General features: G+C 74.5%; 103 protein-coding genes and 1 pseudogene (2 of these 104 running past the window's edge). 59 read left to right on the top strand and 45 right to left on the bottom strand.

All coding sequences use genetic code 11. The features are described 5' to 3' along the window. Positions 1-730, bottom strand: the beginning of a protein-coding gene (locus L3X23_RS10410) for a WS/DGAT domain-containing protein (protein ID WP_237192020.1). It extends 1691 nt beyond the left edge of the window; 730 of the gene's 2421 nt are visible here — the first part of the coding sequence; the start codon lies at positions 728-730; its stop codon lies off the left edge, out of view. 14 nt (positions 731-744) lie between these two features. Between L3X23_RS10410 and L3X23_RS10405 the strand changes: the two genes are divergently transcribed. Then, entirely contained in the window at positions 745-1827 is a 1083-nt protein-coding gene (locus tag L3X23_RS10405; RefSeq protein ID WP_237192019.1) for a glycosyltransferase, read from the top strand. A 38-nt stretch (positions 1828-1865) separates the two neighbouring features. Here L3X23_RS10405 and L3X23_RS10400 read toward each other — a convergent pair whose 3' ends face one another. The 8 genes from L3X23_RS10400 to L3X23_RS10365 form a co-directional block, all read right to left on the bottom strand. Next, complete coding sequence (locus L3X23_RS10400; protein WP_237192018.1) at positions 1866-2531, bottom strand: VC0807 family protein; 666 nt, start codon at positions 2529-2531, stop codon at positions 1866-1868. Between the two features lie 135 nt (positions 2532-2666). Further along, positions 2667-3671: an adenosyl-hopene transferase HpnH gene (gene hpnH, locus L3X23_RS10395; RefSeq protein WP_237192017.1), complete on the bottom strand. Its 1005-nt coding sequence runs from the start codon at positions 3669-3671 to the stop codon at positions 2667-2669. After that, positions 3671-5197: a 4-hydroxy-3-methylbut-2-enyl diphosphate reductase gene (gene ispH / locus L3X23_RS10390; protein ID WP_237192016.1), complete on the bottom strand. Its 1527-nt coding sequence runs from the start codon at positions 5195-5197 to the stop codon at positions 3671-3673. Before ispH ends, hpnH begins: the two co-directional genes overlap by 1 nt. Then, a complete protein-coding gene (shc, locus tag L3X23_RS10385; protein WP_237192015.1) occupies positions 5194-7116 on the bottom strand; it encodes a squalene--hopene cyclase in 1923 nt (640 codons plus the stop codon). Before shc ends, ispH begins: the two co-directional genes overlap by 4 nt. Then, a complete protein-coding gene (locus L3X23_RS10380) occupies positions 7116-8192 on the bottom strand; it encodes a polyprenyl synthetase family protein (protein ID WP_237192014.1) in 1077 nt (358 codons plus the stop codon). Before L3X23_RS10380 ends, shc begins: the two co-directional genes overlap by 1 nt. Then, entirely contained in the window at positions 8189-9529 is a 1341-nt protein-coding gene (gene hpnE / locus L3X23_RS10375; protein ID WP_237192013.1) for a hydroxysqualene dehydroxylase HpnE, read from the bottom strand. The genes L3X23_RS10380 and hpnE overlap by 4 nt, the downstream gene beginning before the upstream one ends. Positions 9530-9585: 56 nt before the next feature. After that, entirely contained in the window at positions 9586-10554 is a 969-nt protein-coding gene (locus L3X23_RS10370) for a squalene/phytoene synthase family protein (protein ID WP_237192012.1), read from the bottom strand. Continuing rightward, a complete protein-coding gene (locus L3X23_RS10365; RefSeq protein WP_237192011.1) occupies positions 10551-11447 on the bottom strand; it encodes a squalene/phytoene synthase family protein in 897 nt (298 codons plus the stop codon). The genes L3X23_RS10370 and L3X23_RS10365 overlap by 4 nt, the downstream gene beginning before the upstream one ends. A gap of 125 nt (positions 11448-11572) precedes the next feature. Between L3X23_RS10365 and L3X23_RS10360 the strand changes: the two genes are divergently transcribed. Together L3X23_RS10360 and L3X23_RS10355 are read left to right on the top strand one after the other, a co-directional pair. Then, positions 11573-12754 (top strand): CdaR family transcriptional regulator, encoded by a 1182-nt coding sequence (locus L3X23_RS10360; protein ID WP_237192010.1) that lies wholly within the window; start codon positions 11573-11575, stop codon positions 12752-12754. A 146-nt stretch (positions 12755-12900) separates the two neighbouring features. Beyond that, positions 12901-13524 carry a hypothetical protein gene (locus L3X23_RS10355; protein WP_237192009.1) on the top strand — a complete coding sequence of 208 codons (624 nt, stop codon included), beginning with the start codon at positions 12901-12903 and terminating at the stop codon, positions 13522-13524. Positions 13525-13834: 310 nt separating this feature from the next. On the opposite strand, the gene L3X23_RS10350 is transcribed toward L3X23_RS10355, so the two are convergent. Genes L3X23_RS10350 through galT form a run of 3 tightly spaced genes read right to left on the bottom strand, consistent with a single transcriptional unit; the run spans position 13835 to position 16298 of the window. Further along, entirely contained in the window at positions 13835-14200 is a 366-nt protein-coding gene (locus tag L3X23_RS10350) for a YchJ family protein (protein ID WP_237192008.1), read from the bottom strand. Continuing rightward, a complete protein-coding gene (gene galK / locus L3X23_RS10345) occupies positions 14197-15273 on the bottom strand; it encodes a galactokinase (protein ID WP_237192007.1) in 1077 nt (358 codons plus the stop codon). The genes L3X23_RS10350 and galK overlap by 4 nt, the downstream gene beginning before the upstream one ends. Continuing rightward, positions 15270-16298 carry a galactose-1-phosphate uridylyltransferase gene (galT, locus tag L3X23_RS10340; protein ID WP_237192006.1) on the bottom strand — a complete coding sequence of 343 codons (1029 nt, stop codon included), beginning with the start codon at positions 16296-16298 and terminating at the stop codon, positions 15270-15272. The genes galK and galT overlap by 4 nt, the downstream gene beginning before the upstream one ends. Before the next feature lie 80 nt (positions 16299-16378). On the opposite strand from galT, the gene L3X23_RS10335 reads away from it, so the two are divergent. Beyond that, on the top strand, positions 16379-17074 hold the full coding sequence (locus L3X23_RS10335) for a GNAT family N-acetyltransferase (RefSeq protein WP_237192005.1): 696 nt from the start codon (positions 16379-16381) through the stop codon (positions 17072-17074). Positions 17075-17099: 25 nt separating this feature from the next. Here the strand turns inward: L3X23_RS10335 and L3X23_RS10330 are convergent, their stop codons facing one another. Continuing rightward, positions 17100-18305, bottom strand: coding sequence for an ROK family transcriptional regulator (locus tag L3X23_RS10330; protein ID WP_237192004.1), 1206 nt, complete (start codon positions 18303-18305; stop codon positions 17100-17102). A gap of 271 nt (positions 18306-18576) precedes the next feature. Between L3X23_RS10330 and L3X23_RS35855 the strand changes: the two genes are divergently transcribed. Then, a complete protein-coding gene (locus tag L3X23_RS35855; protein WP_308116890.1) occupies positions 18577-21456 on the top strand; it encodes an AAA family ATPase in 2880 nt (959 codons plus the stop codon). Here the strand turns inward: L3X23_RS35855 and L3X23_RS10315 are convergent. Then, positions 21428-22009, bottom strand: a complete 582-nt coding sequence (locus tag L3X23_RS10315; RefSeq protein ID WP_237192003.1) for an RNA polymerase sigma factor — start codon at positions 22007-22009, stop codon at positions 21428-21430. The two genes, L3X23_RS35855 and L3X23_RS10315, sit on opposite strands and share 29 nt — an antisense overlap. 126 nt (positions 22010-22135) lie before the next feature. Next, positions 22136-22408, bottom strand: a complete 273-nt coding sequence (locus L3X23_RS10310) for a hypothetical protein (RefSeq protein ID WP_237192002.1) — start codon at positions 22406-22408, stop codon at positions 22136-22138. A 194-nt stretch (positions 22409-22602) separates the two neighbouring features. Here L3X23_RS10310 and L3X23_RS10305 point away from each other — a divergent pair, with 194 nt between their 5' ends. The 5 genes from L3X23_RS10305 (at position 22603) to L3X23_RS10285 (ending at position 32661) form a co-directional block, all read left to right on the top strand. Next, positions 22603-23838 carry a DNA repair exonuclease gene (locus L3X23_RS10305; protein WP_093078057.1) on the top strand — a complete coding sequence of 412 codons (1236 nt, stop codon included), beginning with the start codon at positions 22603-22605 and terminating at the stop codon, positions 23836-23838. Continuing rightward, on the top strand, positions 23838-28190 hold the full coding sequence (locus L3X23_RS35850; protein ID WP_305080926.1) for an AAA family ATPase: 4353 nt from the start codon (positions 23838-23840) through the stop codon (positions 28188-28190). Before L3X23_RS10305 ends, L3X23_RS35850 begins: the two co-directional genes overlap by 1 nt. A 38-nt stretch (positions 28191-28228) precedes the next feature. Further along, a complete protein-coding gene (locus L3X23_RS10295) occupies positions 28229-29101 on the top strand; it encodes an aldose 1-epimerase family protein (protein ID WP_237197988.1) in 873 nt (290 codons plus the stop codon). A 75-nt stretch (positions 29102-29176) separates the two neighbouring features. After that, positions 29177-30649, top strand: a complete 1473-nt coding sequence (locus tag L3X23_RS10290) for a mannitol dehydrogenase family protein (protein ID WP_237192001.1) — start codon at positions 29177-29179, stop codon at positions 30647-30649. 113 nt (positions 30650-30762) lie between these two features. Continuing rightward, positions 30763-32661: an ABC transporter ATP-binding protein gene (locus tag L3X23_RS10285; RefSeq protein WP_237192000.1), complete on the top strand. Its 1899-nt coding sequence runs from the start codon at positions 30763-30765 to the stop codon at positions 32659-32661. On the opposite strand, the gene ppgK is transcribed toward L3X23_RS10285, so the two are convergent. Next, complete coding sequence (gene ppgK / locus L3X23_RS10280; protein ID WP_237191999.1) at positions 32630-33373, bottom strand: polyphosphate--glucose phosphotransferase; 744 nt, start codon at positions 33371-33373, stop codon at positions 32630-32632. The two genes, L3X23_RS10285 and ppgK, sit on opposite strands and share 32 nt — an antisense overlap. Beyond that, the gene (pgm, locus tag L3X23_RS10275; protein ID WP_237191998.1) at positions 33370-34998 is read right to left on the bottom strand and encodes a phosphoglucomutase (alpha-D-glucose-1,6-bisphosphate-dependent); all 1629 of its coding nucleotides are present in this window, start codon (positions 34996-34998) and stop codon (positions 33370-33372) included. Before pgm ends, ppgK begins: the two co-directional genes overlap by 4 nt. A gap of 84 nt (positions 34999-35082) precedes the next feature. Between pgm and L3X23_RS10270 the strand changes: the two genes are divergently transcribed. Next, positions 35083-35949, top strand: coding sequence for an ABC transporter substrate-binding protein (locus L3X23_RS10270; RefSeq protein ID WP_237191997.1), 867 nt, complete (start codon positions 35083-35085; stop codon positions 35947-35949). A 48-nt stretch (positions 35950-35997) separates the two neighbouring features. Next, positions 35998-37377, top strand: coding sequence for an MFS transporter (locus L3X23_RS10265; RefSeq protein WP_237191996.1), 1380 nt, complete (start codon positions 35998-36000; stop codon positions 37375-37377). Here the strand turns inward: L3X23_RS10265 and L3X23_RS10260 are convergent. Beyond that, positions 37343-38410, bottom strand: a complete 1068-nt coding sequence (locus L3X23_RS10260) for an AbrB family transcriptional regulator (RefSeq protein ID WP_237191995.1) — start codon at positions 38408-38410, stop codon at positions 37343-37345. The two genes, L3X23_RS10265 and L3X23_RS10260, sit on opposite strands and share 35 nt — an antisense overlap. 47 nt (positions 38411-38457) lie before the next feature. Here L3X23_RS10260 and L3X23_RS10255 point away from each other — a divergent pair, with 47 nt between their 5' ends. Then, positions 38458-40140 carry a class I adenylate-forming enzyme family protein gene (locus L3X23_RS10255; protein ID WP_237191994.1) on the top strand — a complete coding sequence of 561 codons (1683 nt, stop codon included), beginning with the start codon at positions 38458-38460 and terminating at the stop codon, positions 40138-40140. Positions 40141-40308: 168 nt separating this feature from the next. Here L3X23_RS10255 and L3X23_RS10250 read toward each other — a convergent pair whose 3' ends face one another. Beyond that, complete coding sequence (locus L3X23_RS10250) at positions 40309-41412, bottom strand: hypothetical protein (protein WP_237191993.1); 1104 nt, start codon at positions 41410-41412, stop codon at positions 40309-40311. 112 nt (positions 41413-41524) lie between these two features. Between L3X23_RS10250 and L3X23_RS10245 the strand changes: the two genes are divergently transcribed. Together L3X23_RS10245 and L3X23_RS10240 are read left to right on the top strand one after the other, a co-directional pair. Then, entirely contained in the window at positions 41525-42091 is a 567-nt protein-coding gene (locus L3X23_RS10245) for a hypothetical protein (RefSeq protein WP_237191992.1), read from the top strand. A gap of 11 nt (positions 42092-42102) precedes the next feature. Continuing rightward, entirely contained in the window at positions 42103-42909 is an 807-nt protein-coding gene (locus L3X23_RS10240) for a hypothetical protein (RefSeq protein WP_237191991.1), read from the top strand. Positions 42910-42958: 49 nt separating this feature from the next. Here L3X23_RS10240 and L3X23_RS10235 read toward each other — a convergent pair whose 3' ends face one another. Genes L3X23_RS10235 through L3X23_RS10220 form a run of 4 tightly spaced genes read right to left on the bottom strand, consistent with a single transcriptional unit; the run spans position 42959 to position 45757 of the window. Beyond that, complete coding sequence (locus tag L3X23_RS10235) at positions 42959-43789, bottom strand: family 1 encapsulin nanocompartment shell protein (protein ID WP_237191990.1); 831 nt, start codon at positions 43787-43789, stop codon at positions 42959-42961. Beyond that, positions 43786-44370 (bottom strand): hemerythrin domain-containing protein, encoded by a 585-nt coding sequence (locus L3X23_RS10230; RefSeq protein WP_237191989.1) that lies wholly within the window; start codon positions 44368-44370, stop codon positions 43786-43788. The genes L3X23_RS10235 and L3X23_RS10230 overlap by 4 nt, the downstream gene beginning before the upstream one ends. Before the next feature lie 37 nt (positions 44371-44407). Continuing rightward, positions 44408-44941 (bottom strand): YbhB/YbcL family Raf kinase inhibitor-like protein, encoded by a 534-nt coding sequence (locus tag L3X23_RS10225; RefSeq protein WP_237191988.1) that lies wholly within the window; start codon positions 44939-44941, stop codon positions 44408-44410. A 51-nt stretch (positions 44942-44992) separates the two neighbouring features. Beyond that, positions 44993-45757 (bottom strand): SDR family NAD(P)-dependent oxidoreductase, encoded by a 765-nt coding sequence (locus L3X23_RS10220; RefSeq protein ID WP_237191987.1) that lies wholly within the window; start codon positions 45755-45757, stop codon positions 44993-44995. A 177-nt stretch (positions 45758-45934) separates the two neighbouring features. Between L3X23_RS10220 and fabG the strand changes: the two genes are divergently transcribed. Then, positions 45935-46696, top strand: a complete 762-nt coding sequence (fabG, locus tag L3X23_RS10215) for a 3-oxoacyl-ACP reductase FabG (protein ID WP_237191986.1) — start codon at positions 45935-45937, stop codon at positions 46694-46696. A gap of 66 nt (positions 46697-46762) precedes the next feature. On the opposite strand, the gene L3X23_RS10210 is transcribed toward fabG, so the two are convergent. From L3X23_RS10210 to L3X23_RS10180, 7 genes are all read right to left on the bottom strand, one after another. Further along, the gene (locus L3X23_RS10210) at positions 46763-48106 is read right to left on the bottom strand and encodes a beta-galactosidase (protein ID WP_237191985.1); all 1344 of its coding nucleotides are present in this window, start codon (positions 48104-48106) and stop codon (positions 46763-46765) included. A gap of 12 nt (positions 48107-48118) precedes the next feature. Next, positions 48119-49807, bottom strand: a complete 1689-nt coding sequence (cydC, locus tag L3X23_RS10205; RefSeq protein WP_237191984.1) for a thiol reductant ABC exporter subunit CydC — start codon at positions 49805-49807, stop codon at positions 48119-48121. Further along, complete coding sequence (gene cydD, locus L3X23_RS10200) at positions 49804-51450, bottom strand: thiol reductant ABC exporter subunit CydD (RefSeq protein ID WP_237191983.1); 1647 nt, start codon at positions 51448-51450, stop codon at positions 49804-49806. The genes cydC and cydD overlap by 4 nt, the downstream gene beginning before the upstream one ends. After that, positions 51450-52439, bottom strand: a complete 990-nt coding sequence (gene cydB / locus L3X23_RS10195) for a cytochrome d ubiquinol oxidase subunit II (RefSeq protein ID WP_237191982.1) — start codon at positions 52437-52439, stop codon at positions 51450-51452. The genes cydD and cydB overlap by 1 nt, the downstream gene beginning before the upstream one ends. 43 nt (positions 52440-52482) lie before the next feature. Next, positions 52483-53904: a cytochrome ubiquinol oxidase subunit I gene (locus tag L3X23_RS10190; RefSeq protein ID WP_237191981.1), complete on the bottom strand. Its 1422-nt coding sequence runs from the start codon at positions 53902-53904 to the stop codon at positions 52483-52485. Between the two features lie 130 nt (positions 53905-54034). Next, positions 54035-54808, bottom strand: a complete 774-nt coding sequence (locus tag L3X23_RS10185; RefSeq protein ID WP_237191980.1) for an alpha/beta hydrolase — start codon at positions 54806-54808, stop codon at positions 54035-54037. 103 nt (positions 54809-54911) lie between these two features. Beyond that, the gene (locus L3X23_RS10180; RefSeq protein ID WP_237191979.1) at positions 54912-56198 is read right to left on the bottom strand and encodes an acyl-CoA dehydrogenase family protein; all 1287 of its coding nucleotides are present in this window, start codon (positions 56196-56198) and stop codon (positions 54912-54914) included. Between the two features lie 156 nt (positions 56199-56354). Between L3X23_RS10180 and L3X23_RS10175 the strand changes: the two genes are divergently transcribed. Continuing rightward, entirely contained in the window at positions 56355-56825 is a 471-nt protein-coding gene (locus L3X23_RS10175; RefSeq protein WP_237191978.1) for a hypothetical protein, read from the top strand. 119 nt (positions 56826-56944) lie between these two features. Here the strand turns inward: L3X23_RS10175 and dinB are convergent, their stop codons facing one another. Both dinB and L3X23_RS10165 read right to left on the bottom strand, forming a co-directional pair. Then, positions 56945-58159 carry a DNA polymerase IV gene (gene dinB, locus L3X23_RS10170; RefSeq protein WP_237197987.1) on the bottom strand — a complete coding sequence of 405 codons (1215 nt, stop codon included), beginning with the start codon at positions 58157-58159 and terminating at the stop codon, positions 56945-56947. A gap of 97 nt (positions 58160-58256) precedes the next feature. Then, a complete protein-coding gene (locus L3X23_RS10165) occupies positions 58257-59498 on the bottom strand; it encodes an aspartate aminotransferase family protein (protein WP_237191977.1) in 1242 nt (413 codons plus the stop codon). Between the two features lie 56 nt (positions 59499-59554). Between L3X23_RS10165 and L3X23_RS10160 the strand changes: the two genes are divergently transcribed. The 7 genes from L3X23_RS10160 (at position 59555) to L3X23_RS10130 (ending at position 64843) form a co-directional block, all read left to right on the top strand. Continuing rightward, positions 59555-60295: a dienelactone hydrolase family protein gene (locus L3X23_RS10160; protein WP_237191976.1), complete on the top strand. Its 741-nt coding sequence runs from the start codon at positions 59555-59557 to the stop codon at positions 60293-60295. A gap of 2 nt (positions 60296-60297) precedes the next feature. After that, positions 60298-60555 (top strand): DUF6295 family protein, encoded by a 258-nt coding sequence (locus L3X23_RS10155; protein WP_093077980.1) that lies wholly within the window; start codon positions 60298-60300, stop codon positions 60553-60555. Between the two features lie 95 nt (positions 60556-60650). Beyond that, entirely contained in the window at positions 60651-61217 is a 567-nt protein-coding gene (locus L3X23_RS10150) for a biotin transporter BioY (RefSeq protein ID WP_237191975.1), read from the top strand. After that, on the top strand, positions 61214-62419 hold the full coding sequence (locus L3X23_RS10145) for an AMP-binding protein (RefSeq protein ID WP_237191974.1): 1206 nt from the start codon (positions 61214-61216) through the stop codon (positions 62417-62419). Before L3X23_RS10150 ends, L3X23_RS10145 begins: the two co-directional genes overlap by 4 nt. Further along, positions 62416-63549 (top strand): thiolase family protein, encoded by a 1134-nt coding sequence (locus L3X23_RS10140; RefSeq protein WP_237191973.1) that lies wholly within the window; start codon positions 62416-62418, stop codon positions 63547-63549. The genes L3X23_RS10145 and L3X23_RS10140 overlap by 4 nt, the downstream gene beginning before the upstream one ends. Beyond that, positions 63546-64220: an energy-coupling factor ABC transporter ATP-binding protein gene (locus L3X23_RS10135; RefSeq protein WP_237191972.1), complete on the top strand. Its 675-nt coding sequence runs from the start codon at positions 63546-63548 to the stop codon at positions 64218-64220. The genes L3X23_RS10140 and L3X23_RS10135 overlap by 4 nt, the downstream gene beginning before the upstream one ends. Then, entirely contained in the window at positions 64217-64843 is a 627-nt protein-coding gene (locus tag L3X23_RS10130) for an energy-coupling factor transporter transmembrane protein EcfT (RefSeq protein WP_237191971.1), read from the top strand. Before L3X23_RS10135 ends, L3X23_RS10130 begins: the two co-directional genes overlap by 4 nt. Positions 64844-64950: 107 nt before the next feature. Here L3X23_RS10130 and L3X23_RS10125 read toward each other — a convergent pair whose 3' ends face one another. Next, a complete protein-coding gene (locus tag L3X23_RS10125) occupies positions 64951-65442 on the bottom strand; it encodes a transcriptional regulator (RefSeq protein WP_093077966.1) in 492 nt (163 codons plus the stop codon). 491 nt (positions 65443-65933) lie between these two features. Between L3X23_RS10125 and pyrR the strand changes: the two genes are divergently transcribed. The 11 genes from pyrR to coaBC all read left to right on the top strand — a co-directional run bounded on the left by pyrR (position 65934) and on the right by coaBC (position 77278). Further along, positions 65934-66512 (top strand): bifunctional pyr operon transcriptional regulator/uracil phosphoribosyltransferase PyrR, encoded by a 579-nt coding sequence (gene pyrR / locus L3X23_RS10120; protein WP_237191970.1) that lies wholly within the window; start codon positions 65934-65936, stop codon positions 66510-66512. Then, entirely contained in the window at positions 66509-67453 is a 945-nt protein-coding gene (locus L3X23_RS10115; protein WP_237191969.1) for an aspartate carbamoyltransferase catalytic subunit, read from the top strand. The genes pyrR and L3X23_RS10115 overlap by 4 nt, the downstream gene beginning before the upstream one ends. Further along, positions 67450-68736, top strand: coding sequence for a dihydroorotase (locus L3X23_RS10110; protein ID WP_237191968.1), 1287 nt, complete (start codon positions 67450-67452; stop codon positions 68734-68736). Before L3X23_RS10115 ends, L3X23_RS10110 begins: the two co-directional genes overlap by 4 nt. A 5-nt stretch (positions 68737-68741) precedes the next feature. Then, entirely contained in the window at positions 68742-69884 is a 1143-nt protein-coding gene (carA, locus tag L3X23_RS10105) for a glutamine-hydrolyzing carbamoyl-phosphate synthase small subunit (RefSeq protein ID WP_374204984.1), read from the top strand. Then, entirely contained in the window at positions 69884-73186 is a 3303-nt protein-coding gene (carB, locus tag L3X23_RS10100) for a carbamoyl-phosphate synthase large subunit (RefSeq protein ID WP_237191966.1), read from the top strand. Before carA ends, carB begins: the two co-directional genes overlap by 1 nt. Before the next feature lie 64 nt (positions 73187-73250). Continuing rightward, positions 73251-74081: an orotidine-5'-phosphate decarboxylase gene (gene pyrF, locus L3X23_RS10095; RefSeq protein ID WP_237191965.1), complete on the top strand. Its 831-nt coding sequence runs from the start codon at positions 73251-73253 to the stop codon at positions 74079-74081. Positions 74082-74237: 156 nt separating this feature from the next. Next, positions 74238-74615, top strand: a complete 378-nt coding sequence (locus L3X23_RS10090; RefSeq protein ID WP_237191964.1) for a response regulator transcription factor — start codon at positions 74238-74240, stop codon at positions 74613-74615. 264 nt (positions 74616-74879) lie between these two features. Further along, positions 74880-75194 carry an integration host factor, actinobacterial type gene (gene mihF, locus L3X23_RS10085; RefSeq protein WP_093077948.1) on the top strand — a complete coding sequence of 105 codons (315 nt, stop codon included), beginning with the start codon at positions 74880-74882 and terminating at the stop codon, positions 75192-75194. A gap of 1 nt (position 75195) precedes the next feature. Beyond that, positions 75196-75789, top strand: a complete 594-nt coding sequence (gene gmk / locus L3X23_RS10080; RefSeq protein ID WP_237191963.1) for a guanylate kinase — start codon at positions 75196-75198, stop codon at positions 75787-75789. A 2-nt stretch (positions 75790-75791) separates the two neighbouring features. Then, positions 75792-76064 (top strand): DNA-directed RNA polymerase subunit omega, encoded by a 273-nt coding sequence (gene rpoZ, locus L3X23_RS10075; RefSeq protein WP_093077942.1) that lies wholly within the window; start codon positions 75792-75794, stop codon positions 76062-76064. 20 nt (positions 76065-76084) lie between these two features. Further along, entirely contained in the window at positions 76085-77278 is a 1194-nt protein-coding gene (gene coaBC, locus L3X23_RS10070; protein WP_237197986.1) for a bifunctional phosphopantothenoylcysteine decarboxylase/phosphopantothenate--cysteine ligase CoaBC, read from the top strand. Positions 77279-77381: 103 nt separating this feature from the next. Here the strand turns inward: coaBC and L3X23_RS10065 are convergent, their stop codons facing one another. Next, positions 77382-77903 carry an SH3 domain-containing protein gene (locus L3X23_RS10065; RefSeq protein WP_237191962.1) on the bottom strand — a complete coding sequence of 174 codons (522 nt, stop codon included), beginning with the start codon at positions 77901-77903 and terminating at the stop codon, positions 77382-77384. Positions 77904-78232: 329 nt separating this feature from the next. Here L3X23_RS10065 and metK point away from each other — a divergent pair, with 329 nt between their 5' ends. The 12 genes and pseudogenes from metK to L3X23_RS10005 all read left to right on the top strand — a co-directional run bounded on the left by metK (position 78233) and on the right by L3X23_RS10005 (position 91132). Next, the gene (gene metK, locus L3X23_RS10060; protein ID WP_308116889.1) at positions 78233-79432 is read left to right on the top strand and encodes a methionine adenosyltransferase; all 1200 of its coding nucleotides are present in this window, start codon (positions 78233-78235) and stop codon (positions 79430-79432) included. A 121-nt stretch (positions 79433-79553) separates the two neighbouring features. Next, on the top strand, positions 79554-81644 hold the full coding sequence (locus L3X23_RS10055; protein ID WP_374204830.1) for a primosomal protein N': 2091 nt from the start codon (positions 79554-79556) through the stop codon (positions 81642-81644). A 37-nt stretch (positions 81645-81681) separates the two neighbouring features. Further along, a complete protein-coding gene (gene def / locus L3X23_RS10050) occupies positions 81682-82224 on the top strand; it encodes a peptide deformylase (protein WP_093077930.1) in 543 nt (180 codons plus the stop codon). Next, positions 82221-83153 carry a methionyl-tRNA formyltransferase gene (fmt, locus tag L3X23_RS10045; RefSeq protein ID WP_237191961.1) on the top strand — a complete coding sequence of 311 codons (933 nt, stop codon included), beginning with the start codon at positions 82221-82223 and terminating at the stop codon, positions 83151-83153. Before def ends, fmt begins: the two co-directional genes overlap by 4 nt. Positions 83154-83975: 822 nt before the next feature. Further along, positions 83976-85415, top strand: a pseudogene (locus tag L3X23_RS10040) (RsmB/NOP family class I SAM-dependent RNA methyltransferase); the annotation flags it as partial. A 98-nt stretch (positions 85416-85513) separates the two neighbouring features. Then, entirely contained in the window at positions 85514-86185 is a 672-nt protein-coding gene (gene rpe / locus L3X23_RS10035) for a ribulose-phosphate 3-epimerase (protein WP_237197983.1), read from the top strand. Further along, entirely contained in the window at positions 86175-87170 is a 996-nt protein-coding gene (gene ribD / locus L3X23_RS10030) for a bifunctional diaminohydroxyphosphoribosylaminopyrimidine deaminase/5-amino-6-(5-phosphoribosylamino)uracil reductase RibD (protein ID WP_237191960.1), read from the top strand. Before rpe ends, ribD begins: the two co-directional genes overlap by 11 nt. 15 nt (positions 87171-87185) lie before the next feature. Next, positions 87186-87824 (top strand): riboflavin synthase, encoded by a 639-nt coding sequence (locus L3X23_RS10025; protein WP_237191959.1) that lies wholly within the window; start codon positions 87186-87188, stop codon positions 87822-87824. 5 nt (positions 87825-87829) lie between these two features. Further along, positions 87830-89134: a bifunctional 3,4-dihydroxy-2-butanone-4-phosphate synthase/GTP cyclohydrolase II gene (locus L3X23_RS10020; protein ID WP_308116982.1), complete on the top strand. Its 1305-nt coding sequence runs from the start codon at positions 87830-87832 to the stop codon at positions 89132-89134. Between the two features lie 100 nt (positions 89135-89234). Next, positions 89235-89717, top strand: coding sequence for a 6,7-dimethyl-8-ribityllumazine synthase (gene ribH / locus L3X23_RS10015; protein ID WP_093077915.1), 483 nt, complete (start codon positions 89235-89237; stop codon positions 89715-89717). A 2-nt stretch (positions 89718-89719) separates the two neighbouring features. Next, the gene (locus L3X23_RS10010; RefSeq protein ID WP_237197981.1) at positions 89720-90193 is read left to right on the top strand and encodes a PH domain-containing protein; all 474 of its coding nucleotides are present in this window, start codon (positions 89720-89722) and stop codon (positions 90191-90193) included. 174 nt (positions 90194-90367) lie between these two features. Beyond that, a complete protein-coding gene (locus L3X23_RS10005; protein WP_237191958.1) occupies positions 90368-91132 on the top strand; it encodes an HAD family hydrolase in 765 nt (254 codons plus the stop codon). Positions 91133-92075: 943 nt separating this feature from the next. Here the strand turns inward: L3X23_RS10005 and L3X23_RS10000 are convergent. Beyond that, positions 92076-92858, bottom strand: a complete 783-nt coding sequence (locus tag L3X23_RS10000) for a DUF2786 domain-containing protein (RefSeq protein WP_237191957.1) — start codon at positions 92856-92858, stop codon at positions 92076-92078. Positions 92859-93086: 228 nt separating this feature from the next. Between L3X23_RS10000 and uvrC the strand changes: the two genes are divergently transcribed. From uvrC to L3X23_RS09950, 10 genes are all read left to right on the top strand, one after another. Next, positions 93087-95078, top strand: a complete 1992-nt coding sequence (uvrC, locus tag L3X23_RS09995; protein ID WP_237197980.1) for an excinuclease ABC subunit UvrC — start codon at positions 93087-93089, stop codon at positions 95076-95078. A gap of 7 nt (positions 95079-95085) precedes the next feature. Then, positions 95086-95943, top strand: coding sequence for an RNase adapter RapZ (rapZ, locus tag L3X23_RS09990; protein WP_093078520.1), 858 nt, complete (start codon positions 95086-95088; stop codon positions 95941-95943). Next, a complete protein-coding gene (gene yvcK / locus L3X23_RS09985; RefSeq protein WP_237191956.1) occupies positions 95940-96908 on the top strand; it encodes a uridine diphosphate-N-acetylglucosamine-binding protein YvcK in 969 nt (322 codons plus the stop codon). Before rapZ ends, yvcK begins: the two co-directional genes overlap by 4 nt. After that, positions 96899-97882 carry a DNA-binding protein WhiA gene (whiA, locus tag L3X23_RS09980; RefSeq protein ID WP_093077897.1) on the top strand — a complete coding sequence of 328 codons (984 nt, stop codon included), beginning with the start codon at positions 96899-96901 and terminating at the stop codon, positions 97880-97882. Before yvcK ends, whiA begins: the two co-directional genes overlap by 10 nt. Positions 97883-97959: 77 nt before the next feature. Then, positions 97960-98976, top strand: coding sequence for a type I glyceraldehyde-3-phosphate dehydrogenase (gene gap, locus L3X23_RS09975; protein WP_237191955.1), 1017 nt, complete (start codon positions 97960-97962; stop codon positions 98974-98976). Then, positions 98973-100145 carry a phosphoglycerate kinase gene (pgk, locus tag L3X23_RS09970; RefSeq protein ID WP_237191954.1) on the top strand — a complete coding sequence of 391 codons (1173 nt, stop codon included), beginning with the start codon at positions 98973-98975 and terminating at the stop codon, positions 100143-100145. The genes gap and pgk overlap by 4 nt, the downstream gene beginning before the upstream one ends. Next, positions 100135-100920 (top strand): triose-phosphate isomerase, encoded by a 786-nt coding sequence (tpiA, locus tag L3X23_RS09965; protein WP_093077888.1) that lies wholly within the window; start codon positions 100135-100137, stop codon positions 100918-100920. Before pgk ends, tpiA begins: the two co-directional genes overlap by 11 nt. Before the next feature lie 211 nt (positions 100921-101131). After that, entirely contained in the window at positions 101132-101368 is a 237-nt protein-coding gene (gene secG, locus L3X23_RS09960) for a preprotein translocase subunit SecG (protein WP_093077885.1), read from the top strand. Between the two features lie 53 nt (positions 101369-101421). After that, positions 101422-101763 carry an RNA polymerase-binding protein RbpA gene (locus L3X23_RS09955; protein ID WP_093078517.1) on the top strand — a complete coding sequence of 114 codons (342 nt, stop codon included), beginning with the start codon at positions 101422-101424 and terminating at the stop codon, positions 101761-101763. Between the two features lie 226 nt (positions 101764-101989). Further along, the gene (locus L3X23_RS09950) at positions 101990-103249 is read left to right on the top strand and encodes a TrpB-like pyridoxal phosphate-dependent enzyme (RefSeq protein WP_237191953.1); all 1260 of its coding nucleotides are present in this window, start codon (positions 101990-101992) and stop codon (positions 103247-103249) included. Here the strand turns inward: L3X23_RS09950 and L3X23_RS09945 are convergent, their stop codons facing one another. The 3 genes from L3X23_RS09945 to L3X23_RS09935 form a co-directional block, all read right to left on the bottom strand. Then, entirely contained in the window at positions 103250-103687 is a 438-nt protein-coding gene (locus L3X23_RS09945) for a rhodanese-like domain-containing protein (RefSeq protein WP_093077882.1), read from the bottom strand. Between the two features lie 81 nt (positions 103688-103768). Further along, positions 103769-104980 carry a formate-dependent phosphoribosylglycinamide formyltransferase gene (purT, locus tag L3X23_RS09940; RefSeq protein ID WP_237191952.1) on the bottom strand — a complete coding sequence of 404 codons (1212 nt, stop codon included), beginning with the start codon at positions 104978-104980 and terminating at the stop codon, positions 103769-103771. 4 nt (positions 104981-104984) lie between these two features. Next, the gene (locus L3X23_RS09935) at positions 104985-105458 is read right to left on the bottom strand and encodes a VOC family protein (RefSeq protein ID WP_237191951.1); all 474 of its coding nucleotides are present in this window, start codon (positions 105456-105458) and stop codon (positions 104985-104987) included. 74 nt (positions 105459-105532) lie between these two features. Here L3X23_RS09935 and L3X23_RS09930 point away from each other — a divergent pair, with 74 nt between their 5' ends. After that, positions 105533-106021, top strand: coding sequence for an Lrp/AsnC family transcriptional regulator (locus L3X23_RS09930; protein ID WP_237197979.1), 489 nt, complete (start codon positions 105533-105535; stop codon positions 106019-106021). A gap of 88 nt (positions 106022-106109) precedes the next feature. Here the strand turns inward: L3X23_RS09930 and L3X23_RS09925 are convergent, their stop codons facing one another. The 7 genes from L3X23_RS09925 to tkt are packed head-to-tail and all read right to left on the bottom strand — an operon-like array spanning position 106110 to position 114815. Further along, positions 106110-106478 (bottom strand): hypothetical protein, encoded by a 369-nt coding sequence (locus tag L3X23_RS09925; protein WP_237191950.1) that lies wholly within the window; start codon positions 106476-106478, stop codon positions 106110-106112. Then, complete coding sequence (pgl, locus tag L3X23_RS09920; RefSeq protein ID WP_093077868.1) at positions 106478-107245, bottom strand: 6-phosphogluconolactonase; 768 nt, start codon at positions 107243-107245, stop codon at positions 106478-106480. Before pgl ends, L3X23_RS09925 begins: the two co-directional genes overlap by 1 nt. Beyond that, positions 107245-108189, bottom strand: coding sequence for a glucose-6-phosphate dehydrogenase assembly protein OpcA (gene opcA / locus L3X23_RS09915; protein ID WP_093077865.1), 945 nt, complete (start codon positions 108187-108189; stop codon positions 107245-107247). Before opcA ends, pgl begins: the two co-directional genes overlap by 1 nt. 19 nt (positions 108190-108208) lie before the next feature. Further along, positions 108209-109771: a glucose-6-phosphate dehydrogenase gene (zwf, locus tag L3X23_RS09910; protein ID WP_237191949.1), complete on the bottom strand. Its 1563-nt coding sequence runs from the start codon at positions 109769-109771 to the stop codon at positions 108209-108211. A gap of 22 nt (positions 109772-109793) precedes the next feature. Continuing rightward, positions 109794-111560 carry a hypothetical protein gene (locus L3X23_RS09905; RefSeq protein WP_237191948.1) on the bottom strand — a complete coding sequence of 589 codons (1767 nt, stop codon included), beginning with the start codon at positions 111558-111560 and terminating at the stop codon, positions 109794-109796. A 28-nt stretch (positions 111561-111588) separates the two neighbouring features. After that, positions 111589-112713: a transaldolase gene (gene tal, locus L3X23_RS09900; protein WP_237191947.1), complete on the bottom strand. Its 1125-nt coding sequence runs from the start codon at positions 112711-112713 to the stop codon at positions 111589-111591. A gap of 11 nt (positions 112714-112724) precedes the next feature. Beyond that, the gene (gene tkt, locus L3X23_RS09895; protein WP_237191946.1) at positions 112725-114815 is read right to left on the bottom strand and encodes a transketolase; all 2091 of its coding nucleotides are present in this window, start codon (positions 114813-114815) and stop codon (positions 112725-112727) included. 262 nt (positions 114816-115077) lie between these two features. Here tkt and L3X23_RS09890 point away from each other — a divergent pair, with 262 nt between their 5' ends. Beyond that, positions 115078-115343: the 5' portion of a heme o synthase gene (locus L3X23_RS09890; protein WP_237197978.1), read on the top strand. Its footprint extends 661 nt past the window's final position; the window shows 266 of its 927 coding nt (coding positions 1-266); its start codon is at positions 115078-115080; its stop codon lies off the right edge, out of view.

Genomic DNA, 115343 nt, shown 5'->3' with positions numbered 1-115343 from the left:
CGGCCCGCACCCCCGCGACACCGGCGAGCCTGCGCCGCAGCGAGTCCACCCGCCCGGCGCTGACCAGCACGTCCGCGCCCCCGTCGACGGCGCCGCGACAGATCGCCTCGACGTCCCCGAAGGCCAGCGACCCGCAGGAGACCAGCGCGACGGGCCGCTCCCGCGCAGGCGACGTCCCCGCGGGGGGTGCGAACGCCGCGACCACGGGGAGAGCGGCCACCCGCACCGGTGCGCCCGGGGCGGCGCGGTCCAGCAGCCGGGCGCCCTCGGCCGTGCTCACCAGGTGCAGGTCCAGGTCGGCCGACGCCCACAACGGGTGCGGTGCGGGGTCGGTGACCAGGGCGACCGTCGTCATGGGGGCGCGACCGAGGCGGCGTAGCCGGGCCAGCCCGGTGATCCCCTCCGGGAACACGGCGACCACGAGGTCCGGTCGCACGGACTCCAGGACCGGGGCGAGCCTGCGTGCGAACACCCGGCCGATCACCGCGCGGGTGCCCGCGCGGAAGAACGGGACGTGCCACAGCAGCTGGAAGTACAGCTCGTACAGCCAGGGCAGGTACCGGACGCAGCCCGCGTAGACCGCCCGGAACAGGGGGCCCGAGCGGTCGCCGAGGGTCTCGGTCCAGGTCACGTCGGCGGCGGGCCAGACCCGCCGCGCGCTCTCGTCGACGGCCCGGGCCGCGGCGTGGTGCCCGGCGCCCATGCTGCCGGTGACCAGCAGTAACTTCATGTAGGATGTCCAGTGTGGAGGGTCGGGTTCTGGTCCTGAGCGCGCCCGTCGGGGAGGGGCACGTGGCCGCCGCGCGGGCGCTGGCGGCGCGGATGCGGGAGCGGTGGCCCGGCGCCGAGGTGCACGAGGTGGAGAGCACCGCGGGGCCGCTGCGCGACCGCCTGTTGCGGGCGAGCTACGCCGCCACCATGCGGGTCGCGCCCGCGCTGTACGGCCTGGGCTACGACCTGCTGGTCCGGCACCCGCGCTTCGCCCGGCTCTGCAAGCGGGTCGCCGCCGCCCGGCTCGGCCGGTCGCTGGCCCCGCTGCTGCGCGCCGAGCACCCGGACCTCGTCGTCTCGACGTACCCGATGATCTCCGGCGGCCTCGCTTGGCTGCGGGCCCGGGACCGGCTGTCGGCCCGCACGGTCGCGGTGGTCACGGACGTCGCCGTGCACCCGTTCTGGGTCTGGGCGGGGGTCGACGAGACCTGGACCCTGCTGCCCGCCTCGCGCGCCCAGGCCGAGGGGATCGAACCGGCGGCGGACGTCCGGGTGGCGGCCCCCGCCGTCGACCGGCGGTTCCAGCCGGGGGACCGGCTCGCCGCGCGGCGCGCGCTCGGCCTGCCCGAGTCCGCGTTCACGGTGCTGGTCACGGGCGGGTCGCTGGGGTTCGGCGGGCTCGAGGGCGTGGTCGACGCGGTGCGCGCGGGCGGCGCCGAGGAGATCGTGGTGCTGTGCGGGCGCAACGAGGGCCTGCGCCGCCGGCTGCGGGACCGGGCGACCGCGCTGGGCTGGACCGACCGGGTCCCGGAGCTGGTCACGGCCGCGGACCTGGTCCTGACCACGGCGGGCGGCATGATCGCGAGCGAGTCCCTCGCCGTCGGCACCCCGGTGCTGTTCGCGATGCCGGTCCCGGGCCACGGCGTGGCGGGCGCCCGGATGACCGAGGCCGCCGGGTTGGGCGTCGTCTGCCCGCGCGCCGAGGACGTCACCGAGACCATCCGCAGGCTGCACGCGCATCCCGAGGAGCGCGAGGCCCTGGCGGAGCGGGCTCGTGCCTACAGCGCGCACACCCTGGACGAGGAGCTCACCGGTCTCGCGGCACGCCTGTCCTGAGCCCGCATCGTGGCTCCACAATGCGTGTGTGGAGCGGGCTAGCCCACGCGCAGCGGGCGCGGGGCGCCCATGCGGAACGTGAAGCCCTCGCCCTTCATGGAGCGGTGCAGCCACCACAGCGAGACGCCGATGCCCACCGCCACCAGCGAGTAGCTGCCCGCCGTGGACACCATCAGGAAGTTCCCGACCGTCTGGGTGGCCAGCACCGCGAGCGTGGTCACCCCGTTGACCAGGAAGACCGCGGCCCACAGCAGCGAGACCTTCCGGAAGAAGCTCTTCATCGTGGGGTGCTCGGTGAGCGCGTCCGGGAAGGCGCAGAAGTCGTCCGCCAGCCGGGCGAGCAGCGGCTGCTTCAGCCCGAGGGTGAGGACCAGCAGCCCGGCGAACACGAAGTTCTGCACCGTGGGCTGCAGGAAGTACAGGAAGGCCGAGTGCGTCCACAGCCCGACGGCGGTGCGGACCACCAGCAGCGTCGTCGTCAGCCAGAGGACGGCGGGGACCTTGCGGCGCAGCACCAGCCGCCGCCCGATCGCCAGGCCGGACCAGCACAGCGCGCCGATGACCCCGGCGTCGAACCCCGCGTGGGTGAACAGGATCCAGAACAGGACCAGCGGGATCAGCGTGGATTCCAGCAGGGGACGGCCCGCGTGGCGCACGAGTGACCCGAGCGACGGGAGGTGGATCAGCGTGCGGTGGTCCGGCATGCACATCCTTATCGGGCTCAGTCCTGTGCAGTGGGGGCGTGGCAGTGCCGGAAGTGTAGCGGTCCGGGTCACGGGGAGATAACGGCATCGGTGCCCGATGTGTGCTCGCCGTGACGCCCCGGACCGTTACCCCCATCAGACGCTCACGGCCGCCCGGATGGACTCCCGCAGCGACCCCATGGTCGCCATCACCGCGGACGGCTCGTACCCGCAGTGCGCCATGCAGTTCGCGCAGCGCTCGTCCTTGCCGCGCCCGTAGGCCTCCCAGTCGGTGCCCTCGACGAGCTCCCGGTAGGTCTTCACGTGCCCGTCGTCGAGCAGGTAGCAGGGCTTCTGCCAGCCCAGCAGCGAGTACGACGGGATCGCCCACGCCGTGCAGTCCAGGTCGACCTTGCCCTCCAGGAAGTCCAGGAACACCGGCGAGTGGTTGAGCCGCCACTTCTTGCGGCGGCCGTCCCCGAAGGCCTTCTTGAACAGCTCCCGGGTCTGCTGCACGCCCAGGAAGTGCTCCTGGTCGGGGGCCTTCTCGTAGGCGTACCCGGGCGAGATCTGCATCAGGTCCACGCCGAGCTCGTCGTTGAGGTAGTCGAGGACGTCGATGACGTCCTGCGGGGTGTCGGTGTCGAAGAACGTGGTGTTGGTGTTGACCCGGAACCCGGCCTCCTTGGCCATCCGGATCGCCTCGACCGCCTGGTCGAACACGCCCTCCTTGCTCACCGACTCGTCGTGCCGCTCGCGCAGCCCGTCGATGTGCACCATCCACGCGAAGTTCTTGTGGGGGGTGAAGCGGTGCAGGTGCTTGGGCAGCAGCACCGCGTTGGTGCACAGGAAGACGATCTTGTTGAGGTCCAGCAGCCGCTGGACGATCACGTCCATCTCCTTGTGCATGAGCGGCTCGCCACCCGCGATGGACACCATCGGCGCCCCGCTCTCGACGATCGCGTTCACGGCCTGCTCGACCGGCATCCGCTGCTTGAGCAGGTGCGCGGGCTGCTGGATCTTCCCGCAGCCGTTGCACTTGAGGTTGCAGGCGAACAGCGGCTCCAGCTCCACCAGGAGCGGGAACTTGTCCACGCGCTTGATCTTCTGCTTCATCAGATACGTGCCGAGTCGGATGGACTGGCGCATCGGCATGCCCACTAGAGGACCTCCTTGGGAAGCGTGAAGACGACGTCCTCGGTGCCGGTCGTCCGCGTGGTGACGGCGGCCGGGCCCAGGGCGGACAGGAAGGCGACGACCTCGTCGACCAGCTCCGGGGGCGCGGACGCCCCCGCGCTGACCCCGACCCGCGCCGCTCCGGGGAGCCAGCCGAGGTCGATCTCGCCGACGTCGTCGACGAGGTGGGCGGGGACCCCGGAGCGGCCTGCCACCTCGGCCAGCCGCCGCGAGTTCGACGAGTTCTCCGAGCCGACGACGATCACGAGGTCGACGTCGGCGGCCACCGCGCGGACGGCGCGCTGGCGGTTCGTGGTGGCGTAGCAGATGTCGTCCCGGCGGGGCCTGCCGATGGCGGGGAACCGGGCGCGCAGCACGTCGGCGATCCGCTCGGCCTCGTCCACGGCGAGGGTGGTCTGCATGGCGTAGGCGACGCGCTCCGGGTCCGGGACGGTCAGCGTGCGCGCCATCGCCTCGTCCTCGACCACGACGACGTCCGCGGGCGCCTCGCCCACCGTGCCCTCGACCTCCTCGTGGTCGGCGTGCCCGATGAGCAGCACGGTCTCGCCGCGGCCCGCGTGCCGTTTGACCTCGGCGTGCACCTTCGCCACCAGCGGGCACGTCGCGTCGATGACGGCGAGCTCCCGCTCTTCGGCCTGCGCCCGGACCGCGGGTGACACGCCGTGCGCTGCCAGCACGGCGTGCGCCCCGGCGGGCACCTCGTCGAGCTCCTCGACGAACACCGCGCCGCGCTCGGTGAGCCTGCGGACGACGTGGGCGTTGTGCACGATCTGCCTGCGCACGTAGACGGGGGCGCCGTAGCGGTCGAGCGCGCGGTCCACGATGTCGATCGCCCGCTCGACGCCCGCGCAGAAGCTCCGCGGCTCGGCGAGCACGACCTCGCGCGGCCGCACGGCCGCGAACCAGTCGCCCAGCACGGGGGCGGCCCGGCGCAGGGCCCGCAGCGCCGTGAAGCCGCGGGTGACGGTCCCGGGGGTGACCAGGGGGGTGTCGGGGGTGTCCACGATCGCCCGGACGACGGCGAACGGCCCGCCCGCCGCCGCCTCGGCCAGCCAGCCGGACTCCATGTCCACGGCGAGGTGGCCCTCGCGGCCGAGCTCCGCGCGTCGGGCGCCGTCGACGACGGTCGGCGAGGAGACGATCGGCCCCAGGTGCACGGTGAGCCCGGCCCGGCGCAGCGCCCCCGCCAGGGCCGCGGCGGTGGGGATCGGGACGGGCGCGCGGAAGTCGGTGAAGTGGATCTCGGAGGCGACCACGAGGTCGCCCGGCCGGACACCCTCGGTCAGCGCTCCGGCCACGCCCGCGACCAGCACGGGCCGGGGGCCCGCGGAACCGATCCACCGCGCGGCCGCGGCCGACCGCACGGGCCCGAACCCGGTCCGCACCACCCGCGCGGACGCGGCGAGGCCGCGCAGCGCCACCTGCTCGACCGTGAGCGGGGCGCAGACGACCGGGGGCGCGAGCCCCACGGCACCGAGCGGGGCGCTCATTCGCCCACCTCCTGCACCCAGCGGCCGAGCGCGCTGACCGGGAAGGTCATCCGGTAGAGCCGGTAGCGGATGTAGAAGGCGCCGGGGAAGCCGGTGCCCGTGTACGGCTCCTCCTCCCAGCTGCCGTCGGGGAGCTGGGTGTCCATCAGGAACCGGACCGCGCGGCGGGCCTGCGGCGAGTGCGCCTCGCCCGCGGCGACCAGCGCGAGCAGCCCCCACGCCGTCTGGGACGCCGTGGACTCGCCCCGCCCGCGCCACGCCGGGTCCTCGTAGGAGCGGATGTCCTCGCCCCAGCCGCCGTCGGGGTTCTGCATCCGCGCCAGCCACCGCACCGCGCGCCGGATCGCCGGGTCGTGGCGGGACACACCCGCCGCGACCAGCGCCGGGACCACCCCGCCTGTCCCGTAGACGTAGTTGGTGCCCCAGCGGCCGAACCAGGAGCCGTCCGGCTCCTGGTGGGCGAGCAGCCAACGGACCCCCCGGTCGCAGGCCTCGGTGCCGGTCAGGCCGCTGTGCGCGAGCATCTCGACCACGTGCGCCGTGACGTCCGCGGACGGCGGGTCGATCACCGCGCCGAAGTCGCAGAACGGCAGCTTGGTGACGAGCTCGCGGGTGTTGTCCGCGTCGAACGCGCCCCACCCGCCGTCGGCGGACTGCATGCCGACCGTCCACGCGATCCCGCGCGCGACCGCGTCCTCGACGGGCACCCCCGCGACCCGGCGCAGCGCCAGCACGACCTCGGCGGTGTCGTCGGTGTCGGGGTAGCCGTCGTTGTCGAACTCGAAGGCCCACCCGCCGACCGGCAGGTCGGGGCGGCGCACCGCCCAGTCCCCGCGGACCCCCTGGACCTCCTCGTCGAGCAGCCAGGTCGCGGCCCGGACGACGTCGGGGTCGTCGGCGGGGACGCCGGCGTCCAGCAGGGCGGTCACCGCCAGGCAGGTGTCCCACACCGGGGACTGGCAGGCCTCCAGCATGCGGGTGGTCCCCTCCGGGGTCTCCTTGCGCACGAGGAACCGGTCGAACCCGGCGATGCCCGCCTTCATCGCGGGGTGGTCGAGCGGGTAGCCGAGCAGGTGCAGCGCGATCAGCGAGTACACCCACGGCGGCTGGATGCCGCCCCAGCTGCCGTCGGCCTCCTGGCGGGCCAGGATCCACTCGGCGCCGCGGCGCATCGCGAGCCGCCGCAGCGGCCCGAGCGGCTTGCGGGCGTAGGCGTGCAACCCCACGTCGAGCCGCTGGAAGGCGCCCGCCCAGGTCCAGGGCTTGGCGAAGGGCTCCGGCGCGGTGCCCGTCCGCAGCGCGTCGACCCCGAAGGGCAGCGGCCGAACCGGCTTCAGCGTGGCGACGATGGTCAGCGGCACGACGGTCTGGCGGGCCCAGCAGGACCAGTCGTAGACGTTGAGCGGGAACCACGGCGGCAGGAAGATCAGCTCGGGGGGCATGTTCGGCAGGTCGTCCCAGGACCAGAGCCCGAACAGGGCCAGCCAGATCCGGGTGAACACCCGGGACCGCTCGATCCCGCCCTCCGCGCGCACGAACTCCTCGGCGCGGCGCAGGTGGGGGGCGTCCGCCGGATCCCCGGCCAACCGCAGCGCGACCCAGGCCTCGATCGTCGTCGAGAGGTCCCCGGGACCGCCCGCGAAGGTCGCCCAGGTCCCGTCCGCGCGCTGCTGGGAGCGGATCCAGCGCGCCGCCTCGGCGGTCTCCTCCGCGGTGCGGATGCCGAGGAACTCCCGCATCAGCAGGTCCTCGGCGTCCATGGTCACGTTCGTCTCGAGGTCGCCCTGCCACCAGCCGCGCTCGTCCTGGATCGACCGCAGGAACCCGACGGCGGCGTCGAGCGTCTCCCGGGCCGTGCGGGTCGGGGTGCGGGTGGCGGTGCGGGTCGGGGTGCGGCTCTCCGGTGCGGTGAGCGTCATCAGAACTCCCTGTCGATCAGGTGGTGGCCCAGCGCGAGCAGCTCGGCGTGCGGTCCGGCGGCGAGGCCCGCACCGGCGAGGGCCCGTTCGGCGGCGACCATCCGGCGTCGGGCCTCGGCGCCTGCCCACTCCCGGCCGCCGCCCCGCTCGACGAGGTCCGCGGCGGCCCGCAGCTCGGCGTCTGTCTGCTCGCCGGTGTGCGCGAGCCACGCGGCGAGCTCGCGGCCCGCCGCGCCCCCGCGCTGCACCGCGAAGGTGACGGGCAGGGACTTCTTGCGCGAGCGCAGGTCCGACAGCACCGGCTTGCCGGTCACCGCGGGGTCGCCCCAGATCCCCAGCAGGTCGTCGACCAGCTGGAACGCCATCCCGACGGCCATCCCGTAGTCCGACAGCCCCCGGACCGCCGCCGTCGGGGCGCCCGCCAGCACCGCCCCGATCGCCGCGCTGGTGGCCAGCAGCGAGCCGGTCTTGCCCGCGGCCATCGTGAGGCACTCGTCCACGCCGACGTCCGCGCGCCGCTCGAACGCCACGTCCTCGGCCTGGCCCCGGATCAGCTCCCGGGTGGTGACGGCGACCAGGCGCGCCGCCGCCGCCGCGTGCGGGGAGCGGTCCTCCAGCAGGACCTCGGTCGCCAGCGCCAGCAGCCCGTCGCCGCACAGGATCGCGCTCGCGGCCCCCCACCGGGCCCAGACGGTGGGGCGGTGGCGGCGTTCCCGGTCGCCGTCCATCAGGTCGTCGTGGACCAGGGAGAAGTTGTGCACCAGCTCGACGGCCACGGCGCCCGCCAGCCCGGTCTCCGCGGGTGCCCCGGCCGCGGCCGCCGAGAGCAGCGCGAGCGCGGGCCGGACCGCCTTGCCGCCGCCGCGGCCCGGCGAGCCGTCGGCCTCGACCCAGCCCAGGTGGTACTCGGCCTGCTCGCGGCTGGAGACGTCCAGCCGGGCCACCGCCGCGCGCAGTGCCGGGCCGACCGTCTCGCGGGAGCGGGCCAGCAGCGCCGGGACGTCGACCGGTCCGGGTCGGGACGGGTCGTCGCAGAGGCCGGGTCCGTCCACGGTCACGGTGTCGGGGGTGCTCATGCGGGAACCTCCACGTCCACTCGGTCGGTCTGCAGGAGTGCCTCGGCGGCGTGCGCACCGGAACGGACGGCGCCCTCCATGGTCGCCGGCCAGCCGGTGGCGGTCCACGCGCCCGCCAGGTAGAGGCCCGGGTGGGCGGTGCGGGGCCCGGGGCGCCGCGCCGCCTGGCCCGGGGCGCCGCGGAAGGTCGCGTGCGGCTCGCGGGTCACGAAGGACTCCAGCACCCGTGCGTCCCGGGCCGCGGGCAGCAGCGCCGCCAGCGCCGGGACGAAGTGTTCCCGCAGCTCCTGGGCGGTGCGGGGGAGGAGGTCGTCCGCCGCGGACAGCGAGACGGCCAGGTACTGCGCCGCCGGGCCGAACACCGCCGCCGCGCCCGACTGAGCCGTCCGGTCGAACACCCACTGCACCGGGCTGTCGACGCCCGCGACGAACGGTTCCGCGAGGACCCGCCGGTCGTAGACCACGTGGACGTTGACGATCGGCGTCGAACCCAGCTCGGTGCCCAGGTCGTCCTCCACCGTCCCCGCGGGCAGGATCCGCACCGCGGCCGCGGGCGGGACGGCCACGACGACGCGGTCCACCGCGGTCTCCTCCCCGGCGCCGGTCTCGATCAGCCAGGCCCCGCCCGCGCGGCGGAGCCCCGTGACCTTGGTGGACCGGCGGATCTCGACGCCGGCCGCGGTCAGCGCGCGGTGTGCGGCGTCGTCGTGCAGGGCGCCGAGCGGGGCGGTGGCCCAGCCGATGTCCCCCGCGTCCGCGCGGTCGAGCAGGCCGAGCTGGAAGACGGTGGCGGCGAGGGCCAGCGAGGCGTCCTGGGCGCGGGCGTTGAGGGTGGCGATGCCGACGACGTCCCACAGCACGTCGACGGCCCGCGCGCCCTGTCCGTGGGCGGCGAGCCAGGCGCCGAAGGAGACCGCGTCCACGGCCGGGTCGTCCCGGTCGACGCGCCCCAGCGCGAGGGCGGCGCGGACCAGCCCGAGGCGCTCGCGTGGGCTCAGGTGCCCGTACCGCAGCAGCGCGTTCGCGAGGTGCAGGGGCGCGGGCAGCGAGCTGCGGCGCAGCCGGGCGCTCCGGGTCGGCGAGCGGACGGCGATGTCGAGGCGGTCCTGCAGCGTGACGAGGTGCTCGGCGCCGATCCGGTGCAGGAAGCGGCGGTAGGCGGTGCAACACCGCAGGAAGACGTGCTGTCCGGTGTCGACGTCGAGGTCGCCGCGGCGGAAGGACCCGGCGACCCCGCCGAGCCGGGCCCGGGCCTCGAGCAGCACGACGTGCGCCCCCGCGTCCGCGAGCGCGAGCGCGGCGGCCTGCCCCGCGAGCCCGCCGCCGACCACCCCCACCCGTGAGTGGCGATAGTCGCCAGGGCGACCATCGCCACTCACTGGGTGGGGGGTGCTCACGAGCGGCCCATCAGCGCGCGGGCCGCGACGACGAGCTTGGCCCCACCGGACAGCGAGCGCCGCCCGGTGTAGGTGGAGGCGGGGTCGGCGGCGATCTCGTCGAGCAGCCTGCGGTAGATGCCGGCCATCGCCCCGGCGCAGGCGGCGGAGCGCCGGTCGAGCAGCGGGAGCAGCGCCAACCCGTCGGCGTACCAGCCGCGGGCGCGGTCGGCGGCGAAGCGGACGTAGGCGGCGAGGGCGCCGTCGGGGTCCGCGAGGGCGCCGTGCTCGTCCAGGCGCAGGTCGACGCCGAACCGGGCGAGCTCGTCGGTCGGCAGGTAGACGCGCCCGTTGAGCAGGTCCTCGCGGACGTCTCGCAGGATGTTGGTCTGCTGCAGCGCGATCCCGAGACGGTCGGCGTACCCGCTCGCCCGCGCGTCCGGCCGCGACCCGAAGATCCCCAGGCACAGCCGCCCGACCGAGCCCGCGACCTGACGGCAGTAGATCTCCATGTCCGTGAACGTGGCGTGCGGTCGGGCGGGCTCGCCGGTCCGCTGCGCCTCGTCGTCCATGCGGGTGTCCGCCTCGACGCCGTCGACCAGCTCGTCGAAGGCGCCGAGCGGGATCGGGTAGCGGTGCACGGCCGCGTGCACCCCGACGAGCACGGGGTCCGTGGGATCCGGCTCGCCCGCGCGCATCTGCTGCACCGACACCCGGATGCGTTCGAGGGCCGCCAGCTTCGCCTCGGCGGTCGCCGCGCCCGGGACGTCTCCGTCGCCGATGTCGTCGATCCGCCGGGCGAGGGCGTACACGGCGGACAGGGCCGCGCGCTTGGGGGCGGGGAGCAGCCGGATGCCGTAGGAGAAGTTGCGGGCCTCGCGGCGGGTGATCTCCTCGCAGGCGGCGTAGGCGGCGGGGAGGTCTCGGGCGTAGTCGCGGCGGTCGGTGGTGGTGGGGACGGGGTCGGTGCGGGACGTGTCCGTCATGGGCGGCTCGCTCTCACGGCCCGGGGGAGGTGGCGCAGGACGTCTCGTCGGCGGCTGTGGGCGGCCTCCTCGGCGCGGCCCAGCACGTCGCCGTCCACCCGCCGCAGCGCGTCGACGGCGGCGCGGCCCCCGGCGACGTACCCCGCCACGGCGAGCCGGGCCCAGCCGCGCAGCGCCCCGACGACGGCGGCGCCCTCGTCGAGCAGCCGTTCCGCGCGCTCCGTCTCGTACAGGACGAGCCCGCGCAGTCGGGTCGTCGCCACCGGGCGGTCGAGCTCCTCGACCGCCACCCCGAACGCGTCCAGGTCCTCGGCGGGCAGGTAGACGCGGCCCCGGGCCCGGTCCTCCCGGACGTCCTGGCAGTGCTCCAGGACCTGCAGGGCGGTGCAGACGGCGTCCGACGCGCGCAGGACGGGGGAGGCGGGATCGGCGGGTGCGGCGCCGAACAGGGCGAGCACGATCCGGCCGATCGGGTCCGCGGACAGCGCGCAGTAGCCGAGCAACGCGTCCCAGGTCGGGTAGCTCGCGACGTGCTGGTCCTGCACGTTCGCGGCGATCAACCGGTCGAACGGCTCGGTCGGGAGGTCCGGGGCGTCCCGGGCCAGGGCGGCGAGGACGGGGGACCGGGGTCGGGGGGAGTGCAGGTCGGCGCGGAACGCCTCCAGGGCGGCCACCCGCTCGGCCGGTGTGCCGGGCCCCTCGTCGCCCAGGTCGTCGATCGTGCGGACGACCGCGTAGACGGCCCGCAGGCGGGTGCGGTGCCGGGTGGGCAGCACCCGGAGCGCGACCGGGAAGTTCTCGGCGGCCTCGGCGGACCGCAGTCGGGCGCCCGACGACGCGGCGGCGGCGTCTGCCGTCCCCGCGGTGTCACCGACCGCGTTCCCCCGGACCACGCCATGATCGTGTCGCAGTTCCGGCGAGGGGGCTTGCCCGATTCCCTCAATTCTCTCGGGTACGAATTGTCACGCGCGCACAAATATGTCGCACAGGTTGCCACGATGGGCGTAGAACCTCCGGTGTGGACAGCGCCCCCGTAACACCCGACCGGCTGGTGGAGGCCCTCCTGGGCCGCGTCCCCGCCGTCATGCAGGAGGTCGGCGCCGCGCTGTTGCCCGAATGGCCCGATTATGCGCGATTTCTGGACACGAACCGTGACGAAGTCGCCGCGGCCGCCGTGCACGTGGTGCATCGGCTCGTCGGACCCGAGGCGGCCGAGGGCATCGGGATCGGCGAACAGGAGCTGTTCGAGGAGATCGGCCGGATGCAGTGGCGGGAGGGCCGAGACGTCTCCAGTCTGCTCTCCGCGTTCCAGCTCGGCGCCCGGGTGTTCTGGCGGCACGTCGCGGAGGTGGCCGTGGCGCTCGACCTCGGGCCGCGGCCGCTCGCGACCCTCGCCGAGGGCGTGTTCGCGTTCGTCGACCGGCTGTCCTCCTCCGCCGCGCACGGGTTCGTGCTGGAGCAGTCCGAGGCCGCCGTGGCGCGGGAACGGCTGCGCGAGGAGCTCGTGGACCTGTTGCTGTCCGACCGCGCCACCGAGGCGGCGGTGGCCGCGGCGGCGGTGCGCGCGCAGTGGCAGGTCCCCGAGCAGGTCGCGGTGGTCCTCGTGCAGGACGACAGCCTGCTCGGCCACGGCGTGCTGTCCCGGTTCGACCCCGGCACGCTGCTGATCAACCGGGTGCGGCTGCCCGGCGCGATCGTGCCCGATCCCGCCCAGGGCGGACGCAGGCAGCGGCTCGCCGACCTGCTGCGCGGGACCCGCGCCGTCGTCGGGCCCACGGTCACGCCGGACCGGCTCCCGGCGAGCCTGCACATCGCCGAGGTGGCGGCGCGGCTGCAGCGCTCCGGCGTGCTGCCCGAGGACCCGGTCTTCGCGGAGGAGCACCTGGACGCGATCATCGTGCACCGGGACGCGCGGCTGCTGGAGGTGCTGCGCGCCCAGGTGCTCCGCCCGCTCGAGGGCGCCGCCCCCGCCTCCCGCGAGCGGCTCTGCGAGACCCTGGTCTCCTGGTTGCGACATCTGGGTGATCGCCAGGCCATGGCCGCGGAGCTGCACGTCCATCCGCAGACGGTGCGCTACCGCCTGGCGCGGCTCTACGAGCTCTTCGGGCCCGGACTCGACGATCCCGACCTGCGCGCCCGCCTGCTGCTGGCGCTGGCCTGGGGTGCCCCCCGGCTGCCGGGAGTCGACCCGAACCGGTGAGCGGTCGCCCACGCAGGGTGAACAGCCGTTCGCCGGGAGTGACACATTCCACGGTCGTGCAGGCCACTCCCACGTTGCCGTAGCGCGCGCGTGAGCGCACGGTTGAAGGACCGTCGTGCAACCGTCGCTCCCGAGAGGACCCTGACGTGCGTTCCCCGTGGTCGGGCGAGAACGAGCAGCCCCACGAGACACCGGCGCCGCGTTCGGCGCCCGCGGACCCCTTCCCGCGTCGCCGGACCGACCGGGTCGAGCGCGCGACGGGCGTGCTGGTCGCGGCGGGCGCCCTGCTCGCCGTCGTCCTGGCGGTGCTGACCTCGGTGTCGCTGCACGGCAGCGGTGTGCGCCAGGCCGCGAACGACGCCGTCGACCGGGTCGCGGTCACCGCGACGTTGACGGCGCCCGTCGAGGCGTCGCCCGGGCTGGACGCGACGATGAGCCCCGGGGTGGGTGCCGCGGTGCCGGCGACCTGGACCGCCCCCGACGGGTCCCTGCAGACCGGCACCGTCCCCGTGATGGGCCCGCAGCCCGCGGGGTCGTCCGTGCCGATCTGGGTGGACCGGACGGGCGCGCTCGCCCCGCCCCCGGTGACCGCGACCCAGGCGGCGGTGACCTCGGTGGTCGGCGGCCTGCTGGTGCTGTTGGCGGGCGGTCTGCTGCTGGCCGGCGTGCGTGCCGGTGTGCGCGCCCGGTGCGCCGCACTGAACCACCGGGCCTGGGCCCGGGAGTGGGCCGAGGTCGGGCCGCGGTGGGCGGCGGGGGCGGGATTCTGAGCGGGGTGGGGTGCCTGCTGACGCTTGGGAGGCCCAAGCGCCGCTGAGTGACGCTTGGGACGCCCAAGTGTCACTGCCGGGCGCGGCCTGTTGACGCTTGGGACGCCCAAGCACCGCTGAGCGACGCTTGGGACGCCCAAGCAGCACTGCCGGGCGCGGCCCGCTGACGCTTGGGACGCCCAAGCGCCGCTGAGTGACGCTTGGGACGCCCAAGCAGCACTGCCGGGCGCGGCCCGTTGACGCTTGGGACGCCCAAGCACCGCTGAGCGACGCTTGGGACGCCCGAGTGGCACCGGGCGCCGAGCGCGACCTACGGCGTGAGCACCCCGTCGAGGTAGAGCCAGGCGCCCTTCTCACGGACGAACCGACTGTGTTCGTGCAGGTCGCCCGCCGAGGAGTGGGCGCGGAACTCGACCGTGCCTTCCGAGTCGAACAGCCCGCCGCGGTCCACGGCCAGCACGTCCAGCCGGGTCCAGCGCTGGTCGGGGACCAGGGCGATGTGCCGCGGCCGGGTGCTCGGGTGCCAGGTCCGGCGCAGGTACGCCTCGTCGCGGACGGCGAAGGCGCTGTACCGGCTGCGCATCAGCCGCTCGGCCGTCGGCGCGAGGTCGCCGGCGTGGAAGCGGCCGCAGCAGGCGGCGTAGGGGTCACCGAGACCGCAGGGACAGGGTGTCATGCCGGGCCCGCCCCGCCGGAGGCCACCGCGGTGAACGCGACCGGCGCCGTCCACCCGCGTTCGGCGTAGGCCGCGGCCACCGCGCCGCCCACCCGGTCGACGTCGGCCGCCTCGACCAGCCCGATCACGCAGCCGCCGAACCCGCCCCCGGTCATCCGGGCGCCGTGCGCGCCCGCCCGTTCCATGACCTCCTGGGCGACGTCGACGTGCGGGACGGTGATCGCGAAGTCGTCCCGCATCGACGCGTGCGACGCGCTGAGCAGCGGCCCGATGCCGCGGGGGTCCGCGCCCGCCGTGAGCCGGTCGACGACCTCGAGCACCCGGGCGTCCTCGCTCACCACGTGCCGGGCGCGGCGGCGGAGCCGCTCGTCGGTCAGCCGCTCGACGGCGTCGAGCGTCGCGTCCCGCAGCGCGGGCACTCCGAGCTGTTCGGCGGCCTCGGCGCAGTCCGCGCGGCGCTGCCCGTACTGCCCGTCGACCAGCTGGTGGGGCGCCCGCGTGTCGACCACCAGCAGCGCCAGGCCGTGCTCGGCGAGGGGGAAGGGCACCAGCTCGACGGCGTCCGTGCGGGTGTCGAGGAACACCAGCCGCCCGGCGGCGCCGTGCATGGCGGCCATCTGGTCCATGCCCCCGGTGGGGGCGCCGACGAACTCGTTCTCGGCGCGGCGGGCCAGCCGGGCGAGCTCGGTGCGGCCCAGGTCCAGGCCGCCGAGCTCGGCGAGGGCCACCGCGACGGCGCACTCCAGCGACGCCGACGACGACAGCCCCGCCCCGACCGGTACGTCCCCGTCGACGTGCAGGTCGAGGTCCGGCACGGCGTGCCCCGCCTCGCGGAAGGCCCAGAACACCCCCGCGACGTAGGCGGCCCAGCCCGTGACGTCACCGGGCGCGACCGTGGCGGCCGCGAAGGTCACCGGGTCGTCCTCGCGGCTCGACCGCACCACGGACCGCTCGGCCGGTTCGACCGTGACGACGGTGCGTTGGGCGAGGGCGAGGGGCAGGACGAACCCGTCGTTGTAGTCGGTGTGCTCGCCGATCAGGTTGACCCGTCCGGGCGCGGCCCAGCGCTTCACGCGAGGTCCCGCAGGCGCGCCGCGACGTCCTCGGGGGTCGTGTCGTTGATGAACACGCCCATCCCGGACTCGGACCCGGCCAGATACTTGATCTTCGTGGGGGTGCGCAGGATGGAGAACAGCTCCAGGTGCAGGCGCGCGAGGTGCCGGTCCTGGCGCACCGGCGCCTGGTGCCACGCGGCGATGTAGGGCAGCGGGCGGTCGTGGAAGCGCTCGAGCCGGGCGAGGACGTCGAGCCAGACCTCGGCCAGGTCGGCGCGCTCCTCGGCGGTCAGCTCGGGCAGGTCCTTCACGTCCCGGTGCGGGTAGAGGTGCACCTCGACCGGCCAGCGCGCCGCCACCGGGACGAACGCCGTCCAGTGCGCGGACGAGACGACCGCCCGGGCGCCCGAGCGCTCCCGGTCCAGGATGTCCGCGTACAGGTCGCCGCGGGTGCGCACGCGGTAGCGCCGCGCCGACTCCAGCTGCTGTCGGGTCCGGGGCGTGACGAACGGGTAGCCGTAGATCTGTCCGTGCGGGTGGGCGAGGGTCACCCCGATCTCCGCGCCCCGGTTCTCGAACGGGAACACCTGCTCGACGCCCGGCAGCAGGCTCAGCTCGGCGGTCCGGTCCGCGAGGGCGTCGACGACGAGGCGGACGCGGTCGGCGGGCAGCCCGCCGAACCGACCGTCGTGGTCGCTGGTGAAACACACCACCTCGCACCGCCCGACCCCGCCGGAGAACGACGGGAAGCGGTTCTCGAACGCCACCACCTCGTAGTCCGGGGTGGGCACCTCGGTCTCGCGGCCGGGGATGGTCGGGCACAGCGGGCAGTGCTCGGCGCCGCCGGACGGCTGGAACGTGCGGGTCTGACGGTGCGAGGCGATCGCCACCCACTCGTCGAGCAGCTCGTCGTAGCGGATCTCGGAGACGGTGTGGACCTGCGGCAGCCCGCGGTGGTCGACGCCCGCCACCCGCCCCGGCTCGCGGTCGTACCAGAGGATCTCGCGGCCGTCGGACAGCTTTCCCGAGGTGCGGGTGGTCATGGGGGTCGCTCCGAGGTCGTGCGGGTGGTGCCGGGTGGATCCGCGGGAAAACCTATAGCACCGTGTTGCAGGATGAGTGCGTGTCCGACCCGCTCGAGAATCCCGTCCGGAGCGCGCTGACGGGACCACAGTGCTCCCTCGCCGACCACCGCGGCCGGGCGGCCCGCTACCGGCCCGACATCGCGCCGTTCTGCGCGCTGCCCCTGGACCCCGAGCCCGCGGACTGGGCGGACCTCGCGGCCCTGGTCGGCCCCGGCGGCGAGGCGGTCCTCGCCGGGCCCGCGCGGCCCGCCCCGGCGGGCTGGACGACGGTGATGGACCTGCCGGGCGTGCAGATGACCGGTGACGGCCTGGTCGCCGAGCCGGACCCGGAGGCCGTGCGGCTGGGCCCGGCGGACGTGCCGGAGATGCTCGACCTGGTCGCCCGCACCCGGCCTGGCCCGTTCAAGCAGCGGACCATCGAGCTGGGCACCTACCTGGGCATCCGCCGCGAGGGGGCGCTCGTCGCGATGGCCGGGGAGCGCATGCGGGTGCCGGGCCGCACCGAGATCTCGGCGGTCTGCACGGACCCGGCGGTGCGCGGGCAGGGCCTGGCGGCGCGGCTGATGCGGGCGGTGGCGGTGGGCATCCGGGAGCGCGGGGACGAGCCGTTCCTGCACGCCGCCGCGTCCAACACCGGCGCCATCCGGCTCTACGAGCACCTCGGGTTCACCCTGTCGCGCGAGCTGGTCTTCGTGGGGCTGACCAGGGTGTCGGCGGGTCAGTCCGCGGCCTGAGCCGGTGCGGTGACCACGTTCGTGGTCACAGCACCAGGTCGCGCGCGGCGAGGATCTCGTCGACCGCGCCGGGGGACAGGACCCGGTCGAGCACCAGGATCGCGCAGCCCGTCACGCCGCTGCGCCCGACGAGCGCGCCCGGCTCGACCCGCAGGCTCTGCGTGGCCGTGGCGACGGCCCGCTTGAACACCGACTCCCGGATGCCGGCGACCAGCGGCTCGTAGGCGCCGACGAGGTCGCCGCCGACCGTGATCACCGCGGGGTTGAGCAGGTTCACCGCGGCGGCGAGGACCTCGCCGATCCGCCGCCCCGCCTCCCGGACCAGGGTCACCGCCTCGGCGTCCCCGGCGCGGACGAGGTCCACGACGTCGGACACCGTGTCGACCGCGCGGCCCCGCACGACGAGGTCCCGGATCAGGGCGGACCCGCTGGCCAGGATCTCGATGCAGTCCACGTTGCCGCAGTGACAGGGCATGCCCGGGCCGTTCGCGACCTGGGTGTGCCCGATCTCGCCCGCCGAACCGCGCGCCCCGCGCTGCAGGACCCCGCCGCTCACGACGGCCGCGCCGATCCCGGTCGAGACCTTCAGCACGAGCAGGTCGTCGATGCCGGGGTGGGCGTGCTGCTCGGCGATCGCCATGACGTTCACGTCGTTGTCCACCCGCACCGGCACCGCGAAGTGCTCGTGCAGCAGCGGCGGGAGCTTCACCTCGGCCCAGCCCGGCAGCACCGGCACGCCGATGCTGCAGCCCGCCGTCGAGTCGACGGTGCCGGGGATGGACAGCCCGATGCCGCGGACCCCGGCCCGGTCGGCGCCCGCCTCGGCCAGGAGCCCGCCGAGCCGGTCGGCGACGGCGCGCATCACCGGCTCGGGGCCCGACCGCGCGCGGATGCGCAGCGAGTCCTGGGCCAGGACCGCGCCGGTGAGGTCGCAGACGGCCAGCGACGTGCGGCTCACCCCGACCGACGCGGCCAGCACGGTCCCGCCGCCCGCGTGGAACGCGAGCCGCGCGGCCGGCCTGCCGCCGGTCACCGCGCCGCCCTGCACCTCGCTGACCAGGCCCTCGGCCAGCAGCCGGTCGACGCGCGCCGCGACCGCCGTGCGGGACAGGCCCGTGGCCCGGCCGATCTCGGTGCGTGTCGCGACCGCGCCCTGGCGGATCAGCGCGAACACCTCGCCCGCCGTCGCGGGTGCCGCCGTCGGCCGCCGCCCCCGGAGCGCTCCGGTCATGACTTCCCCTCACCTGCTGATGTACCGAAGATGCCACATTTCTGTCTTTCGTGTGCGCAAGACACCACGCGGGATCCGCTGTATCAGCGGTCCGGGTTCGGCGCTCTGTCCCGACGTGGGGGAGGGGACCGTCGGACCGGGGCCGAGGGGGTGGTGTGGGCGCGACCGGCGGTCGCCGTGTCCACACCGGCCCCGGTTCGCGGCTCGCACCCCCGTGCGGGCGGACGGGGTCTGCTGGACCCGGCGGCCGGGGCTGAATACCGTACGGACAGTGAGCGCCGCCAGCCGCCCGCCCCTGGTCGGGCGCACCGACGAGCTCGGCCTGCTCTCCGGCGCCCTGGCCGCGGCCGGGGCGGGCACGCCGGGTGTCGTCCTGGTGTCCGGCGAGGCGGGCGTCGGGAAGACCCGGCTGGTCACCGAGCTGGCGGCCGTCGCGGCCCGCACCGGCGCGCTCGTGCTGTCCGGCACCGCCGTCGACGTGGGGGAGAGTCCGCCGCTGCTGGCGCTGGGGCTGGCCGTCCGGGCGCTCGACGCCGAGGGGCGCGCCGCGCTCGACCCGTGGTCCGCCGAGCTGGCCGGGCTCGGGATCCTGCCCGGTGCCGGCGCGGCCGCCCACCCCCTCGACCTGGCCGGACGGGTGCTGCTCGGGGCGGCCGCGGACCGTCCCGTGCTGTGGATCGTCGAGGACGTGCAGTGGGCCGACCGCGCCACCCGGGACCTCGTGACCTATCTCACCGCCACGATGGGATCGGCGCGGCTGCTCGTCGTGGTGACCCACCGGGAGGGCGGCGGTTCCCCGGGGCTCGACGAGCTGGGCCTCGGTGGCCTGCGCCGCCACCCGCGGGTCCACGACCTGCGGCTCGCGCCCCTGGACCGGGCGTCGGTGGACGCGCTCGTCGCGGGGGCAGGTGTCCCCGCGGACCTCGCCGACTCCGGCGAGCTCGTCTGGCGCCGTTCGCGCGGGAACGCGTTCATCGCCGAGGAGACCCTGCGCGCGCTGCGGGACCGGGACGCCGCGGCCCTCACGGGCGGGCTGCGCGACCTCGTGCTCGGCCGGGTGCGCGCCCTCCCGCCGGACGCCCGCAGCGTCGTGCGGGCGCTCTCGGTGGCGGAGGGGACCGTCTCGCACGAGGTGACGGGCCTGGTCACCGCCCTGCCCGCCGACCGGCTGCTGGCCGCGGTGCGCGCGGCGGTGGACGAGGGCTCGGTCGTCGTGGAGGACGAGGGGTACCGGCTGCGCCACGGCCTGGCCGTGGACGTGGTGGCGGCGGACCTGCTCCCCGCGGAGCGCCGCGACCTGCACCGGCGCCACGCCCTCGCGCTGACGGAGCTCGGTGCCGCCGACCCCGCCGCCGCCGAGCCCGCCCTGCTGGCCCACCACTGGGACCGGGCGGGGGACGGCGGGCGCGCCCGGTCCGCCGCCGCGGCCGCGGCCGAGGCGGCCGAGCGGGTCCACGGCTACGCGGACGCCTTCCACCACTGGCAGCGGGTCGCCGACCTGGCCCGCGGGGCGGACGCCCCGGACCGGGCACCCGCGCTCGAACGGGCCGCCGAGGCCGCCCACCTCGCCGGGGAGCACGACGCGGCGATCACCGCGCTGCGCGCACGGCTCGATCTCGGCGGCGGCAGCGCGTTGCTGTCCCGGCTCGGCGGCTACCTGCTCGACGCGGGCCGCGGCACCGAGGCCGAACGCGTCTACCGCGAGGTCCTCGCCGCGGGTACGGACGCGGCCGCCCTGGCGGGCCACGCGGAGGCGCTGCTGCTCGGCGGCAGTCTCGCCGAGGCCCGGCAGGAGGCGGTCCGGTCCCTCGAGGTCGCGCGCGCGACCGGGGCGCTCGCCGAGCAGGCCCGCCTGCTGCTCACGCTGGGCTACAGCCTCGCCTACCTGGAGGACCCCGCCGCGGGCGCCGCCGCGCTGGCCGAGGGGCTGCGGGCGGCGGAGGAGAGCGGCTCGCCCGCGGTCCTCGGGCGCGCGTACCACCGCCGCGCGGAGCTGCTGTCCGGGCCGCTCGGCGCGATCACCGAGGGCATCGAGCTGGCGTTGACCGGGGCCCGCAGGCTCACCGAGCTGGGGCTCGGCCGCACCCACGGGGTGCGGCTGCTGTCCCTGGCCGCCAACGGCCAGTTCCGCGTGGGGCGCTGGGCGGAGGCGGATGCCGTGATCGAGCAGGCCTTCGCGGCGCGCCCGGCGGGCAGCGAGGCGATGGACATCCGGCTGTCCCGCGGCCGGATGCGGGTCGGCGAGGGCGACCTGGCGGGCGCGGCCGAGGACCTGGACGTCGTCGAGATGCTGGCGCACGACACCGCGGGCGCCCGGTACAAGGTCCCGCTGCTCACCCTGCGCGCCGGCCTGGCGATGTTCCACGGCAGGCCCGAGGAGGCGATCCCCCACACGCTGACCGGGTTGGCGCTCACGGCCGCGCACGACGACGTCTGGCTCGACGCCGCACTCGTCTGGCACGGCCTGCGGGCGCACGCCGAGTGCACCCGGCTGGATCGCCCCGCCCCGGACGCCGAGACCGTCGCGCTGCTCCGCCGCCACGCCGCCGAACTGCCGGCCCGGGCGGCGGGCGCGGCGCCCGCCGTCGCCGGGTCGGTGCAGATGTTCGCGCTGATGAGCGCGGCCGAGGTGACGCGGGCGGACGGGGCGTCGGACCCGGAGCGCTGGGGCGAGGTCGCCGAGGAGTGGGAGCGCCGGGACAATCCGTACAACGTGGCCTACGGGCTGCTGCGCCGGGCCGAGGCGCGGTTCGCGCAGCGCACCCGTTCCGCGGCCGCCGCGGACGACCTGACGCGGGCCCACGACCTGCTGGTGGGCCTCGGCGCCCGTCCGCTCCTCGCCGAGGTCCGCGACCTGGCCCGCCGCGCCCGGGTGGCGCTGCCCGAAGGGGGCCCACCGGTTCCGCCCGTCCCGGTGCCCGCGCAGCGGACCGACCGGCTGGCGAGCCTCACGCCGCGCGAGCGCGAGGTGCTGGCCGAGATCGCCGAGGGCCACACCAACCGCGAGATCGCGCGGCGGCTGTTCATCAGCGAGAAGACCGTGGGCATCCACGTCACCCACCTGTTCGCCAAGCTCGGCGTGCGCAGCCGGGTGCAGGCGGGCGCGCTGTGGGTCCGCTCCGCTAGCCGGCCCGCAGACCGCGCTCGGTGACGGCGGCGCGCAGCTGGGCGAGCGCGCGGGCCCGGGTCGGGCCGATCGAGCCCATGGGGATCCCGATGTCCGCGGTGATCCGTTCGTAGGTCCACGGCTCGTCGGCGAACAGCGCGGCCAGCAGCTCCCGCCGGCGGGACGGCAGCTCGGCGACCAGCCCCCGCACCTCCCGTGCGACCTCCGCCGACACGGCCCGGTGCTCCGGGCCGGGCACCGCGTCGGTCAGGAGCTCCCCGACGTCCGCCACGGGGATCCCGGCGTGCGCGCTGCGGTCCAGCAGCCGCAGGCACTCGCGGCCCGCGACGGTGGACAGCCAGCCCGCGAGGCGTTCGGCGTGCTGGATCCGGTCGGCGTGCTGCGCGAGCCGCAGCCAGGTGCCCGCCACCGCGTCCTCGGCGTCCGCGGGCTGCAGGCGGAAGCCGCGCACCCGGGCCCGGACCAGCCGTTCGTAGCGGTGCACGACCTCCCGCCAGGCGGCGGGTTCGCCGCAGGCGACGCGGCGGAGCAGGTCGTCGTCGGGTGTGGGCACGGGCACGGGCACGGGCGCGGACAACGGCTGCCTCCGACGGGGAGCGTCACGCTGCGGACCCGACGGAGCCTTCCGCGCGCCGCCGGTCCGCGCGTCGGGGCAACGCCCTAGGGGGGTGGGGCCGACCCCCCTATTTCGCCGGCACGGACGCTAGTGGGTGCGGTCGGTCACCGGCGTCCGGTTGATCCACGCGGCGGCGGCGGGCGCGAAGCCCCGCCGGCGCGGGTCCCACTCGCCGGTGTCCGGCGGCTCGGCGGCCGAGCGGTCGGTCGCGAGGGCCCCGCACGGGCCGACGTGCAGGGCGGAGTGCACCCAGTGGAGGCCGCCGTCCGGCAGCGCGCCGTCGATGTGGGCGAGCGTGACGTGCCGCTCGCGGGCGGGGTCGATCGGTGCGTAGCAGCGCTCGCAGAGCAGGATCGCCACGGTCGCCTCCGGGGTGTCGAGTAGCCCCGTGATCGACGCTGAAGCAGGGGTGCAGGTCCGACAACGGTACGTCCTTCCCCGCAGGTCGCAGTACGTGGCGTCGCGCACGTCGGGTCCCGTTCCGCACGCTGCGTCGGATTGTCGGGGCCAGGCGCTACCCTCGAATTCCACGCATGTAGTTCTCGGGAGGTGCCATGCGCCTGGTCCACGCCGCGGACCTGCACCTGGACAGCCCGCTGCTGGGCCTGTCCCGTCTGGCGGACAGCGACCTGGCCGCCACGCTGCGCCGGGCCACCCGCCGGGCCTGCGAGAACCTGGTGGACCTGTGCGTCGCCGAGCGGGCGGACGCGCTGCTCCTGGCCGGGGACGTCTACGACGGGAACTGGCGGGACTACGCCACCGGCGCCTTCTTCGTCCGGCAGCTCTCCCGGCTGCACGACGAGGGGATCCCGGTCTTCCTGATCAACGGCAACCACGACGCGGAGAGCGAGATCACGCGCTCGCTGCGGCTCCCGCCGAACGTGCACCGGCTCGCCACCGACCGCCCCGAGACCGTGGTGCTCGACGAGGTGGGCCTGGCCGTGCACGGCCAGGGCTTCGCCACCCGCGCGGTGCTGGAGAACCTCGTCCCGGCCTACCCGGACCGCCTCCCGGGGCTGGTGAACGTGGGCCTGCTGCACACGTCGGTCACCGGCGCCGAGGGCCACGACTCCTACGCCCCCTGCACCCCGGAGGACCTCGAGCGCTGCCGCTACGAGTACTTCGCCCTCGGCCACGTCCACGACCGGCGGGTGGTCGCGGACGGCGAGCACGTGGCGGCGTTCAGCGGGAACCTGCAGGGCAGGCACCCGCGCGAGCCGGGGGCCAAGGGCGCCACGGTCGTCGAGGTCGAGCCCGGCGGGCGGGCGCAGCTGCGCCACGAGGTGTGCGACGTGGCGCGCTGGACCCACATCCGGCTGGACGTGTCGGGCCTGGGAGACGCGGACGAGGTGCTGGACGCGCTGGACGGGCGGCTGCGAGACGTCGGGCTGGAGGCGGGGTCCCGGCCGGTCGCCGCCCGGGTCACGCTCGACGGCGCCACGGCGGCCGCCCCCGCCCTGCTGGACGCCGAGTGGCTGCGCGCCGAGATCGACATCGTCGCGGAGAAGTCCGGGGCCGTCGTCGAGACGGTGCGCAACCGGACCCGCTCACCCCGCGCCGCCGCCGCGCAGGCCGCCGTGGACGAGGAGCTGGCGGGCGCGGTGGCCGCGGCGGCGGAGCGGCTCGTGGCGGACCCGTCGCAGGTGGAGGCCATGGTGGCGCCGCTGGAACGCGAGGTCGGGCGCCGGCTGCGCGGCGCGGGGCTGGATCTGCGCGACCACGCCGGGCTGGCGGCGCTAGCGCGGCGGGCCGAGGAGGAGCTGCGGGCGCGGCTGGCGGGGTCCGGCTGATGCGGATCACCGGGCTGACCCTCGAGCGCTACGGCACCCACGAGGGCCGGCTGCTCGCGCTCGGTCCCGGCCTCACGCTCGTCACCGGCCCGAACGAGGCGGGCAAGTCCACCCTGCTCGACGCGGTGTCCGATCTGCTCTGGGGCTTCCCCCGGCCCGTCCGCCACGCCTACGCCGCGTCCCCCGCGCGGCTGGCGATCGCGGCCGAGATCGCGCTGGAGGACACCGAGCTGGAGGTCCGCCGCACCACCCGCGGGCTGTTCGGGCCGGAGGGCACCGCGGTCGAGGCGCCGTGGGGGCCGGGCGGCGCGCACGCCCGGCGCACCTGGGCGCAGAGCTTCGGGCTCGGCCACCAGGCGCTGCGCGAGGGCGGGGCGCGGCTGTGCGAGGGCGGCGGCGAGCTCGCCGAGCTGGTCTTCACCGCGCGCAGCGGGCGTGACGTGCGCGCGGTCCTCGCCGAGCTGGACGACGAGGCGGACCGCCTCTACAAGGAGCACCGGAACGCCTCCACGGTCGAGCTGCGCCGGGCGATCAGCGCGTACGAGCACGTCGACGCCGCGATGGCCGAGCAGATGTCGCGCGCGGGAGACGTCGCCGCGCTCGCCGAGGAGATCGAGCGGCTCGAACGGCGGGCCGCGGGCCTGGCCCGCGACCGCGAGGCGGCGGACCGCGCGGGCGTCGAGGCCCAGCAGCGGCTGCGGGCGTACTCGGCCGCGCGGTCGGTGGCGCGGCGGCGGGCCGAGCTGGCCGCGCTCGCGGCCTCGGGCGTGGTGCTGGACGCGGCGCGCCTCGCCGAGTTCGACACCGCCCGGTCCGCCCGGGACGCCGCAGAGGCGGCGCTGGACGAGCTGGAGGCCCGGCTGCGGGACCTGCGCGCCGAACGCGCCGAGATCCGCGTGGAGGACGCGCTCACCGCGGACGCCGAGCGGATCCGCGTCCTCGACGGCGAGCGGCAGACCCGGGAGGCCGAGTCCGCCCGGCTCGCGGACCTGCGCGCCGAGTCGGCGGCCCGGGCCCGCGAGGCCGAGGAGCTCGTCGAGCGGATCGAGCCGGGAGTGGACGCGCGGGTGCTGCGTCGGCGCCTGGAGCAGCTCACGGTGCCCGCCGACCGGGCGTCGGACCTGGCGGCGCTGGGCGAGGAGGTGGAGCGGGCGCAGGCCGCCGCGGAGCGGGCCGCCGAGGCGCACCGGCAGGCCCGCCGGACCGCCCGCGAGGCCGCCGAGGGCACCGCGGGCCCGGACTCCGCGGCCGTCGCCCGGGTGGTCGAGGCGCACCGCGCCGTCCGCGCCGCGGGCTCCGCCGCCACCCTGCGCCGTGAGGCACTCCGCGAGGCCGCGGACGCCGCCCTCCGCGCGACCCGGGCGCTGACCGGCACCGCCCTCCCCCCACCTGCACTCGACGAACGGCGCGTTCGTTCAGACCTCGTGAGCGAAGGCGCCGCTCGCTCCGCGGTCCTGCCCGACGCGGTCCTGCCCGACGCGGTGCTGCCCGATGCGGTGCCGCCCGCCGATGCGGTGCCCGAGCCCCCCGCGGCCGCGCGGATCGCCGCGCACCGCGCCGCACTGCGGCAGGCCGCGGAGGCGGACGGGCAGGCGCGGCGGGAGGCGCACCGGGCCACCCGCCGTCGGGACGCGGCGCGGGCCGCGCTCGACCGGCTGGTCGCCGACGGAGCCCCGGCGGACCCCGCCGCGCTGGCCGCCGCCCGCGCGGCCCGGGACGCCGCGGTGGACACCCTCCTCGCCGCCGCCCGCGAGAGCACGGCCCACCCCACCCCCGAGATCCACGGTCCGGGAGGGGAACGGTCGATTCCCGACCCCTCCGCTCCCCAGGAACGGATCACAACCCAGCCCGCCCCCAAGATCCACGGTCCGGGAGCGGAGGGGTCGATTTCCGACCCTCACGCTCCCCACGGACGGATCACGGCCCACCCCGCCCCCGAGATCCACAGTCCGGGAGCAGGGGGGTCGATTTCCGACCGCCCCGCTCCCGGGGAGTGGATCACTGTCCCGGACGGCTCCGCGGCTCCGCACCGCGCCCCTGACCAGGCCTCCGCGGCCTCGCCCAGCCCTGAGATCCACTCGTCGGAAGACGAGAGGTCGCTGCCCGACCCCTCCGATCCCCACGGACGGATCACGGCCCAGCCCACCCCCGAGATCCACACGTCGGGAGGAGAGAGGTCGATTCCCGACCGCCCCGCTCCCGAAGAGTGGATCACGGCCGCAGACGGCTCCGCGGCTCCGCCGCGCGCCCCGCACCAGGCCTCCGCGGCCTCGCCCAGCCCTGGGATCCACTCGTCGGAAGACGAGAGGTCGCTGCCCGACCCCTCCGCTCCCCAGGAACGGATCACGGCCCAGCCCATCCCCGAGATCCACACGTCGGGAGGAGAGAGGTCGATTCCCGACCGCCCCGCTCCCGAGGAGTGGATCACGGCCGCGGACGGCTCCGCGACTCCCGTGACACAGCTGCCCCAGACTCCCGCCCCCGAGATCCACGGTCCGGGAGCGGACGGGTCGACTCCCGACCGCCCCGCTCCCCACGAGCGGATCACCAGCTTGGCCGAGGCGGCGATCGCCGTCGAGCGGGCGGTGCGGGAGGCGGACCGGCTCGCGGACGGGATGATCACCGCCGCGGACCGGATGGCCGAGCTGACCCGCGCCCGTGCGGAGCTGACCGCCACCGAGGAGGAGCTCGCGGCCGCCGAGCGGGCCGCCGAGGCCGCCGCGGCGGCGCGGACCGAGGCCCGGGAGCGCTGGACCGCCCTCTGGGCGGACGTCCCGGCTCCGCACCCGGACGAGGCGGACACCGTCCGCGCCGCCCTGCTGGCCGCGCGCACCGCGCTGGCCGAGCGCGACCACGCCCTGGCCCGCGCCCGGGACCTCGTGGCGGACGAGCAGGCGCAGGCCCGCACGCTCGCCGCCGCGCTCGAGGCGGCGGGGCGGCCTCGGCCGGGTGCCGACCTGGACGCGCTGCTGCACGCCGCCGCCGATCTCGAGGCCGAGGCGGACGCGGCCCGGGACCGGCGCACCGTCCTGGCCCGGCTGCGGGCGGACGCCGAGCGCGCCGCCGCCGAGGCGGACGCGCGTCGCCACGACCTCGACCAGGTCCTGGTCCGCTGGCGGCACGCCCTGCGTGCCGCGGGGGAGCCGGGAGACCTCGGCCCGGGCGCCTGGCGGATGCGCCGGGAGGTGCTGGCCGCCGCGGTGCGCGCGGAGGCGGACGCCCGCGGTCTGGCGGCCGAGGCCAAGCGGCTGGCCGCTCGGGTCTCGGCCCACGAGAAGGCGGTCGCGGCCCTGGCCGAGCGACACCTGGGTGCGCCCGCCTCCCCGGCCGTGGCGTTGCCGGAGCTGACCGACCGGGTGCGGGAGGCGGCGGCCGCCGCGGTGTCCGCCCGGCACGTCGACGCGCTGCTGGAGCAGACCGAGTCCGAGGCCCGACGGGTGCGGCGCGAGGCCGCCGCGGCCCGCGGCAGGCTGGACCGCCTCGCCGTCGAGCTGTGGCTCACCTCGACCCCCGAGGAGGGTGGGCTGGACGCGGCCGCCGAGCGGGGCCGCGAGGCCGTGCGGATCTCCGCCGAGGAGCAGACCGCCCTGGCGCTGCTGCGCACCGCGGCCCCGGACCTCGACGCGGACGAGCTGGTCGCGGCCTCGGAGACGGCGGAGGAGTCGGGCCTGGCCGCGGACCTCGACCAGGCCAGGGCCACCGCCGCGGCCCTCTCCCAGGAGGCGGCCGAGCTCTACGAGCAGCTCGGCAGGCTGCGGGACCGGCGCCGGGTCCTGGAGGGGGCGGACGGCGCCGCGGTGCTGCACGCCGAGGCGCAGGAGCACCTGGCCCGCGCGGCCGAGGCGGCGGAGCGCTACGTCGTGGTGCACCTGCAGCGCGAGACGCTGCGTCGCGAGCTGGAGGGCTACGAGCGCAGGCACTCGTCGCCGCTGCTGGAGGAGGCGGGCGGGCTGCTCGCGCGGCTCACCGGCGGCCGGTTCACCGCGCTGCGGCCGGGTGGCACGGGGGAGTCCCGCACGCTCGTGGCCGTGCGGGCGGACGGGGAGGAGCTCGGTCCCGAGCGGCTGTCCGAGGGCACCGCCGACCAGGTCTTCCTCGCGTTGCGGCTGGCCGGCATCCGACAGCTGCAGGCCGAGCGCCGCGCGGCCGGGCTGCCGGTGGTCCCCGTCGTGCTCGACGACGTCCTCATGACCTTCGACGACGTCCGCGCCGCCGCCGCGCTCGCCGTCCTCGCCGAGCTGGCCGCGGACTGGCAGGTCCTGCTGTTCTCCCACCACGACCACCTCGCCGCCCTCGCGGGCGACGCGACCGTGATCGACCTCGGCGCCCCGGCCCCGTTGCTGGCCTCCTGAACGGGCACGTCCGTGTCGCCGGCAGGATCTCCGGCGTGATGGATCCGTGCGGTGAGCACTTCACGATCGTCTCCGGCGCGGCCCGGGCGGCGGTGAGCGAGGTCGGGGCGGGGCTGCGGTACTTCGCCGTCGGCGAGACCCTGTACACCGAGCCCGTCCCGGACGGCTCCCGGCCCCCGCGCGGTTCGGGCGCCCTGCTCGCGCCCTGGCCGAACCGCGTCGCGGGCGGCCGCTGGACGTGGGAGGGGCGGACCCAGCAGCTGGCGCTGAGCGAACCCGCCGCGGGCAACGCGATCCACGGTCTGCTCCGCCACGCCTTCTGGCGCCCCTCGGACCAGACGGACGCGGCGATCACCCTGACGGCGACCGCGCCGCCGCAGAACGGGTGGCCGCAGCCGGTCACCGTCGCCGTCACCTACCGGGTCGGGGACGACGGGCTGTCCGTCGAGACCACCGCGACCAACGAGGGCTCCGGCCCGATCCCGTTCGGCCTCGGCTTCCACCCGTACCTGCGGATCGGGGACACCCCGACCGACGACTGCACCCTCACCCTCGCCGCCCGCGCGCAGCTCCCGCTGCGCGACCAGATCCCGAGCGGCCCGCTCGCGCCACGGGACACCACGTTCCCGCTGGCCACCACGACCCTGGACGACGCGTTCGGGGACTGCGTCCCCACCGACGGCCTCGTCCGCCACACCCTGACCGGTCCGGACGGCGGCGTCGAGCTCTGGGCGGACCCCGCCTTCGGGTGGGTGCAGGTGTTCACCCCGGACGACATGCCCGGCCACGGCCGGGCCGTCGCCGTCGAGCCCATGACGTGCCCGCCGGACGCCCTGAACTCCGGCACGGACCTGCAGATCCTCGAGCCGGGGGAGTCCTGGACCGGGAGCTGGGGGCTGCGTCCGTTCTGAGCCGGCTCCGCCCTGCCCCGGCGGCGGCGGGCCGTTAGGCTCGGCCCTCGTCGGAGCAGACGTGGGAGGAGAGCCATGGTGTCGCTGGTCGGGGGCGTGCCACCGCAGCTCGACGGGGTGGAGGTCCCGTCCTACGACCGGTCCGAGGTGACGGTCGGCATCGTCCACTTCGGAGTGGGCGGCTTCCATCGGGCGCACCAGGCGATGTACGTCGACGCCCTGATGAACGAGGGCGAGGCCCTGGACTGGGGCATCTGCGGCGTCGGCGTGCTGCCGGGGGACCGGCGGATGCAGGAGGTGCTGACCGCGCAGGAGGGGCTCTACACGCTCGTCGAGAAGCAGTCCGACGGGTCGTTGCGGCCGCGGGTGATCGGCTCGATCGTCGAGTACCTCTTCGCGCCGGACTCGCCCGAGGCCGTCATCGAGAAGATGGCCGCCCCAGGCACCCGGATCGTGTCGCTGACGATCACGGAGGGCGGCTACACGATCGACCAGGTCACCGGCGAGTTCGACGCCGAGGACCCCGCCGTCCGCGCCGACCTCGCCGCGGGCGCGGTGCCCGCCACGGTGTTCGGCCTGGTCACCGAGGCCCTGCGCCGCCGCCGCGAGCGCGGCCTGCCCGGCTTCACGATCATGAGCTGCGACAACATCCAGGGCAACGGCGACACCGCCGCCCGCACGTTCGCGGCGTTCGCGCGGCTCAAGGACGCCGGGCTGGCCACCTGGATCGAGGAGAACGTCGGCTTCCCGAACTCCATGGTGGACCGCATCACCCCCGCCACCAGCCCCGAGGACACCGCGCGCCTCGCCGAGGAGTTCGACCTGGAGGACGGCTGGCCGGTCGTCTGCGAGCCGTTCACGCAGTGGGTGCTCGAGGACCACTTCACGGCGGGCCGCCCGCCGTTCGAGGACGTCGGGGTGCAGCTCGTCGAGGACGTCGTCCCGTACGAGCTGATGAAGCTGCGCCTGCTCAACGCCGGGCACCAGGCCCTGGGCTACCTCGGCTTCCTGGCGGGGCACCGGTACGTCCACGAGGTGGCGGGCGACCCGCTGTTCGCGCGTTTCCTGCGCGCCTACATGGACCACGAGGGCACGCCGACGCTGTCCCCGGTCCCGGGCGTGGACCTCGACGAGTACAAGACGACGCTGATCGAGCGCTTCGCCAACCCCGGCGTCGCCGACACCCTGGCGCGCATCAACTTCGGCAGCTCCGACCGCATCTCGCTGTGGGTGCTCCCGGTGATCCGCCACCAGCTCGAGCACGGCGGCGAGCTGGAGCGCGCCGCCGCGGTCGTCGCGGGCTGGGCGCGCTACGCCGAGGGCGTCGACGAGAAGGGCGAGCCGATCGACGTCCAGGACCGCCTCGCCGAGACCCTGGTCCCACTCGCGCGGACCCAGCGCGAGAACCCGACGGCGTTCATCGAGAACACCGCCGTCTTCGGCGACCTCGCCCGGCAGGAGCGCTTCCGCGAGGCCTACCTGTGGGCGCTGGACTCCCTGCACGACAAGGGCGCCCGGGCGACGGTGGAGGCGCTGGTCGCCCGCTGAGGTTGCGCACGTTTCGTGCGCTCAGTGCTGCGTGGTCGTCGGTTCCGTGCGCTGAGCGCTGTTGCGACCGCAACCAGAGCACGAAACGTGCGGCCACTCGGCACCATGGAGCGATGGGGGACACACCGCCGCTGATCGGTGCGGCCGACATGGAGACGCCGTTCTACCTGAGGGACCAGCAGCGGGCGGCCGAGGCGGGGCCGTGGACCATCGCGCGCGGGCTGCCGCGCACGGTGTCGGTGCTGGTCGGGTGGGCGTGGCGCGCCTCGCCCGGGTTCACCGTGCTGTCCGGCGTCGTGAGCCTCGCCGCGGCGGGGGTCACCGCCTTCGGCCTGCTCGCGACGGCGGACGTCTTCACGGGTCTGCTCGCCGCCGTCCCGACACCGGAGCGCCTGCTCGCCGCGCTCCCCGCGATGGCGTGGGTCGTCGCCGCGCTGGCGGGCCGGGCGCTGCTGGACGCCGCCGCGGGGGCGGTGAAGTCGGAGCTGTCCCCGCGGATCGAGCGCGAGGCCGAGGACGAGCTGTACTCCCGGCTGGTGCGGGTGGAACTGATCGCGTTCGACGACCCGGACTTCGCCGAGCTGGTGCAGCGCAACGCTTACGGATCGATCATGCGCATCCGGATCGGCGTGGACCTGCTGGAGAACCTGATCGCCTCGACGGTCACCCTGCTCGCCGCGGTGGTCGCGGCGGCCGTGCTCCATCCCCTGCTCGCGCCGCTCGTGCTGATCACGGGGCTCCCGCAGGCCTGGGCGAGCGTGCGCGCCCGGCAGGCCGACATGGCCTCGATCGTGGAGCTGAACTCGGCGAACCGGCGGCGAGGGGTCACCGGATACCTGATCACCGGCCGGGACCCGGCGGCGGAGCTGCGCGCCTACACGGCCCGCGAGGTGGTGCTGCGGGAGCACCGGCGCATCGCCGCCGAGCTGATGCGCGGCGCGATCCGGCTGGGGCACCGGCAGAACCGCCTCGCGACGACCGGGCGCGGCCTGTCCGGCCTGGTCACCGGCGCGGCGTACGGCGTCCTCGCGCTGATCGCATGGGCGGGGTGGCTGCCGCTGGCCCTCGCCGGCACGGCGGTCGTCGCGATGCAGCGCGCGAGCGGCGCGATCCTGAGCGGCGTGTACGCGGTGAACGGCCTGTTCGAGGTGGGCGTGCACCTCGACCTGATGCAGACCTGCGTCGAGACCCTCGACGCCCGCACCCGACCACCCGGCGTCCGGGAGCTGCCCGGCGACCCGGGAACGATCGAGCTGGCGCACGTGTCGTTCCGCTATCCCGGCGCCGCCGCGGACGCCCTGCACGACATCGACCTCACCTTCCGCCGCGGCGAGGTGATCGCCCTCGTGGGGGAGAACGGGTCGGGCAAGACCACCCTGTCCACCCTGCTCACCGGCCTGATGCTGCCCACCGCGGGCGAGGTGCGCTGGGACGGGGTGCCCACCTCCGCGGTCGACGAGGACGCGCTGCTCGACCGGGTCGGCGTCGTCCGGCAGGAGCCGCTGCGCTGGCCGATGACGGCGGAGAACAACGTCCGCATCGGCAGGCTCGAACGACCGGACCCCACCGACGCGCTGTTCCGGGACGCGGTGGACCGCTCCGGTGCCCACACCGTCGTCGACGAGGTCGGCCGGGACTCCATGCTGTCCAAGGAGTTCCAGGGCGGCCGGGACCTCTCCGGCGGGCAGTGGCAGCGCATCGGCGTCGCCCGCGGGCTCTACCGCGACGCGCCGGTCGTCGTGGCGGACGAGCCGACGGCGGCGATGGACGCCCGCGCCGAGAAGGCGGTGTTCGGGGCGTTGCGGGCCGGGGGTGCGGACCGGCTGACGGTCCTGGTCACCCACCGGCTCGCGAACATCCGGGACGCCGACCGGATCGTGGTGCTGCGCGACGGCCGCGTCCTCGAACAGGGCACGCACGAGGAGCTGATGGCCCTGGACGGCGAGTACGCGGAGCTCTACACCATCCAGGCCGAGGCGTTCAGTCGTGCGCCAGCAGCGCCGCCCCGATGATCCCGGCCTCGTTGAGCAGCTCGGCGGGGACCAGGGGGGTGCGGGTGCTGACGTAGGGGCTCCAGCGGGAGAACTTCTTGCTCACCCCGCCGCCGACCACGATCAGGTCCGGCCACAGCAGGTTCTCGATGTGCTGGTAGTACCGCGTCAGCCGGGCTCCCCAGTCCTCCCAGGACAGGTCCTCGCGCTCGCGGGCCGAGTCGGCGGCGCGGGTCTCGTAGTCCACGCCGTCGAGCTCCACGTGGCCCAGCTCGGTGTTGGGGACCAGCCGCCCGCCGATCACCAGCGCCGACCCGATCCCGGTGCCCAGGGTGGACACGAGCACGGTTCCGTCGTGCCCCTTCGCCGCGCCGTACTCGACCTCCGCCATGCCCGCGGCGTCGGCGTCGTTCACCACGAGCGCCTTGCGCCCGGTGACGTGCTTGATCACGTGGTGGGCGTCCGCGCCGATCCAGGTCTTGTCCACATTGGCCGCGGTCTGGGTGACCCCGTGCTGGACGACCGCGGGGAAGGTGCAGCCGAAGGGGTCCTTCCAGCCGAAGTGGTCGAGGATCTGCCCGACGACCTCCGCCACCGCCTCCGGGGTGGACGGCTGCGGCGTGGGGATGCGCAGCCGCTCGTCGGCCAGCTTCCCCTTCTCCAGGTCCACGGGCGCGCCCTTGATCCCGGACCCGCCGATGTCGATCCCCAGGCCGACGTGCTTGCGGCTCATGCCAGCGCCCCCTTGACGACCTCTTGTGCCTCTTCCTGGATCCGCGCCAGGTGCTCGGGTCCGAGGAAGCTCTCCGCGTAGACCTTGTACACGTCCTCGGTGCCGGACGGGCGGGCGGCGAACCAGCCGTGCTCCGTGGTCACCTTCAGCCCGCCGAGCGGGGCGCCGTTGCCCGGCGCCGTGGTCAGGCGGGCGGTGATCTCCTCGCCCGCCAGCGAGGTGGCCGTGACATCCGAGGCGGACAGCTTGCCCAGCTTCGCCTTGTCCTCCCGCGAGCAGGCCACGTCGATCCGGGCGTAGGCGGGCGCGCCGAACCGCTCGGTCAGCTCGGCGTAGTGCTCCGACGGCGTCCGGCCGGTGACCGCGGTGATCTCCCCGGCGAGCAGGCAGAGGATGATCCCGTCCTTGTCCGTCGACCACGGGCGGCCGTCCGTGCGCAGGAACGACGCCCCCGCGCTCTCCTCGCCGCCGAACGCGATGCTCCCGTCGCGCAGACCGGGGACGAACCACTTGAACCCGACCGGCACCTCGAGCAGCTCCCGGCCCAGGTCGGCGGCCACCCGGTCGATCATCGACGAGCTCACCGCCGTCTTCCCGACGGCCGCGCCCGCGGGCCAGCCGGGGCGGTGCGCGTAGAGGTACCGGATGGCGACGGCGAGGTAGTGGTTCGGGTTCATCAGCCCGGCGTCCCGGGTGACGATGCCGTGCCGGTCGGAGTCCGCGTCGTTGCCGGTGGAGATCGTGAACCGGTCCTTGCCCGCGACGAGCGAGGCCATGGCGTAGGGGGAGGAGCAGTCCATGCGGATCTTGCCGTCCCAGTCCAGCGTCATGAACGCGAACGTCGGGTCGACCGTCGGGTTCACCACCGTCAGGTCGAGCTTGTAGCGCTCGGCGATGGCGCCCCAGTAGTCCACGGACGCGCCGCCGAGCGGGTCGGCGCCCAGCACGACCCCGGCGCCGCGCACGGCGTCGAGGTCCACGACGGAGCCGAGGTCGCTGACGTAGGCGTCGAGGAAGTCGTACGTGCCCCGCTCGGCCCGCTCGATCGGGGTCCGCCGCACCCCGCGCAGCCCGGCCTCCAGGAGTTCGTTCGCGCGGCCTGCGATCCAGCCGGTCGCGTCCGTGCCCGCGGGGCCGCCGTCCGGCGGGTTGTACTTGAAGCCGCCGTCCGCGGGCGGGTTGTGCGAGGGCGTGACGACGACGCCGTCCGCGAGCCCCGCGGTGCGCCCCGCGTTGTGGGTGAGGATGGCGTGCGAGACGGCGGGGGTGGGGGTCCAGCGGTCGCGGCTGTCCACCAGCACCCGGACCCCGTTGGCGGACAACACCTCCACCGCGGTGACCCAGGCGGGGTCGGACAGCGCGTGGGTGTCCTTGCCGAGGAACAGCGGGCCGTCGGTGCCCTGCTGCGCGCGGTACTCCGCGATGGCCTGGCTCGTGGCGGCGATGTGGTCGTCGTTGAACGTGGCGCTCAGCGCGGACCCGCGGTGCCCCGAGGTCCCGAACGCCACCCGCTGGGCGGCCACGGCGGGATCGGGGTGCACGTCCGCGTAGGCGGCGAGCAGGGCCGACAGGTCGACGAGGTCCTCGGGCAGGGCGGGGGTGCCCGCCCGCGGGTGGTTGGCCATGACCGGCAGCCTACGGCTGCTCGTGAGCGGTCAGTAGTGCTGGAGCACCACTCGCCACGCAGGAGCGGCCGTAGGCTGCCGGTCATGCGGATCGCGTCGTTGCTGCCCGCCGCCACCGAGATCACCCTGCGGCTCGGGCTGCGGGAGTCCCTCGCCGCCGTCACGTTCGAGTGTCCGGCGCCCGGGGTGCCCGTCGTGGTGGACACCGCGATCCCGCCGGGGCTCGCGCCCGCGGAGATCGACGCGTGGGTCGGCGAGCGGGCTGCCGCCGGGCTGCCGCTGTACGAGCTGGACCGGGCCGCGCTGCGGGAGATCGACCCGGACCTGATCCTCACCCAGGACCTCTGCCGGGTCTGCGCGCTGCCCGCGGGCACCGTCGAGGAGGCACTGGCCGAGATCGGGTCCGCCGCCACCGTCGTCTCCGTGGACCCGCACACGCTCGACGACGTCCTCGCCGCGATCGCGGACGTCGGCGCGGCGGCGGGGGCGCACCACGCGGCGTCGCAGCTGGTCCGGGACCTGACGGAGCGTCTGGCCGCCGTCGCCGCGGCCGTCGCCGACGCACCGCGCCCCCGGGTCCTGGTCCTGGAGTGGACCGATCCGGCCTACGTCCCGGGGCACTGGGTGCCCGAGCTGGTGCGGCGCGCGGGCGGGGAGCCGCTCGCCGGCGTCGAGGGCGGCCGCAGCGTGGCGGCGGAGTGGTCCGCGCTGCAGGCCCAGGCACCCGACGTCGTCGTGGTCGCCCCGTGCGGCTTCGGCCTCGACGACGCCGTCGCCCAGGCGGGGCCGGTCCGCGACCGGTTCCCCGGGGTGCCGGTCGTGGCGATCGACTCCGCCGAGCTCGTCGTCAAGGCGGGTCCCGGGCTGGTCGACGGGATCGAGGCGCTGGCGTGGGCCCTGCACCCCGCGCGCGTTCCCGAGCCCCCGGCAGGCCGGATCATCCGGACATAGCACGTTCTCGCCCGGCATACATGGTGAGTCTCGGTTCACGATGCGGGTATGACATCGACGTCGCACAGCACGGCGGCCGAGATCCACGCACGGATGGACCGGCTGCCGATCACCCCCCGACACCGCTTCGCGGTGGTCGCCGTCGGCATCGGGATGTTCTTCGACCTGTACGAGGTCTTCCTCGCCGGGACCCTCGCGACCGTGCTCGGCAAGGAGTTCGGGGTCACCGGCACGACCCAGAAGCTGGTGCTCGCCTCGGCGTTCGTCGGGGCGTTCCTGGGTGCGATCACGTTGTCCCGGCTGGCCGACCGGCTCGGGCGCAGGCGGGCGTTCTTCCTGACCCTGGGGATCTACTCGGTGTTCTCGGTGCTGGCCGCGTTCAGTCCGAACGTCGAGCTGTTGATCCTGTTCCGGTTCCTCGCCGGGGTCGGGATCGGCGCCGAGCTGCCGCTGTGCGACGCCTACCTCTCGGACCTGCTGCCCGCCCGCAAGCGCGGCCGGATGATCGCGTGGGCGTACACCCTGGGCTTCTGCGGTGTGCCGGTGGCGGGCCTGCTGGCCCGGGTGATCACCCCGCACACCTTCCTCGGGCTCGAGGGCTGGCGCTGGATGTTCCTGCTCGGCGGGGTCGGCGCGATCATCTGCTGGGCGATGCGGCGCGGACTGCCGGAGTCGCCGCGGTGGCTGGCCTCGGTCGGCCGGGCCGAGGAGGCGGACGCGGTGGTCCGCACGTTCGAGGCGCAGGCGGGTGCGCTGCCGCCCCTGGAGCCGGTCGCCGACACCGCGCCGCCGACGCGCGAGCCCGTGCGCGCCCTGTTCCGCGCGCCCTGGCGGACCCGCACGATCATGCTGTGGATCTTCCAGCTCTTCCAGACCTTCGGCTACTACGGCTTCGGCACGCTGGTCCCGTTGGTGTTGGCGGCCAAGGGGTACGACGTCGTCCAGGGGCTGACCTTCACCGCCCTGTCCTTCCTCGGCTACCCGATCGGCTCGGCGCTGTCCATCCCGCTGATCGAGCGGTTCGAGCGCAAGACGATGATCGTCGGCGCGGCGCTCGGCATGATCGTGCTCGGCCTGGCCTTCGGCTACTCGAGCAGCCCGGTGGCGATCGTGCTGCTGGGCTTCGGATACACGGTGATCAGCAACCTGTTCTCCAACGGCTTCCACGTCTACTCGGGCGAGCTCTTCCCGACGACGCTGCGGGCCACCGGCGCGGGCTCGGCCTACTCGCTGTCCCGGCTCGCGACCGCGGTGATGCCGTTCCTGCTGGTCCCGCTGCTGGACTCGGCCGGTCCGACGGCCGTGTTCGCCGCCATCGCGGCGGCGATGGTGATCGTCGCGGTGGACGTCGCCGTGCTCGGGCCGCGCACGACCGGCCGGAGCCTCGCGGACATCAGCTCCAGCGCCGGCCCACGAGCCGCGCGATGAACGGGGCCACGAGCAGCATCAGGATCACCCGCACCACCTGGACGGCGACGACGAACGTCACGTCCCCGCCGGAGGAGATCGCCGTGGCCAGCACGGCGTACACCCCGCCCGGGGTCGTGGCCAGGTAGCCGTCGAGCAGCGAGGCGTCCGTGGTCCACGAGAGCACCAGGCCCAGCCCCGCGCAGGCCGCGACGATCGCCAGGATCAACGCCGTCGCGGCCGGGAGCACCCGCAGCACGATGCGCAGGGCGGGTCGGGTGAACCGCAGGCCCGCCTGCCAGCCGATCACCGCGTACGCGACGTCGACCAGCGGCTCGGGCGGCGACGCGCCGAAGGTGAGCCCGCCCAGGCTGAGCGCCAGCGCCAGGACCATCGGCCCGAGCAGCGCCCCCGCGGGCACGTGCAGCCGGTTCGCGACCGGGACGCCGACCAGCGCGCAGACCGCGACCAGGGCGAGGCCCAGGTACCAGGGCGCGGAGCTCGGCTGGGCCCCGCCGCCGACCCCGACGTGGGCGGCGCCGAACACCGCCGTCGCCACGATCGGCATGGTGGCCGTGACCATCCCGACCCGCAGGTACTGGATCACCGACACGATCCGCTCGTCCCCGCCCAGCTCGCGGGTGACGGCCACCAGCCCCGAGGCGCCGCCCGCGGTCAGCGCGAGCATCCCGGTCAGCGGGGACACGCCCCGCTGCAGGCCCAGCAGCAGCCCGGCGGCCATGCTGACCGCGAGCGTGCCGAGGCTGACCAGCAGGACCGGGAGCCAGTCGACGGCGACGGACGACAGGGTCCCGGGCGTGGCCAGCACCCCGATGACGACGCCGATCACGGCCTGCGCCCCGGACGTCGCGGGCCGCGCGACGCGCTCCGGCCCGATCCCGATCAACGCGAGCACGGTGGCGACCGCGAGGCCCGCGAACAGGGCGGGGGAGGGCACACCGAGCGCCTGCAGCACCGCCGTGAGCCCGACGGTGAGGACGAGCAGCAGGGCCCACCGGCCCCACGGGAAGTCCTTGATCCGTTGCACCGCCACACCGTGACCCTGTCACGTCGTGGTCCGGGCGTGGCAGGGTGATCGACATGAGCGGAGTCGACGACGACGTCCTTCCCGCCGCGCAGACCCCGGTCGGCCGCGCGCTCGCCGAGCTGACGGCGCCGGGCGGCGAGTTCCCGCTGCGGGAGGAGACCGTCGGGGGGATCCCGATGCGCGTCTACGCGAGCGGGCCCACCACCCTGGCGGAGATCCTGCACGCCTCCGCCGCGTTCGCCGAACGCCCGCACTGGGCCTACGCGGACGAGGTGCGCAGCTACGGGGAGCACCTGCGGCAGGTCTACGGCCTCGCCGACGCGCTGCTCACGCAGTACGGGCTGGCGCCGGGGGACCGCCTCGGGATCGCGATGCGCAACTACCCGGAGTGGAGCGTCGCGTTCTGGGCGGCGCAGGTCGCCGGCCTGGTCGCGGTGCCGCTCAACGCCTGGTGGACGGCGGGGGAGCTGGTCTGGGCGGTCGGGGACTCCGGTGCGCGGCTGGTGGTGGCGGACGGCGAGCGCGCCCCGGCGCTGGTGGGGCACGTCCCGGTGGTGCGGGTCCGGGGGACCGGGGAGTCGGACGCCCGGGAGTGGGCGGAGCTGATGGCCTCGCTCGATCCCACCGCGGGCCCGCCGCCGGTCACCGTGGCCCCGGACGACCTCTCCACGATCCTCTACACCTCCGGCACCACCGGCCGTCCGAAGGGCGCGGTGCACACCCACCGCAACCACGTCACCAACGCGCTGAACACCATGCTCACCGCGCGCGCCGGACTGCGCGCCCGCGGCGCGACCCCCGGTGGACCGACCGGGGTGCTGCTGACCTACCCGCTCTTCCACATCGCCGGGCTCAACAGCCTCTACGGGCAGGTCCTGACCGGCGGCTCGGTGGCCACGCTGTACCGCTGGGACCGCGCCGAGGCTCGACGGCTGGTGCGCACCCACCGTCTCACCGGCGCCGCCGGCGTCCCGACGACGCTGGGCGAGCTGGCCGAGGACGCGATCGCGCACCCCGACGAGCTGGGCAGCCTGAACCGGTTCGCCATGGGCGGGGCGCCGATCCCGCCGGAGCTGGTGCGGCGCATCGGCGCCGGGCTCGGCCCCTACGCGTCCAACGGCTACGGCCTCACCGAGACGACGTCCGCGCTGTGCGCCAACGTGTCCACGGACTTCCAGGCCCACCCGGACAGCGTCGGGCGGCTCGCGCCCGGGGCGGACCTGCGGATCGTGGACCCCGAGACGGGGGCGGACGTCGACAGCGGCCCGGACCGCCTCGGCGAGCTGTGGTTCCGCGGGCCGAACGTCGTCCCCGGCTACTGGAACGACCCGGCGGCGACCGCGGCCGCGTTCGTCGACGGGTGGTTCCGCACCGGGGACCTCGGGTACGTCGAGCGGGGCTGGGTGTACGTGGTGGACCGGCTCAAGGACGTGGTGATCCGCGGCGGCGAGAACGTCTACAGCTCCCAGGTCGAGGCCGCGCTGCACGAGCTGCCGTGGGTGGCGGAGGTGGCGGTCTACGGCGTCCCGCACCCGACTCTGGGCGAGGAGGTCGCGGTGGCGGTGCGGGTGCGGCCGGGCGCGACCGGCACGGTCGAGGAGCTGCAGCACCAGGTGGCCGAGCGGGTGGCGACCTTCGCCGTGCCCACCCACGTGCGGTTCTGGACCGAGCCGCTCCCGCGCACCGCGACGGGCAAGCTGCTCAAGCGGGAGCTTCGCGACGCCTCCGCGGGGTGATCGGGGAGCGAAACCCCGCAGCTCAGGAGCGAACGGCGCGTTCGTTCAGACCTAGTGAGCGAACGCGCCGTTCGTGAAACCCCGCAGCTCGGGCGCGAGCGGCGCGCTCGTTCACACCTAGTGAGCGAACGCGCCGTTCGCCTGAGGGGGTCGCGCGGCTGGGGGCTGTCACCGGAGCGAGTCGAGCAGCGCCTCGGCCTTCGCGAGCGCGGCGGCGGCGTCCCGGGCGGCCCGGCTCGCCTCGCGTTCGGCCCGCGCGGCGTCCTTCACCGCGGACTGTGCGGCGGTGCGGGCCTCCCGGGCGCGGTCGAGCTCGGCGGTGAGCTGCTCGACGCGGGCGCCGGCGTCGTCGCGCTCGGACTCGGCGTCCCGGAGGGTGGCGGTGGCGTCCTCGTGGGCGTCCGCGGCCCGTTCCGCGCTGCGGCGGGACTCGGCGACCGCTTCCTCGGCCGCGGCCCGCTCCTGTTCACGGCGCTCCGCCTCCGCCCGTTCGGCCCGCTCCCGCTCGCGACGCTCCGCCTCGGACTCCGCGTTGGACTCCGTGTCGGACGGCGTGTCGGACGGAGCGTCGGACTGCGACTCGGCGGTCTCGGGCGTCTCCAGGACGTCGTCCCCCGGCTCGCCCGGTCCGACGGTCCGGCGGCCGCGCCGCGCCTCGACGCCCGGGAGGCCCTGACCGGGCCTGCCCGGCGCGGGACGGCGGGGGGTGCGGGCCGTGCGCGGCTCGCGCGGCTCCCGGGTGCCCGGCCGGCCCGCGGCCCGGCCGCCGAGCGAGGACGCACCCGCCTCCGGGCCGAAACCCGACCAGCTGACGGTGCGGGTCAGTCGTCCCGACCGGACCTCGTCGGCGATGTCGGGGTCGGCGAGGGCGGCGTCCAGGATCCCGCGCAGGTCCCGCTCCACGCTCTCGGTGACCCGGTGGCCGTCCGCGGCCGCGATCCGGCGGGCCTCCCGGGCCATCGCCCCGACGAGCTTGGACCGCTGGGCGGACAGCGCGCGCAGCTGCGCGCCGTCGAGCGCGCGCTGGGCGGAGGACAGCTCGCCCGCGAGGTCCAGCAGCGCGTCGAGCTGGTCGCCGCGCTCGCGGGCGAGCAGGTTGGCGAGCCAGGCGGCCTGGTTGGGCCTGCGCAGCCTGCCGATCGCCTTCGCGGCGTCCTTGTCGTCGGCGGCCTTCGCCTCCGCGACCAGCTCGTCGCGGACGGGCACGAAGTCCTCCGGCGGGACGCCGTAGAGCTCGTCCGCGGCCGCTTCGATCCGGGTGGCGGTATCCATTCCCTCGGATGACACGGAGTGATTCCTCCTCCCTCACATCAGTGTGATGGCGGTCACAGATCGAGAGTGAACCACCGGATTGTGACGGCGCGCGGTGGGGCACCCGGAGGGCATGAGCAGCACCGCAGTCATCGTAGTGATCGTCGTCGTGGTGATCGCGCTCCTGGCCGTGGTGGCCTTCGCGTGGTCGCGTGCCGGGAAGCGCCGCAGCGCACGGCTCAAGGAACGCTTCGGTCCCGAGTACGACCGTCAGCTCGCCGAGACCGGGGACCCCGCCGAAACCGACCGGGTGCTCGCCGAGCGCGAGAAGCGCCACCGCGCGTTGCCGCTGCGCGAGCTCGACGAGCGCGAGCGGGCCACCTTCGAACAACGCTGGACGAGCGTGCAGGCGGAGTTCGTCGACGACCCGGACCGCGCCGTCGAGCACGCCGACGCGCTGGTCGACGAGCTGATGTCCGCCCGCGGCTACCCCGTCGACGACGCCGACGAGCGCGCCAAGGACGTCGCCGTCGAGCATCCCGTGGTCGTCCAGCGCTACCGCGAGGCGCGGCGCATCGCCGCCGCCAACCGCGACCACCGCGCGGACACCGAGGACCTGCGCGGCGCCGTCACGGCCTACCGCGAGCTCGTCGAGGCCCTGCTGGGCCGCGACACCGGCCGCACCAACACCCACGCCTGAGGAGAGACGACATGAGCGACGACGACCGCACCTTCATGGACAAGGTCCTCGGCCGGGACGAGCCGCGCACCACGACGTCCGCCACCGACACCCGCGACCGACCCGCCGACGAGTTCCCCACCCCCCGGGGCCACGACGAGCACGCCACCGAGCACACCACCGAGCACACCACCGAGCACCCCACGGGGCCGACCGGCGACCACACCCGCAGGGACGACATGCGCGTCGTCGACGTCCCCCGCGGCGACGCGCCGCGCGAGGCGGCCCGCGACACCGACTCGCACCAGACGGACTCGCACTGGACCGACCCGGACCGCGCCGACCAGCACCGCACCGAGTCCCACGACGCCGTCCGCGACCCCGCGGCCGCGGGCGACACCTGGCGCGAACCCACGCCGGACACCGCCACCGGACCGGCGTCGGACACCGACAGGGCGCCGGGCCGCACCGACCCGCGCCCCGCCACCTCGGCGCGCCGCGAGGAGGACGACGGCGGGTCCTACTCCGACCGCCTCGGCGCCCGGGACCCGCAGGCGCAGACGGGGGAGCAGGCCGTCGCGCTCGTCCCCGCCGAGCGGGCCGAGGACTACCGGCACCGGTGGGAGGGCCTCAAGGCCTCCTTCGTCGACGAGCCGCGCGGCGCGGTCCGGGACGCCAACGAGCTGGTCGGCCACGTCCTCGACGACGTCGCGGAGCTGTTCGCGACGCAGCGTGCCGACCTGGAGCGGGACCTGCGCAACGAGGGGGCGGACACCGAGCAGCTCCGCCAGGCCCTCAACCGCTACCGCGCGTTCTTCGACCGCCTGCTCACCCTCTGACCACCCGTGAGTGGCGATGGTCGCCAGAGCGACCATCGCCACGCACGGCTCAGGTGCTGAAGATTATGCCGGCGTCGGGCTCGAGGACGCGGAAGGTGAAGGACTCCTCGAGGTAGAGGGAGACCGTCTCGGCGTCGTGGCTGAGATAGCCGACGGAGAGGTCCTGCCCCACGTCCAGCACGAAGTCGCCGCCGCGCTCGCTGACCAGGACGGCGCCGTCCACCCCCGCCGTCCAGACGACGTGGCCGCGCAGGATGTTCTTGAGGTGGTCGAACAGCAGGTAGCCGCCGTGCTCGGTGGTCTCCACGATCCTGGTGTAGAGATCCGGGGCGACCAGCAGTGAGTACGGGCCGCCGATCCCGTTGCGGCGCAGGGCGTCCACGCCGCGGGCCACGGCGCCGGGCCAGGTCAGGCAGTCCGCGCCCAAGGCGGGCGACGGGTAGGGCGAGACCTGCGCGATCCCCTCCACCTGGGCGGCGGGCCAGCCGTGGAAGATGGCCCGGTTCTCCACCTCCGCCGCGACCCGGGCGGCCCGCGCGAGATCGTCGAGGTCCGGGTCGGGGGCGCCGCGCTGGATGTCGTCGATCTCCGCGCGGCTCACCGTGAACGGCACCCGCACCTCGGCGAGGGGCTGGACGCGCCGCACGGACGTGCGGACCCCGTCCGCGCCCTCGACGCCCGGCGGGGGGCCGGCCAGTGCGGTGCTGCGACCGAGCGAGTAGGCGGAGCGGTGCCAGCCGCCCGCGCCGACGAAGTCGACGACCTTGCGGGCCGCCAGGAGCGGGGTGAGTCGCTCCCTGGCCTCGTCGTCGATGGCCTTCCACGACTCGGTCGGGATGGGCGCGTGCGCCCGGAGGAGATGGTCGGAGGGTGCGGTCACGGTCGTCCTCTCAAACTGCCGATGCCGAGCGAGACGTCGCCGGACGAGTCCGACGGCGGAGCGATCTCCCGCTCGATGTCGTCGACGTACTGCTGCGGGTCCTTGTCCACGACGTCGAGCCCGCGGGTGCCCGCGTGCCGCTGTTTGAACTCGGTGAACTGGACCCCGAGCGCATCGCGGAGCCCGCTCGGGGCGTGGAGCCGGAAGTCGGGGAGGCCCTCGTTCTCCTCCTCGCCCATGTGCTCGTCGTTCGCGGCCCGGGCCGCGTCGACGCCCTCCCACCACCCGGCGCTCCCGACGGGGTGCCGGTCGGCCTGCCGCACGCCGTCCCGGATGTCGTTGTGGTCGCCGATGGCGTCGAGCGTCTCCTCCTGGGGGTCGTTCTCGCCCGAGCGGAGCAGGTGGGGGTAGAAGATGCGCTCCTCCGCCTCGGCGTGCACGTCCAGCAGGTCGGCGATCGGACGCCAGGTCTCGCGCAGGGTGGTGGGATCGGCCTCGGCGACACGGTGGTGGTCCAGCTCCGCGAAGCGGCGCCGGAACCACTCGTGATCGTCGAGGATCAGTTCGGTGATGTCGGGCACGGCGGGGACGCTAGCGGTCCCCGGCCGTGCCCGCAGGTCAGCCCTTGTTCTCGTGCGTCGCGACGAGCGTGGCGCGCGCCAGGGTGTGGCTGAACAGGTTGAACCCGAGGAAGGCGTTGGACGCCTCCTCCGGGATGCCCAGGCTCTCCACGTCCACCGCGTGCACCACGAAGAAGTAGCGGTGGGGGCCGTGTCCGGGCGGCGGGGCGGCGCCCAGGAAGCGCTTGAGGCCGCCGTCGTTGGCCAGGGTGAACGCGCCCCCGGGCAGGTCCGCGCCCTCGTCGCCCGCGTTCGTCGGCAGCGAGGTGGTCGAGGCGGGCAGGTCGACGACCGCCCAGTGCCAGAAGCCCGACGCCGTGGGCGCGTCCGGGTCGTAGCAGGTCACGACGAAGGACTTGGTCTCGGCGGGGAACCCGCTCCACGTCAGGGAGGGCGAGACGTCCTCGCCGCCGGGGACGCCGAAGATGCCGGAGAGCTGAGCGGTGGCGAGGGTGCCGCCGTCCTTGACGTCGGTGCTCGTCACGTCGAACGACGGGACCTGGGGGAGGTCGCTGTAGGGATCGTGGCTCATGCCCGGATGATGGCAGACCTCGGCCCCGGCCCGCCGTGTCGAACGCGGAGATCAGGTGATCGTGATCCCGCCGTCGACGGCGAAGGTCTGACCGGTCACGTAGCCGCCCGCGGAGCTGGCCAGGAAGACCAGCGCGGCGGCGAGCTCCTCGGGATCGCCCTTGCGCCCCAACGGGACCCGCTGCTCGAGCATCGTGTCCAGGTAGCCGGGCTGGTAGGTGTCGGTCATCTCGGACTCGAAGAAACCCGGGGCCAGCGCGTTGACCCGGATGCCCTTGCGGCCGCCCCACTGCTGGGCGAGGTCACGGGTCAGGCCGATGAGGCCCGCCTTGCTCGCGGAGTAGGCGGCCTGGGGGAGACCCGCGGTGGTGAGGCCGAGGATGCTGGAGATGTTGACGATGCTGCTGCCGGGCTGCATGACCCGCCCGCAGGCCTGCGCCATCCAGTAGCAGCCGTTCAGGTTGACGTCGATGACCTGCGTGAACTGCTCGACGGTCTCCCGGGTCGCCGGGTGGGCGGTGCCGATGCCCGCGTTGTTCACCAGCACGTCCACCCGGCCGAACTCGGCCATCGCGGTGTCGACGAGGTTCTGGCACGCGGGCTGGCTCGCCACGTCGGTGGCGACCGACAGCGCGCGCCGGTCCAGCCCCTCGACCAGCTTCTGGGTGTCGGCCAACCGGTCGGCGCGCCGCGCTCCCAGCACGACGTCCGCCCCGGCCTCCGCGAGCGCCTTCGCGAAGGCCACTCCGAGCCCCGACGACGCGCCCGTGACGATGGCCACCCTGCCACTCAACGAGAACCGCTCCAGAACCGTCATGGGGGACGACCCTAATGCAGTCGCACCACACCGCCGACGTGTCTCGTGCGACACGGCTTGGCCGCGAACGGCGAGGCGATGCGAGGATCGGGGCGATCCGATCGTTCGATCGGGAGCTCGGTGTCGAGCGGCGTGGTGGCAGCGACGCAGTGTCGGCGAAGTCGAAGGAGACGGGACATGGCGGAGACCCAGGGGCGGGTCGCGATCGTGACGGGTGCGGCGCGCGGGATCGGCGCGGCGACGGCGCTGCGGCTGGCGCAGGACGGCTTCAAGGTCGCGGTGATCGACCTGGAGGAGTCTGCGGCCAAGGGCACCGTGGAGGCGATCGCCGCCGCCGGGGGCACCGCTCTCGCCATCGGTGCGGACGTGTCGGACGCGGCGGCCGTCGAGGCGGCGGTCGCGCGGGTCGCCGAGGAGCTCGGCGCGCCGACCGTGCTGGTCAACAACGCGGGCATCACCCGGGACAACCTCATCTTCAAGATGGCCGAGTCGGACTGGGACGCCGTGATGAACGTGCACCTCAAGGGCTCGTTCCTGATGACCAAGGCCGTGCAGAAGCACATGGTGGACGCGAAGTTCGGTCGCATCGTGAACCTGTCGTCGACCTCGGCGCTGGGCAACCGCGGGCAGGCCAACTACTCCACGGCGAAGGCGGGCCTGCAGGGCTTCACCAAGACCCTCGCGATCGAGCTGGGCAAGTTCGGTGTCACGGCGAACTGCATCGCGCCCGGCTTCATCGCCAGTGAGATGACCAAGGCGACCGCCGAGCGGCTGGGCCTGGACTGGGACGAGTACCGCACCGCGCGGGCCAAGGAGATCCCGGTGCAGCGTGCGGGCGAGGTCGAGGACATCGCCCAGACGGTGTCGTTCTTCGTCGACGAGCGCTCCGGCTTCGTCAACGGCCAGGTCATCTACGTCGCAGGCGGCCCCAAGACCTGACGACGAACGGCGCGTTCGCCCACTCGGTGTGAGCGGACGCGCCGTTCGCCGTCGAGGGGCGGGTGGTCAGGAGCGGGCCGGGGCGGTGCCGATGCCGTAGGGCGGGATCGGGTCCTGGCCCTGCACGGGGACGGACTGGTCGCTCATGTTCGCCACGAGCACCGAGCCGTCCGGGGCGCGGAAGGCGATCAGCGGCTGGGTCTGGCTCGTGCCCAGCTCCATCCCGCCCGCGGCGAGCCGGGGGACGAGCCACTCCCAGGCGGGGGTCAGCGGGGTGGGTTGCCCGCCGTCCGCCTCGGTCGCGTCGGTCCACAGGGCCGCATACTGCAGGTCGTACTCCTGCGGGCCCCAGAGCAGGGCGCCCGCGGCGCCGGAGCGGGCGAACGCGTCGACCGCCGAGAGCGTGGCGGCGGCGCTGGCCTGGCTGGTCGCCGAGGCGTCCTGGCCGGGCGGGACGTCCGGGTAGAACTCGGCCCACCAGATCGGCAGGTTCGACTTGCTCTGCAGCCACCGGTCGACGTCGACGAACTTGCGCGCCGCGTCGTCCAGCCTGCCGCTGATCGTGCCCTCCCGGACCGCGGTGCCGCCGTCGACGACGAGGAAGTCCGCGCCGACCTTGTTCGCGAACCAGTAGTCCAGCGCGTCGATCACCCGCTGGTCGAGCGCGCCCCACGGGCCGGTCACCTCGTCGGAGGCGTTGGTGTCGTCCCGGGTCAGGCTGATCATGACCGGGTACGGGCCGCCGACCTGCACGTCCGGCCGGACGGCCTTCACCGCGGTGTAGACGCGGTTGTAGAGGTCCGTGTAGCCCTCGTAGTCCCAGCGGTTCCACTCCGGGTGGAAGAAGCCCTTGAGCTCGTTCCAGACCTGCACCTTCTCGATCTGCGGGTAGCGCTGCACGGTCTGCGCGACGAGGTCGGCGTAGGCCTGGAACTGGTCCGGGTCCGGCGCCTTCTCCAGCTCGTCCCAGTTGGTCTGCCCGGCCTGGCCGCCCTTCATCCAGTCCGGCGCGCAGCAGGCGGTGAGGATCGTCTTGGCGCCCGCGTCCTGCACGAGCTTCATCCGCCGGTCGAGCGTGGACCAGTCGTAGTCGCCGGGGGAGGGCTCGGGGTTGAGCGTGCCGAAGCCCATCAGGTGCACGTTCTGCCAGTCACCGCTCTTGGCGAGGATCGCCGCGCCGCGCGCGTCCGCCTCGGGCACGTCGGCGGCGTCGAGCGTGTTCTGGGTGTGGGTGACGCCGAGCTCCAGCGGCGTCGCCTGCGGCTGCCAGTCCCAGCCCTCGGACAGGTCGAGGCCGGACACCGTGCGGTCGGTCCCCTCCCCGCTCGGCGTGGGGTCGCCGGAACACCCGGCGAGCAGGACGAGGCCCGCCGCGACCGCGGCGACCAGGGGAGCGAGTCTCGTACGCACGGGGGAAGCGTCTCAGTGCCGGGCTGTGGTCATGCTGAGAGGGGTCTGTACGCGTCCGTCCGATATGCGCAGAACGTGGTCCATGCGGTCGAGCAGGGCGGGGTCGTGGGTGATCAGCAGGGTGGTGTGGCCGGCCGCGGCGGTGAGCAGGTCGTCGAGCACGACGTCCCGGGTGGCCGGGTCGAGATGGGCCGTCGGCTCGTCGAGGACGAGCAGGGCGGGATCGGTCAGCAGCGCCCTGGCGAGCGCGAGCCGCCTGCGCATGCCGCCGCTGAGGCGGTGCCCGTGGGTGCCGACCCGCTCGTCGAGCCCCAGGTCGAGCCGGACCCGGTCCAGTACGTCCCGCAGCTCGGGATCGGTCGCGTCCGGCCTGGCCAGGCGCAGGTTCTCCCGGACGGTGCTGTCGAAGACGTGCGGGTCCTGCGGGACGCCGCTCACCGCGGCACGCACCGCGTCCGGGCTGCGGCGCAGGAGGTCGGTCTCGCCGAGCCGGACCTCGCCGGTGGCGTCCATGAACCGGAACAGCACCGCGGCGAGCGTGCTCTTGCCCGCCCCGCTGGGCCCGACGACGGCGACGTGCGCCCCCGCGGGCACGTCCAGGTCGACCCCGTGCAGGACCTCGGTGTCGCCGTAGCCCGCCCGCAGCCCGCGGATCCGCAGGTCGGCGGGGTGGGACGGGACCGGGGTCGGGTCCGCGGGGGCGGTGGCCGGTGGGGTGTCGAGCACCGCGAACAGCCGGTCGCCGCTCTCCCGGACGGCCCCGAGCCGGGCCGCCGCCGCGGTCAGCGGCGCCACGATCTCGAACGCGGCCAGCGCGGTCAGGACCAGGACCGCCAGTGGGATCGGCGCGAGATCGCCCCTGGTCACCGCCGCGACGCCGAGCAGCAGCGAGCCCCACAGCGTCAGCCCGGCGATCAGGGCGGTGGCGCCCGCCCCGAAGCCGAGGATGGCCGCGTCCCGGCGCGCGGCCCGGGTCAGGGCGGCGTCGGCCGCGCCGACCTGCGCCCGCGCGCGGTCCATCGCGCCGTAGGCGAGCAGGTCGGGGGCGCCGTGCAGGGTGTCGACGAGCCGGGTGGCGAGCTCGGCGCGCGCCGCCGCGGCCCGGCGGGCCGGGCCCCGGCCCAGCCGCGCCGCGAGCAGCGGGACCGCGAGCCCGGCCAGCAGCAGCCCGCTCAGCAGGAGCAGCCCGCCCTCGGTGAGCAGGGCCGTCGACAGGGCGACCACGCCGCCGCCGACCAGCAGCGCGCTCAGTGGGGGTGTGAGCCCGCGGACCAGCAGGTCCTGGGTGGCGTCGGTGTCGCTGACCAGCCTGCTCACCAGGTCGCCGCTGCGGAACCGGCGCACCGGTTCGGTCGCCGCGAGCCGGGCGTAGACGCGGTCGCGGGCCTCGGCGAGGGTGCGCAACGCGGCGTCGTGGGTGACCAGCCGCTCGAGGTAGCGGGCCACCCCGCGGGTGACGCCCAGCGCCCGCGTCAGCACCACCGCGACGCTGAGCGCGGTGACCGGCGGATGTGTCGCGGCGGTGGCGATGAGCCAGGCCGCCAGGCTCAGCAACCCGACCCCGGCCGCGGTGGCGACCGCCCCCAGCAGCACTCCGAGCAGGAACCGCGCGCCCCGGGGCCGCGCCAACGCGAGCATCCGCACCAGCCCGCCGCGCCCGCCGGTGAACGGCTGCGCCGTTCGCTCCTCCGGGGCGCTCATCGGGCCATCTCCGGCGAACGGCCCGTCCGCTCCGCGGGGGTGAGCGACAGCGCCGTGCGCCGCTCGGGGGTGGTCCAGGCGGGGTCGTGGGTCACGATCACGGCGGTGCGGCCCTCGGTCAGGCTCTCGACGGCGCGGCGCACGGCCGCGGCGTTGTCGGGATCGAGGTGGGCGGTGGGCTCGTCGAGCAGCACCACGGGCGCGTCCCGGAGGAAGGCCCTGGCCAGCGCGACGCGCCTGCGCTGCCCGCTCGACAGCCGCGTCCCGCGCTCCCCGAGCCGGGTGTCCAGGCCCTCGGGCAGATCCGCGACGACCTCGTCCAGCTCCGCGCGGTGCGCGGCCCGGCGGACCTCGTCGAGGGTCGCGTCGGGGGCGCCGAGCCGGATGTTGTCGGCGAGGCTCTCGTCGAACAGGTGGGGGTCCTGCGGGACCCAGGCGAGGGTGCGTCGCCAGGCCGCGGTGTCGACGTCGGCGAGGTCCACGCCGCCCACGGTGACCCGGCCCGCGGTGGGCTCGGTGAAGCGCAGGAGCAGGTTCAGGATCGTCGACTTGCCCGCGCCGCTCGGACCGCTGATCACGGTGGTCCGGCCGGCCGGGAACACCGCCGACAGACCGGACAGCGCGGTCCGCTCGGGGTAGACGACCCAGACGTCGTCCAGCTCGATGTCGCCGCGCGGGGCCGGCGCGGTGCCGTCGGGCCCGCCGTCGCGCGAGTCGAGCACCGCGAACACCTTCTCCGCCGCCGCGACACCCTCCATCGAGGCGTGGAAGCGGGCCCCGACCTCGCGCAGCGGCAGGTACGCCTCCGGGGCCAGGATCAGCACGAACAGGGCGGTGCTCAGCGGGAGGTCACCCCACAGCAGCCGGAACCCGATCTCCACCGCGACCAGCGCGACCGCGAGCGTGGCGAGCACCTCGAGCACGAAGGCGGACAGGAACGCCACCTTCAGCGTGCCCATGGTCGCCTCGCGGTGCTGGTCCGTGACCCGCCGGACCAGCGCGGCCTCGGCCTTCGCCCGGCGGAACAGGGCCAGGGTCGGGAGCCCTTCGACGACGTCGAGGAAGTGTCCGCCCAGCCGCTCCAGCAGCGACCACTGCCGCGCGGTCCGGGCCTGGGTGTGCATCCCGACGAGCGCCATGAACAGCGGGATCAGCGGGACGGTCACCGCGATCACGACCGCCGAGATCCAGTCCGCGCCCGCCACCACGACCAGCACGGCCACCGGCAGGAGCACGGCGAGGACGAGCTGGGGGAGGTACCGGGCGAAGTAGTCGTCGAGGGCGTCGAGGCCCCGGGTCGCGAGGGTGACGAGCTCGCCCGCGTTCCGCGGGCGGCCCCGGGTGGTGTGCTCGACCAGCTGCATCCGCAGCTGCGACTTGGCCTTCGCGGCGCTGCGGAGCGCCGCGGCCTCCGAGCCGTAGGCGAGCCCGGCCCTGGCGACCGCGACCGCGGCGACGGCCGCGATCACCAGGGCGAGCTCCTCGAGCCCGGCTCCCGCGGTGGCGTCCGCGATCACCCGGGACACGAGCCACGCCTGCAGCAGGATCAGCCCGGTGAGGGCCGCCCCGCACCCGATGGCGACGAGCAGGTGCGTGCGGACGGCGCTCGCCGTGCGCAGCAGGCGGGGGTCGAGGGGTCTCATCAGTGCGCCGCGGGGATGTGGTCGCGGCCGACCCGCTTGCGGAACACCCAGTAGCTCCACGCCTGGTAGCCCAGGACCAGGGGCAGGAACACCAGGGCGACCCAGCTCATCACGGTCAGCGTGTAGGGCGCCGAGGCGGCGTTCGCGATCGTCAGCGAGAAGGCGGGGTCGGTGCTCGAGGGCAGGACCTCCGGGAACAGCGTCCCGAAGATCGTCACCGAGAGCAGGCCGACCGCGACGGCGGTGGCGGTGAAGGCCCAGCCCTCCCGCCCGCGTCGGATCGCGACGGCGCCCGCCACCAGGGCGACGACGGCGACCACGCCCGCCGCGAGCGCCCCGCCGCGCGCGGTCCACGCCACGAACGCGACCAGCAGCGGGAGCACGACCAGCACCGAGCGGCCCGCGAAGGCGCGCGCCCGCACCCGCACCGGCCCGTCGGTCTTCAGCGTCAGGAACACCGCGCCGTGCAGCAGGAACAGGCTCAGGGTGAGCAGGCCGCCGAGCACCGCGTAGCCGTTGAACAGGGCGAACACGCTCGCCGTGACGACGTGGTCGGCACCCATCTCCAGGCCCCGCACCAGGTTGGCGAAGATCAGGCCCCACAGGAACGCCGGGATCGCGCTGCCGAGCACGATCACCGTGTCCCAACGGGCCCGCCAGCGGGCGGTGTCGCCCTTGCCGCGGTACTCGAACGCCACCCCCCGCCCGATCAGGGCGAGCAGGATCAGCAGCACGGGCAGGTAGAAGCCGCTCAGCATCGACGCGTACCAGGCCGGGAACGCGGCGAACGTGGCGCCGACGGCGGTGATCAACCAGACCTCGTTGCCGTCCCAGACCGGCCCGATCGAGTTGATCATCACGCGGCGGTCGGTGTCGTCGCGGGCCAGCACGGGGAGCAGGGCGCCGACGCCGAAGTCGAAGCCCTCCAGGACGAAGTAGCCGGTCCACAGGACGGCGATGGCGAGGAACCAGACCAGGGGAAGATCCATCGTGGGCTCCTGAGTCGAGGTGCGGACCCTGACGAGCAGGTCCTCAGTAGACGAACGCGGGGACGCGGTCGTCGTCGGTGCGGTCGGGCTCGGCGGCGTCGTTCTCGGGGTACGGCATCACCGCGGCGGTGCCCGCCCTCACGTACTTCGCGAGCAGGCCGAACTCGACCACCGCCAGCACCGCGTAGATCAGCGTGAAGGCGGACAGCGAGATCGCCACCTCGGTCAGGCTCACCCCGGGGCTCACACTGTTCGCGGTGAGCAGCTCACCGACGACCGTCCAGGGTTGGCGGCCCATCTCGGTGAGGATCCAGCCGAAGATGTTCGCCAGCAGGGCGGCGGGCAGGGCGGCGACGACGAGCCGGTACTGCCAGTCCCACCGGAAGAGGCGCCCGCCCCGGGTCAGCCACAACCCGACGACCGAGATCGCCACCCCGGCCAGGCCCAGCCCCATCATCATCCGGAAGGCCCAGTACAGGAGCCCGACGTTCGGGATGTAGCTGCCCGGCCCGAACTCCGCGGTCAGGCGCTCCTGGATGTCGTTGATGCCCTGGACGTCCCCGTCGAAGTCGCCGGTGGCGAGGAAGGCGAGCAGGCCGGGGACCTGGACGTTGACGTGGTTGCGGCCGTCCTGGATGTCGCCGACGGCGAAGATCGAGAACCCGGCCGCGTGCTCGTCGTCCCACAGTGCCTCGGCGGCCGCGAGCTTCATCGGCTCGTACTGCGCCATGAGCTTGGCCTGGTGGTCGCCGCTCACCGTGACGACGATCCCCGCCACGAGGGTGACCACGAACCCGACGCGCAGCGTCCTGCGGAACAGCTCGTGCTCGCGCTCGTCCTTGCGCGTGAGCAGCTTGTACGCGCTCACCGCGGCGACGAACAGGCCCGCGGCGATGAACGCGGCGCTGACGACGTGCAGGTAGGTCGACCACGCCTGGTCGTTGCTCAGAACTGCCCAGATGCTGGTCAGGCGGGCCTGTCCGGTCGTCGGGTCGATCTCGAAGCCGACGGGGTGTCGCATCCAGGCGTTCGCGGCGAGGATGAAGTAGGCGCTGAGGTTGGTGCCGATCGCGGCGGCCCAGATGCAGGCCAGGTGCACGCGCCGGGGGAGCTTGTCCCAGCCGAAGATCCACAGCCCGATGAAGGTCGACTCGAGGAAGAAGGCCAGCAGCGCCTCCATGGCCAGCGGGGCGCCGAAGACGTCTCCGACGAAGGTCGAGTAGGCGCTCCAGTTCATCCCGAACTGGAACTCCTGCACGATCCCGGTGACCACGCCCATGGCGAAGTTGATCAGGAAGAGCTTGCCGAAGAACTTGGTGGCGCGCAGGTACTCGGTGCGGCCGGTGCGATGCCAGGCGGTCTGCAGGGACGCGACGATCACCGACAGCCCGATCGTCAGCGGGACGAACAGGAAGTGGTAGATCGTCGTGATCCCGAACTGCCAACGGGCCAGGTCCAGCGCCATGGCGGAGGCTCCTCCCGAACTTCTACAACATGTAGAGCGTTCGGGTTCAGTTCTACACGAAGTAGAAGATCGCTGTGGTGTGAGCAGCGCCTCCGGCACCCGTGCGCGGCAAGTGGTGCCAGAGCACCACTTACCGCGCACGACCGACGGACGCGCGGATGAGGTGTCGGGCGAGGAAGTCGTTGGCGGCCCGCCCCGCGAACCGGGGGACACCGGTGTGGCCGCCCGTGGTGGCGTGGAGGGTCTTCTCGGCGCTGCCGAGCGCGTCGAACAGGTCGAGGGCCTCCTGGCGGTCGTTGTCCTCGTCGTCCCACTGCAGCAGGACGTGCACGGGGACCGCCACGGTGCGAGCCTCGGCCAGCGCCCGGCGCGGGATGCGGCTGCCGGCGAACAGGACCGCGGCGGCGAGACGCGGCTCGACCACCGCCATCCGGACGCCGATCGCGATGTTCCCGCCCGCGAGCCCGACCGGCCCGTGGAGGCCGGGCAGGGTCAGCAGGACGTCGAGCGCGGCGCGGTGCTCCGGGACGGCGGCGTCGACGAGCGGGAGGACGAGCCGGTCGACGGTCTCGTCCAGGACCTTCTCGCCGGCGAGGATCGCCCGTCGCAGGTCGGCGCGGGCGGCCTCGGCGTCCGGCGCGCGGGGGCGGTCGCCGCAACCGGGCAGCTCGAGGGTCGCCGCGGTGAACCCGGCGGCCAGAGCGTCGCGGGCCCGGTCGAGGAGCCGCGGGTACATCCGGTCCAGTCCGCCGGGATGGCCGAGCAGGACCAGCGGGCCGGGCCCGGAGGTCCAGAGGATGCCGGGGGCTCCGTCAGGGGCTCCGTCGGGGTCGCCGGCGGCGGTGAGGGTGAAACGGCGCTCGCGGACACCGTCGTCGAGCGTTCGGTCGGAGGTGACGTCCATCCCGTAGGGATACCGCGGCCCGCCGGCGGTTTTCCGCGGCGCCGAGCGGTCGTGCGCGGTAAGTGGTGCCAGAGCACCACTTACCGCGCACGGGCGCGGAGCGCTAGTCGTTCGCGGTGGCCAGCTCCAGGTACTGCGCGAACTTCGTGCGGGCGGCCTCGGTGCGGGTCGGGACGTGCTCGGTGGGCACGTCGACGGCTTCGTAGCCACGCAGGATGCGCTTGGCGAGGGTGGCCTTGTGCACCTCGTCCGGGCCGTCGTAGATCCGCGCGGCCCGGGCCGCCCGGTACATCTGCTCCAGCGGCAGGTCGCCCGAGAAGCCGAGCGAGCCGTGGATCTGGATGGCCCGGTCGATCACGTCGTGCAGCACCCGCGCGCCCCAGAACTTGATCATGGCGATCTCGTTGCGGGCGTTCGACGCGCCGACCTGGTCCATCGTCCACGCCGCCTGCAGCGTGAGCAGGCGGGCGGCCTGCATCTCGGCGGCCGAGGTGGCGACCCAGTCCTGGATCATCTGCTTGTCGGCGAGCACCGAGCCGTGCGCGTAGCGCGAGACCGCCCGCTCGCACAGCATGTCGAAGGCGCGCTTCGACTGCCCCAGCCACCGCATCGCGTGGTGGATGCGGCCGGGGCCGAGGCGCTGCTGGGCCAGCTTGAACCCGTCGCCGGGGTTGCCGACCAGGTTGGTCTTCGGCACCCGGACGTCCTGGTAGAGGATCTCGGCGTGTCCGCCCTCGAGTTGCGGGTGCACGGTGGAGTGGTCCATCACCGGGATGTCGCGCAGGATGGTCACCCCGGGGGTGTCCACCGGGACGATGATCATCGACGAGCCCTGGTACGGCGAGACGTCCGGGTCGGTCACGGCCATCACGATCAGGAAGTCCGCCCGGCTCGCGTTCGACGAGAACCACTTGTGCCCGTTGATGACGTACTCGTCACCCTCCAGTACCGCGCGGGTGGTGAGGAGCGTCGGGTCCGCGCCCGCGCCGGGCTCGGTCATCGAGAAGCAGGACCGCAGCTCGCCGCGCAGCAGCGGGAACATCCACTGCTCCTTCTGCTCCGGCGAGCCGCCGATCGCCAGCAGCTCGGCGTTCCCGGAGTCCGGCGCCTGGTTGCCGAAGATGCCGGGCGCGAACCGGCTCGCGCCGAGGATCTCGTGCATCAGCCCGAGCTTGACCTGGCCGAACCCGCCACCGCCCAGCTCCGGCGGCAGGTGCGCGGCCCACAGGCCCTGCTCCTTGACCTGCTCCTTGAGCGGGGCGGTGATGCGTGCGTACTGCTCCGGGCTCAGGTCGAGCGTCTCGATCGGGTAGATCTCCTCGCGGACGAACTCCCGCATCCACGCCAGCTTCTTCTCGAACTCGGGTTCGGTGGAGAAGTCCCACGCCATCGTGCACCTCCGCTGCTTCGGCTCCGGTGACCCACGCTAGTTGATGCACACGCTTCAAAGAAGGGGTAACGCGGTCCGGACGCCGGGCGACTCCTCTCCCATCGCATCGAGGACGCGGCCGCCGTCCTGCTCTGCGGGATCGGCGTCGTCCTGCTGGTGATCGCCGCGGTCCTCGGGGTGATGGCGCACGGTTCGGTCGCGGCGCGCGCGGCGAGCGAGGGGGCGCAACGGTCGACCGTCCAGGCGACCGTCACCCGGATCCCGGACCTCCCGCCCGCGGACGACGACGTGAGCCCCGGTTCGCGCCGCGTCCTCGCGAGCTGGACCGCCCCGGACGGCACACCGCGATCCGGGCTGGTCAGCGCGCCGATCGGCGCCGAACCGGGGGCGCAGGTCCCGCTCTGGACCGACCGCGCGGGCACCGTGGTGCGGGCCCCCGTCTCGCCCCTCGCGGCGGGCCTGGTCGGGGGTGTCGTCGGGGTGCTGGCCGCGCTGCTCGGTCTCCTGCTCGTCTATGGCGGCTGGCGGCTCGTCCGGCTGGTCACCTGGCGGCGGAACGCCGCGGTCTGGGAGCGCCGCTGGGCCGAGGTCGAGCCCGCCTGGTCGGGGCGGACCTCCACCGCATGACGGAGTTCACCCGACGGCAACCCGGCGTGGGGTGACCCCGCGCGGGTCCGCTCGTTGAACAGGACGCCGGTATCGGCGGGGACTGGGGAGCCCCCTCGCCGATACCGGCAGATCCGTCTCTAGCCGTCGGGGAGCAGCGGCACCTCCCAGCCCTGGTCGCGGCCCAGCCGGGCCGCCCGGGTGACCGACTCGGACCCGAAGCGGGACCGCAGGTCGTCGAGCGTGCGGTCCAGATCCGGCCCGTCGGTGCGCTCGAACGGCAGGGTCAGCTGCATCGCGTCCCCCGCGTCGAGGTTCGTGAGCGAGATCCCGACGAGCGTGGTGCCGCGGTCCAGACACGTCGACAGCGAGTCCGCCAGCAGCCTGCGCGCCGCGGCCAGCAGGGTCGGCGTGTGGTCGGTGGCGCGGGCGAGGGTGTGCGAGCGGGTGGCGCGCGTGTAGTCGCCGAACCGCAGCCGCAGGACGACGGTGCGGCAGGTCCGGTCCGCCCCGCGCAGCCGCTTCCCGAGCCGGTCGACGATCCCGGCCAGGACGACGTCCAGCTCCTCGGGGGTGCGGTGGCGGCGGCCCAACGCGCGCTGGGAGCCGATGGACCGGCGGCGCACGCCGGTGTCGACCACGCGGGGGTCGTGGTTGTGCGCCAGGGCGTGCAGGTGCCGCCCGGAGGCCCGGCCGAGCAGGCTCACGAGCGTGGCCTCGCCGAGGTCCGCCACCTCGCCCACGGTCCGGATCCCCAGCGCGTGCAGCTTGGCCTCGGTGACCTTCCCGACGCCCCACAGCCTGCCGACGGGCAGCGGGTGCAGGAACGCGAGCTCCCCGCCCGGCGGGACCTCCAGCAGCCCGTCCGGCTTGGCCACCCCCGAGGCCACCTTCGCCAGGAACTTCGTGCAGGCCACCCCCACGGTGATCGGCAGGCCCACCTCGCCCGCCACCCGCTCCCGCAGGCGCCGGGCGACGGCGGTGGGGGAGCCCGCGATCCGCCACAGCCCGCCGACGTCCAGGAACGCCTCGTCGATCGACACCCCCTCGACGACCGGGGTGGTGTCCCGGAAGACGGCGAACACCGCCTTGCTGGCCTCGGCGTAGGCGGCGAACCGCGGCGGCACGACGATCGCGCGCGGGCAGAGCGCCTTCGCCTGCCGCCCGCCCATCGCCGTGCGCACCCCGAAGGCCTTGGCCTCGTAGGACGCGGCGAGCACCACCCCGCCGCCCACGATGACCGGGCGCCCGCGCAGCCGCGGCGCGTCCCGCTGCTCGACCGACGCGTAGAACGAGTCGAGGTCGGCGTGCAGGATCGACGCCTCCGCCCTGCTCAGGATCCGCGACACGAACAGATGTTCGCATCCGCCCCCGACAATTCCCAGCCGAGATGAACCTCAGGGCGATTCCGGCACCCTCGGCATCGCCCTCAGGTTCCTCTCGGCGGGGAAGTCAGGCGACCTGGTCCAGGCCCTTGCGGACGGCCTCGGCGAGTTGGTCGAGGTGGTCCTCCGTCGCCGTCAGGGGCGGGCTGAAGCCCAGCGCGCTCACCATCGGACGGATGATCACCCCGTGCTCGCGGACGGCGTTCGCCACGCGCCCGGTGATCCCCGGCCGGTCGGGCACCAGCTCGAGGGCGCCGAGGAAGCCGGTGCCGCCCCGCGCCTCGGTGACGAGCGGGTGGTCCGCCAGGCCCTGCAGACGCTCCAGCAGCGGCCCCTCCAGGGCGTCCGCGCGGGCGAAGAGCCCGTCGCGCTCGTAGAGCTCGACCGTGGCGAGCCCGGCGGCGCAGGCGACGGGGTGCCCGGAGTAGGTCTGGCCGTGCCGCAGCACGGTGCCCGGGGTGTCCCAGAAGGGCGCGGCGACCGCGCCCGAGGCGAGCACGCCGCCGAGCGGCTGGACCCCGGACGTCACACCCTTGGCGAAGGTGACCAGGTCCGGCGTGATGCCGAAGCGGTCCACCCCGAACCAGTCGCCGAGCCGGCCGAAGCCGCAGATCACGGCGTCGGCGACGAAGAGCACGCCGTGGCGCGCGCACACCTGCGCCGCCGCCTCGATGTACCCGGGCGGCGGCGGCAGCACCCCGCCCGCCCCGATCACGGGCTCGCAGAAGAACGCCGCGACCCGCTCCGGGCCGAGCTCGCGGAGGGTCTCCTCGAGCATCTCGGCGTCGTTCCACGCCGTCTGCACGACGTCCGGCACGAACGGCGGCGCCACCCGGTTGCCGGGGATGCCCGCCAGCGAGGTGCCCAGGCCGTGCGTGCCGTGGTAGCTGTGCTCGCGGTGCAGCAGGATCGTGCGGTCCGGCTGCCCGGTCAGCGCGAAGTGCGCGCGGGCGATCTTGGCGGCGGTGTCGATCGAGTCGCCGCCGCCGCTGGTGAGGAACACCTTCGCGTCCGCCATCGGTGCGCGGGCGGCGAGCGCGTCGGCCAGGGCGAGGGCGGGCTCGTTCGCGAAGTCGGTGAACAGGTGGTAGGCGTCCAGCTTCCCGAGCTGGGCGGTGACCGCGTCGGCGATCTCCCGGCGGCCGTGGCCCGCGTTGGCGTACCAGAGGCTCGCGGTGGCGTCGAGGTAGCGGGTGCCCGCGGCGTCCCAGATCCAGACGTCCTCGGCCCGGGTGATCACCGTCTGGGACCGCTTGACCGATTCCATCGCCGCGAACGGGTGCCACAGGGACTCGGTGCCGATGCTCATGGTCGACAAGGGTAGGCAGGGACCCGACAGCCGAGCCATCCCAGCGAGGAGGAGACGTGGCGTACGACGCCGTCCTGGCCGAGACCGTGGGGATCCGCGGTCACGGCGACGACCTCATCGAGGCCTACACGGCCCGCCCGATGGCCCCCGGGCCGCGCGGCGGGGTGATCGTGATCCACCACATGCCCGGCTACGACAAGGAGACGAAGGAGATCGTGCGCCGCTTCGCGGTGCTGGGCTACGACGCGATCTGCGTCAACCTCTACAGCCGGGAGGCTCCCGGCGCCGCCCCGGACGACGCGGCCGCCGCCGCCCGCGCCCGGGGCGGCGTGCCGGACGAGCGGTTCGTCGGGGACGCGAAGGGCGCCGCGCGGTGGCTGCGGGACCTGCCGACGTCGAACGGCCGGGTCGGGACGATCGGCTACTGCTCCGGCGGCCGCCAGGCCTTCCTGAGCGGGGTCGAGGTCGACGTGCAGGCGGCCGTGGACTGCTACGGCGCGTTCGTCGTCGGGACGCCGCCGGAGGGTTTCCCGCTGCAGGTCGCGCCGCTGGCCGACCGGGTGCCCGAGCTGCGGGCGCCGCTGCTCGGCCTGTTCGGCCAGGACGACGCCCATCCGTCGCCCGCGGACGTCGACGAGCTGGAGAAGCTGTTGCGCGACAACGGGAAGACCTACGAGTTCCACCGCTACGAGGGCGCGGGCCACGCCTTCTTCGCCGTCAACCGCACGGCCTACCGGCCGGAGGCGGCGAACGACGGCTGGGAGCGGATCGAGGCCTTCTTCGGGAGGTACCTGTAACCGTGTGCACCTACTCCACGGAGCGGATCGAGGTGCGCCGCAGCAGCGGCAAGGGACCCGAGGGCTGGTTCCCGCTGCGCACCGCGACCGTCTACTACGACCACCCGGTCCACGCCCCGGACGACCACACCGTGAACATCGACTTCCTCGCCCCGGACCGCGGCCCGGGCGCGCGGGTGGCGGTGGAGCTGTCCCTGGAGTCGGCCCGCGAGCTCCTCGCGGCGCTGCAGACCACGGTGGAGCGTGCGCAGCACCACTGAGCAGAACTGAGCAGACCGAGCAGGACCGAGCCGAGCCGAGTGGGAGTGGCGGGCGCGACAGCGGAGGACCGGGTTCCGCCGGCTAACCTTCACCCGTGTCCGACCGCCCGCGCGCCGCCGCGCCTGCCGCCGACCTCGCCACGACCGTCGTCCTGGCGGCGTTCATCGCCGTGCTGGGGCTGTTCCCGGGCGTCTACGTCGGGGCGTCGGGGGTGCCGATCGTCGTCCAGAACATGGGCCCGTTCCTGGCCGGGGTGCTGGTCGGGGCGCGGCGGGCGGTGTTCGCGGTGCTGCTGTTGCTCGCGCTGGTCGCGATCGGGCTGCCGCTGCTCTCGGGCGGGCGCGGCGGGCTCGCCCCCTTCGTCGGCCCGAGCGGAGGGTTCCTCCTCGGATGGATCCTGTCGGCGCTGGTCAGCGGCCTGATCGCGCAGCGCGCCCGACGGCCCGGGCTGCCGCTGCTGCTCCTCGCCGCGTTCGCCGGGCTCGTCGCCGACTACCTGGTCGGGATCCCGTGGCTGGCGGTGTACACGGGCTCGTGGTCGACCGCGGTCACCGGGTCGCTGGTGTTCGTGCCCGGTGACCTCGCCAAGGTCGTCATCGCCGCGCTCGTCGCGTCGCTGGTGCACCGCGCGCTCCCGGGGCGGCTCGTGGGGCGCACGTGACCCCGGTGCTCGGCGGAGCCGCCCTGCCCGCGGACCTCGCCGCGCGGGTCGGGGCCGGGGCCGCCGAGCTGCAGCGCCGGGGAATCGGCCCGGGTGCGCGGGTGGCGATCGGCGACGGGGACGTCCTCTCCTGGTTCCTGGCCTGTGACCGGCGCGGGGCGGCGGCCCTGGTCCTGGAACCCGGCTGGTCCGCGCGCGAGCGGGCCGGGGTGCTGGCGGACGCCCGCCCGGACACGGTGGTGGAGGGCACCCCCGACGCCGGCTCCGGGACGGTGGAGGACATCCCGGTCGACCTCGCCGCGCCCTTCTACCTGCCCACGACCTCCGGGAGCAGCGGCACGCCGAAGGTCCTGCAGCGCTCTCGCGCCTCCTGGCTGCGCAGCTTCGAGGCGCTGGGCGCGGTGCCGGGCCCGGTGCTGGTCGCCGGGCCGCTCAGCTCGTCGTTGTTCCTGTTCGGTGCCCTGCACGCGTTGTGGTGCGGCGCCGAGCTGCGGCTGGCACCCCGGCTGAGCGCGGCGGCCGCCCGCGGGGCCGCCACGGTCCACGTCGTGCCCGCGATGCTGCCGGAGCTGGCCGCGGTCCCGTTCGAGCTGGTCGTGTGCGGGGGCGCGCACGTGCCGGAGGGCCTGCGCCGACCGGAGCTGCTGGAGTACTACGGCTCCGCCGAGCACTCGCTGATCGCGATCCGGCGGGACGGGGTCCTGCGCCCGGTCCCCGGGGTGGACCTGGAGGTGCGGGCGGGCGAGCTGTGGGTGCGCTCCCCGCTCGCGGTCGACGGCAGGCTGCGCGGCGGCGTGCTCGACCCGAGTCCGGAGTGGACCAGCGTGGGGGACCGCGTCGACATCGTCGACGGCGTGCTCACCGTCCACGGGCGCGAGTCCGCGACGATCGGCTCCGGCGGCTTCCTGGTGGCCGCCGAGGAGGTCGAGGCGGTGCTGCGCGCGGTGCCCGGGGTGTCGGACGTCGTCGTCGCCGGCTCGCCGCACCCGCGGCTCGGGGCCGTGGTCACCGCCGTGGTGGAGGGCGAGCCCGTGCTCGCCGACCTGCGCGCGGCCGCCCGGGCCGGCCTGGACCCGCGCAAGCGGCCGCGGATCTGGTTGCGGGCGAAGGAGATCCCGCGCACTCCGGCGGGCAAGCCCGCCCGCGCCGCGCTCACCGCGGCCCTCGCCGCGGGCACGCTCGCCGCGGAGCCCCTCCGATGACCCGGCCGGTGGTGATCGCCGCTCGCCGGACCCCGATCGGCAACGCGGGCGGGATCCTGCGCGCGTTCACCGCGGACGAGCTCGCCGCGCCGGTGCTGCGGGCCGTGCGGGCGGACGTCCCGGGCGCCCCGCCGGTCGACGACGTGATCCTCGGGAACGTGTTCGGGCCCGGGGGCAACACCGCCCGGGTCGCCGCCCTGCGGGCCGGGCTCGGCGAGGGCGTGCCGGGACTGACCGTGGACCGCCAGTGCGCGAGCGGGCTCGCGGCGATCACGGTGGCCTGCAGCATGATCCGGGCCGGGGAGGGGCGGGCGTACCTCGCGGGCGGCACCGAGAGCGCGTCCACCGCGCCGCACCGCGCGTTCCGCACGGACCCGCCCACCCCCTACACGCGCGCCCCGTTCGCGCCCGCGGAGCTCGGCGACCCGGAGATGGGGGAGGCCGCCGACCTGGTGGCGCGGGAGGCCGGGATCTCGCGGGAGCGGCAGGACCGCTTCGCCCTGCGCAGCCACGAGCGCGCGGTCGCCGCCCAGGCCGCGGGCCGGTTCGACGCCGAGCTCGTGCCGCTCGCCGGGACCGCAGGCGCGGTCTCGCGCGACCAGCGGCCGCGCGCCGGGTTCACGGCGGCGCGGCTGGCGCGGTTCCGCCCCGCCTTCACCCCCGACGGGACGGCGACCGCGGCGAACTCGTGCGCGGTGAGCGACGGGGCCGCGGCGGTCCTCGTGGTGAGCGAGGACGTCCGCCGTGAGCTGGGTGTTCCCGGCCTCCGGCTCGTGGCGAGCGCCACCTCGGGGGTCGACCCGCGGCGGCTGGGCCTCGGCGCGGTGCCCGCGATGCGGGAGGTCCTGGCGCACGGGCACCCGGACGTCGTCGAGTTCACCGAGGCCTTCGCCGGCCAGACCCTCGCCTGCCTGGACGCCGCGGACCTGCCCGAGGAGGCGGTGAGCCCGGACGGCGGGGCCGTGGCGCTCGGGCACCCGTGGGGCGCGTCCGGGGCCGTGCTCGTGGTGCGGCTGTTCAGCAGGCTGGTCCGCGAGGGTGCCGGACGGCTGGGGCTGACCGCGTTGTCGGCCGGCGGCGGCCTCGGTGTCGCGGCGCTGTGGGAGCACGTGCCCGGAGCAGACCGGTGATCTCCTACCGCGCCGTCTCCCACCGCTACGACGACCGCCCGGTGCTCGACGACGTCACCCTCTCCCTGCCCGAGGCGCGCGTGGGCTTCGTGGGCGCCAACGGCTCCGGGAAGTCCACACTGGCCCGGATGGTCAACGGCCTGGTCCGCCCGACGCACGGCGAGGTGCGGGTCGACGGGCTCGACCCCACGTCGGACGGCGCGGCCGTCCGCAGGCGGGTCGGCTTCGTGTTCACCAACCCGGACAGCCAGATCGTGATGCCGACGGCGGGGGAGGACGTCGCGTTCTCGTTGCGGCGCACGGTGAAGAACCGCGCCGAGCGGGCCGCGCGCGCCGCCGAGGTCCTCGCCGCGCACGGGCTCGAGGGCTACGCCGACCATCCCGCCCACCAGCTCTCGGGTGGGCAGAAGCAGCTGCTCGCCCTGTGCGGGATGCTCGCGCTCGACCCGGACGTGCTGGTCTGCGACGAGCCCACCACGCTGCTCGACCTGCGCAACACGCGCCGCTTCGCCGACATCCTGGCCGGGCTGCGCCAGCAGGTCCTGCTGGTCACCCACGACCTGGACCTGCTCGCCGGGTTCGACCGGGTCGTCGTCCTCGACGGGGGCGTGGTCGTGGCGGACGACGCCCCCGGGCCCGCGATCCGGTACTACCGGGAGCTCGTCGGATGAACCCGCTCGGCCTGTACGCGCCCGGGACCAGCCCGCTCCACCGGGCGCCTGCGGGCCCGAAGCTGCTGGTCCTGCTCGTGGTCGTGACGCTCGTCGTGGTGCGGAGGGACGTGGGCTGGCTCGCGGGCGCCTGCGGGCTCGTCGCGGTGGGCTACGCGGTCGCCCGCCCGCCGTGGGCGCGGGTCTGGCAGGTCGCGCGGCTGCTGCTCGTACTGGCCGTGTTCGTGGGTGGGCTGCAGCTGTGGCTGGTCGGTCCGCAGGCCGCGGCGGTGACCGTGCTGAGCCTGGTCGCGGCGCTGGCTGCCGCCAGCCTCTTCACGCTGACCACGCGGATCGACGCGGTCGTGGCGGCCGTGGAACGGGGGCTGGGACCGCTGCGCCGGTTCGGGGTGCGCCCGGAGCGGCTGGGCCTGCTGGTCGGGCTCACGGTGCAGGCCGTCGGGACCCTGGCGGCGATCGCCGCGTCGGTGCGCGAGGCGGCCGTCGCCCGCGGGGCGGGCCGGTCGCCGACGGCGTTCGCCGTGCCGTTCGTGGTCCGCACCCTGCGCCACGCCGACGAGCTGGGCGAGGCCCTCGCCGCCCGCGGTGTGGGGGACGAGGACGCGGACGAGCGGACCGGCTGACCGGCCCGGGACGGACCGACGGCGGCGGGCCGGAGCCCGCCGCCGTCGGGGGAGTCGGTGCCGTGCGCCCTTCCCCGGTGCACGGAACCGATCGGAACCGGGCGGTGTCAGTCCACCCGGTGCGACGGACGGGCCTCGGGAGGCAGCACACCCCAGTCGATGAGCTGGTCGGTCAGCTCGCCGGGGGTCATGTCGTAGATGATCGCCAAGGAACGCAGGTCCTCGGCCCGGATCGACAGGACCTTGCCGTTGTAGTCGCCGCGCTGGGACTGGATCGCGGCGGCGTAGCGGGCCAGCGGGCCCACCTTGTCCGCGGGCAGCTGCTGGAGCCGCTCGAGGTTGATGACGATCTTCGTGGCCGGCTCGGAACCGGACGGCACCCGGCCCTCGGGGAGCAGCTCGGCCACCGGGACGCCGTAGAAGTCCGCCAGCTCCGCCAGCTTCTGCACGGTCACGGCGCGGTCGCCGCGCTCGTAGGACCCGACGACGACCGCCTTCCAGCGGCCCCCGGACTTCTGTTCGACGCCGTGCAGCGACAGCCCCTGTTGTTGCCGGATGGCTCGGAGCTTCCCCCCGAGCGCCTTGGCGTAGTCGCCCATGTGGCGATCTCCTCATTCCTGGTCGACCACGGCTCGCGAGCCGGTGGACCTGTGACGCGCAGCGACGACCCTGATCGCTGTCGATCAATACGCAGAGTAATCATGCGCCGGTCCCGCGGCGCAGGTCAAGCCGGGTGGCCCCGGACGGGTGCCTGGTGGGACTTTCCCACCCGAACGAAGGATGTCCCGTCCCCCGACGGCGGTATGTCGGCCACCACTGCCACGGTCCGCCCACCACGCAGCGCATCCGCTGGTACGCGTGGTGGCCGTGTGGGTGTGGCGCTGGGTGACCGTACGCCACGTGTGCACCGGGCCCGTGCCGCGTCCCTGTGGGTGTCACGTGTCGCCGACCGCGACGGGTGCGCAGATCGTGATGAGGCCGTGACCGGACGAGCCGGGTCGGGTGCCGCCGCGGCCACCTTGCTAGGGTTCGCGGTCGACAGTCCCCCTTCTTTAACCCCGTCCCGTGAGGCGGGAAAGGAGAGCAACTCGTGGCGGAACCCCGCCGCGGGGAGGTCGGCGCGCGCGAGCTGCTCAGCGCTGCCGATGTCACCCGCACCATCGCGCGGATCGCGCACCAGATCATCGAGAAGACGGCGTTCGGTCCCGGCAACACCGCAGACCTCGTCCTGCTCGGCATCCCGACCCGCGGGGCCGTCCTGGCCCGCCGCCTCGCCGCCGCGGTCACCGAGTTCAGCGGGGCCGCCCCGGCCGTCGGCTCGGTCGACGTCACGCTCTACCGGGACGACCTGCGCCGCGGCCCCGCCCGCGCGCTGGAGGACACCGCGGTGCCCGAGGGCGGCATCGACGGCAAGCTCGTCGTGCTCGTCGACGACGTGCTGATGTCCGGCCGGACCGTCCGCGCCGCGCTCGACGCGCTGCGGGACGAGGGCCGTCCGCGCGCCGTCCAGCTGGCGGTGCTGATCGACCGCGGACATCGCGAGCTGCCGGTCCGGGCGGACTACGTCGGCAAGAACGTCCCGACCTCGCGCGCGGAGCGGATCCTGGTCCGCCTCGCCGAGACCGACGAGGGGGACGGCGTGGCGATCGAGAGAGGGGACGGCGAGTGAAGCACCTCCTGTCCGTGGCGGACCTCGACGCCGCCACCGCGACCGGCCTGCTGGACACCGCCTCCCGGCTCAAGGAGACGCTGCTCGGCCGCGAGGTCCGCAAGCTGCCGACCCTGCGCGGGCGCACCGTCGTCACGTTGTTCTACGAGGACTCCACCCGCACCCGGGTCTCGTTCGAGATCGCGGGCAAGTGGATGAGCGCCGACACGATCAACATCAGCGCCAAGGGCTCGTCGGTGTCCAAGGGGGAGTCGCTGCGCGACACCTCGCTGACCGTCTCGGCGATGGGCGCGGACTGCGTGATCATGCGCCACCCCGCCTCCGGGGCCGCGCACCGCGTCGCGGGCTGGCAGGACAGGGACGCCGCGGTCACCGGCACCCACACCAGCGTGATCAACGCGGGGGACGGCACGCACGAGCACCCCACCCAGGCGCTGCTGGACGCCGCGACCCTGCGGGACGAGCTGGGCGCGATCGCCGGGCGCCGGATCGGCATCGTCGGGGACGTGCTGCACTCCCGGGTCGCCCGGTCGAACGTGCTGCTGCTCTCCACCCTCGGCGCCGAGGTGGTCCTCGTCGCGCCGCCGACGCTGCTGCCCACGGGGGTGGCCGAGTGGCCCTGCCGGGTCTCCCACTCACTCGACGCCGAGCTCCCCGCCCTCGACGCGGTGATGATGCTGCGCGTGCAGGCCGAGCGCATGCACGGCGGCTTCTTCCCCAGCGCCCGCGAGTACGCGATCGCCTACGGGCTCAACGAGAACCGGCTCGCCCTGCTGCCCGAGGGCGCGCCCGTGCTGCACCCCGGTCCGATGGTGCGCGGCATGGAGATCGCGCCCGCCGTCGCCGACTCGTCGAACGCCAAGGTCCTCGCCCAGGTGCGCAACGGCGTGCACGTGCGGATGGCCGTCCTCTACCACCTGCTGGCCGGAGCGCCCGAATGACACTGCTGATCACGAACGCGAAGCCCTACGGCGAGGAGGCCGTGGACATCCTCGTCGAGGACGGGGTGATCACCGAGATCGGGACCGACCTGGCGTCGGACGACGCGGAGGTGCTCGACGCGGGCGGCCACGTGCTGCTCCCCGGCCTGGTCGACCTGCACGTCCACCTGCGCGAGCCGGGCGGCGAGGAGTCCGAGACCGTCGAGACCGGCGTGCACGCCGCGGCGCTCGGCGGCTTCACCGCCGTCTTCGCCATGCCGAACACCGACCCGGTGCAGGACACCGCGGTCGTCGTGGAGCACGTCCGCCGCCGCGGCGCCGAGATCGGGCTGTGCGACGTGCACCCGGTCGGCGCGGTCACGGTGGGGCGCAAGGGGACCCAGCTGGCCGAGCTCGGCACGATGGCGAACTCCGGCGCCCGGGTGCGGATGTTCTCCGACGACGGCTCCTGCGTGAACGACCCGCTGATCATGCGCCGCGCGCTGGAGTACGCGAGTGCGCTGGACGTGGTGATCGCCCAGCACGCGGAGGACCACCGGCTCACCGAGGGGGCGCAGGCCCACGAGGGCGCGGTCGCCGCCCGGCTCGGGCTGGCGGGCTGGCCCGCCACCGCCGAGGAGACGATCGTCTTCCGGGACTGCGCGCTGGCCCGCGAGGCCGGGGCGGACCTGCACGTCTGCCACGTCTCCTCGGTGCACACCGTCGCGGTCCTGCGCAACGCCAAGGCCCAGGGCATCCGCGTGACGGCCGAGGTCACCCCGCACCACCTGCTGCTCACCGACGGCAGGCTGACCGGGTACGACCCGGTGAACAAGGTCAACCCGCCGCTGCGCACGGGGGCGGACACCCAGGCCATGCGCGAGGCGCTCGCGGAGGGCGTGATCGACGTCGTCGCGACCGACCACGCCCCGCACGCCGCGCAGTACAAGGACGCGGAGTGGGCGGCGGCGCGGCCGGGGATGCTCGGCCTGCAGACGGCGCTGTCCGTGGTCGTCCACACGATGGTCGAGCCCGGCCTGCTGGACTGGCGGGGCGTGGCGCGGGTGATGAGCGAGAAGCCGGCGGAGATCGGGCGGCTGCCCGACCAGGGCAGGCCGATCGCCGTCGGGGAGCCCGGGACGTTCTGCCTGGTCGACCCGGAGGCCCAGTGGACGGTCCGGGGCGCGGGCCTGGCCAGCAAGGCGGCGAACACGCCGTACGAGGGAATGCGGCTGCCCGGAGCGGTGGTCGCGACGGTTCTGCGTGGCCGGGTCACCGCCCGGGACGGGAAGGTGGCGGTATGAGCAGCATGACGGCGGTCCTGGTCCTCGAGGACGGACGCGTCTTCCGCGGCGAGCCCTTCGGGGCCGTCGGCGAGACCCTCGGCGAGGCCGTGTTCACCACCGGCATGACGGGCTACCAGGAGACCCTGACGGACCCGTCCTACCACCGGCAGATCGTGGTGCAGACCGCGCCGCAGATCGGCAACACCGGCTGGAACGGCGAGGACGACGAGTCCACCGGCATCCAGGTCGCCGGGTACGCGGTGCGCGACCCCAGCCCGCGGGCGTCGAACTGGCGGTCCACCGGCTCGCTCGACGACGCGCTGCGCACGCAGGGGATCGTCGGGATCGCGGGCATCGACACCCGCGCGGTCGTGCGGCACCTGCGCGAGCGCGGCGCCATGCGGGCGGGGGTGTTCTCCGGAGTGTCCCTGGCCTCGGACGAGCTGCTGGTCGAGCGGGTCCGCCAGTCGCCCGGGATGGAGGGCGCGGACCTCTACGGTGCCGTGACCGTCCGGGAGCCCTACGTCGTGGAGGCCCAGGGGGACAAGGTGTTCACCGTCGCGGCCCTCGACGTCGGGATCAAGTTCAACACCCCGCGGATGATGGCCCTGCGCGGCATCGAGACCCACGTGCTGCCCGCCGACACCACGATCGAGCAGATCCTGGCGCTGGAGCCGGACGGCTTCTTCCTGTCGAACGGCCCGGGCGACCCGGCCACCGCGGACGGGCCCGTCGCGCTGACCAAGCAGGTCCTGGAGCGGCGGATCCCGCTGTTCGGCATCTGCTTCGGCAACCAGATCCTGGGCCGCGCGCTGGGCCGGGGCACCTACAAGCTCCGGTACGGGCACCGCGGGATCAACATCCCCGTCGTCGAGCACGCCACCGGGCGGGTCGCGATCACCTCGCAGAACCACGGCTTCGCCGTCGAGGGCAGCGCGGGGGAGCGGTTCGACACCCCGTACGGCACGGGGGTCATCACCCACACCTGCCCGAACGACGGCTGCGTCGAAGGCCTTGCGGGACTGGACTTCCCGGCCTTCTCGGTGCAGTACCACCCCGAGGCCGCCGCCGGTCCGCACGACGCCGCGGACCTGTTCGACCGCTTCTGCGCGCTCATGGACGAGCACCGCTCGTCGGGCCGCCACCACCTGAGGGAGAACGTCTGATGCCGCGCCGTGAGGACATCCGGCACGTCATGGTGATCGGGTCCGGCCCGATCGTCATCGGCCAGGCCTGTGAGTTCGACTACTCCGGCACCCAGGCCTGCCGGGTGCTGCGGGCCGAGGGGATCCGCGTCTCGCTGGTCAACTCGAACCCGGCGACGATCATGACCGACCCCGAGTTCGCGGACGCCACCTACGTCGAGCCGATCACCCCGGAGTTCGTCGAGAAGGTCATCGCCGCCGAGCGGCCGGACGCCATCCTGGCCACCCTGGGCGGGCAGACCGCGCTGAACACCGCGATCGCGCTGCACGAGAACGGCGTGCTGGAGCGCTACGGAGTGGAGCTGATCGGCGCGGACGTCGACGCCATCGAGCGCGGCGAGGACCGGCTGAAGTTCAAGGAGCTGGTGCAGCGCATCGGCGGGGACGTGCCGCGCTCGGCCGTCTGCCACTCCATGGACGAGGTGCACGCCGCGGTCGCCGAGCTGGGGCTCCCGGTCGTCATCCGGCCGTCGTTCACCATGGGCGGCCTGGGTTCCGGCCTGGCCCACACCCCGGAGGGCCTCGACCGGCTCGCGGGCGGCGGGCTCGCCGCCTCCCCGGTCACCGAGGTGCTCATCGAGGAGTCGGTGCTCGGCTGGAAGGAGTACGAGCTCGAGCTGATGCGAGACCACCACGACAACGTGGTGGTGGTCTGCTCCATCGAGAACCTCGACCCCATGGGCGTGCACACCGGCGACTCGATCACCGTCGCGCCCGCCATGACGCTGACCGACCGCGAGTACCAGCACATGCGAGACGTCGGCATCGCCGTGCTGCGCGAGGTCGGCGTGGACACCGGCGGCTGCAACATCCAGTTCGCGGTGCACCCGGAGACCGGGCGCCTGGTCGTCATCGAGATGAACCCGCGCGTGTCGCGGTCCTCGGCGCTGGCGTCGAAGGCCACCGGCTTCCCGATCGCCAAGATCGCCGCCAAGCTGGCCGTCGGGTACACCCTCGACGAGATCACCAACGACATCACCGGGGAGACGCCCGCGGCCTTCGAGCCCACGCTCGACTACGTCGTCGTCAAGATCCCGCGGTTCGCGTTCGAGAAGTTCCCCGGCGCGGACACCGAGCTGACCACGACCATGAAGTCGGTCGGCGAGGCCATGGCGCTGGGCCGGTCCTTCCAGGAGGCCTTCGGCAAGGCGCTGCGGTCCATGGAGACGACCGCGGTCGGCTTCTGGACCACGCCGGACCCGGCGGAGCCGCCCACCGACGAGGAGATCCGCACGCCCACGGACGGCCGGATCTACACCGTCGAGCGGGCGCTGCGGGCCGGGCGCTCCGTCGAGGAGGTCGCGGAGATCTCGGGCATCGACCCGTGGTTCCTGGACCAGATCGCGCTGCTCGTGTCCCTGCGGGCGCTCATCGAGGACGCCCCGGTGCTCGACGCGGACCTGCTGCGCCGCGCCAAGCGGGCCGGGCTCTCGGACCGCCAGCTCGCCGCGATCCGCCCCGAGTTCGCGGGCGAGGACGGCGTGCGCTCGCTGCGGCACCGGCTCGGGATCCGGCCCGTCTACAAGACGGTCGACACCTGCGCCGCCGAGTTCGCCGCGAAGACGCCGTACCACTACAGCGCCTACGAGACCGACCCCGAGGCCGAGTCCGAGATCGCCCCGCAGCGGGAGAAGGACAAGGTCCTGATCCTCGGCTCCGGGCCGAACCGGATCGGGCAGGGCATCGAGTTCGACTACTCCTGCGTGCACGCCGTGCAGGCGCTACGGGCGGCCGGGTTCGAGACCGTCATGGTCAACTGCAACCCGGAGACCGTCTCCACCGACTACGACACCGCGGACCGGCTGTACTTCGAGCCGCTGACCTTCGAAGACGTCCTCGAGGTCGTGCACGCCGAGCAGCAGTCCGGGAACGTCGTCGGCGTGATCGTGCAGCTCGGCGGGCAGACCCCGCTCGGCCTGGCGGCCCGGCTCACCGAGGCGGGCGTCCCGGTCGTCGGCACCACGGCGGCGGCCATCGACCTCGCCGAGGACCGCGGGGCCTTCGGCGAGGTGCTGCGGCGCGCCGGGCTCCCGGCGCCCGCCTTCGGCACCGCGACCTCCTTCGACCAGGCCCGGGAGATCGCCGCGCGGATCGGCTACCCGGTCCTCGTGCGGCCGTCCTACGTGCTGGGCGGGCGGGGCATGGAGATCGTCTACGACGACGCCACCCTCGCCGGCTACATCGCCCGCGCCACGACGATCTCGCCCGACCGGCCGGTGCTGGTCGACAAGTTCCTCGACGACGCCGTCGAGATCGACGTCGACGCCCTGTGCGACGGGGACGAGGTCTTCATCGGCGGCGTGATGGAGCACATCGAGGAGGCCGGGGTGCACTCCGGCGACTCCTCCTGCACCCTGCCGCCGATCACGTTGGGCCGCAGCGTGCTCGACGCCGTCCGGACCTCGACCGAGGCGATCGCCCACGGCGTCGGCGTGCGCGGGCTGCTCAACGTCCAGTACGCGCTGCACGGCGAGACGCTGTACGTGCTCGAGGCCAACCCCCGGGCGTCCCGGACGGTGCCGTTCGTCTCCAAGGCCACGGCGGTGTCGCTGGCCAAGGCGGCGGCCCGGATCATGCTCGGCGCCACCATCGCGGACCTGCGGGCCGAGGGCATGCTGCCCGGCGTCGGCGACGGCACGGACCTGCCCGCCGACGCGCCGGTCGCGGTCAAGGAGGCGGTGCTGCCGTTCAACCGCTTCCGCACGCCGTCGGGCCAGGGCGTCGACCCGCTGCTCGGCCCGGAGATGAAGTCCACGGGCGAGGTCATGGGCATCGACGCGTCCTTCGGGCCGGCGTTCGCCAAGTCCCAGGCCGGGGCGTACGGGGCGCTGCCCTCGTCCGGCAAGGTCTTCGTGTCGATGGCGGACCGGGACAAGCGCGCCATGGTGTTCCCGGTGCGCAGGCTCGCCGACCTCGGCTTCGAGGTGCTGGCCACCGAGGGCACCGCCGAGGTGCTGCGCCGGCACGGGATCACCGCGACGGTGGTGCGCAAGCACTCCGAGCGGGACCAGGGCGAGACGATCGTCGACCAGATCCTCGCCGGGGAGATCGTGCTGATCGTCAACACGCCCTACGGCAACTCGGGCCCCCGCGTGGACGGCTACGAGATCCGCGCGGCGGCGGTGAGCCGCGGCGTCCCCTGCATCACGACGGTCCAGGGGGCCAGCGCGGCGGTGCAGGGCATCGAGGCGAACCAGCGCGGTGACATCGGCGTCCGGTCGCTCCAGGACGCCCACGCGGCCCTGCGCAAGGCCCGCCCGTGACCGCCCGTCGGCTTCTGGCCGCTGGGCGCGCAGTGTGGCTCCACACTGCGGTGGGGGTGGCCGGGTGAGCTTCGGGGAGCGGCTCACTGCCGCCGTGGCGCGGTTCGGGCCGCTGTGCGCGGGGATCGACCCCCATCCGGCACTGCTGGCCGAGTGGGGGTTGGTGGACGACGCCTCCGGGCTCGCCGCGTTCTGCGACGCCGCCGTCTCGGCGCTGGCCGGGCAGGTCGCCGCGGTCAAACCGCAGTCGGCGTTCTTCGAGCGGCACGGGTCGCGGGGGATCGCGGTCCTGGAGGACGTCCTGGCCGGACTCGCGGGCACCGGCACGCTGACGGTGCTCGACGTCAAGCGCGGGGACATCGGGTCCACCATGGACGGCTACGCCGACGCCTACCTCGGCGTCGGTGCGGCCATGGCGGCGGACTCGATCACGGTGTCGCCCTACCTGGGCTTCGGCTCCCTCGACCCGGCCTTCCGGGCCGCCGAGGAGGCGGGGCGCGGGGTGTTCGTGCTGGCCCGCACCTCCAACCCGGAGGGCGGGTCGGTCCAGCTCGCTCCCGTGGACGGCGGGACCGTGGCCCAGTCCATGGTCGACGGTGCGGCGGCCCGCAACGCCGACGCCGCGCCACTGGGCGGGGTGGGTGTCGTCGTCGGTGCCACGCACGACCACGGCCTCGACCTCGGCGGCCTCAACGGCGCCGTGCTGGCCCCCGGCCTCGGTGCCCAGGGCGCGACCCCCGCGGACCTCGCGGAGCGCTTCGGCGGCCTGAACGGGGTGCTCCTGCCCGCCGCGAGCCGCTCGATCCTCAAGGCGGGCCCCACCGTCCCCGCGCTGCGTGCGGCCGCGGAGAGCCAGCGGGACGCCCTCGCCCAGGCGCTCACCGTCCTGCGCTGAGCGCGGCGGGGTGGGCCCACCCGCAGGCCCGCGATCCTGATCACACCGCCGTTCACCCGTTCGGAGGGGGTGGTGGCACCCTGGTGTCGGGCCGGCCCGGGCGAGCAGTCTGGTCGGGCCTTGAGGAACAGGGCGCGAGCGGGGGAGGTACGGGGAGTGGGCGAGCACGTGGACGTCCTGATCGTGGACGACCAGCGCCCGTTCCGGACGGTGGCGCGCACCGTGGTCGGGATGGTCGGGGGATGGCGGGTCGCGGCGGAGGCCGAGAGCGGCGAGCAGGCGTGCGCGGAGGCCGAACGGGTGCACCCGGCCGTCGTGCTGATGGACATCAACCTGCCCGGCATCAGCGGCATCGAGGCGACCCGGCGGATCCTGGCCGCGGACCCGGCCGTGGTCGTCGTGCTGCTGTCGACGTACGCGCTGGACGACCTCCCGTCGGACGCCGCCTCGTGCGGCGCCGTGGCGTACATCAACAAGGAGGACCTCACGCCCGCCCGGCTGCGCGCGCTGCGCCCGGTCGAGCAGGCCGGCTGAGGGTGACGCACGCCACGTCCCGAACGGCTCCTGTCGGCGCGGAGCGGGCGGGTCGGTCTGGCTTGTGAGCGGGTGCTCGTGATATCACCCGGACGGGTGTGGACGGGCCGCCCTGTGGGATCAAACCCACAGGTGGCACCCCCGATGGCGTCGCCGACGGATGTCTGGGTACGTTCGCTTCCGACCCCGGATCAATCCTCCGGGGACCGCGTCGCCCGGCCACCGGGTGACCGCCCTCGCGCACGACGAAAGACGGAGGAGACCGTGGCCCTTCCCCAGCTGACCGACGAACAGCGTGCCGCCGCCTTGGAGAAGGCCGCGGCCGCCCGCCGGGCCCGGGCTGAGCTGAAGGACCGCCTCAAGCGCGGGGGGATCACCCTCGCCGAGGTGCTGAAGCAGTCGGACACCGACGAGGTGCTCGGCAAGATGAAGGTGTCGGCGCTGCTCGAGGCGATGCCCAGCGTCGGCAAGGTCCGTGCCGCCCAGATCATGGAGCGCCTGGAGATCGCGCCGAGCCGCCGGCTGCGCGGGCTGGGCGAGCGGCAGCGCAAGGCGCTGCTCACCGAGTTCCCCTCCTGAGATGGACACCCGCCGGGGCCGGTTGATGGTGCTCGCAGGCCCCTCCGGGGTCGGTAAGAGCAGCATCGTCGACCGGCTCCGCAGGGAGCTCCCCGACCTGCACTTCTCGGTGTCGGCGACCACCCGGGCCAAGCGCCCCGGGGAGGTCGAGGGGGTGCACTACCACTTCGTCTCCCGCGAGGAGTTCGACCGGCTCGTCGCGGCCGGGGAGCTCCTGGAGTGGGCCGAGGTGCACGGCGGGCTGCAGCGCTCCGGCACGCCGGCCGAGCCGGTCCGGCGCGAGCTGGCCGCGGGGCACCCGGTGCTGGTGGAGGTCGACCTCGCCGGCGCGCGGGCCGTCAAGGAGAAGATCCCGGACTCGGTGACGGTCTTCGTGGAGCCGCCCTCGTTCGAGGAGCTGGCCCGGCGGCTGACCGACCGCGGGACCGAGTCGCCCGAGGTCCGGGAGCGCAGGCTCCGCACCGCCGTCGAGGAGATGGCGGCCCGGGACGAGTTCGACGTGGTCGTGGTGAACGACGACGTGCAGGCCGTCGTCGACCGGTTGGTAGAGTTGCTGGTCGCACCCCTGAACACAGCGTCTGGAGTTACCGAGTGAGCATGCCGCTGACCGGCCCCGTGGCCGGAGCGCTTCCCGAGGGCATCACCAACCCGCCGATCGACGACCTGCTGGACAAGGTCTCGTCGAAGTACGCGCTCGTGATCTACTCCGCCAAGCGCGCCCGGCAGATCAACGACTACTACTCCCAGCTGGGCGAGGGTCTGCTCGAGTACGTCGGCCCGCTCGTCGAGCCGGGTCCGCGCGAGAAGCCGCTGTCGATCGCCATGCGGGAGATCCAGAGCGGCCTGCTCGAGCACACCGAGGGCGAGTAGTCCGGGTGGCCCCTCGCGTTCTGTTGGGGGTCGCGGGCGGGATCGCCGCCTACAAGAGCGCGGAGCTGCTCCGGCGGTTGACCGAGACCGGTCACTCGGTGCGGGTCGTCCCCACCGAGTCCGCGTTGAACTTCGTCGGCGCCGCCACGTTCGAGGCGCTGTCCGGCCAACCCGTGCACACGGGCGTGTTCAGCGACGTGCCGTCGGTGCAGCACGTGCGGCTCGGCCAGGAGGCCGACCTCGTCGTCGTCGCGCCGGCCACCGCGGACCTGCTGGCCCGCGCGGCCGCGGGCCGGGCGGACGACCTGCTCACGGGGTCGCTGCTCGTCGCCCGCTGCCCGGTGCTCTTCGCGCCGGCGATGCACACCGAGATGTGGGAGCACCCCGCCACCCGCGCGAACGTCGCCACGTTGCGCGACCGCGGGAACGTCGTGCTCGAGCCCGCGTCGGGGCGGCTGACCGGCAAGGACACCGGGCCCGGCAGGCTGCCGGACCCCGCCGAGATCGCCGAGTTCGCCCGGCTGCTGCTCGAGCGGCCGGACGCGCTGCCCCGGGACCTGGTCGGACGCCGGGTCGTCGTGTCCGCGGGCGGGACCCGCGAGCCCCTGGACCCGGTCCGCTTCCTGGGGAACCGGTCGTCGGGCAAGCAGGGGTACGCGCTGGCCAAGGTCGCCGCGCAGCGCGGGGCGCACGTCACGTTGGTGGCGGGGCCGACGGACCTCGCCGCCCCCGCCGCGGTCGAGCTCGTGCGGATCGGCACCGCGCTGGAGCTGCGCGAGGCCATGCACGAGGCGGCGAAGGGGGCGGACGCGGTCGTGATGGCGGCCGCCGTCGCCGACTTCCGGCCGGCGGACCTGGCAGGCCACAAGATCAAGAAGGACGGCTCGGAGCCGCCGCCGCTGCGGCTGGCCGTGAACCCGGACATCCTCGTCGAGCTGGTGGCGGCGCGGGAGCCGGGGCAGGTCGTCGTCGGTTTCGCGGCCGAGACGGGCGACGAGACCACCGAGTTCCTCGAGTACGGCCGCCGCAAGCTCGCCCGCAAGGGCTCCGACCTGCTGCTGGTCAACTGGGTGGGCGAGGGCGGCGCCTTCGAGAACGCGGACAACCAGGGCTGGCTGCTGGGCGCCGACGGCTCGGAGACCGAGGTCCCGCACGGCTCGAAGGCCCTGCTGGCCGCCCGCATCTGGGATGCGGTCGCGACCCGCCTGACCTGATCGTGAGTGGCGATGGTCGCTCTGGCGACCATCGCCACTCACGGACGAGGACGGGCGGCCCCGGTGTCCGGGACCGCCCGTCGTCGTGTGTCTCGTGTGTCCGTCAGCCGCCGAACAGGCCGCCGAGGCCGCCCGAGCGGGCCGGAGCCGGCTCCTCGGCGGGCGCGTCGGCGGGCTTCGCCGCCGGGGCGGCCGGGGCGTCGGCGTCCTCGGGGTCCTCGCCCGCCGCCGGCGCAGGCGCCGTGGCCGCACCCGGGGCCGGGGTGGTGGCCGGGGCGCGGTTCTGCGGGGCGGTGAGGCCGGCGTCGGCGGGCTTGTTCGGGTCGGCCGCGGGTGCCGCGTCCGCCTTCACGTAGTCCTTGACCGACCAGCCGCCGAGGTTGACGAGCTCGACGAACCCGTTCTTCTCCGCGCCGATCTCGACCTTCGTGCCGCGGTCGCAGACGGCGACGATCTTCGCGCCCGCCTCCGGCTCCGCGCGGACGTTGACGTTGTCGGTGCAGACACCGGGGGTCGCTGCGGACGCCGTCCCGGCGAGGACGGCCATCAGTCCGGCGGCACCGACGGCGACCGCGCCGCCCACCGCCGCGGCGATGCGGCCGGGACGCTGCAGGCTTGCCTTCATGGGGAGCACACTCCAAGGGGTCGTGTCGCCTCGCGAGGATCCGGGGTCGATGCCCGTCGCGGCGGCGGTTCGCGATGTCAGCAGGCCCAACGACGCGGACCGTGACCGATTCGGGACCCCGGACGTGGTCCACCCGATCGAGTGCTCAGGGTGAGCGATTCTGACGCAGCGTGAACGGCGGGCCGGCCCCGGCGGGCGCGGCGGTGGCCGGGGCCGGGCGCGAGGCCGAACGTCGGTGCGGTCCACTACGCTCGCGGTGACGGAACTGCACTGGAGCGCCCCCCACCTCGCAGCCGCGGACAGGGGTGCCGGACCGATCGGAGTGGGGCGTGGCGAACGTGGGGCGCCGGTTGTTCACCAGCGAGTCGGTGACCGAGGGTCACCCGGACAAGATGTGTGACGCGATCAGCGACACCATCCTGGACGCGCTGCTGAAGGAGGACCCGAAGAGCCGGGTCGCCGTCGAGACGCTCGTGACCACCGGCCAGGTGCACGTGGCCGGTGAGGTCACCACCGCGGCCTACGCGGACATCCCCGGGCTCGTCCGGGACACGATCCTCGAGATCGGCTACGACTCGTCGTCGAAGGGCTTCGACGGCAACTCCTGCGGCGTGAACGTCGCCATCGGGGCGCAGTCCCCGGACATCGCCCAGGGCGTCGACACCGCCTACGAGAGCCGGGTCGAGTCCAGCGAGGACGAGATCGCCCGCCAGGGCGCCGGTGACCAGGGGCTGATGTTCGGCTACGCGAACACCGACACCGACGAGCTGATGCCGCTGCCGATCGCGCTGGCGCACCGGCTCGCCCGGCGGCTGACCGCCGTCCGCAAGAGCGGCGAGCTGCCCTACCTGCGACCGGACGGCAAGACCCAGGTCACCATCGAGTACGACGGCGACAAGGCCGTCCGCCTCGACACGGTGGTCCTGTCCACCCAGCACGCCGCGGACGTCGACCTCGACGGGATGCTCGCGCCCGATGTGCTGGAGAAGATCGTCCAGCCCGAGATCGCGAACCTGGGCCTGGACACGAGCAACGTCCGGCTGCTGGTGAACCCCACCGGCCGGTTCGTGATCGGCGGCCCGATGGGGGACGCCGGGCTCACCGGCCGCAAGATCATCGTCGACACCTACGGCGGCTTCGCCCGCCACGGCGGCGGTGCGTTCTCCGGCAAGGACCCCTCGAAGGTGGACCGCTCGGCCGCGTACGCGATGCGCTGGGTGGCGAAGAACGTCGTCGCCGCGGGGCTCGCCGAGCGCATCGAGGTGCAGGTCGCCTACGCCATCGGCAAGGCCGCCCCGGTCGGGCTGTTCGTGGAGACCTTCGGCACGGCGCACGTGGACCCGGCGAAGATCGAGGCGGCCATCACCGAGGTCTTCGACCTGCGCCCGGCCGCCATCGTGCGGGACCTGGACCTGCTCCGCCCGATCTACGCGCCCACGGCGGCGTACGGCCACTTCGGCCGCAGCGACCTCGCCCTGCCGTGGGAGGACACCTCCCGCGCCGAGGCGCTCAAGTCCGCCGCGAGCTGAGCCCGCCCGAACGGCACCCCCGCCCGTCGCCGGGCCGGGGTGCCGTTCGTGCGTTCCGGGGCTGTGGACGGATCGGACCGCCGGCGGCGGGAGTGTCGGAGCGATCGGGTAGGACGGGTCTGTGAGTACGGACGAGGCGCAGACGGGACTGGACGTCCCCGTGCCCACCGTCGTGCCCGGCCCGCCCCGACCGCGGACAGGCAGGCCACCCCGTCGGGCCACGTCGACCCGGGGGGACTGGCAGGCGGCGGACGCGGCGCCGGTCGCCCGGGTCGCGGTGGACGTGGCGCTCCCGCACCTCGACCGTCCCTTCGACTACCGGGTCCCCACCCATCTCGACGACGCGGCGCGGCCCGGGGTGCGGGTGCGGGTGCGGTTCGCGGGCAGGCTGGTGGACGGCTACCTGCTGGAGCGGGTCGAGGAGTCCGAGCACACCGGGCGGCTGGCGTGGATCGACAAGGTCGTCTCGCCCGAGCCGGTGCTCACCCCCGAGGTCGCGGCCCTGTGCCGGGCCGTGGCGGACCGCTACGCCGGGGTGTTCGCGGACGTGGTGCGCATGGCGGTGCCGCCGCGCCACGCCCGGGTCGAGGCGGAGGAGCCCCGGGAGCGGGAGGCCGCCGTCGTCGCCCGGCCGGATCCGGCCGGGTGGGCCCGCTACCCGCGCGGACCCGCGTTCCTGGAGGCGCTCGCCGCGGGCAGGCACGCGCACGCGGTGTGGCAGGCGCTGCCGGGGGAGTCCTGGGCGGAGCGGTTCGCCGAGGCGGCCGCGGCGGCGCTCGCGGCGGACCGCGGGGCGATCCTCGTGGTGCCCGACCAGCGTGACGTCGAGACGGCCCACGCCGCGGTCGTCGCGCTGCTGGGGGCGGACGCGGTGATCGCGCTCACCGCGGAGCTGGGGCCCGCCGAGCGGTACCGGCGGTGGCTCGCGGTGCGGCGCGGGGAGGTCCGGGTGGTGGTCGGCACCCGCTCGGCGGCGTTCGCGCCCGTGGAGCGGGTGGGGCTGCTCGCCGTGTGGGACGACGGGGACGACTCCCACGCCGAGCCGCGCGCACCGTACCCCCAGGTCAGGGACGTGCTCATCGCCCGGGCCCACGCCGCGGGGGCCGCGTTGCTGATCGGCGCCCACTCCCGCACGGCCGAGGCGCAGCTGCTCGTCGAGTCGAACTGGGCCGCGGCGATCGTCGCGGACCGGTCGGCGGTGCGGGCGGCCGCGCCCCGCGTCACGGCGATCGGGGAGACCGACACCCAGCTCGCCCGGGACCCGGACGCCCGCGCCGCCCGCGTGCCTGCCGTCGCGTTCGAGGCGGCGCGGCAGGCCCTCGGCGCCGGGCACCCCGTCCTCGTGCAGGTGCCGCGGGCCGGGTACCTGCCGTGGCTGTCCTGTGCCCAGTGCCGCGAACCGGCGCGCTGTCGGCACTGCGCCGGGCCGCTGGGGGTGCCGCGCGGCGGGGCGGACGCCGCGCCCCCGACCTGCCGGTGGTGCGGGCGGGCGGACGTGAACTTCCGCTGCGGCGGGTGCGGCGGCCGTCGGTTGCGCGCGGGGGTCGTGGGGTCGCGACGGACCGCCGAGGAGCTGGGGCGGGCGTTTCCGCAGGTGGCGGTGCGGACCTCGGGCGGCGGCGCCCCGATCCTCGCCTCGGTGAAGGCGAAGCCGGAGATCGTCGTCGCCACGCCGGGGGCCGAGCCGTGGGTCGAGGGCGGCTACGGCGCCGCCCTGCTGCTCGACGGCTGGGCCATGCTCTCGCGCGCCGACCTGCGGGTGATGGAGGAGGCGCTGCGCCGGTGGCTGGCCGCGTCGGCGCTGGTCAGACCACATGCGGAGGGCGGTCGGGTGGTGATCGTCGCGGACTCGGGCATCCCGGTGGTGCAGGCGCTGGTGCGCTGGGACCCGGCCGGGTTCGCCGCCGAGGAGCTGGCGTCGCGAGCCGAGGTGGGGTTCCCGCCCGCCGTCCGGATGGCCTCGGTCGAGGGTGTGCCGGGCGCGGTGGCGGAGGTCGTCGACCTGGTGCTGGCGGCCGAGCCGCGGATCGAGGTGCTCGGGCCGGTGGAGGTCGAGGACTCCGCGGAGGGCCACGAGCGGGCGTTGCTGCGGGTGCCGCGCGCGCACGGGCGCGAGCTGGCCCGGCACCTGCACGCGGTGCAGGCCCTGCGCAGCGGACGGAAGGCGCCGGACCCGGTGCGGGTGCGGCTGGACCCGGCCGAGATCGAGTAGGTGGCAGAATCGGGGGTGTTCGACCGAGGGGAGATCCGTGTCCGTCCAACCCGTCCGCCTGTTCGGTGACCCGGTGCTGCGGGAGGTGGCCGCACCCGTCACGACGTTCGACGCCGAGCTGCGCAAGCTCGTCGCCGACCTCACCGACACGATGCACGACGAAGGCGGCGCCGGCCTCGCCGCGCCGCAGATCGGCGTGGGTCTGCGGGTGTTCACGTTCGCCGTCGACGGGATCGAGGGCCACCTGATCAACCCGACGTGGACGGCGTCGGACGCCGAGGAGCAGCTCGGGCCGGAGGGCTGCCTGTCCATCCCGGGCCTGCAGTGGGACTGCAAGCGGATGGCGAACGTCGTCGCGACCGGGTGGGACGTGCACGGTGAGCCCGTGACCGTCGAGGGCACGGCGAAGCTGGCGCGCGCGATCCAGCACGAGACCGACCACCTCGACGGCGTGCTGTTCATCGCCCGGCTGGACCCGGCCACGCGCAGGCAGGCGATGGCGGAGATCCGCGAGGCCGAGTGGTTCGCCGGGCAGACCGTGAAGGTCAGCCCGCACCCGATGTTCGGCAAGGCCCGATGAGGCTGCTGTTCGCCGGCACCCCCGATCCCGCCGTCCCCGCCCTCCAGGCGCTGCTGGACTCGCCGCGCCACGAGGTCGTCGGGGTGCTGACCAGGCCGGACGCCCCCGCGGGCCGCGGCCGCACGCTGGTCCGCTCACCGATCGGCGCGCTGGCGGACGCCGCGGGGATCCCGGTGTTCACGCCCGCGAAGCCCCGCGACCCGGAGTTCCTGGAGCAGCTGCGCGCACTCGCGCCGGACTGCGTGCCGGTGGTCGCGTACGGGGCGCTGGTCCCGCGCGCGGCGCTGGACGTGCCCCGGCTCGGCTGGGTCAACCTGCACTTCTCGCTGCTGCCCGCGTGGCGGGGCGCCGCGCCGGTGCAGGCGGCGATCAAGCACGGCGACGAGGTCACCGGCGCCACCACCTTCCTGCTGGAGGAGGGCCTCGACACCGGCCCGACCTACGGGGTGGTCACCGAGCCGATCGGCCCCCGGGACACCACCGGTGACCTGCTCGGCAGGCTCGCCCGCTCGGGGGCGACGCTGCTGGCCGCGACGATGGACGGGCTCGAGGACGGCACCCTGCGGGCCGTGCCGCAACCCGCGGACGGCGTCACCCACGCGCCCAAGGTCCTGGTGGCGGACGCCCGGGTGGACTTCGCGACCCCGGCGCTCGCGGTCGACCGGCTGATCCGCTCGGTCACCCCGGAGCCGGGGGCGTGGTGCACCTTCCGCGAGACCCGGCTGGGCCTCGGCCCGGTCGTCCCGGTGCGCACGGGCGAGATCGAGCTGAAGCCGGGCGAGCTGCACGTCGAGAAGAAGCGGGTGCTGGTCGGGACCACCACGGTCCCGGTCGCCCTGGGCGAGGTCCGCCCCACGGGCAAGCGCGCGATGCCCGCCCCGGACTGGGCGCGCGGGGTGCGGATCACGGAGTCCGACAGCCTGACCTGAGCCCACGTCGCCCCGAGTGATCGTCGGGAGTGGAGCAGGATCCGCGCTCAGCGCGGGTTTCGCTCCAGTCGGCGTGATCACGTCGGGCTCCCGGGCGACCGGCGCGGGTGGGGGCGGGCGGACCTGGGACGATGGAGGACGGCGGCACCGGTGTGCCGTCCGCGAGCGAGACGACGAGGAGTACGTGTGAGCGAGGCCGACGGCGGACGACCGGAGCGGGACGACCGCGACGATCGGGGCCGGTCCGACCGTCCCCGGGGTGCGGGGGAGCGCCGGGGCTCCGGCTGGTCGGACGACCGCCGAGGCGGGCGGCCGAGCCGGGACTCGCGCGACGACCGGGGCGGCTCCCGCGACGACCGGGGCGGCGGGGACCGCGGCCCGAGAGGCGGCGGCTCCGGAGGCGACCGGGACCGCGGCGGTGCCGGCGGTGATCGCGGCGGCTACCGGGGTGAGCGGGCCGGGCGGGACGACCGGGGAGGTCGGGACGGCGGCTCCCGCGGCCCGCGAGACGAGCGGGCCGGCCACCGCGGGCCCCGAGACGACCGTGGCGGACCCGACCGCCGCCCGTCGGGGGACGGCGGCCACCGCGGCGCGCGGGACGACCGCCCCCGCGGGGGCTACCGCGACCGTGACGACCGCCGCGACGACCGCCCCCGCCCGGATCGCCGTGACGACCGGCCCCGTGACGACCGCCCCCGCGGCGCCTCCCGCGACCGTGACCGCGACCAGCGCAGCCCCGACCGCCGCGACGACCGCCCGCGGGCCGGCTCCGGCGACCGGCGCGGCGGCTACGGCCGCGACGACCGTGACGAGCGCGGTGGGCGCCGCGACCGCACCGCGGGCCCGCGCAACGCCGGGCCGCCGCGCCGCAGGCAGGGGCCGAGCACGCCGCCGTCGAGCGACCCGGCCCGCGCGGCCGCGTTCGAGCTGCTTACCGCGGTGCGCGAGCGGGACGCCTACGCCAACCTCGTCTTCCCCAGCATCCTGCGCCGCTACGGCCTGAAGGACCGCGACGCCGCCCTGGCGACCGAGCTGGGCTACGGCACACTGCGCGCCGCGGGCCAGATGGACGCCGTGATCGAGGCCTGCGCGGACCGCCCGCTGCACCGGGTGGAGCGCCAGCTGGTCGACGCGATGCGCCTGGGCGCCTACCAGATCCTGCGCATGCGGGTGCCCGAGCACGCCGCCGTCGCCACCGCGGTGGACCTGGTGCGGGAGACGGAGGGGTCCCGGTCGTCGGGCTTCGTGAACGCCATCCTGCGCAAGGTCGCCGAGACCGCGCGCGAGAAGGGCGCCGAGGAGTGGCTCGCCGAGCTCGCGCCCAGCGCGGAGGAGGACCCGGTCGGGCGCGCCGCGTTCCTGCACGCCCACCCGAAGTGGATCGCGCAGGCCTTCGTCGACGCCCTCGGCTCGCGCGCCGAGCTCGATGCCGCGCTGGCGGCCGACGACGCCCGCCCCGCCGTCCACCTGCTCGCCAAGCCCGGCGAGATCAGCGCCGAGGAGCTCGCGCTCGTCACCGGCGGCACCGAGGCCCCCTACTCGCCGTACGGGGTGCACCTGGAGCCCGGCTCGGGGGACATCGGCGAGCTCGACGTGATCCGCGAGGGCGTGGCCGCGGTGCAGGACGAGGGCAGCCAGCTCGTGGCGCTGGCGCTGACCCGGGTCCCGGTCGACGGCGACTCCGGGCGCTGGCTCGACCTGTGCGCGGGCCCCGGCGGCAAGGCCGCGCTGCTCGGCGGGATCGCGGCGATGGCGGGTGGCCGGGTCGACGCCGTCGAACCGGCCGAGCACCGCGCCGACCTGGTCCGCCGGGCCGTCGACGGGCTGCCGGTCACCGTGCACACCGCGGACGGCCGGGACGCCCCGCTCGAGGCGGGCGTCTACGACCGGGTCCTCGTGGACGCCCCGTGCACCGGGCTGGGCGCCCTGCGGCGCAGGCCGGAGTCCCGGTGGCGGCGCAAGCCCGAGGACGTCGCGAACCTGACCAAGCTGCAGCGCGAGCTGTTGCTCGCCGCGTTCCGCCACGTTCGGGTGGGCGGGGTGGTGGCCTACGTCACCTGCTCGCCGCACCTGTCCGAGACGGTCGGTGTGGTCGGCGGGATCGTGCGCCGCAAGGACCTCGAGGTGGCCGTCGAGTACGTGGACGCGCGGGAGTTCCTGCCGGGCGTCCCGGACCTCGGCGACGGGCCGCACGTCCAGCTCTGGCCGCATCGCCACGGCACCGACGCGATGTTCCTGACCCTGCTCCGCCGCACCGCCTGAGCAGCTCTGTGACCTGCATCTCCACCGCCGGTCGGTGCAGCTCGGCGGGGTGCGGCGCGTAGCCTGCGGGGGTGCGTCCCCTGACCGCTTCCACGCCCCTGATCGCGCCCAGCATCCTCGCGGCCGACTTCGCGCGGCTCGCGCAGGAGGCCGAGCGGGTGGCGGGCGCGGACTGGCTGCACGTGGACGTCATGGACGCGCACTTCGTGCCGAACCTGACGCTGGGCCTGCCGGTCGTCGAGTCGCTGCTGAAGGCGACCGACACCCCGCTGGACTGCCACCTGATGATCGACGACCCGGACCGGTGGGCGCCCGGGTACGCCGAGGCGGGGGCGCACAACGTCACGGTGCACGTCGAGGCCGCCCACGACCCGGTGATGGTGGCGAAGGACCTGCGGGCCGCCGGGGCGAAGGCCGGGTTGTCGCTCAAGCCCGGTACGCCGCTGGACCCGTACGTCGAGGTGCTCAAGCACTACGACACGCTGCTCGTGATGAGCGTGGAGCCCGGGTTCGGCGGGCAGAGCTTCATGCCCGAGGTGCTGGACAAGGTGCGCGAGGCGCGCAGGCTCGTCGACACCGGCCACCTCACCCTCATGATCGAGATCGACGGCGGGATCGCGGACTCGACGATCGAGGCGGCGGCCGAGGCCGGCGTGGACTGCTTCGTCGCGGGCTCCGCGGTGTACGGCGCCGAGGACCCCGCCCTGGCCGTCGCCGCACTGCGGGAGAAGGCCGCCGGCGCGCATCCCCGGTGGGCCCATGACGCCTGAGGACGCCATGCGGGAGGCCCTCGCGGCCTCCGTCGCGGTGCACGGTCGCACCAGCCCGAACCCGCCGGTCGGCGCCGTCGTGCTGGACGCGGCGGGCGAGGTCGTGGGGGTCGGCGCCACCCAGCCGCCCGGCGGGCCGCACGCCGAGGTCCTCGCGCTGCGCGCGGCGGGGGACCGGGCGCGCGGCGGCACCGCCGTCGTCACGCTGGAACCCTGCGCGCACCACGGCCGGACCCCGCCGTGCACCGACGCCCTGGTCGCGGCCGGCGTCGCGGCCGTGCACGTCGGTGTCGCGGACCCGAACCCCGTCGCCGCGGGGGGCGCCAGGGTGCTGGCCCGGGCGGGCATCGCGGTGACCCACAGCGCGCTCGACGTGGCGGGCGGGCCGCTGCGGGCCTGGCTGCACAGCGTCCGCACCGGGCGCCCGCACGTCACGTGGAAGTTCGCCGCGACGCTCGACGGCCGCAGCGCCGCCGCGGACGGCACCAGCCGCTGGATCACCGGCCCCGAGGCCCGCGCCGAGGTCCACGAGTTCCGCTCGCACGTCGACGCCGTGGTCGTCGGCACCGGGACGGCGCGGGCGGACGATCCGGCCCTCACCGCCCGGTACCCGGACGGCACGGACCGCGAGCGCCAGCCGCTGCGGGTCGTGGTGGGCCACAGTGACCTCCGTCCGGGATCCCGACTGGACGCGCCGGACGTGCTACACCTGCGGACACAGTCACCCGACGACGTGCTGAAGGCGCTCGCCGACCGTGGTGTCGTGGACGTCCTGCTGGAGGGCGGCCCCCGGCTCGCGGGCGCGTTCGTGCAGGCCGGGCGGGTCGACCGGGTGCTGGCGTACCTCGCGCCCGCGCTCCTCGGTGCCGGCCCGGCCGCGCTGGGGGACGCGGGGGTGGGAACGATCGGCGACATCGCTCGGTTGCAGGTGGACACGGTGCGCGTCGTGGGCGCGGACGTGCTGGTCGACGCTCGACCGGCCTGACGGAAGGGACAGGGGATGTTCACGGGGATCGTGGAGGAGGTCGGCGAGATCGTCGACGTCGCGTCCTCCGGCGAGGTGGTCGTGCTGACCGTGCGGGGGCCGCTGGTCTCCTCCGACGCGGGTCACGGCGACTCGATCGCGGTGAACGGCTGCTGTCTCACGGCCGTGGCGCCGGACGGCGGGGACACCTTCCGCCTCGAGCTCGTCCCCGAGACCCTCAAGCGGACCTCGCTCAGCGGGGCCGTCGCGGGCGCGAAGGTCAACCTCGAGCGCGCCCTGGCGGCGAACGGCCGCTTCGGCGGGCACATCGTGCAGGGCCACGTCGACGGCGTCGGCACGCTGCTGACCCGCACCCCCGGCGAGCGGTCGGACGAGGTGCGCTTCAGCCTCCCGGCCGAGCTCGCGAAGTACGTGGTGGAGAAGGGCTCGATCACGGTCGACGGGGTGTCGCTGACCGTGGCCGCCACCGACGGCGACACGTTCACCGTGGCCCTCATCCCGACGACGCTCGCCGACACGACCCTCGGCCTGCGCAAGCCCGGCGATCCCGTCAACCTCGAGGTGGACGTGCTCGCGAAGTACGTGGAGAAGATGACCGCCGGTTACGTCGGCGGCGCTGCCACATCGACGACACCGAAGGACGGTGCGGAGTGACCGAGATCGCTCACCAGGGCGCGGCGCAGGCCGCGGGGCTCTCGGGCGGCTTCGAGAGGATCGAGCGGGCGCTGCGCGACCTCGCCGAGGGCAAGGCCGTCGTGGTGATGGACGACGAGGACCGCGAGAACGAGGGCGACCTGATCTTCGCCGCCGAGAAGGCGACGCCGGAGCTGGTCTCGTTCGTCGTCCGCTACACCTCGGGGTACGTGTGCGTCGCCCTCACCGACTCCGAGTGCGACCGGCTCGACCTGCCGCCGATGCACCACTCCAACGCGGACGCCTACCGCACCGCCTTCACGGTGACGGTGGACGCGAAGGAGGGCATCTCCACCGGGATCTCCGCGGCGGACCGCGCCCACACGATCCGGCTGCTCGCGGCCGCCACGACCCAGCCGTCGGACCTGGTGCGGCCCGGCCACGTGCTGCCGCTGCGGGCCCGCGAGGGCGGCGTGCTGCGCCGCCCCGGGCACACCGAGGCCGCCGTCGACCTGACCCGGATGGCGGGGCTCGCCCCGGCCGGCGCGCTGTGCGAGATCGTCTCCCAGAAGGACGATGGCGAGATGGCCCGCGGCGACGAGCTGCAGGTCTTCGCGGACGACCACGAGCTCACCCTGATCACCATCGCCGACCTGATCGCCTACCGGCGGCGCTTCGAGAAGCACGTCCAGCGGATCGCGCAGGCCCGCATCCCCACCGAGCACGGCGAGTTCGTGGCGTTCGGCTACGACTCCCTGCTCGACGGCATCGAGCACATCGCCATGGTGAAGGGGGACGTCGGCACCCCGGAGGGGTCCGGCGAGGACGTCCTGGTCCGGGTGCACTCCGAGTGCCTCACCGGAGACGTCATGGGCTCGATGCGCTGTGACTGCGGTCCCCAGCTCAACGCCGCCTTGGCGGCCGTCGCGGACGAGGGCCGCGGCGTGGTGCTCTACATGCGCGGACACGAGGGCCGGGGGATCGGCCTGCTGCACAAGCTGCAGGCCTACCAGCTGCAGGAGGCGGGCGCGGACACCGTCGACGCCAACCTCGCGATGGGTCTGCCCGCCGACGCCCGGGACTACGGCATCGGCGCGCAGATCCTCTCCGACCTGGGCGTGAAGTCCATGCGGCTGCTCACCAACAACCCGGAGAAGCGCGCCGGGCTGGAGGGTTACGGCCTGCGCATCCTCGAGCGCATCGCGATGCCGATCCGCCCGAACCCGGAGAACCTGCGCTACCTGCGCACGAAGCGGGACCGGATGGGTCACGACCTCCCCGGTCTCGGCGAGAGCGCGGGCCCCGGCAACCTCACCGACGCACAGGGCTGAGGCCCGACCGCTCCGTGCACCCGCGGCCCGTCCGGGACGTCCGACGTCCTGAACGGGCCGCTCGTGCACCGTGGGTTCGGACGGGTGGGAGGATGGGACCGTGAGCGGTGAAGGACGGCCCGTGGACGCGGGCGATCTGTCGGGCGCGGCCGGGCTCCGCGTGGGTGTGGTGGCCGCGACCTGGCACGCGGAGATCGTGGACCAGCTGCTCGCGCGGGCGCTGGAGACGGTCGAGAAGGCCGGGGCGGTACCCACCGTGGTCCGGGTCCCGGGCACCATCGAGCTCCCCGTGATCGCCCAGGAGCTCGCCCGCACGCACGACGCGGTGGTGGCCCTCGGCGTGGTCGTGCGCGGGGGCACCCCGCACTTCGAGTACGTCTGCGACTCGGTCACCGCGGGCCTGACCCGCGTCTCGCTCGACGAGAGCACCCCGGTCGGCAACGGCGTGCTCACCACGAACACCCTCGAGCAGGCCGTGGACCGCAGCGGGGCCCCCGGCAGCGCCGAGGACAAGGGCGCCGAGGCCACCGAGGCGGCGCTGCGCACCGCGATCGTGCTCGCCGAGCTCCGGGAGCTCGGGTGACCATGAACGAGACGGCGCGGGTGGAGGCCCCGATCGGACGCGGGCCGGGGGCGGTGACGATCCGGCCGCGGCTGGCGTCCTGGCTGGGCTGGGTCTCCGCGGTGGTGACGATCGTCGTCTTCGTGGTGATCGCCGTGATCCTGCGGAACACGGCGACGGGCGTGTTCTTCCGGCTCGCCGACCAGGTGGCGATGGTCCTGTTCGGGCTCTTCGTCGCGGCCGGGTGTCTGCTGTTCGCGCGGCCGCGGGTCCGGGCGGACGAGCGTGGCATCGAGGTCCGCAACGTCGGGCTCGCGAAGACCCTGCCCTGGTCGGTGGTCGAGCGGGTCGGGTTCCCGGACGGCGCCCCCTGGGCCCGGCTGGACCTGCCGGACTACGAGTACCTGCCCGTGTTGGCGATCCAGGCGGTGGACCGGCAGCACGCGGTCGACGCGATCCGGAAGGTGCGGGCGCTGCACGCCGCCGCCCACCGCTGACCCCTTTGGGCGACCCGGCCTGACCGCTGGGCTCCCAGTCCGCCCGCGTCCCGGCCCGCCCGGTCGGCCGCCCCCACACTCCTCTGGCGCGGAGATCGAACGCAGCGTGACCATGCGCGTGCGGAGAGCTGATCGACCGACTCGGGCAACGGCGCCCGGGGGTGAGGCGGCGGGATGAGCATCGGGCTGGGCGGAACGGACACCCGACACGTCCGGCGGGGCGGTCGTTCCACCGGGAGGACGCCCGCGTCCCCACCGGAGACGGAGCGCGTCCGGCGGCCACGGGCGGTGCTCGTCGAGGTGCACGGCACGCTGCTGCGGGTCGAGGCCCTGCGCCGGCGCTTCCGGGAGGTCGGGCGGGCCGAGCACGAGCTCGACATCGTGCTCGCTCGCGCCGCCCGCGACGGCACCGCGCTCGCGCTCACGGGGACCCGCTCGGCCTTCGCCGACGTCCTGCGGGACGCGCTGCACGCGGTCGGGGGCCCGACCCTGTCCGACGACGCCGCCGCGCACGTCCTCGCCGGCCTGCACACGCTGCCCCCGCACCCCGACGCCGAGCCCGCCCTCGTCGCGCTCGCGCGGTCCCGCGTGCCGGCGTGGGCCCTCGCGCACGGTGCGGGGGAGTCGGTCGCGGGCGCCCTGGACGCGACCGGTCTGCGTTCCTTCCTGCGCGGCACCGTGGCCACCGACGACCTCGCCGCCGTGCCCCCGCACCCCGACGCGTTCCACCTGGCCTGCGCCGCCGCCCGCATCGATCCCGCCACCACGGCCTTCGTGTCCACCCAGCCCTTCCTCGTGCACGGCGCGCAGAAGGCCGGGCTGGTCGGCGCCCTGGTGCTACGCGAGGGGGAGCAACTGCCCAGCACCGTGACACCGCCCCACGTCACCGCCACCACCCTGCCCGACGCGGCCGCCCGACTCCTCGCCCTCCCAGCCTGACCGCCCGCCGAGCGTCACGGGAGCGCTGCCGCGGGCACGCTCCCGTCCCTCTCGCACCATCCGTGTCCGGCGAGCGTGACGGGAGCGCTCGCGCGGGTGCGTTCCTGTCGCGCCCGTCGAGCGTGACGCGAGCGCTCGCGCGTGAACGCTCCGGTGTCCCTCGCGCCTTGGGTGTCCGTCGAGTGTCACGGGAGTGTGGTCGCGGGTGCGCTCCTGTCCCACTCGCCGTGGCTGTCGGGTGGGTGTGACACGAGTGCTCTGCGGGGTGTGCTCCGGTCTCACTCGGCGGGTGTCACGGGAGCGTTCGCGCGGGTGCGGTCCTGTGTCGCTCGCGTGATGCGTTACGACGGGAGCGCTCGCGCGGCAATGCTCCTGTCGCGCTCGCGGGGGAGCGGGTGGGCGTGACGCGAGTGCTTCGCGGGGTGCGCTCCGGTCCCGCTCGACGGGCGCGACAGGAGCGTCCGCGCGGGTGCGCTCCCGTCACGCTCGCGCCTTTGGTGTCCGGCGAGAGTGTGACGGGAGCGCTGCCGCGGGAACGCTCCCGTCCCTCTCGCACCATCCGTGTCCGGCGGGCGTGACGGGAGCGCTCTGCGTGGTGCGCTCCGGTCCCACTCGGCGGGTGTCACGGGAGCGTGGTCGCGGGAACGCTCCTGTCCCACTCGCGGTGGGTGTCGGGGTGGGTGTCTCGCGAGCGCTTCGCGGGGTGTGCTCCGGTGCCATTCGGCGGGTGTCACGGGAGCGTTCGCGCGGGTGCGCTCCTGTGTCGCTCGCGTGATGCGTGTCCGGCGGGCGTGGCGGGAGCGTTCGCGTGGGTGCTCCGGTCTCACTCGGCGGGTGTCACGGGAGCGTTCGCGCGGGTGCGCTCCTGTGTCGCTCGCGCCATCCGTGTCCGACGAGCGTCACCCGAGCGCTCTCGCGGGTGCGCTCCTGTTCCGCTCGCGGGTCAGGCGCCGAGTTGTGGGCGCGAGTGGGTGTCGACGGCCGGGCCGCCGAGGTCGGCGCGGGCACCCGCCGCGGCGCCGTGGGTGAAACCGCTGCCGGACAGGCTCGGGCGCCGGGCCCGGCCCAGGGTGGGGAAGGCCTGCGCGTACGCCCGGTCCACCTGGGTGCCACGGTCGGCGAGGACCAGCTCGGCGCCCCCGCCGGGCGTGGTCTGCACCGCCTCGGTCTCGGCGAGCAGCAGCCGCTGGTGCACCTGCGCGGCGAAGCCCTGCAGCCAGGACCGCCGGTAGGCGGCCACGGACTCCCAGGGATCCGGTGGTCGCAGCCGGACGAGCTGGCCCGTGGCCTGCAGCAGCAGCGAGGTGTAGAGCAGCTCGACCCGTTCGCGGTCCGAGGCGAACCCGAACACGGTCACCGCCGCCACCTTGCCCCCGACCGCCCCGTGCATGATCCACCGGCAGCGCAGCGCCGCGGCGATCCAACCGAGCAACCGGGCCTTGCCGCCGGAGTACGGGTCCTCCATCGCGACCCGCAGCACGCCGATCGCGTCCCGCCGCGGGTCGCCCGCGCCCAGGCTCGCGGACAGCAGCGCCTCGTCGATCCCGTGCCGCGCCATGAGCTCGACGGCCTTGGCGTTGTAGGTCTCGGCCTCCTCCGGCGTGCCCGCCCGCTCGGCCTTGGCCAACAGCTTGCGGACCCGCTCCAGGCGATCGGTGCGGGCCTCGGTGCCGGGTGAGGTGCCGGGAGAGGTGCCGGGAGAGGTGCCGGGAGAGGTGGCGGTCATGAGGGGCTCCTTCGATCAGGTGTTCGAGGGTCTACCGCACCGCACCGACAGCCTCCGACGGACCCGCATCCACGACCACCCACCGCAGCCCTCCCTCCACAGCATCCGCACGGTAACGAGACCGGCACCCACAGCGACCACCGGCCCCGGATACACCCTCGCCGTCCCCGCCTCGCAGGCACTCCGCGCCACGGACCGTCGGTGCCCGGTTCTACTCTGGGGGACGCCATGCCGGACCCCGCCACCTACCGCCCGGCCCCGGGGACGATCCCCGAGGCCCCCGGCGTGTACCGCTTCTCCGACCCGCAGGGCCGGGTCATCTACGTCGGCAAGGCCAAGAACCTGCGGCAGCGGCTGAACTCCTACTTCGCCGACATCGCGGGCCTGCACCCCCGCACCCGCCAGATGGTCACCACCGCCGCCCACGTGCAGTGGACGGTCGTCGGCACCGAGGTCGAGGCGCTCCAGCTCGAGTACAACTGGATCAAGGAGTACGACCCGCGGTTCAACGTCCGGTACCGGGACGACAAGACCTACCCGGTGCTCGCGGTGACGATGAACGAGGAGTTCCCGCGGCTGCACGTCTACCGCGGCCCGCGCCGCAAGGGCGTCCGGTACTTCGGCCCGTACGCCCACGCCTGGGCGATCCGCGAGACCCTCGACCTGCTGCTGCGCGTGTTCCCGGCCCGGACCTGCAGCGCCGGGGTCTTCAAGCGGCACGGCCAGATCGGCCGCCCGTGCCTGCTGGGGTACATCGACAAGTGCTCGGCGCCGTGCGTCGGGCGGGTCACCGCGGACGAGCACCGCGGGATCGTCGAGGACTTCGCCGAGTTCCTCTCCGGCCGCACCGACCGCATGGTCCGCGAGCTCGAGCGGCGGATGCAGCAGGCGTCGGAGGACCTGGAGTTCGAGAAGGCCGCCCGCCTGCGAGACGACATCGGCGCGCTCAAGCGGGCCATGGAGCGCCAGGCCGTGGTGCTCGGGGACGGCACGGACGCGGACGTCGTCGCGTTCGCCCAGGACGAGCTGGAGGCCGCCGTCCAGATCTTCCACGTGCGCGGCGGGCGGGTCCGCGGCCAGCGCGGCTGGGTGATCGACAAGACGGACGAGACGCCGGACACCCCCGCGCTCGTCGAGCGGTTCGTGACCCAGTTCTACGGCGACTCCTCCGAGGGGGCCGCGGACCAGCCGGACAACCCCATCCCGCGGGAGATCCTGGTCCCGCAGCTGCCCGCGGACGCCGAGGCCCTGCAGCAGTGGCTCACCGGGCTGCGCGGCTCCCGGGTGAGCCTGCGCGTCCCGCAGCGCGGGGACAAGCGCGCGCTCGCCGAGACCGTCGAGCGGAACGCCAAGGAGGCGTTCACCCAGCACAAGCTGCGCCGCGCGGGCGACCTCACGGCCCGCAGCGCCGCCCTGCAGGAGCTGCAGGACGCCCTGGGTCTCGACGAGGCGCCCCTGCGGATCGAGTGCATCGACGTCAGCCACGTGCAGGGCACGAACGTGGTGGCCAGCCTCGTCGTGTTCGAGGACGGCCTGGCCAAGAAGTCCGAGTACCGGCGCTTCGAGGTGCGAGACGGCGCGGAGGGGGGAGACGTCGCGTCCATCGCCGAGGTCGTCCGGCGGCGGTTCAAGCGGTACCTGAGCGAGAACCAGCCGACCCAGAGCGACGAGATCGCGCCCGAGCCCGAGTTCGGCGCCAAGGTGCGCACCGGGATCGACCCGACCACCGGCCGTCCGAAGAAGTTCGCCTACGCCCCCAACCTGCTCGTCGTCGACGGCGGGCAGCCGCAGGTCGAGGCGGCGGCGGACGTGCTGGCGGAGCTGGGGATCACCGACGTCGCGTTGTGCGGGCTGGCCAAGCGCCTGGAGGAGGTGTGGCTGCCCGCCGACCCGGACCCGGTCATCCTGTCCCGGACCAGCGAGGCGCTGTACCTCCTGCAGCGCGCGCGGGACGAGGCGCACCGGTTCGCCATCACCTATCACCGGCAGCGTCGTTCCAAGGGCATGGTCGCCTCCGAGCTCGACGGGGTGCCGGGCCTGGGGCCCGCGCGCAGGCAGGCACTGCTGAAGCACTTCGGGTCCATGAGGAAGCTCAAGGCCGCGGACGTCGACGAGATCGCCGGGCTGCCCGGGTTCGGCAGGCGCACCGCCGAGGCCGTGGTGGCCGCGCTGCACCCGGAGGGTGCGTCGGCGGCCCTGCCTGCGAGTTCCGGTGAGTGACGCCGGCATCGAGGTCGCCCTGGTCAGCGGCCTGTCGGGCGCCGGGCGCAGCACCGCGGCGAAGGTCCTGGAGGACCTCGGCTGGTTCGTCGTGGACAACCTGCCGCCCGAGCTGATCGCCACCATGGTCGACCTCGGGGCCCGCTCCAGCGGTGAGGTCACCCGGATCGCGGTGGTCATGGACGTCCGCAGCCGGGCCTTCACCCGCGACCTGGCCGCCGTGATCAAGGATCTGGACGCGCGCGGCTACAAGCCGCGGCTGCTGTTCCTGGAGGCCGCGGACGCGGTGCTGGTGCGCCGGTTCGAGGCGAACCGCCGCGGCCACCCGCTGCAGGGGGACGGCAGGCTCGCGGACGGGATCACCGCCGAGCGCGCGCTGCTGCGCCCGCTGCGCGAGGCCGCCGACCTGGTCGTCGACACCTCGACGTTGTCGGTGCACCAGCTGCGCAGCCGGATCGAGCAGGGCTTCGAGACGGGTGCGCCGGAGCCGACCCGGGTCAACCTGCTGTCCTTCGGCTACAAGTACGGCCTGCCGCTCGACGCGGACCTCGTCGTCGACATGCGGTTCCTGCCCAACCCGCACTGGATCCCGGAGCTGCGCGAGCAGACGGGGCGAGACGCGGCGGTGTCGGACTACGTGCTCTCCCAGGAGGGCGCCGAGGAGTTCCTCACCCAGTACCTCGGCCTGTTGTCGCTGGTCGGCGCCGGGTACCGGCGGGAGGGCAAGCGCTATCTCACCGTCGCGGTGGGGTGCACGGGCGGCAAGCACCGCAGCGTGGCCGTCGCCGAGGAGCTGGCGCGGCGGCTGGCCGGTGCCGAGGGGGTGGCGGTGTCGGTGACGCACCGCGACCTGGGCCGCGAATGAGAGCCGTCGCGCTCGGCGGCGGCCACGGGCTGGCCGCCACGCTGGCGGCGTTGCGGCGGCTGCCGGAGGTCACCGACGTCACGGCCGTCGTCACGGTGGCGGACGACGGCGGCTCGTCCGGGCGGATCCGACGCGAGCTGGGCGGCCTGCTGCCGCCCGGGGACCTGCGGATGGCGCTGGCCGCCCTCGCCGACTCCGACCGCTGGGCGGCGCTCGTGCAGCACCGCTTCGGGGGCACGGGGGCGTTGGCGGGTCACGCCGTCGGCAACCTGATGCTGGCCGGCCTGATGGAGACCACCGGCGACCCGGTGGCCGCGCTGGACGCGATGAGCGGCCTGCTCGGCGTCCGCGGCCGGGTGCTGCCGATGAGCACCGTGCCGCTGGACATCGAGGCGGAGGTGAGCGGGCTCGGCGAGCCGGGGGGCCTGCACCGGATCCGCGGCCAGGTCGCCGTGGCGTCGACCCCGGGCCGGGTGGAACGGGTGTGGCTCCACCCGGCGCAGCCCCCGGCCTGCGACCAGGCGGTCGAGGCCATCCGGTCGGCGGACGTCGTGGTGCTCGGGCCGGGCTCGTGGTTCACCTCGGTGCTCCCGCACCTGCTGGTCCCGGCCCTGCACGCCGCGCTGGTGGAGACGGCGGCGCGGCGGGTCGTCGTGCTGAACCTCGCCCCGGAGCCGGGGGAGACCCCGGACTTCAGTCCCGAGCAGCACCTGGCCGTGCTGGCGGCCCATGCCCCCGACCTCCGTCTGCACGCCGTGGTGGCGGACGGGGCGGCGGTAGCGGTACCCCGTCGGCTGCGCCAGGCGGCACGGGCGATGATGGAGGAGGGCGGCCGGGTGCACCTCGCACCGGTCGCGGCGGCGGACCCGCTCGTGCCCAGGCACGAGCCCGCGGCGCTGGCGGTGGCGCTGCGCGAGGTGTTCGTGCAGGTGGAGAACGAGGGGGAGGCGCAGGCATGGCGATGACCGCGGCGGTGAAGGACGAGCTGTCGAGGCTCACCGTGAACAAGCCGTCCTGCCGGAAGGCGGAGGTCGCGTCCCTGCTGCGCTTCGCGGGCGGCCTGCACATCGTCGGCGGGCGGGTCGTGATCGAGGCGGAGGTGGACACCGGCTCGGTCGCGCGGCGGCTGCGCAAGGACATCCACGACCTCTACGGGCACCAGGTCGAGGCGCACGTGATCACCGCGGGCGGGCTGCGCCGGGGGAACCGCTACGTGCTGCGCGTGGTGCGGGACGGCGAGGGCCTGGCCCGGCAGACCGGCCTGCTGGACCAGCGCGGACGTCCGGTGCGCGGGCTGCCGCCCGCCGTCGTGTCCGGGGACCTGGAGGACGCCGAGGCCGCCTGGCGGGGCGCCTTCCTCGCGCACGGCTCGCTGACCGAGCCCGGCCGCAGCTCCGCGCTGGAGGTGACCTGCCCGGGCCCGGAGGCCGCGCTGGCGCTCGTCGGCTCGGCGCGGCGGCTCGGGGTCACGGCGAAGGCGCGCGAGGTCCGGGGGGCGGACCGCGTCGTCGTCCGGGACGGGGACGCCATCGGCGTGCTGCTGACCCGGATGGGCGCCCACGAGTGCGTGCTGGCCTGGGAGGAGCGGCGGATGCGCCGCGAGGTCCGGGCCACGGCCAACCGGCTCGCGAACTTCGACGACGCCAACCTGCGCCGCTCGGCCCGCGCCGCGGTGGCCGCGGCCGCCCGGGTCCAGCGGGCCCTGGAGATCCTCGCGGACGACGTGCCCGACCACCTCCTCGCCGCGGGCAGGCTGCGCGCCGAGCACACCCAGGCCTCGCTCGAGGAGCTCGGCCAGCTCGCCGACCCGCCCATGACGAAGGACGCCGTGGCGGGCCGGATCCGCAGGCTGCTGCACATGGCGGACAAGCGGGCCGCCGATCTGGGCATCCCGGACACCGAGTCGGCCGTCACCCCGGAGATGCTGGAAGAGGCGTGAAGCGCAGGTCATACGCAGTGACCTGCCAGGACCTATAGGGTTGGGCCGTCCGAAAGCAACGACCAGTGGAGGTACGCGTGACCGTCCGGGTAGGCGTCAACGGCTTCGGCCGCATCGGCCGCAACTTCTGGCGGGCGGTGGACGCCCAGCGCGCCGCCGGCACCACCGACATCGAGATCGTCGCGGTCAACGACCTCACCGACAACGCGACCCTCGCGCACCTGCTCAAGTACGACTCGATCCTGGGCCGCCTGCCGTACTCGGTGGAGCTCAAGGGCGACGACGAGATCCTGGTCGACGGCAAGCCGCTCAAGGCGCTGGCCTACCGGGACCCGGCGGAGCTGCCGTGGAAGGACCTCGGCGTGGACGTCGTGGTCGAGTCCACCGGCATCTTCACCAAGCGCGAGGGCGCCCAGAAGCACATCGACGCGGGCGCGAAGAAGGTCGTCATCTCGGCGCCGGCCACCGGTGAGGACCTCACCGTGGTCAAGGGCGTGAACGACTCGGCCTACGACGGGTCGCAGAACATCGTCTCGAACGCCTCCTGCACCACCAACTGCCTCGCGCCGCTGGCGAAGGTGCTGGACGACCTGCTGGGGATCGAGAAGGGTCTGATGACCACGATCCACGCCTACACGCAGGACCAGAACCTGCAGGACGGCCCGCACAAGGACCTGCGCCGGGCGCGCGCCGCCGCGATCAACATCGTGCCGACGTCGACCGGTGCCGCGAAGGCGATCTCGCTGGTCCTGCCGCACCTCAAGGGCAAGCTGGACGGCTACGCCCTGCGCGTGCCGATCCCCACGGGCTCGGCCACCGACCTCACGGTCGAGGTGCGCAAGGAGGCCACGGCGGAGGAGGTCAACGCGGCGTTCAAGGCGGCCGCCGAGGGTCCGCTGAAGGGCATCCTCAAGTACACCGAGGACCCGATCGTGTCGAGCGACATCGTCACCGACCCGCACTCGACGATCTTCGACGCGGGCCTGACCAAGGTCATCGGCAACCAGGTCAAGGTCGTCGGCTGGTACGACAACGAGTGGGGCTACTCGAACCGGCTCGCCGACATCACGGCGCTGGTGGCGTCCAAGCTGTGAAGACACTCTCCGACCTCGTCGACGAGGGGGTCGCCGGGCAGACCGTGCTGGTGCGCTCGGACCTCAACGTCCCCCTGGACGGCGAGACCATCACGGACGACGGGCGCATCCGCGCGTCCGTGCCCACGATCTCCGAGCTGTCCGGGGCGATGGCGAAGGTCGTCGTCACCGCGCACCTCGGCAGGCCGAAGTCGCCGTCGGACACGCAGTTCTCGCTGGGTCCGGTGGCGGCGCGGCTCGGTGAGCTGCTCGGCGCGCCGGTGAAGCTGGTGCCGCTGGAGGGGCCGCTGCCGAACCTGCACGACGGAGACGTCGTGCTGCTGGAGAACATCCGGTTCGACCCCCGCGAGACCTCGAAGAACGACGACGAGCGCGCCGAGTTCGCCCGTGAGCTGATCGCGCTCACCGGCGCGGAGGCGTTCGTGTCGGACGGCTTCGGCGTGGTCCACCGCAAGCAGGCCTCGGTCTACGACGTGGCGCAGGAGCTCCCGGCCTACGCGGGCGGGCTCGTCCTGTCCGAGGTCGAGGTGCTGCGGACGCTGACCGAGTCGCCGGAGCGGCCGTACGCGGTCGTCCTGGGCGGGTCGAAGGTCTCGGACAAGCTCGCCGTGATCGAGGCGCTGCTGCCCAAGGTCGACTCGCTGCTCGTCGGCGGCGGGATGTGCTTCACCTTCCTCGCCGCGCAGGGCTACGGCGTCGGGTCGTCGCTGCTCGAGAAGGACCAGATCGACACGTCCCGCACGCTCCTGGAGTCCGGGAAGATCGTGCTGCCGACGGACGTCGTGGTGGCGGACGCCTTCGCGGCGGACGCGAACACCAAGACCGTCCCGGTCGACGGGATCGAGGACGGCTGGATGGGCCTGGACATCGGCCCGGAGTCGGTCGCCGAGTTCGCCGCGGTGCTCGCGGGCGCGAAGACGGTGTTCTGGAACGGGCCGATGGGCGTGTTCGAGCTGGCGCCGTTCGCCGCCGGGACCCGGGGCGTGGCCCAGGCGATCGTCGACGGGGACGCGTTCTCCGTGGTCGGCGGCGGGGACTCGGCCGCCGCGGTGCGGGCCCTGGGCCTGCCCGAGGACGGGTTCTCGCACATCTCGACCGGCGGTGGTGCCTCCCTGGAGTACCTGGAGGGCAAGACCCTGCCCGGAGTGGCGGTGCTCGATGAGTCGTAGGCCCCTGATCGCGGGCAACTGGAAGATGAACCTGAACCACCTCGAGGCCATCGGGCTGGTGCAGAAGATCGCCTTCGCGTTGCCGCTGAAGTACTACGACCACGTGGACGTCGCGGTGATCCCGCCCTTCACGGACATCCGCAGCGTGCAGACCCTGATCGACGGGGACAAGCTCAAGCTCGTCCACGGCGCGCAGGACCTGTCGCCGTACGACTCCGGCGCCTACACCGGGGACATCTCCGGCGCCATGCTGGCGAAGCTCGGCTGCACCTACGTGGTGGTCGGGCACTCGGAGCGCCGGGAGATCCACGGCGAGGACGACCAGGTCGTCAACAGCAAGGTGCACGCCGCGCTCCGGCACGGGCTCAAGCCCATCCTGTGCGTCGGCGAGGGCCTGGACGTCCGGGAGTCCGGCGCCCAGGTCAGCCACACCACCGCGCAGCTGGTGGCGGCGCTGGAGAAGGTCACGCCCGAGCAGATCGCCGAGGTCGTCGTGGCCTACGAGCCGATCTGGGCGATCGGTACCGGGAAGGTCGCCTCCCCGGCGGACGCCCAGGAGGTCTGTCACGCCCTGCGCGAGCAGGTGCGCGAGCTGTACGGCTCCGCCACGGCGGACGGCATCCGGATCCTCTACGGCGGCTCGGTCAAGGCGAAGAACGTCGGCGAGATCGTCGCCGAGGCGGACGTCGACGGCGCGCTGGTCGGCGGGGCGAGCCTCGACGGGGACGAGTTCGCGCAGCTCAGCGCGATCGCGGCGGGCGGCCCGCTGCCGTAGTCCTCGGGCTCCGGCGCTCGTGTCGGCGAACGGCGCGTTGGCTCACACCTGGTGAGCGAGCGCGCCGTTCGCCGTCTCGGAACCGGGAGGCGGGCTCGACCGTCGACCGGACGGGTAACGGGGCGTGCTGCGGATTCGACCCTCCGGATACGACGGCCGCGGGCGCGGGTAGGCTTGACGTTCCTACCGTCCGTGGGTTTGAGAGGGTGGAATGGTCCTCGCACTTCAGATCGTGCTGATCGTCTCCAGCGTGCTGCTGGTGCTGCTGATCCTGCTGCACCGCGGTCGCGGCGGCGGCCTGTCGAGCCTGTTCGGCGGTGGCGTGCAGTCCAGCCTCTCCGGTTCTTCGGTCGCGGAGAAGAACCTGGACCGGCTCACGCTGTTCACCGCGGCGATCTGGGTCGTGTCGATCATCGGAACCGGCCTGCTGGTGAAGGTCGGGGCCTAGCAGTCGGCGCGACTGCACCCCTCACGGATCTCGAACGAGGAGACACCATGGCGATGTCCGGCGGCAACGCGATCCGCGGAACCCGGGTCGGGGCGGGCCCGATGGGCGAGTCGGAGCGGGGCGAGACCGCGCCGCGCGAACGCATCCCGTACTGGTGCGCGAACGGCCACGAGACCCGTCCGTCCTTCGCGGCCGAGGCCGAGATCCCGGAGTTCTGGGACTGCCCGCGCTGCGGGCTCCCGGCGGGCCGCGAGCAGCAGGCCCCGCCCGCCGCGCCGCGCACCGAGCCCTACAAGACGCACCTCGCCTACGTGAAGGAGCGCCGCAGCGACGAGGACGGCGCCGCCATCCTCGACGAGGCGCTGGCCCGGCTCCGCGCGAACCGCGAGCTCTGACCCGGGCCGGGGTGGGTCAACCGCCCCGGATGTCCTCCGCCACGCGGGCGAGGCCGGTGGTGGCGCGCGTCGACGGTCGTCATGGATCACTCCCCGGTAGGGGCCCGCGGGCGACGGTGCCGCGTGCCGATGTGGACGGTCGCGCTCCGACGCGCCGGTGGTCGACGCCGTGGCGGCGAGTCGGTGCCTCTGGAGGTGCGTACGCACCTCCGGTTAGGTTCGCGGGATGAGCCGCTGGAGTCTCCCCCCGACGTCGATCCCGACCGCCTGGTTCAACGTCGCGCCGCACCTGCCCGAACCCCTGGCCCCGCCCCTGCACCCGGCCACGCGCGAGCCGGTCGGGCCCGACGACCTCAGCCCGCTGTTCCCGATGGAGCTCATCGGCCAGGAGGTGTCGACCGCCCCGTGGGTGGACGTCCCGGGCGAGGTCCTCGACATCCTGCGGCTGTGGCGACCCACCCCCCTGGTCAGGGCCGAACGGCTGGAGAGGGCGCTCGGGACGCCCGCGCGGATCTACTTCAAGGACGAGTCCGTCTCGCCGTCGGGCAGCCACAAGACCAACACCGCCGTGCCCCAGGCCTTCTACAACGCCCGCGAGGGGATCACGCGGCTGACCACCGAGACCGGCGCGGGCCAGTGGGGGACCGCCCTGTCCTTCGCCGCCGCGCAGTACGACCTGGAGCTGCAGGTCTACATGGTGCGGGCCTCGTACGAGCAGAAGCCCTACCGGCGGATCGCGATGGAGACCTGGGGCGGTCGGGTGGTGCCCTCACCGGTCGACGAGCCCGGGCACCCCGGTTCGCTCGGCGCCGCGATCTCCGACGCCGTCCGGGACTGCGTGGGCCGCGCGGACACCCACTACGCGCTGGGGTCGGTGCTCAACCACGTGCTGTTGCACCAGACGGTGATCGGTCTGGAGGCGCGCGAGCAGCTCGAGCTCGCGGGTGAGCGCCTGCCGGACGTCGTCATCGCCCCGTGTGGCGGCGGGTCCAACCTCGGCGGGATCACGTTCCCGTTCGTGCCGGACGCGGGCGTGCGCCTGCTCGCCGTCGAGCCGACCTCCTGCCCGACCCTGACCCGGGGCACGTTCGACTACGACTTCGGAGACGTCGCGGGGCTGACCCCGCTGATGCCGATGTACACCCTGGGCCACGACTTCGTCCCGCCGTCGATCCACGCGGGCGGGCTGCGCTACCACGGTGACTCGCCGCTGGTGTCGGCGCTGGTCAAGGCGGGTCGGATGGAGGCGGTGGCCTACCCGCAGGGCAAGGTCTTCGAGGCTGCGGTGCAGTTCGCGAAGGTCGAGGGCAAGATCCCGGCGCCGGAGTGCGCGCACGGCATCCGCGCCGCGATCGACGAGGCGCTGGCCGCCAAGGAGACCGGCGAGGAGAAGGTGATCCTCTTCAACTACAGCGGCCACGGGTTCCTCGACCTGTCCGCCTACGACGACTTCACCCACGGTCGTCTCCCCGACGAGCAGGGGTGATCAGCAGCCGCAGGGGACCGTGAGGGGGTCGGGGTCCGGCAGGCGGAGGCCTGCCGCGCTCTCGACCGGCAGGCCCTCCCGGGCCCAGTACTCGAATCCGCCGAGCATCTCCTTGACCCGGACGCCTGCGCGGGCCAGGGCCAGGGCGGCGCGGGTGGCGCCGTCGCAGCCCGGGCCCCAGCAGTGGACGACCACGGGAACCGACGGGTCCAGCCCGCCCGGGAGCTCCGCCGTCGGCAGGTGCACCGCGCCCGGCACGTGGCCCTGGTCCCACGCCGCCCGGCTGCGGGTGTCCACCAGGACGAAGCCGGGGGCGCCGGTCGCGAGGGCCGCGTGCACGTCCGCCACGTCGGTGTGGAAGGCGAGGCGGGCGGCGAAGTAGGCCGCCGCCTCGGCGGGGGGTGCAGGCGGCACGGCGAGGGGTGCGGTCGTCGTCATGTGCCGCACGCTACGAACACCGAACCGCGAGGAACAGACGGATTCCACGGTGACACTCACGATGCACCGTGGAATCCACTGCTACTCGCTGATCACGCGGACCTTCGCCGCGGCGGCCTTCGCGTTCGCCCGCGCGGTGTCGGTGTCCTCGGCGGCGGCGACGACCACACCCATCCGGCGCGTGGTGAAGCTCTCCGGCTTGCCGAACAGCCGGATGTCCGTGCCCGGCACGGACAGGGCCTGCGCGACGCCGTCGAACGCGACCGCCTTGGCGTCCACCCCGCCGTAGATCACGGCGGAGGCGCCGGGGGAGCGGAGCGAGACGTCCACCGGGAGGCCGAGGATCGCGCGGGCGTGCAGCTCGAACTCCGACAGCCGCTGGGTGGCGAGGGTGACCAGGCCGGTGTCGTGCGGGCGCGGGCTGACCTCGGAGAACAGCACCTCGTCGCCGCGGACGAACAGCTCCACGCCGAAGATGCCGCGGCCGCCGAGGGCCTCGGTGATCCGACCCGCGACGTCCCGCGCGGCCGCGGCGGCCGCGTCCGACATCGGCTGGGGCTGCCAGGACTCGACGTAGTCGCCCGCCTGCTGGATGTGGCCGACGGGTGCGCAGAAGAACGTCCCCACGGTGCCGTCCAGACCGGCGGCCCGCACCGTCAGCTGGGTGATCTCGTAGTCGAAGTCCACGAACCCCTCGACGATCACCCGGGTGCCCGCCACCCGGCCGCCTGCCCTCGCGTAGTCCCAGGCCGCCTCGACGTCCTCCGGGGTCCGGATCGTCGACTGCCCCTTGCCGGACGACGACATGACGGGCTTGAGCACGCACGGCAGACCGAGGCGGTCGACGGCCGCGCGGACCTCGTCGAGCGTGTCGGCGAACTCGTACGGCGAGGTGGGCAGGCCGAGCTCCTCGGCGGCGAGCCGGCGGATGCCCTCGCGGTCCATGGTCAGCCGGGTGGCCCGGGCGGTCGGGATGACCGTCGCGAGGCCCTCCTGCTCGACCTGCAGGAGGGCGGCGGTCGCGATGGCCTCGATCTCCGGGATGACGTACTGCGGCTGCTCCTGCTCGATGACCGCCCGCAGCGCCACCGGGTCCGTCATGTCGATGGCGTGGGCGCGGTGCGCGACCTGGTGGCCGGGGGCGTCCGGGTAGCGGTCGACGGCGACGACCTCGACACCGAGCCGTTGGAAGGCGATCACGACCTCCTTGCCCAGCTCACCCGCCCCGAGCAGCATGACGCGGGTGGCGGAGGGACTGAGCGGAGTGCCGATGCGCACGGGGCCGGAGTTCATGGGCTCAGCCTAGATAAGCCTTCCGGAGCGTCTCGATGTCCAGCTTGCCGTGCATCTGGAGCATCGCGGCGAAGACGCGGTTCGCCTTCTCGGGATCGGGGTCGCGCATCCACTCGTCGGCCTCCACGGGCACGACCTGCCACGACACGCCGAACCGGTCCTTGAGCCAGCCGCAGGGCCGCTCGGACCCGCCCGCCACGAGCGCGGCGTAGTAGCGGTCGTTCTCCTCGTCCGACTCGACCGGGACCACGAAGGAGACCGCCTCGCTGTGCGGGAACTGCGGACCGCCGTTGAGCCCGGCGAACTCCCGCCCGTCGAGGGTGAACTCCACGTACATGACCTCGCCCGCCGGGCCCGGCGCGCCCTCGGGGTAGTACTGGACGCGGGTGATCCGCGAGTTCGGGAACACCGAGCAGTAGAACTCGGCGGCCTCCCGGGCCTGTCCGTCGAACCAGAGGCAGTTCTGGATGCTCTTCATGCGGGGGAGGACCGGCCGCGCGCCCGGTACTCATCGGCGGCGGTGGAATCCACGGCTATTCTCCCGCTGTGCCTATGGAATCCCTGGACGATACGGACTGGCGCCTGCTGGAAGCCCTGCAGCGGGACGGTCGCGCCAGCTACGCCGATCTCGGCAGGCTGGTCGGGCTCTCGCCGAGTGCGGTCACCGAGCGGGTGCGCAGGCTGGAGGACTCGGGCGTGATCACCGGGTACGGCTGCGAGGTCGACGCCGAGAAGCTCGGGCTCCCGATCATGGCGCTCGTCCGGCTGCGCTACCCGAGCGGCAACCACCTGCCGTTCCGGGACCTCCTCGGCACCACACCGGAGATCGTCGAGGCCCACCACGTCACGGGCGAGGACTGCTTCGTGATCACGGTGCGGGCGCGGTCGATGCGCCACCTCGAGGAGGTGACGGGCCGGATCGCGGGGCTGGGCGGGGTCACGACGAGTGTCGTGTACTCCAGCCCGCTCCCGAGGCGGTCGGTGGTGTCGAGTGCGGTGCGGGCGAGCGCTGCCGCGGCCGCCACGAGCCGCCGTCGCTGACCCGCACTATGGAGCCATAACGCGCGTTCCCGGCCCCGAAAAGCCCATTATGGTTCCACAATGCGCTAATCCGGCCTCGAAAAGCCCGTTATGGTTCCATAATGCGGAGGAGGGTGCGGGGGGAGACGGTGCGGGCGCCGAGGGCGGTCACCAGGCGGATGAGCTCGCGGTCCGCGGTCACCACCGTGACCTCGTCGGGGGACGCGTGGACCAGCTCCACCATCGTCGAGTCCCCGTCCCGCGGGGCGAGCAGGACCTCGAGGTCCTCGGGCACGGCCGCGCTGCGGGCCGCGCCCTCCAACACCAGGACCACCCGGTCGCCCAGGGCCGCGAGCGCGCCCGACCGCCGGGCCGCGGCGAGCTGTGTGGCGAGCCGCTCCGCCGCGCCCGCGCGGTCCCGCCACCACCCGTCCGGACGGGAGCCGACGACGTTGGCCCCGTCGACGACGAGCAGCATCAGCCCCGGTGCAGGTCGGACGGCAGTTTCGACGCCGCCTCCCGATCCAGCAGCCACCGCGTGTGCAGCCGCCCCCGCGCCCCGGCCACCGGGATCGCGACCTCACCCGCGCCGCCCAGCGCGAGCGAGACGGCCGCGGCCTTCGCCGACCCGCCCGTGATGATCCAGACCTCCTGGGCCGTGCGGATCGCGGGCAGCGTCAGCGAGACGCGGGTGGGCGGCGGCTTGGGGCAGTTGTAGACCGGCACGACCGTCCGCTCGGTCTCGTAGACGGCCGGGGACTCGGGGAAGATCGAGGCGCAGTGCCCCTCCCCGCCCATGCCGAGCATCAGCACGTCGAACGCGGGGACCTCGCCGTGGTCCTCCGGGCGGGCCTTGCGCGCCAACAGGTCCGCGTACTCCGCGGCGGCCTCGTCGGCCCCCGACGGCCCGTGGCCCACGTCCGCACCCATCGGGAACACCAGCGACGGGTCGACGTCGACGTGGTCGAGCAGCGCCTCGCGGGCCTGGGTCTCGTTGCGCTCCGGGTGCCCGGCGGGGAGGAAACGCTCGTCCCCCCAGTAGAACTCGATCCGCGACCAGTCCACCGCCGCGCGGGCGGGGGAGTCGCGGATCTGCTCCAGCATCGCGATGCCGACGCCGCCGCCGGTCAGCACGACCCGCGGGATCCCACCCCCCGCCTGCAGGTCGACCAGCTTCGTGACGAGCCGGGCCGCGCACGCCGCGGCCAGGACGTCCGAGTCGGAGTGGATGACGATCTCGGCCATCAGACCTTGACCGCCGACCGGCCGCGGGACACGGCCTCGACGCCCGCGAGCGCCTCGCCGTACGTCTCGTCCGGGTCCAGCCTGCGCAGCTCCTCGGCGATGCAGTCCGGCACGCCGCGGCGCGCGAGGGCGATCATCCGGTCCGGCTGGCCGGGCTGCGACAGCGTGGCCGTCTTCCCGTCCGGACGCGACAGCTCGACCTTGCCCGAGGCGCGGGTCAGCTGCACGAGCGTCATGCCCTGGCCGCCGGCGGCGGGGGAGCGCTTGACCTTGACCCCGAGCCGGGTGGCCAGCCAGCCCGCCAGCAGGTCGGTCGAGGGGGACACCTTCTCCCCGACGACGAGCGCGGACGTGACCTCCTCGTGCGGCGGGAAGTCGAGCGCCGCGGCGAGCAGGGCCCGCCACTGGGTCAGCCGGGTCCAGGTGAGGTCGGTGTCGCCCGCCACGTGCGTGGCGCGGCGCTGCTCGAAGGCCTTGATCGGGTCCTTCGCCGACAGCGCGTCGGTGATGCGGCGCTGGGCCAGCACGCCGATCGGGTCCTCGGCGGGCACCGCGGGCGCCTCGGCGGGCCACCAGGCGACGACCGGGGCGTCCGGCAGCAGGAGCGGCATGACCATGCCCGCACCCGCCTCGCCGCCCGCGAGGGGGCCGTAGCCGCGCAGCACGATCACCTCGCTCGCGCCCGCGTCACCCCCCACGCGGATCTGGGCGTCCAGCCGCGCGGCCGCCCGGCGCGCCCCGCGGGCCAGCACGATCACCCGGCAGGGGTGCTCGTGGCTCGCGGTGTTGGCCGCCTCGATCGCGCTCTCGATGCCCGCACCGTCGTCGGTGACGATCACCAGCGTGAGCACCCGGCCCTGCGCCTGCACGCCACCGGACTCGCGCAGCTCGACGAGCTTCTTGTTGACCGCCGAGGTGTTGCTCGACGGGAGATCGACGATCATCCTGTGCTCCTGCTCGCGCTCACGGCCGACGCCACGTGCGTCCGGTCCGGGCCAGCATCTCGTTGGCCTGTTCGGGCCCCCACGATCCCGCGGGGTACCCGGGCGGGCCCTCCGGGAGCGAGTGCCAGTGCTCGATCACCGGGTCGAGGATCTCCCAGGACCGCTCGACCTCCTCGTTCACCGGGAACAGCGACGGCTCGCCGAGCAGCACGTCCAGGATCAGCCGCTCGTACGCCTCGGGCGAGGCCTCGGTGAACGCCGTGCCGTAGCCGAAGTCCATCGTGACGTCCCGGACCTCCATCTGGCTGCCCGGCACCTTGGACCCGAAGCGCATGGTGATGCCCTCGTCCGGCTGCACGCGGATGACTAGCGCGTTCTGCCCCAGCTCCTCGGTCATCGTGGAGTCGAAGGGCAGGTGCGGCGCCCGCTTGAAGATCACCGCGATCTCGGTGACCCGCCGCCCCAGCCGCTTGCCCGTGCGCAGGTAGAAGGGCACCCCGGCCCATCGGCGGTTCTCGACCTCGAGGGTGATCGCCGCGTACGTCTCGGTGGTGGAGTTCGGGTCGTAGCCCTCCTCCTCCTTGAGGCCGCGGACCAGCTCGCCGCCCTGCCAGCCGCCGGTGTACTGCCCGCGTGCGGTGGTCTCGTCCAGCGGGCCGACGAGCTTGGTCGCGTTCAGGACCTTGATCTTCTCGGTGCGCAGCTCGTCGGAGGAGAAGGACGTCGGCTCCTCCATCGCCGTGAAGGCGAGCAGCTGCAGCAGGTGGTTCTGGATGACGTCCCGGGCCGCGCCGATGCCGTCGTAGTACCCCGCGCGCCCGCCGAGGCCGATGTCCTCGGCCATGGTGATCTGCACGTGGTCGACGTAGTTGCTGTTCCAGATGGGCTCGTAGAGCTGGTTGGCGAAGCGCAGCGCGAGGACGTTCTGCACCGTCTCCTTGCCGAGGTAGTGGTCGATCCGGAAGACCGAGTCCTCGGGGAAGACGTCGTTGACGATCGCGTTGAGCTCCCGCGCCGACGCGAGGTCGTGCCCGAAGGGCTTCTCGATCACCACCCGGCGCCACTGGTCCGCGTTCTGCGCGGACAGCCCGGAGCGGGCGAGCTGCTTGCACACCACCGGGAACGCCGACGGCGGGATCGACAGGTAGAACGCGTGGTTGCCGTTCGTGCCGCGGACCCGGTCGAGGTCGTGGACGGTCTGCTCGAGCCGGTCGAACGCGTCGTCGTCGTCGAAGGTGCCCTCGACGAACCGGAAGCCCTCGGCCAGCCGGTCCCAGACCTCCTGCCGGAACGGCGTGCGCGCGTGCGCCTTCACCGCGTCGAGGACGATCTGCCCGAAGTCGTCGTTCGACCAGTCCCGGCGGGCGAAGCCGGTCAGCGCGAAGCCCGGCGGGAGCAGCCCGCGGTTGGCGAGGTCGTAGATGGCGGGCATCAGCTTCTTGCGCGACAGGTCCCCGGTCACACCGAAGATCACCAGACCGCACGGGCCCGCGATCCGCGGCAGCCGCTTGTCCCGGGGGTCGCGCAGCGGGTTCACCCAGGCCGCCGTGTGGGCCGGGATGCCCTTCGTACCGCTGGTCATGGCAGCAAGCCTTCCACTGTTGTCACGGTCTCCGCAGGTCCTGGACCGCGCGAGCGAGCAGGACGAGCCCGGCGACCCGGTCGGCGAGGTGCAGCCGCAGCACGGGCACATCCCGCGCGGCGACCGCGGCAGCGGCGCCGCTCGCCTCGGTCAGCGCCAGCCTAGAGGTCTCGGGCCCCGGGTCGGGGACGAGATCATCCGGGGGGTCGCCCGTCAGCACGCAGACGGCACCCGGTCGGGGATCGGCGCGCGCGAACGGGGCGAGGACGTCGCGGTGGCGCGGCCCCCACCCGAACGTCACGGGCACGCCGGTGCGGCGGGCCAGCTCACCGCGGAGCACGGCCATCGACGCGTCGTCCGCCGGGTCCAGCCACACGGACAGGGCGAGGTGCCCGCCCTCCGGCACGGCGTCGACGAGCGCCTGCAGCGCGTCCCCGGTGGACGGGGCGCCGGTCAGCCACGGGCCTGCGTGAACCGTCACCACGCCGTCCGACGCGCGTTCGGGGAGGGCCTCGGGGATCTCGGCGGACCCGGCGACCTCGGTGACCTCGGCGAACGGGTCGCCGCCGAGCAGCCGGGCGGCGGCCGCGGCCGCGTACTGCCAGAGCAGCAGCTCGGCGCCGAGCGGCCCGCCGGTGGAGATCACCTCGTCAGACCCGCCGGAGGCGGGCTCGTCCGGCTCGGGCTCGAGGGTGGCGGGATCGTCCGGCATCCGGCGCGGTGCCGGGCCCAGCAGCTCGGACAGGTCGTCCGGGGCGGCCGTGGGGTCCTTGGCGGTCGCCGGGGCGAGGATCGGCCCGGATGGGACACCGTCCTCGCCCGCCTCCCCGTTCTCGCCGTCGAGCAGCACGGGCATCGCCCCCGCCGCGGCGACGAGCATCGCCACCCACTCGGTCAGCGCGGGCGGCGCGAGCCGCCCGTCCAGCCGGACCGCGTCGTTCGCGGACGCCACCAGCACGCCCGCGAGCAGCAGGGCGGGGTTCGCCGGGTCGTCCCCGGTCAGCAGCTCCACGGCGGCGCGAGCGTCGTCGAGGATCCCGCCGACGGGTGCGCCCGCGAGCCCCGCGGGCACCAGTCCCGGCGCCCCGAGCACGGAGAAGACGGCAGGCACGTCCCGCTCGGTGGTGATCACGACCGAGCCCGCGGCCCGGGCGCGCTCGTCGAGCGGGGACCCGGCCTCGGTCAGCACCACGGTCCGTTCGGCGGCGGCGCGCGGGCCGACCTCGTCGGCGATCGCGTCCGTGAGCAGCTCCTGGACGGCGGCGATCCACGCCGTCCCGCCCTCCGGGTCGGTGATCACCACCACCGTGCCGGTCAGGTCCCCGGCCAGGGCGTGCGAGACCACGCCCGGATCGGGGGTGTCCAGGACCGTGAGGAGATCCACGGACACGGAGCTTGCGGAGTCGACCATCGACCGAGCGTCGGTACGGACGCCGGCGCGGGCGAGGACCTCGGCGCCGAGCGTCCACCGGCTGTCGCCGACGAGCAGCACCCGGGCGGCGCCGTCGACCCGGAAGGCCTCGCGCAGCGCGTCGATCTGCCCGATCAACGGCCGGGAGGCCCACGGGAGGGCGGCCCAGCCGAGCGCGTCCGCGGCCGCCCGGCCCTGCTCGGGTCGCAGGAACGACGGGTCGGCGTCCGTGATCCGGGACGCGACGGTGTCGGCGGCCAGCTGGGCCGCCACCCGCCGCCCCTCGGCGGCGACGCCCGTCCCGGAGCTCGACGGGGTGGACGGGAAACCGCCGCCGAGCTCCACGACCGGGAGCCCGACGGCGGGTCGAGACGTCACGTGCGGGTCGCCTCCGACTAGTCGGCTGTCACTTGCCTGCGGCGTCGAGCTGCCCCTGGACGGACTCCTGCAGCTCCGACCAGGACTTCTCGAACTTCTCGACGCCCTCGTTCTCCAGCACCAGGAACACGTCGGTCAGGTCGATGCCTACCCGCTCCAGCGAGTCGAACACCTCCTGCGCGGCGGGCCCGGTGCCGGTGACCTTGTCGCCCTCGACGACGCCGTGGTCCGCGAATGCGGCCATGGTCTTCTCCGGCATGGTGTTCACGGTGTCCGCGACGACCAGCTCGGTGACGTAGAGGGTGTCCGGGTAGTCCGGGTTCTTGACCCCGGTCGAGGCCCACAGCGGCCGCTGCGGCTTGGCGCCCTGCGCCTCGAGGGCCTTCCAGCGGTCGGAGGAGAAGACCTTCTGGAACGCGTCGTAGGCCAGCCGGGAGTTCGCGACGCCCGCCTTGCCCTTGAGCGCCTTCGCCTCGTCGGTGCCGATGGCGTCCAGCCGCGCGTCGATCTCGGAGTCCACGCGGGACACGAAGAACGACGCGACCGAGGTGAGCGAGGAGACCGCGACGCCGTTCGCCGCGGCCTGCTCGACGCCGTCGAGGTACGCGGCCATGACGGCCTCGTAGCGCTCGACGGAGAAGATCAGCGTGACGTTCACCGACACGCCCTCGGCGAGCGCCCGGGTGATCGCGGGCAGGCCCGCCTCGGTGGCCGGGATCTTCACCAGCAGGTTCGGCCGGTCGACGGCCTTCCACAGGTCCAGCGCCTGCGCGACGGTGGCCTCGGTGTCCCGGGCCAGGGTCGGGTCGACCTCCAGGGAGACCCGGCCGTCGACGCCGCCGGTCTTCTCCCAGACGCCGGAGAAGACGTCACACGCCTGCTGCACGTCTGCGACGGTGACCTCGCGGATGGTGGCCGCGACGTCCGCGCCGCGGGCCGCCAGCTCCCGGACCTGCGCGTCGTACGCCGCCCCGTCCGACAGGGCGGAGGCGAAGATCGTGGGGTTCGTGGTGACCCCGACGACGCTCCACTCGTCGATCAGCTTCCTGAGGTTCCCGGAGGTGATCCGCTCGCGGGAGAGGTCGTCGAGCCAGATCGAGACGCCCGCCTCCGACAGCTGGGCCAGGGCGGCCGACTTACCGTTGCTGCTCATGTGCACTCCTCTCAGAGCTTGCCGAGGCTCGCGCGGGCGGCGTCGACGACGGCCTCCGGCGTGAACCCGAACTCGCGGAACAGGGTGGCGGCGTCCGCGGAGGCGCCGTAGTGCTCGATGGACACGGGCACGCCCGCGTCTCCGATGAAGCGGTACCAGGGCATCGCGATCCCGGCCTCGACCGAGACCCGCGCCTTGACCGACGGCGGCAGGACGGAGTCCCGGTACGCGGCGTCCTGCTGGTCGAACCACTCGACGCACGGCATGGACACCACACGCGTGGGAACGCCGTCCGCCTCGAGGGTCTTCCGCGCCTCGACGGCGAGCTGGACCTCCGACCCGGTGGCGATGATCACGACCTGCGGCTCGCCGTCCGTGGCGTCCGCCAGGACGTAGCCGCCCTTCTGCACACCCTCGTAGGAGGTGCCCTCCAGGGTGGGGACGTTCTGCCGGGTCAGCGCGAGGCCGACCGGGCCCTCCTGCCACTCCAGCGTCGCGCGCCAGGCGTGGGCGGTCTCGTTCGCGTCCGCCGGGCGCAGCATCGACAGGTTCGGGATGGCCCGCAGCGCCGCGAGGTGCTCGATCGGCTGGTGCGTGGGGCCGTCCTCGCCGAGGCCGATGGAGTCGTGCGTCCAGACGAAGATCGCCGCGGACTTCATCAGCGCGCCGAGCCGCACGGCCCCGCGCATGTAGTCCGCGAACTGCAGGAACGTGCCGCCGTAGGGGCGGGTCGGGCCGTGCAGCGAGATGCCGTTGAGGATCGCGCCCATCGCGTGCTCGCGGACGCCGAAGTGCAGCGTGCGGCCGTACGGGTTGGCGTTCCACATCTTCGTGGCCGCGGACTTCGGGCCGAAGCTGTCCGCGCCCTCCATCGTGGTGTTGTTGCTCTCGGCCAGGTCGGCCGAGCCGCCCCACAGCTCCGGCAGCACCGGCGCGAGGGCCTTGAGCACCTCGCCGGAGGCCTTGCGGGTGGCGAGGCCCTTCGGGTCGACGGGCCACTGCGGCAGCGCGTCGGTCCAGCCCTCGGGCAGGGCGTTGGCCAGCAGGCGGTCCCAGAGCTGCTTGCGCTCGGGCTCCCGCATCACCCAGTCGTCGAACGACTTCTGCCAGGCGTCCTTCTTCCCGCCCAGCCGCTCGCCGACGTCCCGGGTGTGGGCCAGCACCTCGTCCTCGACCACGAAGTCCTTGTCCGGGTCGAACCCGAGGACCTTCTTGGTCTCGGCGACCTCCTCGGCGCCCAGCGCCGCGCCGTGCGCCTTGCCGGTGTTCATCTTGGTCGGCGCCGGGAAGCCGATGATGGTGCGGAGCAGGATGAAGGACGGCCGGTCCTTCTCGTTCCGGGCCGCCTCGAGCGCGGCGAGGATGCCGGTGACGTTCTCCCCGCCCTCGACGACCTGGACGTGCCAGCCGTAGGCCTCGTAGCGCTTCGCGGTGTCCTCGGACAGCGCGATCGCGGTGTCGTCCTCGATGGAGATCTTGTTGTCGTCGTAGATCACCGTGAGGTTGCCGAGCTCCTGGCGGCCCGCGAGCGACGACGCCTCGCTGGTCACCCCCTCCTCGATGTCGCCGTCCGAGGCGATGACGTAGATCTGGTGGTCGAACGGCGAGGAGCCCTCGGGGGCGTCCGGGTCGAACAGGCCGCGCTCGCGGCGGGCCGCCATCGCCATGCCGACCGCGGAGGCGAGGCCCTGGCCCAGCGGGCCGGTGGTGATCTCCACACCGTCGGTGTGGCGCCACTCCGGGTGCCCCGGGGTCTTCGAGCCCCACCTCCGCAGCTGCTTGAGGTCCTCGATCTCCAGGCCGTAGCCCGCGAGGAACAGCTGGATGTAGAGGGTGAGGCTGGAGTGGCCCGCCGAGAGGACGAACCGGTCGCGGCCCGGCCAGTCCGGGTTCGCCGGGTCGTGCCGCATGACGCGCTGGAACAGCGTGTAGGCCAGCGGCGCGAGGCTCATCGCGGTGCCCGGGTGGCCGCTGCCGCAGTGCTGCACCGCGTCCGCAGCCAGGACCCGGACGGTGTCGACGGCCCGCTTGTCCAGCTCGGTCCAGTCCGGCGGCACCTCGGCCCGGGTGAGGGCGGCGAAGTCGGGCTCGGTAGAAGACACGGTGCGGAGCTCCTGTCTGCATCGATGGGGGTGGTGACGGTTCAGGGAGGACCGCGGGGGCCCGTCCGACTCGACCCCGGACTCTAGTCCGAAGCGGACGCCCGACGCCCGGTTCGGGGAGTTCGGACACGTAGTCCTCACGAACCGGCTACCCCGCGACCCCGTCCGCCACTCCACGAGCTAGCATCGACGCGCTGTAGAAGTACGCTTCCGCAGTCCCACCACTTACGGTCGAGCGAGGTAGCAGCTGGTGAGCACACCCGTGTCACACCGGGGGGCGGCGTCGACCGCTCCGGCGAAACGCGGCGTCGTGGACACGGTTCGGGCGTACGCCGCGCTCACCAAGGCCCGCATCATCGAGCAGCTGCTGGTCGTGACGGTGCCGGCGATGATCCTCGCCGAGCGCGCCATCCCGTCCGTGTGGCTGATCCTGGCCACCCTGGTCGGCGGCACCATGGCCGCGGCGTCGGCGCACGCGCTGAACTGCGTGGTGGACGCGGACATCGACGCGAAGATGAAGCGCACGGC

Origin of the sequence: Pseudonocardia sp. WMMC193, assembly GCF_021728735.1 — a bacterium.
Lineage (GTDB): Bacteria > Actinomycetota > Actinomycetes > Mycobacteriales > Pseudonocardiaceae > Pseudonocardia > Pseudonocardia oroxyli.
Note: the sequence above shows the minus strand (reverse complement) of the source record. Positions and strands in the feature narration are given on the sequence as shown.

Bases quoted from the DNA above. Each gene is read 5' to 3' on its own strand.
- ispH (WP_237192016.1), bottom strand. From the start codon at position 5,197: ATGAGCGCCCCGCTCGGTGCCGTGGGGCTCGCGCCCCCGGTCGTCTGC.
- pgl (WP_093077868.1), bottom strand. From the start codon at position 107,245: ATGGCCGAGATCGTCATCCACTCCGACTCGGACGTCCTGGCCGCGGCG.
- L3X23_RS10165 (WP_237191977.1), bottom strand. From the start codon at position 59,498: ATGAGCATCGGCACCGAGTCCCTGTGGCACCCGTTCGCGGCGATGGAA.
- L3X23_RS10305 (WP_093078057.1), top strand. From the start codon at position 22,603: ATGCGCCTGGTCCACGCCGCGGACCTGCACCTGGACAGCCCGCTGCTG.
- L3X23_RS10350 (WP_237192008.1), bottom strand. From the start codon at position 14,200: ATGACACCCTGTCCCTGCGGTCTCGGTGACCCCTACGCCGCCTGCTGC.
- L3X23_RS09935 (WP_237191951.1), bottom strand. From the start codon at position 105,458: ATGAAGAGCATCCAGAACTGCCTCTGGTTCGACGGACAGGCCCGGGAG.
- L3X23_RS10290 (WP_237192001.1), top strand. From the start codon at position 29,177: ATGGTGTCGCTGGTCGGGGGCGTGCCACCGCAGCTCGACGGGGTGGAG.
- whiA (WP_093077897.1), top strand. From the start codon at position 96,899: ATGGCGATGACCGCGGCGGTGAAGGACGAGCTGTCGAGGCTCACCGTG.
- shc (WP_237192015.1), bottom strand. From the start codon at position 7,116: ATGACGCTCACCGCACCGGAGAGCCGCACCCCGACCCGCACCGCCACC.
- L3X23_RS10125 (WP_093077966.1), bottom strand. From the start codon at position 65,442: ATGGGCGACTACGCCAAGGCGCTCGGGGGGAAGCTCCGAGCCATCCGG.
- purT (WP_237191952.1), bottom strand. From the start codon at position 104,980: ATGAACTCCGGCCCCGTGCGCATCGGCACTCCGCTCAGTCCCTCCGCC.
- L3X23_RS10140 (WP_237191973.1), top strand. From the start codon at position 62,416: ATGACCCGGCCGGTGGTGATCGCCGCTCGCCGGACCCCGATCGGCAAC.
- L3X23_RS09950 (WP_237191953.1), top strand. From the start codon at position 101,990: ATGAGCCGCTGGAGTCTCCCCCCGACGTCGATCCCGACCGCCTGGTTC.
- L3X23_RS10255 (WP_237191994.1), top strand. From the start codon at position 38,458: ATGAGCGGAGTCGACGACGACGTCCTTCCCGCCGCGCAGACCCCGGTC.
- cydB (WP_237191982.1), bottom strand. From the start codon at position 52,439: ATGGATCTTCCCCTGGTCTGGTTCCTCGCCATCGCCGTCCTGTGGACC.
- L3X23_RS10370 (WP_237192012.1), bottom strand. From the start codon at position 10,554: ATGACGGACACGTCCCGCACCGACCCCGTCCCCACCACCACCGACCGC.
- pgm (WP_237191998.1), bottom strand. From the start codon at position 34,998: ATGGCCAACCACCCGCGGGCGGGCACCCCCGCCCTGCCCGAGGACCTC.
- L3X23_RS10400 (WP_237192018.1), bottom strand. From the start codon at position 2,531: ATGCCGGACCACCGCACGCTGATCCACCTCCCGTCGCTCGGGTCACTC.
- L3X23_RS10225 (WP_237191988.1), bottom strand. From the start codon at position 44,941: ATGAGCCACGATCCCTACAGCGACCTCCCCCAGGTCCCGTCGTTCGAC.
- cydD (WP_237191983.1), bottom strand. From the start codon at position 51,450: ATGAGACCCCTCGACCCCCGCCTGCTGCGCACGGCGAGCGCCGTCCGC.
- L3X23_RS10130 (WP_237191971.1), top strand. From the start codon at position 64,217: ATGAACCCGCTCGGCCTGTACGCGCCCGGGACCAGCCCGCTCCACCGG.
- L3X23_RS10295 (WP_237197988.1), top strand. From the start codon at position 28,229: ATGGATCCGTGCGGTGAGCACTTCACGATCGTCTCCGGCGCGGCCCGG.
- uvrC (WP_237197980.1), top strand. From the start codon at position 93,087: ATGCCGGACCCCGCCACCTACCGCCCGGCCCCGGGGACGATCCCCGAG.
- gmk (WP_237191963.1), top strand. From the start codon at position 75,196: ATGGACACCCGCCGGGGCCGGTTGATGGTGCTCGCAGGCCCCTCCGGG.
- opcA (WP_093077865.1), bottom strand. From the start codon at position 108,189: ATGATCGTCGATCTCCCGTCGAGCAACACCTCGGCGGTCAACAAGAAG.
- L3X23_RS10270 (WP_237191997.1), top strand. From the start codon at position 35,083: ATGCGGATCGCGTCGTTGCTGCCCGCCGCCACCGAGATCACCCTGCGG.
- L3X23_RS10240 (WP_237191991.1), top strand. From the start codon at position 42,103: ATGAGCGACGACGACCGCACCTTCATGGACAAGGTCCTCGGCCGGGAC.
- carA (WP_374204984.1), top strand. From the start codon at position 68,742: ATGACGGCGGTCCTGGTCCTCGAGGACGGACGCGTCTTCCGCGGCGAG.
- L3X23_RS10380 (WP_237192014.1), bottom strand. From the start codon at position 8,192: ATGAGCACCCCCGACACCGTGACCGTGGACGGACCCGGCCTCTGCGAC.
- L3X23_RS10220 (WP_237191987.1), bottom strand. From the start codon at position 45,757: ATGACGGTTCTGGAGCGGTTCTCGTTGAGTGGCAGGGTGGCCATCGTC.
- L3X23_RS10285 (WP_237192000.1), top strand. From the start codon at position 30,763: ATGGGGGACACACCGCCGCTGATCGGTGCGGCCGACATGGAGACGCCG.
- L3X23_RS10245 (WP_237191992.1), top strand. From the start codon at position 41,525: ATGAGCAGCACCGCAGTCATCGTAGTGATCGTCGTCGTGGTGATCGCG.
- L3X23_RS35850 (WP_305080926.1), top strand. From the start codon at position 23,838: ATGCGGATCACCGGGCTGACCCTCGAGCGCTACGGCACCCACGAGGGC.
- L3X23_RS10190 (WP_237191981.1), bottom strand. From the start codon at position 53,904: ATGGCGCTGGACCTGGCCCGTTGGCAGTTCGGGATCACGACGATCTAC.
- L3X23_RS10000 (WP_237191957.1), bottom strand. From the start codon at position 92,858: ATGACCGCCACCTCTCCCGGCACCTCTCCCGGCACCTCTCCCGGCACC.
- L3X23_RS09945 (WP_093077882.1), bottom strand. From the start codon at position 103,687: ATGACGACGACCGCACCCCTCGCCGTGCCGCCTGCACCCCCCGCCGAG.
- fabG (WP_237191986.1), top strand. From the start codon at position 45,935: ATGGCGGAGACCCAGGGGCGGGTCGCGATCGTGACGGGTGCGGCGCGC.
- L3X23_RS09925 (WP_237191950.1), bottom strand. From the start codon at position 106,478: ATGCTGCTCGTCGTCGACGGGGCCAACGTCGTCGGCTCCCGTCCGGAC.
- L3X23_RS10005 (WP_237191958.1), top strand. From the start codon at position 90,368: ATGAGCATCGGGCTGGGCGGAACGGACACCCGACACGTCCGGCGGGGC.
- L3X23_RS10010 (WP_237197981.1), top strand. From the start codon at position 89,720: ATGAACGAGACGGCGCGGGTGGAGGCCCCGATCGGACGCGGGCCGGGG.
- secG (WP_093077885.1), top strand. From the start codon at position 101,132: ATGGTCCTCGCACTTCAGATCGTGCTGATCGTCTCCAGCGTGCTGCTG.
- tpiA (WP_093077888.1), top strand. From the start codon at position 100,135: ATGAGTCGTAGGCCCCTGATCGCGGGCAACTGGAAGATGAACCTGAAC.
- fmt (WP_237191961.1), top strand. From the start codon at position 82,221: ATGAGGCTGCTGTTCGCCGGCACCCCCGATCCCGCCGTCCCCGCCCTC.
- L3X23_RS10250 (WP_237191993.1), bottom strand. From the start codon at position 41,412: ATGGATACCGCCACCCGGATCGAAGCGGCCGCGGACGAGCTCTACGGC.
- galT (WP_237192006.1), bottom strand. From the start codon at position 16,298: ATGACCACCCGCACCTCGGGAAAGCTGTCCGACGGCCGCGAGATCCTC.
- tal (WP_237191947.1), bottom strand. From the start codon at position 112,713: ATGAGCAGCAACGGTAAGTCGGCCGCCCTGGCCCAGCTGTCGGAGGCG.
- cydC (WP_237191984.1), bottom strand. From the start codon at position 49,807: ATGAGCGCCCCGGAGGAGCGAACGGCGCAGCCGTTCACCGGCGGGCGC.
- L3X23_RS09955 (WP_093078517.1), top strand. From the start codon at position 101,422: ATGTCCGGCGGCAACGCGATCCGCGGAACCCGGGTCGGGGCGGGCCCG.
- ppgK (WP_237191999.1), bottom strand. From the start codon at position 33,373: ATGAGCCGCAAGCACGTCGGCCTGGGGATCGACATCGGCGGGTCCGGG.
- yvcK (WP_237191956.1), top strand. From the start codon at position 95,940: ATGAGAGCCGTCGCGCTCGGCGGCGGCCACGGGCTGGCCGCCACGCTG.
- L3X23_RS10025 (WP_237191959.1), top strand. From the start codon at position 87,186: ATGTTCACGGGGATCGTGGAGGAGGTCGGCGAGATCGTCGACGTCGCG.
- L3X23_RS10110 (WP_237191968.1), top strand. From the start codon at position 67,450: ATGACACTGCTGATCACGAACGCGAAGCCCTACGGCGAGGAGGCCGTG.
- ribD (WP_237191960.1), top strand. From the start codon at position 86,175: ATGACGCCTGAGGACGCCATGCGGGAGGCCCTCGCGGCCTCCGTCGCG.
- L3X23_RS09930 (WP_237197979.1), top strand. From the start codon at position 105,533: ATGGAATCCCTGGACGATACGGACTGGCGCCTGCTGGAAGCCCTGCAG.
- L3X23_RS10180 (WP_237191979.1), bottom strand. From the start codon at position 56,198: ATGGCGTGGGACTTCTCCACCGAACCCGAGTTCGAGAAGAAGCTGGCG.
- L3X23_RS10185 (WP_237191980.1), bottom strand. From the start codon at position 54,808: ATGGACGTCACCTCCGACCGAACGCTCGACGACGGTGTCCGCGAGCGC.
- zwf (WP_237191949.1), bottom strand. From the start codon at position 109,771: ATGACCAGCGGTACGAAGGGCATCCCGGCCCACACGGCGGCCTGGGTG.
- L3X23_RS10265 (WP_237191996.1), top strand. From the start codon at position 35,998: ATGACATCGACGTCGCACAGCACGGCGGCCGAGATCCACGCACGGATG.
- rpoZ (WP_093077942.1), top strand. From the start codon at position 75,792: ATGCCGCTGACCGGCCCCGTGGCCGGAGCGCTTCCCGAGGGCATCACC.
- carB (WP_237191966.1), top strand. From the start codon at position 69,884: ATGCCGCGCCGTGAGGACATCCGGCACGTCATGGTGATCGGGTCCGGC.
- L3X23_RS10330 (WP_237192004.1), bottom strand. From the start codon at position 18,305: ATGACCGGAGCGCTCCGGGGGCGGCGGCCGACGGCGGCACCCGCGACG.
- L3X23_RS10065 (WP_237191962.1), bottom strand. From the start codon at position 77,903: ATGAAGGCAAGCCTGCAGCGTCCCGGCCGCATCGCCGCGGCGGTGGGC.